This is a genomic window from Blautia sp. JLR.GB0024 (genome assembly GCF_037000545.1).
Taxonomy (GTDB): Bacteria; Bacillota; Clostridia; order Lachnospirales; family Lachnospiraceae; genus Blautia; species Blautia celeris.
In genome coordinates this window covers 1-115343 of record NZ_JBANBF010000006.1, presented here as the reverse complement: position 1 = coordinate 115343, position 115343 = coordinate 1, and the positions used below count along the sequence as shown (strand labels likewise).

Genomic DNA, 115343 nt, shown 5'->3' with positions numbered 1-115343 from the left:
ACGGGTATCTGGAATCTGAGAATACCATTGTCACCTGGTGTGTAGGCCATCTGGTCACCATGAGCTACCCGGAAAAATACGACATAAAATTTAAGAAATGGAGTCTGGAGACCCTGCCTTTTCTGCCTGAAGAATTCAAATACGAGGTCATACCGTCCGTATCCAAACAGTTTCAGATCGTGAGCGGACTTTTAAACCGGGAAGATGTTTCCACCATCTATGTCTGTACCGACTCCGGACGGGAGGGAGAGTATATCTACCGCCTGGTCGCCATGATGGCAGGGGTGAAAGACAAGGAACAGAAGAGAGTGTGGATCGATTCCCAGACAGAGGAAGAGATATTGAGGGGAATCCGGGAGGCAAAGGATATCACTGCCTATGACAATTTATCCGCGTCCGCGTATCTGCGGGCCAAGGAAGATTATCTCATGGGTATTAATTTCTCCCGGCTTCTTTCTTTAAAATATGGAAATGCAGTGTCCAATTACCTGGGCAGCAAATACCAGGCCATATCCGTGGGCCGTGTCATGACCTGCGTGCTGGGCATGGTGGTGCGCAGGGAGCGGGAGATCCGGGAATTTGTAAAAACCCCGTTTTACCGTGTACTGGGCAGCTTCTCGGCAGGCCGACACCCCTTTGACGGGGAGTGGCGCGCCATGGAGGGCAGCCGGTATTTCCAGTCTCCTTTTCTCTATAAGGAGAACGGATTCAAGGAGAAAAAACACGCGGAGGAGTTAAAAGCCATTCTATCCTCCAATCCGCCGTACAAGGCTGTGGTGGAAAAGATTGAGAAGAAAAAGGAGAATAAAAATCCTCCTCTTCTCTATAATCTGGCAGAGCTTCAGAATGACTGCTCCCGCATGTTTAAGATCAGCCCGGATGAGACCCTGAAGATTGTCCAGGAACTGTATGAGAAAAAAATGGTCACCTATCCAAGGACCGATGCCCGTGTGCTCTCCACTGCGGTGGCAAAAGAAATACATAAGAACATCAGCGGCCTTCGGGGCTATGTGCACGGAAAACCCTTTGCGGAAGAGATACTGGAAAAGGGCAGCTACAAAAATCTGGAGAAGACAAGATATGTCAATGACAAACAGATCACAGACCATTACGCCATTGTCCCCACAGGACAGGGTATGGGTGCTCTGGGCAGCCTCCACCCCCAGGCGGCAAAGGTCTATGAGACAGTGGTGCGCAGGTTTTTAAGCATTTTTTATCCGCCTGCTGTGTATCAGAAGGTGAGTATCGTGTCTGTCATTGAGAAGGAGAGACTGTTTTCCTCCTTTAAAATACTGGTTTCAGAGGGATATCTGAAAGTGGTGCAGAACTCTTTCGCAAAAAAGAAGGATGAGAGTCCCCAGGAGGATGGGGAACAGACAGAGGATACCGGCTTTCTGGAAATCCTGCAGACCATCAAAAAAGGCAGTGAACTGGATATCACAGGTTTCCAGATCAAAGAGGGGGAGACCTCCCCGCCGAAACGCTATACTTCCGGTTCTATGATCCTGGCTATGGAAAATGCGGGACAGCTCATAGAGGACGAGGAGCTGCGGGCGCAGATAAAGGGAAGCGGCATCGGCACCAGTGCCACCAGGGCGGAGATCCTGAAAAAACTCATGACCATCAAGTACCTGGCATTAAATAAGAAGACCCAGGTCATCACCCCCACTTTGCTGGGCGAAATGATCTTTGATGTGGTCAACGCATCCATCCGCTCTCTTTTAAATCCTGAGCTGACCGCAAGCTGGGAGAAGGGCCTTACCTATGTGGCGGAGGGGGAGATCACTCCGGAGGAATACATGGCAAAGCTGGAGAATTTTGTGAGAAGCAGAACCCAGGGCGTACTGGGACTTAGAAATCAACTGGCCCTGAAGCAGTTTTTTGACGCGGCGGCCGTATACTATAAAAAAGCCGGAAAAGCCGGCGGAAAGAGGTAAAGCAAATGGAACAGCTTAAAATCAGTGAATTATACAGCGATTTAGATCAGACAATGGCAAAAGAGCTTCTGGAAAGCAGGACATATCCCTGGGAAGTGCTCCCTCTTATCAGCGAATTTATTGTAAAACTGGGCAGCACACTGTCTGAGGAGGAGTACGAGAAGAGGGGAGAGAATGTTTGGATCGCCAAATCCGCAAAGGTAGCCCCCACTGCATTCATCAACGGCCCGGCCATTATCGGTAAGGACGCCGAGGTGCGCCACTGTGCGTTTATCCGCGGCAATGCACTGGTTGGGGAAGGTGCTGTGGTAGGAAATTCCACAGAACTGAAAAACGTGATCCTGTTTAACAAAGTACAGGTTCCCCACTATAATTATGTAGGCGATTCCATTCTGGGATACAAGTCCCATATGGGAGCCGGCTCCATTACCTCCAATGTAAAATCTGATAAAAAACTGGTGGTTGTAAAAGGTGCTTCCGGAAATATAGAGACAGGACTGAAAAAATTCGGCGCTATGCTGGGCGATGAAGTGGAAGTAGGATGCGGTTCCGTGCTGAATCCGGGAACCGTGATTGGAAGCCACAGCAACATTTACCCGCTGTCCTCCGTGCGCGGAGTGGTTCCGGCGAAAAGTATTTATAAGAATAAGAATGAAGTGGTAGAGAAAACAGAAGATTGAGTGTAACAATTCAGCCGGGGCTGTGCGTTTTAGCGCGCTGAATGGTTATGATTAATAGAAAAGAGCTGACCGGATCGGAGTGGGTCAGCTCTTTTTGCGTCTGCGGATATATTTTAATGAAAATACATCCGGTATAAGAGAAACAGTACCATAATGGTTAAAACTGCCATACCTGCATGAAACAAGGCTTTGCTCACCAGGCCGTCCGCATGGCACAGATCCAGGCTGATACCGAATTTAAGAGGGTATAATATCCGGACATTTTTGTAATTGAGCATGTCGATAAGCATGTGTGAGAGCATGGCAGCAGAAAAATACGGTGTGATATCCGGAAAGATTCCGTATACTATGCCGCTTAAAATGACAAGTGCGGGCAGAGAATGCATGAAGGACCTGTGGGGCTGGTTTTTTCCAAAGGTGCATACACCCAGGAAGATAAGAAAACTTACGGTAAGTCTGTAAATGCTGCTCTCTTTTTGGAAACGGTATCGGATTCCCACATTCCATTTCCATTCTGCAAAGGCCAGGGCGGCTATGACAAGTACAGTGATGACAGTGATTTTATTCAGTTCATCCCGGGATTCCGAGGTGGTGACATCAATATCGCTGATCACGGAGCCGATGGCGGCTGTGCCAAGGCATAATAATAAGCTGCTTAAGTTTTGCGGCTGCGTCACGCAGACAGCGGCGGCTGTACCTACGGACAGATGTGTTTTTCCGGTCATATGTATCTCCAGTTCCGGGAGACTGCAGAAAGGCGTTTCTATTTCTCCTGCCTGGATGCAGTCTCCCTGTTTCATGTAGTGTAAGTGTTTTTTATGCTGCATAGGCTGAAATCAGCATTTTAGAAGGGCATAGCGGATGAGAAACAGCAGGAAAAGATGCACCGGATAAAAGAAATAGAAAAAGTATTTGATCTTCCGGCCTCTCTGTCCGTTATACATGTTGATGGGAATAAAGGCGAAGCAGGCAGGCGGTTCCCACAGAAGAGAGAGACAGCCCGCAATGGTCTTTTCCAGGGGATAACTCTGAAACAGATATAGAAGGATGATCAGTATGACGCCTCTGTAACTGTAATCCGTTTTTAAGAGATATCCGAGGAGCAGACCGGCAGCGGCAGCCACAAGGGCCAGTGCAGGCACTCTTTTTCGGGCTTCGTCCATTGCCGTGATCGCAAGAAAACCGACGAGGAGTGTGATCATGACATTCTGGTAAGAAAATTCCAGGAATTTGCCTCTAAAGCACAAATCGAAAGGTATTTCCGAGAGAAGAGCAAACAGAGCGAGCCGCAGCGCATATTTTTTTCTGTTTGAAGTGTGGATAAAACCCTCTACAAGCAGGAAACAGAATATGGGAAAAGCAATACGCCCTATTTTTCTGAGAACCCAGTCAATCTTCCATATGAGAAGCGTATTTTCGTAGGACAGAGCCTGGGGCAGGTTCATCTGATAAGCGTGGATAAATCCGTTTTCCAGAATGACGGCACCGATGTGGTCGATCAGCATGGTGACTATGGCAAGGATTTTCAGGGCAGACCCCGAAAGTACGGGAGGCAGAAGCTGCCAGCGGGACGGACGAAATGTTTTTTCCTGCATGTGATAACTCCTTTATGTCTAAATGTCGTATAATATACAAAATCCGAACTCATTGAGTTCGGATTTACTTAATTTATTGTTTTAAATGGAGCATACGGGATTCGAACCCGTGACCTCCACAATGCCATTGTGGCGCGCTCCCAGCTGCGCTAATGCCCCTCAGGATTTACAACGATGTTATTATAGCATATAGTTTTTAGAAATGGAAGTAATTCTTACAACTTTCTTTAGAAATTTTTTAAAAATCCGCCGACCATTTCTTTAAGTCTTCCGGTTAAGATAAAGTCAACCTAAGACAAGGAGAAAACAAAGGGGGACTTTTGATGAAGATATTAATTACTACAGACTGGTACAAACCCATTGTCAACGGAGTAGTCACCTCTGTTCTCAATCTGAAGAGAGAATTAGAAGAGCGCGGCCATGAGGTGAGAGTGCTGACACTTTCCGAGACCGGAGCTTCCTATAGAGATAACGAAGTTTATTATGTGAAATCCATGGATCTGGGAAGTATTTATCCCAATGCGAGAGCGGTTCTTCCCTATGGCAATCCCTTTATAGGGGAACTAATCGACTGGGAGCCGGACGTGGTGCATTCACAATGCGAATTTATGACTTTTCAATACGCGGTTAAAATCAGTAAGAAGTGCGGATGCCCGCTTCTTCACACCTACCACACCATATATGAAGATTATATGCATTATCTTCCGGGCATGCTGGGCAGATATACAGCGGGCCGCAAAGCAGGCAAAAAGGCAGTGGCCGAATTTTCCAGAACCATTCTGAACAAAACAGACCGGGTCATCGCACCGACAGGGAAAGTAAGAGACATTCTTTCCACCTATCAAGTTAAGCCCGAAGTGGACGTGATCCCAAGCGGCATTGACCTTGGAAAGTTCAGAAGAACACTGACACAGGAGGAAAAAGAGCAGAGAAAAGAAGCTCTTGGGATTCCGAAAGAGAATAAAGTTCTGGTCAGCGTGGGAAGGCTGGCAAAAGAGAAAAACCTGGAAGAGATCATGGAGTATTTCGCAAGACTTTCGGAGGAGGGTACCGAGCACCTGACACTTCTGATCGCAGGTGACGGGCCGGACAGGGAGAACCTGGAAAACCTTTCAAAAAGTCTGGGAATCGACAAAAATGTCTGTTTTACCGGAATGGTGGCTCCGGATGAAGTGTGGGCCTGCTATCAGATGGGAGATATTTTTGTGTGTGCATCCAACAGTGAGACACAGGGAATCACTTACATTGAGGCACTGGCAAGCGGTGTCCCTGCCCTGTGCAGAAAGGATGCATGTCTGGAGGGTGTCATAGCAGACGGCTGCAACGGCTTCCAGTATGAGACGTATGAGTATTTCCGCATGCACCTTACCTATCTTCTGGAAAATGAGGAGAGAAGACAGGCAATGGGGGCAATGGCAAGAGAGATGGCGGAAGAATTTTCAACCTGGAACTTCTGTACCATGGTGGAACGTGCTTACCGCACCGCCTGCCGGGAGAAAGAGCAGGTTTCCGTATACACAGATACAGAGCGGGCTGCCTGGGGACGGGCGATTATGAAACGTATGATGAGGAGGGCTTCTTAATATGATGAAAATAAATATGATGTCAAAGGCAGATATGGTAAAAGGACAGGGCGTTCTTTCCGCTCATGATGAGCAGGTAGCGCTGGCGGCGCAGGTTCTGAAGGGACAGTTTGAGGTGCTGAACAATGCAAAAGAATCCTGTGAGATCACCCACTACCATTCCATCAACCCGGAATTTTACCTGGGGATAGGACACAGAAAAAGACAGGGAAAGACCGTGGGATATGTACATTTTCTTCCGGAGACGGTAGAGAACAGCATCCATCTTCCCCGGTTTATGAAGAAGATTTTCTACCGCTATATGCTCTCCTTCTATAAAAGAATGGATAAGCTGGTGACAGTCAATCCGTATTTTATTGAGCGTCTGGCACACTACGGGATTCCAAAAGAACGGGTGACCTATATTCCAAACGTAGTGTCAGAGGAGGATTTTTATCCCCTTCCCCGTGAGGAGAGGGCGCGTATCCGCAGGGAATACCGTATCAGCAAAGACGCATTTACCGTTCTGTGTGTAGGCCAGCTCCAGAAACGAAAAGGTGTGGTTGATTTTGTGGAGGCAGCGAAAAGAATGCCGGACTGCATGTTTGTCTGGGCAGGCGGATTTTCCTTTGGAAGGATATCCGACGGCTACGAGGAAATCAGGAAAATGATGAAACACCTTCCCCCGAACGTACGGTTTTTGGGAATCGTGGACAGGGAGAAAATGAATGAGATCTACAACATGGCTGATGTGATGTTCCTTCCCTCCTATGAGGAACTGTTCCCCATGACCATATTGGAATCCATGAACTGCGCAGTACCGGTCCTGGTACGGAACCTGCCTATATATGACCCGATCCTTTTTGATTACGCGCTCAGGGGAGACGGTATGGATGCATTTGTAAGTACCTTAAAACAGCTCAGGGAAGATCCTGATTTTTACCAGAGAAGTGCCCACGCCTCTTTTGCGGGACATGAATTTTACAGCAGGGAGCATGTGGGGCAGATGTGGAAAGAGTTTTATGAGAAGACAGCGGCAGAGGGAAAACGTACCGTCCCTGCCCGCCGGAGAGGAGGAAACGTATGGAGACAAAAAGAACAGCAGTTCTCATGAACCTGTGCACCATCGCGGGACTGATCGGAATGGGATTTTTCATTTTCTATGGGGTGCAGAACCGGATCTTTGTATCCAGGGATGCTCTGGAACTTTTCCTTCACAACTGCGGTGTGTGGGCTCCTGCCCTGTTTGTTCTGATTCAGATCGTACAGGTAGTGATTCCCATTCTTCCGGGTGCCATAGGGTGCCTGGGCGGGGTGCTGATCTTCGGCCCTGTGTGGGGATTTGTATATAATTACATTGGAATCAGCATTGGTTCCATACTGGCATTTCTTCTCTCAAAACAGTACGGCAGACCTTTTGTGCGGAATATTATTGGGGAGAAGAATTACGACAAATACATCGGATGGCTGAGCAAGGGAAACGGATTTGACAAGGCATTTGCAGTGGCGATCTTTCTCCCTGTGGCACCGGATGACCTGCTGTGCTACATTGCGGGCTTAACCAAAATGACTCTGAAGAAATTCACAGCCATCATCCTTTTGGGAAAACCGGGCTCCATCCTTTTATACAGCCTTGGACTGACCGGTATTATGGAAGTATTGAAAATGATGTTCTGATGCGTACAGCGTCCTCTTCGTGAAGCCCCAAGCGGCTGCAGAGAGGGCGTTTTTCTATGTATATTATGTAGAGTCAGAGCAGCTACAAATATACAGTGTGCAGGATAGAACAGCATTTATTGTAGGAAAATTACAAATAAAAAGAAAAATTGTGGAATGAATATTGTATAAATCCGATGATTCATGTATAATGGAATAGGTAATTCTAAGCAATATTGACGAATCTGCACAATACAGTGCGGAATGACGGAAAAGGAAACTATGTGGATTCTCAAATTTAAACCGGTAGACTGTAAAAATTGTTATAAATGTGTCCGCCATTGTCCGGTGAAGGCCATCCGGATCAGGGACCATCAGGCGCAGATCATGCAGGATGACTGTATCCTCTGTGAGAAGTGCACGATCATCTGTCCCCAGCACGCAAAAGCGGAGAAGAACGATGTGCCCAGTTTGAAGCGGATGATCGCGGAGGGATATCAGCTTGTGGCAAGTGTGAATCCAGCCTATACTGCAAAATACGGGCCGGGCAGTTTTCCGGTGCTCAGGGAGTCACTGCGGAAACTGGGATTTACGGATGCCAGAGAAGCTGCGGAAGGCACGTATCTGGTGCGAAGAGAATATGAACGGATTCTGCAGGAAGGGCAGATGGATGTGATGATCACCTCTGTATGCCCCGCAGTTGTGCGTCTTGTGCGCAGCAAATATCCCGAGCTGGCAAAATACCTGCTTCCGGTGTTATCCCCCATGCAGACCCATGCCAAATATCTGAAAGAGAAAAACAGGGACTGCATTCCGGTATATATAAGCCCGTGCATCTCGCCCGTTGCGGAAATCTCCGAGAAAAACAATTATTCCGCCTATGTCATAACCTTCGAGGAACTGGATGCCTGGATGGAGGAAAACAGTATCACGGTTGACGCAGATCAGGAGGAACCGGAGCCTATGCTCTCCAGAATGCGTGCCATGAGCGGCGGCATCACACGGATTATCAGAAAAAATGAAGATTATACATATCTGAGCATTGATGGTGTGGAAAATTGTATGCAGATTCTGGAGGAACTGCGGGAGGGAAAGATACATAAATGCTTTCTGGAGCTGAATATCTGCGAGGGCGGCTGTATCGGAGGCCCCTCTTTCCAGAAGGATAAGATACGCAGATTGAAAGGTTCCATGGATGTGATGAAAGCTTCCATGAAAGACCCGTTTTGTCCCGATGATGAAGCAGATTTCAATCTCCCTGCAGGTATGAACCTGGAGCGGGAATTTATTGAAAAAGAGGTCAGCCATCCAAAGCCCACAGAGGCTGAGCTTCAGGAAATCCTGAAAAAGATGGGAAAGGCCACCCACCAGAAGGAATTAAACTGCGGTGCCTGCGGATATAACACCTGCAGGGAGAAGGCCATCGCTATTTTCCAGAACAAGGCGGAGATTTCCATGTGCATTCCCTATATGCGGGAGCGTGAGGCCAGCTATGCCAACAAGATCATCAATTCCATGCCGGGTATGCTGGTGACAGTGAATACAGATCTGGAAGTGGTGCAGCTCAACAGGGCGGCCATGGATTTATTCGATATCCGAAGGAAAAAGGCCATTATCGGCCAGCCGGTGTCAAAGCTTATGGATGATTACGCCTTTGTAAATATGCTGGCATTCGGTAAGGGATTTACCCAGGACAAGATTTTTGTGGAGGAATACAAGGTCTATCTGGAGCGTGTTCTCACGTATGATAAGAGTAACGGACTGATCATCTGCATTATGAAAAATGTCACAAAAGAGGTGGCACAGCAGCAGGAGGTGCGCCGTACCAGGATCATGGCGGCACAGATGGCGGATAAGCTGGCGGATGAACAGCTTAGCATCGTTCATCAGATCGCAGAGCTTTTAGGTGAGACGGCAGCCGACACAAAGGTGGCTGTGGAGAAGCTGAAGGAGACCATCCTCACAGAACAGGAAAAGTCCGGGACTGACAATCCGGAGGGATGGCTATGAAGATACATTTTGACAACCTCTTTGCGGATTTCGGACATGTCAGTCTGAATAAAAAGAAAGAATCCCTCTGCGGAGACTTTTACATTACAGAGGAACGGGGTTCCGACACGGTACTGGTTCTCTCGGACGGCCTCGGCAGCGGGGTAAAAGCCAACATTCTGGCAACGCTCACAGCAAAAATGCTCTGTACCATGATGATAAAAAAGCTTCCGCTGGACGATGCCGTGGAGGCCATTGCCAAGACACTTCCCGTGTGCCGCGTGCGGAACATGGCCTACTCCACCTTTACTGCCCTGAAGATAAGCGGCAGACAGGCCTATCTGGCCCAGTATGATAATCCGGGTGCCATTCTTCTGAGGGATGGAAGGTCTGTGGAATATCCGGAGACCTCACACAGCATCAAGGAGAAGGAAATCCGGGAGGCAGAGCTTACCCTGCAAAAAGACGACGTGCTCATCCTCATGTCAGACGGCGTTACCAATGCCGGTATGGGAAAGACCACCAACGGAGGATGGGGGCGGGAGGATGTAGTCCGCTTCTGCGAACAAAAATACAAAAAAGAGATGTCAGCCCAGCAGCTGGCAGCCCATATCGCCAGTGCCTGTGTAGACCTGAATTTAGATGAGACAGATGATGATATCACGGTTCTGGTGATTAAATTATGTGAGAGGGCAGTTACGAATCTCATGATCGGGCCGCCCAGCCAGATGGAAAAAGATGAGGCATTTTTAAAACTGTTTTTTGCATCACCCGGAAAGCACATTGTGTGCGGCGGAACCACAGCTAAGTTCGTGGCAGACCATCTGGGTGAGGAATTAGTATCGCTTGATGACACCAGATGTGATGAGGTGCCGGCCATGTCTGCCCTGAAAGGTGTGGATCTGGTCACGGAGGGCCTTCTGACCATCCGGCGTTTGAATATATATGCCAACCGCTATTTAAAAGACGGACTGGCAGTGCTTGGTTTCGGCAGGAAAAAGGATGCAGCCGCAAGGCTTCTGGAGGAGCTCTTTGAAAACTCCACAGACATCCGCATATTTTTCGGGAATGCCAGAAACCCGGCGAACACAGAACTTCACATAGACGCGGGAGAAAAACTGCGTCTTACCTACCATTTAAAAGATTGTCTGGAGAAGGCGGGGAAAAAAGTGAAGATGAAAATATGGTAGTCATTTGATACCTTGCCAGGTTGAACCGGATAAGGAAGGTTCTGCATCTGAACAAAATGTGCAGGCCGCCTTTCAAGGCATCAGAGGTAATATATTATATATAGGAGGGTAATATATGTTAGACCAATCTTACTACGAAAAGGCAGATGAAATCATTGGGCGGTACGGAAAGAAACCGTCATCCCTGATTCCGATCATGCAGGACATTCAGGGTGAATACCGCTATCTGCCGGGGGAACTGCTCACTTACACTGCACAGCAGATCGGGGTGACAGAGGCAAAAGCTTACAGCGTTGCAACTTTTTATGAGAATTTCTCTTTTGAGCCAAAGGGAAAATATGTCATTAAAGTCTGTGACGGCACGGCATGTCATGTGAGGAAATCCATGCCGATCCTGGAGGCACTCTACAAAGAGCTGGGACTGAGCAAGAAGAAACACACCACCGATGATATGATCTTTACTGTGGAAACCGTATCCTGTCTGGGTGCATGCGGCCTGGCTCCCACGCTGATGGTCAATGAGGAAGTGCATCCCAAGATGTCACCGGAAAAAGTAGTTGCGTTAGTGCAGGAATTGAGAGGTGAAGGCGCATGATGATTTCAAACAAAGCAGAACTCGACAAGTGCAGGGAAGCGGCGGTAGAGGAGCTGCAGTCTTACGGATGCAGGATCCTTGTCTGTTCCGGTACAGGATGTATTGCCACAGGTTCCGAGAAAATCTATCAGAAGATGATGGAAATCGTGGGGAACACCCCCAATGTCACCATTGAATTTGCTCCCCATGACGAGAAAGAACATGTGGGTGTCAAAAGGACAGGCTGCCAGGGCTTCTGTGAATTCGGTCCTCTGGTGCGTATCCAGAAGGGTGACAAAGTGGTGCAGTACATAAAGGTTCAGCCGGATGACTGTCAGGAAATCTTTGACAATACGGTTATGGGTGACGGCCTTGTGGACAGACTGCTCTACAAGAAAGCGGAGAACACCTATGTACAGCCGGATGAGATTCCGTTCATTGCAAAACAGACACGTGTGGTTCTGGAAAACTGCGGCAGATTTGACGCGGAATCCATTGATGAATATATTGCAGCGGGCGGATTCAAAGCCCTGGAAAAAGTGCTGTTTGACATGAAGCCCGAGGATGTTGTGGAGGAAGTGGACCAGTCCGGCCTGCGCGGCAGAGGCGGCGGCGGATTCCCCACCGGAAGGAAATGGAAACAGGTTGCTGCCCAGGAAGAAAAAGAGCGCTATGTAGTCTGCAACGGTGACGAGGGTGATCCGGGAGCATTCATGGACGGCTCCGTTATGGAAGGTGACCCCTTCAAGCTCATTGAGGGTATGATGATCGCCGGATACGCGGTAGGTTCCTCTGAGGGATATATCTATGTGCGTGCCGAGTACCCCAACTCTGTGGCAAGGCTGAAACACGCCATTGCAGTTATGGAGGAGAGAAATCTTCTGGGAGATGACATCCTGGGAACAGGATTTGCGTTCCATATGCATATTAACAGAGGCGCCGGTGCCTTTGTCTGCGGCGAGGGTTCTGCTCTGACAGCCTCCATTGAGGGCAACAGAGGATTCCCGCGTACCAAACCGCCGAGAACCGTTGACCATGGTCTGTGGGCAAAACCCACGGTTCTGAACAATGTGGAGACATATGCCAATGTTCCGAAGATCATCCTGAAAGGCCATGAGTGGTTCCGTACCATCGGAACAGAGGGAAGCCCGGGTACCAAGACCTTCTCCCTGACAGGCTCCATTGAAAATACAGGCCTGATCGAAGTTCCCATGGGAACTACCCTGCGTGAGATCATTTATGAGATCGGCGGCGGTCTTCAGGAAGGTTCTGAATTTAAGGCTGTACAGATCGGCGGACCGTCCGGCGGATGTCTGACTACCCAGCATCTGGATGAGCCTCTTGATTTTGATTCTGTTAAGAAGTTCGGTGCCATTGTAGGCTCCGGCGGACTTGTTGTTATGAATACGGACACCTGTATGGTGGAAGTGGCAAGATTTTTCATGAGTTTTACCCAGAGAGAATCCTGCGGAAAATGTGTTCCCTGCCGTATCGGTACCAAGAGAATGCTGGAAATCCTTGAGAAGATCGTAGCGGGCAAAGGGGAAGTGGAAGACCTTGACAAATTGGAGGAGATCGCAAAGAGTGTAAAAGATCTGTCTCTGTGCGGCCTCGGAAAGAGTGCACCGCTTCCTGTACTGAGCACCATCCGTATGTTCCGTGATGAATATATGGAGCATATCGTGGATAAGAAATGTGCTTCCCATACCTGTACAGCGCTTCGGAACTATTATATCAATCCGGAAAAATGTAAGGGATGTACCAAGTGTGCAAGAAATTGTCCGGTTGGTGCTATTACCGGTGAGAAGAAAGAACCGCATACCATCGATACCGCAAAATGTATCAAATGCGGCGCATGTATAGAAAACTGCAGTTTCGATGCAATCGAGGTAAGATAGGAGGAGAGAGAATGATTCATGTTACGATAGACGGAATTCCTGTAGAAGTTGAGAAGGGGACTACCATCTTACAGGCTGCAGAGAAAGCCGGTGTGAAAATCCCTACATTATGTTATATCAAAGACCTGCTTCCGGATGGCTCCTGCCGTATGTGTATGGTGGAGATCGAAAACAGGGGAAGAAAGAAAATGGATACCGCATGTTCCTGCCATGTAAGCGAGGGCGATGTGATTGAGACCATGAGCGAGAAGGTAGTGGATGCCAGAAAGACCATCCTGAACCTGCTTTTGTCCAATCACAAGACAGACTGCTTCTCCTGTGCACAGAACGGCAGATGTAAGCTGCAGGACTACTGCGTGGAATACGGCGTGGAGAGAACCACATACGAGGGCGAGATGACCGAGTTCCCGGTGGATGACTCCAACCCGTTCTTTACCTATGATCCGAACCTGTGTATTCTCTGCCACAGATGCGTGAATACTTGTAATAAGGTGGTAGGCCGCGGTGCCATTGACACCATGGAGAGAGGATTTGAGTCCTCCGTCGGAACACCTTTCGGCGTGCCTATCAGAAAGAGTACCTGTGAGTCCTGCGGAAACTGTGTGGAGGCATGTCCTACCGGAGCACTTTCCTCCAAGAGAAGAAAATCCTTCCGTCCGTGGCAGATCGACAAGAAAGTCCTGACTACCTGTCCGCACTGTGGTACCGGATGCCAGTTCTATCTGGTAGTCAAAGACAATAAGATCGTGGATGTGGAGCCGGCCAACGGTCCGGCCAACAAAAATCTGCTCTGTGTAAAAGGACGCAGCGGTTCCTTTGATTTTGTACACTCTGCAGACAGGGTGAAATATCCGCTCATCAAGAACAAAGAGACCGGTGAATTTGAGCGCGCAAGCTGGGACGAGGCACTGGATCTGGTGGCTTCCAAATTTATGGAGATCAAGAAACAGTATGGTTCTGAATCCCTGGCAGGTTTTGCATGTTCCCGTTCCCCGAATGAGGACATTTACATGGTTCAGAAGATGGTGAGAACCTGCTTTGGAACCAATAATACAGATAACTGTGCACGTGTATGCCATTCCGCATCCGTTGCAGGTCTTGCCATGACCCTTGGTTCAGGCGCTATGACCAACCCCATTGCAGACATCACCCAAAAACCGGACCTGATCATGATGGTAGGCTCCAACCCGGAGGAAGCGCATCCTGTTATTGGCATGCAGATCCGCCAGGCGGTACAGAGAGGCTGCAAACTGATCGTGGTTGACCCACGTGATATAGATCTGTCCAAGAAAGCAGACATTCATCTGAAATTAAGACCGGGTACCAACGTTGCGTTTGCCAACGGCATTATGCATGTGATCATTGAAGAAGGACTTCAGGATATGAAGTTCATCGAAGAGAGAACCGAAGGCTATGAGAAGATCAAAGAAATCGTAAAAGATTACACACCGGAAAAAGTTGCGGAGATCTGCCACATTGACCCGGATGATTTGAGAAAAGCTGCCATCATGTATGCAAAAGCAGACAAAGCGCCAATCATCTACTGTCTGGGCGTTACCGAGCATTCCACCGGTACAGAGGGCGTTATGTCCATGTCCAATATGGCTCTGCTGGTAGGCAAGCTGGGACGCGAGGGCTGCGGCGTTAACCCGATCCGCGGACAGAACAACGTACAGGGTGCCTGTGATATGGGTGCCGGCCCGAAGGATTACCCGGGATACCAGAAAGTGGAGAATCCGGAAGTACGTGAGAAATTCGAGAAAGCCTGGGGCGTGAAGCTGAATCCCAACAATGGTCTGCACTCCACAGAAGTATTCCCGGCAGCTATCGAAGGCAAGGTAAAAGGCCTGTACATTTACGGTGAAGACCCCATTGTCACAGACCCGGATACCCATCACATTATCAAAGCACTGGAAAATCTGGACTTCTTTGTGATCCAGGAGCTGTTCATGACAGAGACCGCACAGTATGCGGATGTTATCCTTCCGGGTGTCAGCTACGCGGAAAAAGAGGGTACCTTTACCAACACGGAACGCCGTGTGCAGAGAGTACGCCCTGCTGTGAAGCTGGACGGGGATATGAGACTGGATACAGATATCATCATTGACCTGATGAACCGTATGGGCTATCCGCAGCCGCATCTGACCTCCGCTGAGATCATGGATGAGATCGCGTCCGTAACACCAAGCTACGGCGGCATCAGCCATGCAAGGCTTGACGCAGGTGAAACTCTGCAGTGGCCGTGCCCGACCAAGGATCACCCGGGAACCCCGATTCTGCATGTGGGCAAATTCTCAAGAGGACTTGCCATGTTCTATCCTGCAGAGTACGTTCCGTCCGCAGAGCTTCCGGATGAGGAATATCCGATCATCATGATGACCGGCCGTATGCTGTATCACTATACAACAAGGGCCATGACCGGAAGAACACCGGGACTTATGGAAATCCAGGGTACCTCTTATATAGAGATGAACTACAAGGATGCCGAGGCACTGGGAATCAAAAACGGTGACAAGGTAAAAGTATCCTCCAGACGTGGTCAGATTGAATCCACCGCAAGAGTAGGACGCAAGGTTTCCCAGGGCGAATCCTGGATGCCGTTCCACTTCCCGGATGGAAACGCGAACTGGCTGACCAACGCAGCACTGGACAAATACGCAAGAATACCGGAATATAAGGTATGTGCGATAAAAATTGAAAAAGCATAAGTAATGATTTCGTAACTGTTCAGCCAGGTCTGCGCATTTACCGCGCTGACCGTGTATAAGAATAGTAACGTGACAGCAGGTATTCGCCCCATCGCAAAGCGATTTTTAATGGGCGAATACCTGTAACGATTTAGCTGGCTGAATCGTAACAAGTATAACGGAGACAACAGATATGGCACAAAACTATCCAAAGAGAATTGAAATACAGGAAGGCATAGACCTGCTTCTCTCCCATACAGAGAGAATGGGGAAGGAAAAGGTGGAGATCGATCAGGCTTACGGCAGGATTTTGGCCTGCCGGATACTGGCCAAAGAAAATATTCCGCCCTTTGACCGCTCCCCCTATGACGGTTATGCCATCCGCTCTGCGGATGTTGCAGATGCGGGACATGATACGCCGGTGACTTTAAAAATTATTGAGGAGGTACCGGCGGGACATGCGCCCGAAAAAGCGGTAGGGCCTATGGAGGCAGTAAAAATACTGACCGGAGCGCCTATCCCTCAGGGGGCCGATGCTGTGGTGAAATATGAAGACACTTCCTTTACTGATAAGGAAGTGTGTTTCTTTTCACCCATTGCTTCGGGGAGCAACATCGTAAAAGCAGGGGAAGATGTAAAGACAGGAGAGGTCGTCATGGAGGAGGGCGGACATTTAAGCCCTGCGTCCGTGGGACTGCTTGCAGGTCTCGGGTATGGAGAGGTGGAAGTCTTCAAAAAACCCAGAGTCAGGATCATCAGCACAGGGGATGAGCTTCTGCCCGTATCGGAGGAGCTGAAACCCGGTAAAATAAGAAACAGCAGTGCCTACATGCTGCAGGGGTTTCTGCGGCAGTGGGGAATCACAGCAGATATCTACGGAATTGTCAGAGATGATGAGGACGCCATCAAGGATGCGCTCACCGCGTGTCTGGCCGATGCGGACTGTGTCATAACAACCGGAGGCGCATCTGTGGGGGATTATGACCTGGCCCTTTCCTCTATGGAGGGAATCGGAGCAGAGGTGCTCTTCTGGCAGGTGAGAATGAAGCCGGGAATGGCAACTCTGGCAGCGGTAAAGGACGGCAGGCTTTTATTGGGCCTTTCCGGCAATCCTTCTGCAGCGGCGGCAGCTTTATTTTTGCTGGGGCTTCCCGCATTCCGTAAAATGTGCGGTAAAAAAGAATACAAAGTGCCCAGTATTCCGGTATGTCTGCCGGAGGGATTTCCAAAGAAAAGCCCGGGAGGAAGGATCATCCCCGGTATTCTGGAATTCCATCAGGGAAGAGTGTGCTTAAACACCAGGAAGAATCAGGCAAACGGTATGGTCAGCCCCTGGGGCGGCTGTAATCTCATCGGCATGATTCCAAAAGGCTCGGACGCACTTTTGCCGGGCAGCACCATTGATGCCCTTTATCTGGGGGAGGATTAGGATATGGTGAAGACAGCAGCAGGGATTCTGGCAGGAGGAAAGAGCAGCAGAATGGGAAAAAACAAGGCTTCCCTTACATGGAACGGTGACACCTTTCTGCATACGCTTATAGATGCCTGCCGGGATTTCCCTGAAATCTATGTCTCAGTGGATGACAGGGAAAAATACCGGGATCTGTCCTGTACACTGGTGGAGGATGAGGAAAAAGAATACGGACCGCTGGAGGGCATTTATCAGGTATTAAAGCAGATGGATGCACCGTATGCGGTGATGCTTGCCACAGACATGCCCATGATAAGCCGGGAATTTTTAAAGGCTCTGGTGTCAAACATTACCGGTGAGGAGGACTGCCTGGTGCTCAGAAGAGAGGGCAGGCCTCAGCCGCTGTGCAGTGTGTATGCAAAAAGTATTCTGCCTGTTGTGGAGCATATGCGCAGAAACCGGGAGCACAAGCCCGGACTTTTGTTTCAGCGGGTCAATACACGGTATCTGGATTTGGAGGAGCTGGGATTCGGAGAGGCGGTCATTGCAAATGTAAATACGCCTGAAGAATATGAACAGCTCTGTTTTCATTACGGCAGAAAGCTGCAGGAATTTGCGCCCCGTGTCAGGGAAAAACTGACACACGGAAAGGTAATGGTCTGTTACCTGGACGGATTGGGTTACCGTATGTACAAAAATGCGGCGGACAATGGCAGTGTGCCTTTTATCAGCCGTAATTTTTCCGTGCTCCCTGTGAGGACTGTGGAGCCGCCGGTGACGAATCCGGCTATGGCTACCATGATAACAGGGGAACTGCCGTATGTGCACGGGATACACTCCAGAAAGGACAGGGAAGTTCTGGTCCCCACCCTGTTTGCCGGCAGGAGTGCGGAAAATACAGCATTTTTAGAGGGGGATACCAGGATTTTGAAGACAGAACTTCTGCCCAGGCTTCATGCTGCGGCAAAGGGAAAAGGCTGCGATTATTGGATTTACCGGGATGCGTGCAAAGCGGCTTCGGAGGAAAAAGAATTTATTTTTGCCCATTTTCATGAGATTGATGATGCGGCCCATGCAGACGGCCCCTTTAGCTCTGCGTGTATGGAAAAATTAAAAGAGACAGACGGATATATAGAAGCGCTCTCCGGGATTTTTAAGGGAGAGATCCTGTTGATCAGCGATCATGGCGTGCATGAGACCGGTGACGGAGGGACCCATGGGGAGAATCCGTGTTCCAATGGCGTGTACTCCTATAACATAGAGGATATGCTGGCAGTCTGGGGTGAGCATATATGAAGATAGAAGATGGTTTGTTTGAAGGCATGACCCCTGTGAAACTCAAGGGGAAGTGTGCTGACGGAGCTGAATATTCCTATCAGGCTTTTTCGGTGAGTGAGGTACTGGGCAGTGTGACTGCGGACAGCCTCGTGGAGTTTGTGAGCTGGGACGGCAGGGATACGCTTGTTTCCGGTGAAGAAATCCTCGCGGGGGATGTATACCTTGCGCAGGATGGAGAGACATACCGTCTCGTGATTCCAAAGGATACACACCGAAGGCGCTGGTGTAAACATATAACAGAAATAGAGAGTGAGCAGGGAGGGTGACAGTTGAAAATCTGTACGATCGTAGGTGTGAGAAAGTCCGGCAAGACCACAACGGTTACCGGACTCATCAAAGAACTGAAAAAACGGGGATACCGGGTGGGAACCGTAAAGAGTGTGTTCTGTCCCGAATTTACCCTGGACACTTCTGACAGTAATACGTGGAGACACAGGGAGGCGGGCGCTGATCTTGTCTGTGTAAAAGGGAAAAAAGAGACCGATATTTTACTTCCGGCGGACGTAAGCGGGGATTTCTATGAGAAACTGCCTGTGGATTACCTCATACTGGAAGGAGAGTATGAACTTTGTGTGCCCAGAATCATCTGTGCACATAAGGATGCGGAGGTTTCGGAACGTTTGACAGAGGAGACGATTGCCATAGCAGGGAGACTTGCCGGGGATAAAAAAACCTATGGGGAGTTCAGAGTCTATCACTCTGTGGAAGAGATATCCGCTCTGGCAGATCTGCTGGAAACACTTCCGGATGCGGAATTTCCTTTAAAAAAGCGTCCCATGCTCCAAAAGGCAGCGGCTTTTTGCCAGTGTGGCTGCCATAAGGCAGAGAAAAAGCTGGCCGGAAAGAAAAAACTCACGGCCCATCCCTCAGAAGCACATAGAAAACATATCTTCCTGACAGGGGAAAAAGGGGCTGGCAAGAGCACACTTTTAAACCGTATTGTGGAAGAACTGGGAACAGAGCCGGTGGGTTACAGAACACTGCCCTATGAGATCGGCGGTGTCCAGAAGGGATTTTACCTGCACAGCCTGGTACCTGTGGGAGAATACGAAAATGACAGTCCGATCCTAATACGGGCCGGTAAGGGAAAGAAGATATCCATACCGGAAACCTTTGAGACACTGGGCGCAGCCGTGATGAAAAAGGTGAAGGAAATGCCTGAAAAAACAGCCGTGATAGATGAACTCGGAAAGGCTGAGGCAGATGCCCCCGCCTTTCAGGAAGCATTGTTCTCCTGTCTGGATACCCAGAGTCTTGTCATCGGTGTCCTGCAGAAGAATACAGGTGCGTTTACACAGGCAGTGGCAGAACGCCCCGACGTGGAAGTGATTGAAGTTACAGAAAAGAACAGAGACGGTCTTCTGGAAGAAATCTGTAAAAAAATCAAAAATATGGAATGAAAAGACTTGACTAAAATTGTCAAAATTGATATTCTTAATATAGTGATCCTGTTTAATACATGAACAGAGTCAGAAAACGGAAATATAAAAAAATAAAGGGGCAAAACTGTCGTAAGGCAGTGACGCAAAGCCACGGGTCCCAAGGGAGGGACAGCCGGGCTGCAGACAGTGATGGACAGGGATATTCTGTCCGTCTGTTGTCTTTAAGAAAAACGATATCCCTGGGTATCGTTTTTTTTGGCCCTGAAAGGGGAAGGAGAATAAAAATTGAAAATGAAAAAGTTATGCGTCTGGCTTCTTGTATCCGGTATGCTCCTGCAGACACCGGGGACTACTGCATCTGCCGCTGTTCAGGGGCAGGATGTGGAGTCTTTTAAATCCGGTGCGCAGGCAGCATACATGGATGTGGACAGCAGCCAGAAGATGGATGCCGGGAAGCAGAGCGAGACGCCCGGATGGCAGGCGGAAACGCTGAGGAACAGGAGCCTGCAGCAACCTGCAGAAGTGCCTGAGGGCCAGATGAAAATGCAGGGTGAACAGGCGGGAGCGCCAAAGAACGCAGAGGCTGCAGAGGAACAGACGGGAGAATCCGGAAAAGAAGGTACTACAGGAATACTGTCGGGAGAATCCGGGAAAGAGGATACTGCAGGGATACTGGCAGGAGAATCCGGGAAAAAAGAGACCGCAAGGGAACAGACGGGAGAGTCCGGAAAAGCAGGGACCGCAGAGAAACAGACGGAAGAGTCCGGAAAAGCAGGGACCGCAGAGGAACAGACGGAAGCGTCCGGAAAAGAAGGGGCTGCAGGAGAACAGATGGCAGGTGATCCGGATGCGCAGAAAGGAGAAGGAGCACTGCTTTCTGAGACCGGAGCGGTGGTACAGAAAGGCCGGCTGCATCTAAGCCTGCTTTACACACTCCCATACAGTGACCCGGAAGCGCTGAACAGAGGACTGCAGGCAGTTTTAACAGGTGGCGGCCGGCAGCTTACAGCATCCTTTTCCATGCAGGAGGGTGAGGGCGTTTCTAAAAAGGCGGAGGCATCTTTTACAGATTTGGAACCCGGGCAGTACCATCTCAGTATAAGCGGAGACAGCTTTGCCTCGTATGACCAGGATGTGGAGATACAGGCCATGGAGCAGAAGATGCAGTTTCTGGATGTCTATACAGGAATGGATTTTTCTGATATGGAAAAACATCCCGGTGTTATGGGATACGGTGACGTGAACAGGGACGGCGTGATTGATGAGCAGGACAAATCGGGATTGGTCTTGGCAGTTCATCAGGAAAGTACGGACAGTATCTATGATCTGAATCAGGATCAGAGTGTTGACCTTGTGGATCTGCAGTGGCTTTCATACAGCTACGGATTTGAGAAAACGGAAGCTTATGTGTCAAGAAGTTATCTGATGGATGAAATCACAGCAGATGTGGGAGCGTCCACCCGGGTGTCGGATGGCAGTATTGAGAGTATTTTGGGCGACGGGGGAAGCGTTTCCCTGGAGCCTGCAGACGGCGGGGAGATATCAGAGGAAAATCCGGTGGAACTGCAGCTTGATCTGGAAAAACGTTCCGATATAACAGCGGGCGCGTTGGTTCTGACACCGCCGAGAGATTCCGCCAATGTCATCCGGGCAGGGTCCGTGACCGTGGAATACGATGATGAAAACGAGCAGCGGCAGACCATGGAGGTTCCCATAAGCGGAGTGTCCATGTTTGCCCTCACAGCGGCACAGGCGGTCATGGAACCGGACGGTACCATAATCATCAATCTGGGAAAACAGGTTGCGATCAAGAAGGTAGTCATCAAGGTGACAGATGCCGGAGGAAGCAGTCTGGCAGATATCTCCAGGGTGGAATTTTTAAACGGAATGGAGGACAGGATTCCTGCCCCCGTGATGAATATTCCTGACAATATAAGTACAGAGCCGGGCGATAAGAAATTCACAGTGACCTGGAACGCGCAGACAAATGTAGCCGGCTATGAAGTTATGGTGAAAAAGGACGGGAAGAGCAAAGTATATCCAACCGCTGAGAACAGTATCCTTATCACAAGCTTTGGCACAGAGAAGATGAAAAACAATGAGGAGTACACAGTTCTGGTCCGTTCAGTGAACGGCGACTGGAGCAGTGCCTATTCAGAGCCGGTGACCGTGGTACCCAAGCCCTCAAAGGCGCCTGACGCTCCGGAGAATGTGAACATTTCCGGAGGATACAGAAAACTGGACATCGCCTGGAAGATGATGGAGGACACAGATTTCTACACCCTCTACTACAGGGAGCAGGGCACAGAAGAATTTGAAAAAAAGGAGAATATCAAACAGAATAAATATCAGCTTACAGACTTAAAAGACGGCACAACCTATGAGATATGCCTTACGGGAACAAATGAAATGGGAACCAGCGGCAAGTCAAAAATATACGCAGGAGAGACGACGGATATCAATCCGGCAGTCACTTCCAATTACAGGCTGATCAATACACCAACGGAGGGCGGAGGACTGACTGCGCATATTAAATCCATTGCATATCCCTCTTCAAAACCGGAGACAGATGCAGCAGTGGCAGACAATGATTATACCACCTCCTGGAGTCTGGCATCCTGGGATGCAGGCGGATACAATGCCGGAAAGCCTTCTCCTGTCATTACCTTTGATCAGAGCTATGAGATGGACAGGCTGGTGGTAGTACCAGATGAGAAGCAGCAGTATACATATGGATATGCCAAGACAAAATATTGGGATGAAGACGGCAATGAGAAAATGATAGACGGCCATTTTACACAGAAGAAGAGTGTGAACGGCAAAGTATATTATGAATTTCAGTATTCCCAGCCATTTAAGACAAATCGGATACAGATAAACTTTGCCATGGCTTGGGCACCTGCAGACGGAAGAATCTCCATAGCAGAGATGAAGTTTTATTATTATGACAGTCTGGAAAAAGAGGTCGACGGACTGTTTGCGGATACCATGCATTTGGAGCTGCGGGAGGATGTGACCTTAAAGACCATCGAAGAGCTGGAGAAAAGGGCAGATACTCCGGATGAGGCGACAGGTGATTATCATCCGAAGCGGGATCTGCTGCTGTCGGATCTGGCCTACGCGAAAGAACTTCTCAACGATAAAAATGCCGGCAGAGTAATGAAAGTGGACACAGCCGTGACAAAGAAAAAGGACGGCGCCCTGGGCTTTTCCGGCGGCCTGAACGCGTGGCAGCCTCTCGGCATCAGTGCTCACGCCGGAGAAGAACTGGTTGTGTATGTGGGCAGAGATGACGCGGAACTGGGGGCCAACACGAACCTGAATCTCATCGCCACACAGTATCACGCGGAATCAGGAAACTGGAGCAAGGTTGTGGTCCAGAATCTGAAAAACGGAAAAAATGAAGTTACCATTCCCCAGATCGGAAGTCTGAGTGCAGAACACGGCGGCAGTTTGTATGTGGAATTTACAGGAAATAATGACGCGCTGAATATGAGCGTGCGTGTAAGCGGAGGGCAGGAGATACCAAAGCTTGACATTTCAAACGCGGCAGATGAGGCGGAAGCAAAAGAAGCGGTCAGGGCGTATGTGGAGAAATTAAATGCATATGTTCCGGAAATTTCGGATCTTCACAAAAAGTTTCATGAGGGGAATAAGGAAAGCGGCTGTGACTACAGCTATGACAAAAAGAACTGCATTTTGGGAGCAACGGACATTGTACTGCATCAGATGATGTATTCCGTATCCGCGGAACAGATTTTAAACGGTATCAACAACAAGCTGAAAAACCAGGGAAAAGAAAACAGCCTGGACAACCAGACAGAAGTATTATACGAATCCTGTCAAGCTATGGAACAGATGGTGACACTGTTTTATCAGCACAAAGGACTTGGCGATTATAATGGTGACAAGACACTGGCAGCCCGGTACGGCGGCAAGAACAATCTGCCATCCAGCCGTCTGAATATCCGTTACATGAGAATGTTTTCAGGGGCATTTATGTATGCCGGCGGGCTCCATATCGGTATCGAGTGGGGCAGCGCAGCAGGACTGGCAAACAGCGTACCGGTACAGAGTGACAACGGCAGATATGTGAGCGGACAGCTATTTGGCTGGGGAATCGCCCATGAGATTGGCCATATCATCAATCAGCCATCCTATGCCATTGCGGAAATAACCAACAACTATTACTCCATTCTGGCACAGGCCAAGGAGACGAATGATTCTGTCCGTTATCAATATGCAGATGTATATAAAAAGGTCACTTCAGGGACAAAGGGCCGCGCAGAGAGCGTATTTACAAGCCTTGCCATGTATTGGCAGCTCCATCTGGCCTATGATGAGGGATATAATTTCAGGACTTATGATAACTATGAGGAGCAGTTTAATAATCTGTTCTTTGCAAGAGTGGATGCATACGCCAGAAATACGGCCATTGCGCCGGCGCCCGGAGGTGTCGCTCTCACAATTCCAAAAGATGTGGACAACACTCTGATGCGTCTTTCCTGTGCGGCAGCGGAAAAGAACCTGCTTGCATTCTTTGAGCAGTGGGGGATGACGCCGGATTCAGATACTATGGCGTACGCATCACAGTTTGAGGAGGAGACAAGAAGGGTCAGCTATATTTCAGATGAAGCAAGAGCATACCGTATTGAGGGCGGAGAAAGCACGGCAGCACAGACTGCAGTAAGTGCGGATCTTTCATATGTTCCGAACTCCAACCAGGTTACGATCACGCTTTCCAATAATGCGGCTGACCAGAACTCCATGCTGGGATATGAAATATACAGAAACGGACGGGTCATCGGGTTTGTGGAGGCGAAAGACGGTACCGTGACATTTACGGATACCATTGCGTCCATGAACAACAGAGTGTTTACTTATGAGGCAGTGGGATATGACAAGCTGCTGCAGCAGACAGAGAGGGCTGCCATAGACTCTGTGAAGATTTCCAATGACGGAAGTGTGGCGAAGGATGGATGGAAGATAACTACAAACATGACCTCATCAAGCGACCGTCAGGAGGAAGGAAATGAGGAAGATCCGGAAGGAATCACCATTTCCGGAATCAGCAGTATTTGCAACAATGACTATGCAGATGTATATACCGGAGAGGCAAAAAACCCGGAGATCGTCATCAGCTTCGGAAGAACCCTTCAGGCCGCTGCCTTTAAGGTGACAGCCGCTGACGATAAAACAGCAGTCAGGAAATTTGAAGCCTATGTAAGCCAGGACGGAAACCAGTGGACCCCTGTAAAAACAGGAACACTGTCCTATTCAGGGGATACGGCTGTTTCCTATTTTAACAAAGAGGGGGATTCCTGGCTGTATACCTACGACGCGGCTTATCTGAAGCTGAAAATCAAGGGCCAGAGTGCGGTCTCCCTGTCAGAGATAGATATTTTAGGACCTACGGGAGACAATGTAGAGCTGCTGGATAAGGGAATCGGCATCCTGGATGAAGATTACAGCTATGATGCTGAGGGCGGCAGAATACCGGCAGGTTCCCTGATCTTTACAGGGGAATATAAAGGAAATCCTTCCTATAATGTGGTAAAACTGTATGATCAGAATGGAAATATCCTGGATGGTTCCCAGTTGATCTTTGCAGAGGTTCCGGCAGAAGGGGAATTAGGTGAGGTCTCCTCCGGTACCTGGATCTACTATATGGAACCGGATCAGATTCCATCCGGTGTGACAAGTGTCAGAGCGGAATTATACAGAGTGGACGATGCGCATACAAATGAAGGGGAGCGTCTTGTGAGTGATACACTGCCTATGGAAGTGCCTGACCCGCTGCCGCCCATTCATTTGAAGGACAATCATGAGGAGGGGAACAGATGAAAAGAATGAAGAGCTTATGTATGGTCCTGATTTTGGCCCTGTTCGTGACTTATATACCCGTGCGCGCCGCAGAGCAGGATGATACAATGATCAAAATGCAGCAGAAGGATACGAGCCAGGTGGAGCTGGCTCTGTACCCCAATGCAGATATGATAAAGAACCACGCAACAACACTCAGGATTCAGATGCAGATAAAGGAGACGGAAAGCGGGAGTATCCGTGATGTCCGGTTTGCTTTCTCAGAGGATTTACAGAATGATTGCAGAATCCGGGAGGCTATTTATGAAAACGGTATTCTGGACATTTATCTGTCATCATCAGGCGCCTTGTTTGAACAGGCCCGGGATATGACAATCGGTACAATTTCAGGGACTCCCAGCAATGAAATGTTCCGGGCTTTTGTAATGCCTGAGAGCATAACGTTTGTGGACCAGAGCCATCAGATGAGATATGTGGATGAGGGAGTGCTGCAGGGGATATCTTATGAATGGGCAGTAGGGGAAAAAGTACCGGACAACCCGGATAACCCAGACAACCCGGATAACCCAGACAACCCGGATAACCCGGACAATCCAGACAACCCAGATAATCCAGATCCGGACAACCCGGATAATCCAGATAACCCGGACAATCCAGATCCGGATAATCCGGATAACCCAGACAATCCAGACAACCCAGACAATCCAGATCCGGACAACCCGAATAACCCGGACAATCCAGACAACCCGAATAACCCAGATTATCCAGATGGAATATGCACAGCTTTCACATACGAGGAACTGGAAAAAGGTCTGGCGGATACCAGTGTTACAAGCCTGATCTACAAGAGCAAAGACGGAAACGGTTTAACCGGGGAACAGCAGAAGACCGTGTTCAAAAGCCTGAAAGGGACAGAAAGAACCCTCACCGTTATGGCAGAAGAGGACAACAGGCTTTTGTATTCCTGGAAATTTACCGGAACGGGAATTGCAGATCCGGATATTGCCATGGATTTTACCATTGCCCAAGAGAAAGAAAATAAAAAGGCCGGCAGCCTTATGGCCAAGGGATCAGAGAATTTATATCTGGAATTTGCCCATGAAGGAGAGCTTCCGGGACTGGCTGAAATTGAAATTTATGCAGGCAGCAGTTTTAAAGATGGACAGAATCTTTACCTGTATTATTACAATACCGAGAAGAATGCAATGGAACCGGTACAGAAGAATATTAAGGTTGTGAACGGATATGTGACAGTGCAGATAAAACACTGCTCCACCTATGTTCTCACCACAAAGCAGATCCGCAAAAGTGAGCAGTTCCCTGCAGTGATTGTGGATAAAACGGATAACACGAAAAAGACACCTGCGAAACCGGCAGCAAAGACAGCAGCCAAAACAGCTAAAACAGGAGATTCCTCCCCAGTGGAAGCAATGATCCTGCTGGCAGGACTCTCTGCGGCAGTCATGATTATTAGCCGGAGGAGCAGAAAAAAGAATATTTAAGAAAAAACAGCATCGGCATATCAATTCCTGGGCCGATGCTGTTTTTGCGTGCGGAAATTTTTTTTAGGATAGGTGTTGACAGGTGTGTATCTAATGTGTATAATGAGTATATACAATAAATGATATATATACACGCGCGCACAGAAAGTTGAGAAGTAAGGATGAATATTATAATCAGCAATACAAGCGGGAAGCCCATATACGAACAGATCACGGAGCAGATAAAGCAGGCAATCATGAGAGGCCAGCTAAAGCCGGGGGAGTCACTTCCATCCATGCGCCTTCTGGCAAAAGAACTCCGCATCAGTGTGATCACCACGAAGAGAGCATATGAGGAATTAGAGAGGGATGGATTTATTTGTTCTCAGGTCGGCAAAGGCAGTTTCGTAGCGGATACAAACCATGAGCTTGTGAGAGAGGAGCAGTTAAAGGAAATAGAAGGTTTATTGGAAAAAGCTGTAGAAAAAAGCAAGATCAATGGAGTAGAACTGGAAGAATTGACAGAGATGCTTAGAATGCTCTATGAGGAGGAATAAAAATGGAAGCAGCGATCAGAATTGAAGGTCTGGTGAAAAACTATGAAAAATTCTCACTGGACCACATTAATTTAGAAATTCCAAAAGGAAGTATTGTAGGGCTGGTTGGAGCAAACGGAGCCGGTAAGACCACCCTGATCAAGTGTATTCTCGGAATCATAAAAAGAGATGCCGGTGAAATCTATGTGGACGGCGAGAAACTGGAAGAAAAGAATGACAACTGGAAAAACCAGGTGGGTATGGTTCTGGCAGAAGCAAACTTCCATGAGACCATGAACGCTGTACAGATTGGCAGGATCATGGAGAACATTTTCAGCCAGTGGGATGCAGGACTGTACGAAACATATCTGAATGACTTTAAGCTGGAACATAAAAAGCTGATTAAAGATTACTCCAGAGGAATGAAAATGAAGCTGCAGATCGCAGTAGCGCTCTCTCACAGAGCCAAGATTCTTATATTTGACGAGGCAACCAGCGGCCTTGATCCTCTGGTTCGCGATGATCTGCTGGATATCCTGCTGGAATACATTCAGGATGAGGCACATACAGTGCTCCTGTCCTCGCATATTATCAGTGATTTGGAGAAGGTATCCGACTATATAGCATTTATCCAGAACGGCAGGCTGCTTTTTGTGGAGAATAAAGACGAGATCCTTTACCGTTACGGTGTGGGAAAATGTTCCAAAGAGGATTACAGCACACTGGATAAAGAAGGAATCCTGCGGTTGAAAAGAGGCGTTTTAGGCTACGAATTTTTGGTGCAGGACAGACAGGCGTTTATGCGCAGATATCCGGATATGGTAGTGGATGCTCCGGATATTGAGGATGTTCTTCTGCTGCTGGAGAAAGGTGAGGTGGTATCATGAAAGGGCTTATACTCAAAGATATATACAGTATCAGAATCAGGCAGAAAACATATGTACTATTATTTTTATTTTTATGTGTGTTTGGCTACGTGATGAAGAGTCCAGGATACGTGGGTGTTATGTGCATTGTGGTATTCTTAACGACGATGCTCAGTCTGTTCAATTCGGATCAGTATTATCATTGGGACACCTATGCTGCTTCATTTCCTCTGGGAAAAAAGATGATTGTACAGGCAAGATATATGCTGGTTATTATTATGACTTTAGCGATTGCTTTATTTTCAATAGTAATATCCGGAGTAACGGCAGCACTTTTGGGTATGTCTGTAGCAGACCAGGTACTCAGTACTGTTTCCGGCTGCATGGCTATCCCTATTTTTACAGGTATTGTCATACCTGTAATCTATAAACTGGGTGTGGAGAAAGGCAGGATAGTTTTCATGATGCTTTTCATGATCCCGTTTTTAGCACTGACGCTTTTAAAGGATTTGATACAAGGGACAGCTGTGGAAAAACTTCTGGTTAACCTTCAGCAGAATCCTAACGGACAAGTAATAATCGCAGGTATACTTTTAGCAGTAAGTATTCTGGTTTTAGCAGTATCTTACATGATTTCAATCAGGATATACAGCAATAAGGAATTCTGATTCAGAAAAGAACCTGGTTTGCCCTGCATTGTCATACAGACGTGATAATTGTTTTCTTGACTTTAAAATTATACAGTGATACATTATTCTTAGTGTAAAAAACTGGATAAGTAAAAGTACGGAGAGTGGGAAAATGTCACAGGAAGAAAAGCTGCTGCGGGCAAAAAAAGTGATTGAAAACAGCAGGTATCTGGTATGTCTGCTGGGAATGCGGGTGAGCAGCCAGTGCGGATGCACAAACTGGAGATCAGACCAGGATGCGTATGATATTGAAACCAGATACGGATGTTCCCCTGAGGAAATGTTCAGTGCTGAGTTCTATAATACGAGAGTGACGCAGTTTTATGACTTTTACAAACGGGAAATCCTCAGCAAAAGAGGAAGAATCAATGAAGGTATGAAGATTCTGAAGCGTTTGGAGGACAGGGGAATCCTGCAGGCTGTCATTACCCGTGATATCTACTCCCTGCCGAAAAGGGCAGGATGCAAAAAGGTTCTGGAGATTCACGGAAGCATTTACCGGAATGTATGCCCGAAATGCAGAACAAAATATCCCATGAAAGCGGTGGCAGAGTGTGCAGGAACTCCCAAATGTACCAAATGCGGCACAACCATCCGCCTGGAGGTATGCCTGCGGGGAGAAATGGTGAACAACGCACTTCTGACCCGTGCGGTTGACGAGGTGGGAATGGCAGATACCCTGCTGCTTCTGGGATGCAGCATGCATTCGCAGCTTGCAAAGACATATGTAAAATATTTTGAGGGGGATAAGGTAATCCTCATTAACGACCAGGATCACTATGCGGATACGGCAGCCGATCTTGTAATTGACGGTAAGGCTATGGATATTATGAGCAAATTGGGATTGTAAAAGAGAAAAGGCTTGCATATGCAGGCCTTTCATACTGTAGACCCCCGGCTGGCAGCCGGTAGTGTCAAGTTTCACTACCATTTTTTATTGTTAAACCTTGATTTAATGGGAGTTTGCAACAAAAAGAGCAATGACCTCCCTTTTTATAGTATAATGAGTTCACCACAAACACCAAAATACCAAAGGATTTCATTGCTCATGGACATTATACTTTATTTACTTAACTACATTCAATACCAACAGCGAATTATCCGCTATCTTTTTTCTTTTATCTGCAGATATATACCACTCAGACAGTGGGCTTTTGATGATTCCCACTCTCCGAAGTATCAGAAATTCAAAACGGATGCGCTTCCTCTCATTACAGATTTCCGTCAGGACTGGACTTATAAGGAGCTGATCCCTTACTTTGAAAAACGGTATGGTAAGAAGATCCGTCCCGTCAGCCGCCGGTCCGAGTGTGATATCCCAGACGAATGCTGCTGCCCACGCTGTGGTGCTCCTAAACCATTTCTATACAAAAATAATGGTTCCAAAGGGCAGGTCCTCTGCAAGATCTGTGATACCAGATTCTCTCCGGAACAAAGCCGTTTTTCCTCAGTTAAGCTGCGTTGTCCCCATTGTGGAAATGCTCTTGTTCCAAAAAAGAACAGGAAACACTTCATCATCCATAAATGTGTGAATCCCAAATGCCCTTACTATCTTCACAACCTTCGGAAAGTTGATAAAAAAGATCTGGATGAGGACTATGGCAGGAATAAATACAAACTCCACTATATCTACCGTGAATTCACGATAGATTTTTTTCGCATGGATTTAAACTCCCTGCCAAAGAATGCCTCCTCCCTGAAGTTCAGTAAGTTTGACTCCAACACAATGGCTCTGTGCCTGACTCTCCACGTAAATCTTGGATTGTCTCTCAGAAAAACTTCCCAGGCTTTAAAGGACTTGTATAATATCTCCATCTCACATCAGCAGATAGCGAATTACTGCAAAACAGCCGCTATCTGTGTGAAACCCTTTGTCGATCATTACGATTACGGCTCTGGCAGTGTCTTCACTGCTGATGAAACCTATATCAAAATCCGTGGTATTAAGGCTTACATCTGGTTCATCATGGATGCCGCCAAACGTTCCATCATCGGCTATCAGGTATCTGACAACCGTGGAGTTGGCCCCTGTATTCTTGCCATGAGAATGGCGTTTCGTCACTTAACGGAGCTTCCAAAGAACTTCCGTTTTATTGCTGACGGCTATAGTGCCTACCCTCTCGCTGCCCAGCAGTTCTTCCATGAGTTTGGCGAAAAGTTCAAGTTTGAGATCACTCAGGTAATTGGGCTTACCAACGACGATGAAGTGTCCGAAGAATTTCGTCCGTTCAAACAGATGATTGAACGGCTGAACCGTACATACAAGGCTACTTACAGATCTACGAATGGTTTTGATAACATCGACGGTGCCAACTATGACCTGACTCTCTGGGTTGCCTACTATAACTTTCTCCGGCCTCATAAACATGCTGGCTATAAAGTCCTGAATGAGGTTGAGATGCTCAAAGATGCGGACAATATGCCGGGCAAGTGGCAGCTTCTCATTTTTCTTGGACAACAGACGATCCTGAATCTTCAGAACCAGGTATCAGCATAACGGAGCGGAGCCGTTGTCAGGTGAAGCGTGGAATAATGGAACGAAGTTCCGTTATGCCGCGAAAGTTACTTGACATAAGGTTCACGGATGATCCTTTTTACAAAGAAAAGGGGCAACTGCGCCCTTTTCCTGCCTTCCGGCGAGGACGGGTTCGGGCAGAGCCCGATCATGGGTCAAGGGACTTGTCCCTTGTGGGTACATAGGGCAAAGCCCTATGCCCTTGGAGAGCTCAAGTATAAATATCTGCAGTTTTCAAGGTTCATTTGAGCCTATTTTTTCGGCTCAGTTTTTTCATACATCACTTGACACTATCTGGCAGCCGGGGGTCTTTTTTTAATGGAAATATACAATAAATATGATTTTGCCATATGTAATATTGCTGAATTTTCAGGAATGGGGTGAGAAACGGTGGACAGCAAGTTGTTAAGAAGATATAATTAGATTGCTGTTGACTCTTTCCAGCAGGAAGGAGGTGGCATAATGCACTACATAGATTCATTTTTTATTTCTGTCATGGCGGGTATAGTTTGTTACTATATTAGTAAATGGTTAGACAGAAAAAAATAACAACAGCTAGCCTGGGTTATCCTACCCTATAAAGGAAAAAGAAACCCCAGGAAGATAGCGCTTCCTGGGGTTTCGCTTTTGTGACATAACACACATAGATTCATTTTCTGTTATTTTTATATTAAACTAGAATAACTTAAATGTCAAGAAATACATATAATGTTTTTTGGCAAAACCATAAAATGGGGTTTGACTTCGCAAAATCTTGCTTATAAAGGTTTTCTTAGAATTTACCTTCTTTAGCCGCTTCCTCAACAGCCACAGCCACAGCCACAGTCATACCAACCATCGGGTTGTTGCCTGCGCCGATCAGGCCCATCATCTCAACGTGAGCCGGAACAGAAGAAGAACCGGCGAACTGTGCGTCAGAGTGCATACGTCCTAATGTATCAGTCATACCGTAGGAAGCAGGACCTGCTGCCATGTTGTCCGGATGCAGGGTACGTCCTGTACCGCCGCCGGAAGCAACGGAGAAGTATTTTTTGCCGGCTTCGATACGCTCTTTTTTGTAGGTACCTGCAACCGGGTGCTGGAATCTGGTCGGGTTGGTGGAGTTACCTGTGATGGAAACGTCAACGTCTTCCTTCCACATGATAGCAACACCTTCACGTACATCGTTAGCGCCGTAGCAGTTAACTTTTGCACGAAGTCCCTCAGAGTAAGATTTTCTGAATACTTCTTTTAATTCGCCTGTAGCATAGTCGTATTCTGTCTCTACATATGTAAATCCGTTGATACGTGCGATGATCTGTGCAGCGTCTTTTCCAAGACCGTTTAAGATAACGCGCAGAGGCTCTTTGCGGACTTTGTTTGCTTTCTCAGCGATACCGATAGCACCCTCAGCAGCAGCAAAGGATTCGTGGCCGGCCAGGAATGCGAAGCACTGAGTATCCTCTTCCAGAAGCATTTTTCCTAAGTTTCCGTGTCCGAGACCTACTTTACGCTGGTCAGCAACAGAACCCGGGATACAGAAAGCCTGAAGTCCTTCACCGATAGCAGCAGCAGCGTCAGAAGCTTTTTTGCAGCCTTTTTTGATCGCAATGGCAGCACCTACGGTGTATGCCCATTTTGCATTCTCAAAGCAGATCGGCTGGATGCCTTCTACCATTTTGTAAACATCGAGACCTGCAGCTTTTGTTACTTCTGCAGCTTCTTCGATGGTGTTAATGCCGTATTTATTCAGAGCAGCAAGAACTTGTTTTTCTCTTCTTTCATATGATTCAAATAAAGCCATTAATTTATCCTCCTATTCTTTCTATGACAGATGTTGCAGTGTATGTATAATTATTCTTTTCTCGGGTCAATGATCTTCACTGCATCGTCAACGCGGCCGTACTGTCCCTGAGCTTTTTCATATGCTGTGTTTACATCATCGCCTGCTTTGATGAAGTCCATCATTTTTCCGAAGCTGATGAATTTGTAGCCGATGATCTCATCCTCTTCATTTAAAGCGATACCAGTAACGTAACCGTCTGTCATTTCCAGATAACGAGGTCCTTTTTTCAGGGTACCGTACATAGTACCGATCTGAGAACGAAGACCTTTTCCTAAATCCTCCAGACCTGCACCGATAGGAAGTCCGTCTTCAGAGAATGCACTCTGGGTTCTTCCGTATACAATCTGTAAGAATAATTCTCTCATAGCAGTATTGATAGCATCACATACAAGGTCAGTATTCAGAGCTTCCAAAATGGTTCTTCCTGGTAAAATCTCAGATGCCATAGCTGCAGAGTGAGTCATTCCGGAACATCCGATCGTCTCAACCAGTGCCTCCTGGATTACACCATCCTTTACATTCAATGTTAATTTACAGGTACCCTGCTGCGGTGCACACCAGCCAATACCGTGTGTTAAACCGGAGATGTCCTTAATTTCTTTTGCCTGTACCCATTTTGCTTCTTCCGGGATTGGAGCTGCGCCGTGGTTAACACCCTGATGTACCTGACACATTGTTTCTACTTCGTGTGAATAAATCATTTTAAAACTCCTTTCAAGAATATATTTACTTCAAGTGCGTTAGAAATTTAACGTCCTATTCCAATTCATTTTCTCACAAAGTGACAAAAAAATCCAGAGTTATTTTTTAAAAAAGTAAAATTAAAAGCGGTCTGTCCCTGTAAATGGTAAAATATGGCGGGACACAGTTTTTCACAAATCAAAAATAGGTTCTTTTCGATTCATTTAAGGTTGATTATTTACACGGAAATCCAAACATTTGTTGTTTCGGTTGACAAAGCCAATTGCTCCTGTTAATATAGTTAAGTAAATTTAATTAAATTAGCAAAACTAATAAGCGGGAGGATGCATATGGATCTTGTAAAAGAAATCAATGATTTCTACTATCACATGGCTCTGTACGAGCTGCAGGTGATGAATGGAAATGATTATTATAACGGGCTTTCCTACAACAGCCTTTTGTACATCAATGTGATGGAACAGATGGAGGAGTGCACAGTCAGCAGGATGGCCGATGTGCTGAAGATCACAAAATCCGCCGTGACCCTGAAGATCAATGAACTGGTAAAACAGGGCGTGGTGGTAAAAAAACAGAGCGAAAAAGACAAGCGGGTCTATTTTCTGGAGTTAAGCCCCCATATGGAGCAGATCGTGGGAGTATATGACCAGGTATTTTATAAAATAGAGAGGGAATTAAAAGAGAAATATCCGCAGGAGCAGTTAGAGATGTTCGGGGATGTGCTGAAGACCATCAGCGGATACCAGTGGAGGGATATGCAGGATGATTGATCAGGGACTGGAAAGAAAAATAACGGTTCCCTCTATCCTGAAATTCGCTCTTCCCTCCATAGTCATGATGGTCGTCATGTCCCTGTATACCGTGGTGGACGGTATGTTTGTGTCAAGGCTTGTGGGCACGGACGCTTTCTCTGCCGTGAATATCGTATATCCTCTGCTCAGCTTTGTGATCGCTCTGGGGACCATGTTCGGCACCGGCATCACTGCCATTGTGTCAAGAAAGCTGGGAGAGGGAAAGCAGCGGGAGGCCAATGAAAACGTAACGTTTATCACTCTGTTTGCCGTGGGGCTGGGCATTGTGATCACGGTTCTCTCCTTTATCTTCCTGGAAAGGCTCATTTACATGCTGGGTGCGGATGAGGATATCTACGCATACTGCTATGCCTATGCCTTTCCACTGCTTTTCTTTCAGCCGGCCAATATACTGCAGCTGGAGTTCCAGAGCCTCTTTGTGGCAAACGGAAAACCACATATCGGCCTTACCGTCACAGTGGCGGGCGGACTGGCCAATGTGATACTGGATTATGTCTTCATCGGTGTGTTCCACATGGGAATTGCCGGTGCAGCGGTGGCTACGGGAATCGGCTACTGCATTCCTGCATTTTTCAGTGTTTTTTACTTTACATTTAACCGGAAGGCGCAGCTTCATTTTGTAAAGCCAAAGGCAGATTGGAGGGTACTGCTTACATCCATGACAAACGGCTCCTCAGAGATGGTGAGCAACCTGTCAGGAAGTATCACAACCTTCCTGTTCAACATAATCATGATGCGTCTTGTGGGAAATGAAGGTGTCGCAGCAATATCCATTCTGCTGTATCTGGACTTTGTGCTGATCGCCATAAGCCTTGGGTATTCCATGGGAGTGGCACCGCTGTTCAGTTATAATTACGGCGGGGGAAATGTGGCGAAGCTTCGAAAATTATATAAGATCAGCATCGGATTCTGTATGGGTGTGGGTGCGGTGATGACAGTGGGAACCCTGCTGTTTTCCGGAAATCTGGCCGCTGTTTTTGCCCGTCGCGGCAGTCAGGTCTATGAGCTTGCCACTGCGGGACTTTTGGTTTATGCGTTTGGGTATCTGTTCAAGGGATTTAATATCTTCAGCTCAGCTATGTTTACCGCCTTTGGGGATGGGAAGGTTTCGGCAGTCCTGTCTTTTATGCGGACGCTGGTGTTTCTTGTCATCTTTTTGATCGGATTTTCCGTACTGTTCGGTGTGAGCGGAGTCTGGAGTGCGTCCGTGGCGGCAGAGCTTATGGCATTTGCCCTGGCTGTGTTCTATACCGTTAAAAAAAGATCCATATATCACTACCTTCCCTGAGCGGGAATGATGGACGCGGATACGCGAATATAGTATAATGAAGATACGAAAATTCCGGAGTCCGTGAAGAGACCGGGGAAGGCGGTGCGTGCTTGAAGGGATGGGAAATGCTTCTTCTGCCGGCAGCGGCAGTGCTGATGGTTTTTTTGGGAACCACATATGTGAGAAAAAAACATGAAACAGGCAGAAAGGAGATCGGATACAAAGTCTCTGCTACACTGATGGCTGTGCTTCCGGCGCTTTACCTGGCAATTCGGGAGCAGAACCGAGTCTCCCTGCTCATAGCAGCGGGAACGCTCTGCTGCATGGCTGCCGATGCGCTTTTGGAGGTACAGTTTGTGACAGGTGCCGCCGTGTTTGCTGCGGCTCATCTGTTCTTTATCACGGGGATGCTGTGCCTGGTATCACCGGGCCTGTTTACGCTGGTATTGTTTGCCTGTGTGTACGCAGTACTCTTTGCCATACTCAGGCCGTATATCAGAAAACTTGGGAAGCTGGCGGTTTTGGGGGCGCTGTATGTGGCGTTTCTCTGTGCCATGTTTTCCATGGCGGGGACTGTGTTTTTTGAAAATCCGGGGCTGTCCGGCGGGGCTGCGGCTCTTGGCGGGGCCGCGTTTGTCGCATCGGATACCATACTGGCTGTGAATCTCATAGGGGAGAAGAACAGCAGAAAATTAGATAAAATACTTCTGGTTTTGTATTACAGCGCGGTTTACCTGCTGGCTGTGTGCAGATATTTACCGGGATGAAAAAAGGAGGAAGGCTGTGTGCAGCTTTCCTCCTTTTTTCAGCTGTAACTGTGGTCCACCTGGATCACTGCGTAGTAGCAGCCCCGGAGCCCGCGGATCTGGTCTTTGACCTTGTTTACCACGTCCACTTCAGTCATGGAGAAATCATGGGGAATGACCAGGTCGAAGATCAGATTGGAATGGGTGGGGCCTTCCACCACACGGAAATCATGCATATTCAGCCGGGGTGAGATTTCGGCGAGGATGCGGTTTACCTCCGCCTTCAGTTGATTGATATGGACATTGTCTGTGACTACCGGGTCCATATGTATGGTGGCGGAACAGTGCAGCTTTTCCTGAAGCTCCTTCTCAATGTTGTCTATCTCGTCGTGAATCTGTAAAATGTCACCGCTTGCGGGCACCTCCGCGTGCAGAGATATCATCAGTCTGCCCGGTCCGTAGTCGTGGACGATCAGGTCATGGATGCCCTGGACTGTGGGATGGGCTGTGACAAGAGATTCTATGCTTTTTACAAAGTCTTCCTTGGGCGGTTGTCCCAGAAGCGGGTTCATGGTCTCTCTCAGAGCCTGGATGCCGGTGTAGAAGATAAAGAGTCCAACCAGAATACCGCACCATCCGTCAATGAGGATACCCGTATACCGCCCCACCAGTGTGGCTGCCAGGACAACGGCCGTGGATACGGTATCACTGAGAGAATCCGCAGCCGTGGCGGACATGGCCGCGCTGTCCAGTTTTCTGCTCAGGGTCTTATTATAGTATGCCATGTACATTTTTACCAGGATAGAGGCGCAGAGGATGGCAAGGACCAGAGGACTGCTGTCCACCGGGGCGGGGTTTCTGAGCTTCTCAAAGGATGACTTCACCAGCTCAAAGGCCATGATCAGTACAGCGATTGACACAAAAAGGCCGGATATATACTCAATCCTGCCGTGTCCGAAGGGGTGTTCCGGGTCCGGCTTCTGGCCTGACATCTTAAAACCGATCAGGGTGATGACAGAGGAACCGGCGTCCGAGAGGTTGTTGAAGGCATCGGCCGTGATGGCAATGGAACCGCTGAGCATACCGGCCGCAAATTTTCCGGCAAACAGTACAAGGTTGAGAAAAATCCCCACCGCACCGCTTAAAATACCATATGCCTGGCGCACCCGGGGCATGGCAGTGTTTTTATAATCCTTGATAAACAGACGTGATAATAACTGAATCATATAGCTCCCTCCAAATATTGGTTTTGTGAAATTCTCTGTTTATTTTATACGAAAGTTTGGAAAGACGCAAGAAAGCAGGAAAAAGATTTACATTCTCGGGTGCGAATGATATGATAAAAAGGAATAAAATTGCAGATAACACAGGGGGAAATACATATGAAAAAGAGAATGAGATATATCTGCTGCCTGATGCTGGCAGCTTCCCTGACTGCCGGACTTCTGGCAGGATGCGGAAATGATACGGCCGGTACGAAGGATAAAAGCACAACAGAGGATAAAGCGCAGACAAAAGAAAAGGAACAGGACAGCCAGGAGAAAACCGGAGAAGGGGAGCAAGAGGATGCAGTGAAGTTGAATCCCGACAAACCGCTCTCCATCACGATCTGGCATTATTATAACGGTGCCCAGCAGGTGGCGTTTGACGAGCTTGTCAATGAATTCAACGAGACGGTTGGAAAAGAAAAGGGTATTTTTGTGAAAGGCTACAGCCAGGGAAATGTGAATGAACTGGAAGACGCAGTGATGGCCTCCATGAACGAGGAGGTGGGGTCTGAGGAAATGCCAAATATTTTCTCAGCCTATGCGGATGCCGCCTATACGGTGGACAAAAGGGGAAAGCTTGCGGATATCTCAGCCTACATGTCAGAGGAGGAACTGGATTCCTATGTGGATTCTTATATAGAGGAGGGAAGAATCGGGAAAGGCAATACGCTCCGCATTTTCCCCACAGCGAAATCCAGTGAGATCTTTATGATGAATAAGACAGACTGGGACAAATTTGCGGAGGCATCCGGCGCCTCCCTGGATGACCTCTCCACCCTGGAAGGGGTGACGGAGACGGCGCAGAAATATTACGAGTGGACAGATTCCCTGACCCCGGACGTGCCGGAGGACGGCAAGGCTTTCTATGGAAGGGATTCGGTTGCCAACCTCTTTGTCATCGGTTCCAAGCAGTTCGGCCAGGATATCTTCCGGGTGGAGGACGGCAAAGCTTCCGTTTCGGCGGACCGGGAAACCATGAAAAGAATCTGGGATAACTTCTATGTGCCCTTTGTGAAGGGATATTTTACGGCGTACGGAAAATTCCGTTCAGACGATGTGAAGATCGGCGAGATCCTGGCATTTACAGGCTCCTCCACGGCGTCCATGTATTTTCCGGACGAGGTGGAGCAGGAAGACAGTGCCTACCCTATAGATTATGTGGTCCTGCCTGCACCCTCCTTTGCAGAGGGAGAGAATTATATTGTGCAGCAGGGAGCCGGAATGGTGGTCACAGAGACCACAAAGGAAGAGGAATACGCCTCCGTATTGTTTTTAAAATGGTTCACAGAGTCAGAGAACAACATCCGTTTCAGCTGCGCTTCCGGCTATCTTCCGGTGAAGAAAGAGGCAAACAGTCTGGGGGCGGTTGACAAGGTAGTGAAAGAACAGGGACTGGAAATCCCGGATAAGACCTATGATGTCCTGGACAGCCTGTTCGGCACGCTTGAGACAGCAGTGCCTTATACCACCAAGGCGTTTGAGCACGGAACCGAGGCCAGGAAAGTTCTGGAATACAATCTGGCTGACAAGGCGGCAGAGGACAGAGCAGCTGTACAGGAGCTGATCGCCCAGGGGCAGACGCTTGAGGAAGCCTGTGCCTCATATATATCGGAGGAATCCTTCCAGAACTGGTATAACGACTTTGTGGCAGCTTTGCAGAATACCATGAATAAAGCAGAATGAGGCGGAATAGATAATGAGGAAAAGAAAGTGGACGATATTGGCTCTGTTTTGTATCCCTCTGATTGCGGTACTTGTGATACAAAGCCTTCTTTCATACGGAACAGTCCTGATCGGCGGTACCATGCGGCTGCTGGACTCCTATGCTGTGGGAATGATGGAGCAGACAGTGGAGAACAGGAAGATCACCTTGGAAAACAATATGGTCCAGCACTGGATGGAAGTCAGTGAATTTGAAGAGAAGATCACCAGAGAGCTTAACAGTCTGCTCTCATCCAACAGGACTTCCGTGGAAGACTTTCTGGGAGACAGTGTCCTCCAGAAAAAGCTTCTGCAGAATACAGCCATGTCCAGCCTGTACCAGCTCAGGAAAAATGAGGTGACAGGCAGTTTTATGATCCTGGCAAATAAGGACGGGATAAATGAGGAGGGCAGCATGACCTGTAAGGGCTATTATTTCAGGGATGCTGACCCATCTGCAAATTCTCTGGATTACTCTGATGTGCTCATTGAGCGGGGAGGCAGGGATATTGTCCATCAGACCGGGGTTGCCCTGGACAGCTACTGGACTACAGATTTTACATTTGGACCCTCAGGGCAGAACTCCAGGGATGATTTTTTTTATAAGCCCTTTGAAGCGGCAGAGAAAAATCCGGATGCCAGCTATGCTAATCTTGGATACTGGAGCGACCCTTTTTCCTTAAATGAGGGAAAGAGCGGCGGAGAATACCCGGCTGTCACGTATTCCGTGCCCCTGATCAGTGACGGTGTGGTGTACGGGGTTATGGGAGTGGAGATATCCGCCAGCCATATTCAGGATATGCTGCCGTCCAGTGAACTGAATAAAAATGAACAGAGCGGCTATATGCTGGTAAAGAGCACCGAGAAGGACCGGTGGGCGCCCCTTGTGGCTTCCGGTATTCTGGGGGAACGGCTCAAAGCAGCGGGAACGGTCCTGCGTGTGGAGGAGAGTAAGTTTGATCAGGTCTATGTCCTCAATGAGGATAAGGCCGACGGGGAACTCTACGCGTCAGCCAAAAAGCTGCATCTCTATAACACAAACACCCCCTTTGAGGATGAGGAATGGTTTCTGGTAGGCGTGCAGAAGGATGATGCCATATTCGGGATCGGACGGCAGATTCTGTGGAAGGTGCTGGCAGCTATTCTGGTGGCCCTGGTATTCGGCATAATCTGTACATATCTGGTGGCAAGCCACGTGACAGACCCCATCCGGCGCCTGGCAGAATGTATACGCAGCAGTGCCGGTAAGAACCTGGAGCAGTTTAAGACCTCCGGAGTATCCGAGGTGGATGAGCTTTACGATGTGGTGAAAAACCTGACCAGCCGGCAGGAGCAGGCTGAGAGGGGGCTTACAGAGGAGAAGGAGCGCTACCGGATCGCCCTGCAGAGCAGTGATGATATTTTCTTTACTTATGATCTGAGCGGAGGGGAGATTGAGCTGTTCAACTACCCCGAACGGGACGGGCAGGCAGTCAGATACAGAATAACAGAAGAAATGGATCGGCTGGAAACCCGTACATATCCGGAGGACAGCAGGAAGCTGGAACAGGCATTCTCGGGAGATGAGGATGTGATCTATGTGGAGTTCCGGGGAAAACGCGACAGCACGGAGGATTACCGCTGGAGGCTGTTAAAGGGTGAGGTGATCAAGGACGAAAATGGCAGGAAGACTAAGATCATCGGCAGTATCCGTGATATCCACGAACAGAAGATACAGGAACTCAGGGAGATTGAGTCTGCGAAGCGTGACCCCATAACAAAGCTGCATACCCAGAGAGAGGGACGCCGGTATCTGACGGAGGTACTCACACGGGGCGACAGCGGCTGCATGGTGCTTCTGGATCTGGATGGATTCCGCATTCTCAATGAGACCTACGGCCTTATCTTCGGGGATGTGATCCTGGAGGAAATCGGCACGCTGCTGCTTGCTAAAAAGGAGCGGTTCATGCAGACCCGGGAGCAGGAAATCCTGCTGGTGCGCCAGGGCGGGGATGAGATCCTTATCTGGCTTCCGGATTTTACCGGGGAACAGACCGTGCAGTTTATGGAGGAAGTGAGGGAAGAAATCTCACAGCTTTACCAGGGAGCGGAATTCCGCGTCCATGTATCAATCGGTGCCTGTATGAGGAATAACTCCAATCTGGGATATGTCCAGCTTCTTCGCAGGGTGCGCTGTGCGCTGACCTTTGCCAAGCAGAAAAAAGACGGAAAGGTGTATTTCTACCGGGAGATTCCAAGCCAGACCAAAGAGAATATCCTGACGGAGATCAACGATATAGCCAGCATCACCAGCGGACCTCAGCTCAATATGGTTTCTCTTACCCTGAATTTCTTTGATAAGGGGGGAGACATGGCATCCATTCTGGCTGTGCTTTTTGTGAAGATGGGCCGCTATTACGGGGCAACGGATATTCTCATGACTTCCGTGGACCGGGATTTCCATACCGCGTATATTTCCCACCAGTGGCACAGAGACCCGTCGGATCATCAGGAAAAGGACATGAAGCGTTTTACGGCAGAGGAGTTTAAAGCGCTGACGGAGCAGTATGGCTCTGAACCTTTCCTGCTGGACGGAAGAAAAATGACGGAGCGCCAGCGGAAATTCCTTATGATGCCAAAGACGAAACGGGGATTCAGTGTTCCCATGACAGACGGAGGAAAATATATAGGTTCCATCACGCTGACAGCAGAGGCAGACGCGGTTCTGTGGGATAAAAAGGAGCAGAGCAATATCCAGGAGGCTGCCAAGATCATTGAGAACAATCTGAACAAAGTACGTTACGACCAGGCGAGCAGGGCCAAGAGCGAATTCCTATCCAGAATGTCCCATGAGATCCGGACCCCTATGAACGCGATCATAGGTATGACGGAAATCGCCATGCAGGATAAGGAGGTGCCGCCAAAGGTACAGACCTATCTGGAAAAAATCAGCAGCTCTTCAGACTATCTTCTTTCGCTGATTAATGATATACTGGATATGTCCAAGATTGAGAGCGGCAAGATGAAGCTGGAGATGCTGGATTTTGACCTGGAGCAGTGGGTGAGGAACATAGATGATCTGATCGGGCCGCAGGCTGCGCAGAAGGGAATCTTCTATACAACGAAGACCCATTTGATACAGAAGTGGGTGATGGGAGATGCCATGCATCTGAAACAGGTGCTGATCAATCTTCTGGGAAATGCCCTGAAGTTTACAGGAAAAGACGGACATATCCTCTTTGCTGTAAGCCAGCGCCGGACGGCACCGGACAGGACAGAGATTTCCTTCTCTGTGGAAGATACCGGAATCGGAATCGAAGCGGAGGACCAGAAACGCATTTTCCATTCCTTTGAACAGGCAGGCGAGAGCACGGCCCGCAAGTTTGGCGGAACCGGCCTGGGGCTTGCCATCAGCAGCCAGCTTGTGCAGATGATGGATGGGGAGATCAGCCTGGAAAGTGAGCCTGACAAAGGCAGCAGATTCTCTTTTGCCATTGTCCTGAAGGACGGCACAAAGCAGGCGGAGGAAGAGGCGGTTCCCGGAGAGCTGGATGCCCTGCAGGGCAGACGGATCCTGGTGGTGGAGGACAATGAACTGAACGCGGAGATCGCCGGTTCTATTCTGAACCTTCACGGCATTGAGGCAGAGCGGGCGGTCAACGGGCTTTTGGGCGTGAAAGCATTTTCTGAGAAGGAGCCGGGATATTACGACGCGATTCTCATGGATATCCGCATGCCGGTCATGGACGGTTTGGAGGCCACTAAGGAGATACGGAAGCTGCCCAGAGAAGATGCCAGGACCATCCCGATCATTGCCATGACGGCCAATGCGTTTGATGAGGATATGAAAAAGTCCATTGAGAGCGGTATGAACGGCCATCTGGCAAAGCCCATTGACTTTAAGGAACTGATGCAGACGCTGCTGAGAGTCATAGGCAGCAGGAATTGACCCTTTTATTTTGGTAACTCTTATCTGCCGGGCAGATAATGGTTAATATAATTGTACAGGAGGTATTGATTTATGAGAGCAGAATTTGATGAGACACTGGTAACCGGCAATGACATGATCGATTCCCAGCACAAGGAGCTGATCGGCAAGATCAACCAGCTTCTGGAGAGCTGTGAAGATGGACAGGGGAAGGTAAAGGCAGTTAAGATGCTGGATTACCTGCTTGACTACACAGAATTTCATTTCAGTGCAGAGGAAAAGCTCCAGGAGGAGATTGAATATCCGGGACTGGAAAAGCACAGGGAAAAACATAACGAATTCCGCCAGGCAGTGAAAGAGCTCCAGGAGATGCTGGAGGAAGAGGAAGGTCCCACAGAGAACTTTGTAAAACAGGTGGAAAAAAATGTTGTGGACTGGTTATATGACCATATCAAGGGATTTGACCGCTCCGTGGCTGAATACAAATTTATGCGCTCCAATCCGGAGAGGCTGTAAAAAACATAGGGGGCGGGAGGCTTCAGGCTGTCCCGCTCCTTTTCTGTTAAATTTATAGAAAGGGTAAGAATGATGAGCGAAGAAAAATACTGGGAGGGAAAGCAGTACGCATTTTTCAGCCATAAGGACTGCGAATACTTCCCCTGCCATAAGACAAATGACCCGGAAAATTTCAACTGCCTGTTCTGCTACTGTCCTCTGTATGCCCTGGGCGACCAGTGCGGCGGAAATTTCCGCTATACAAAAGAGGGCATAAAAGACTGCAGCAAATGCGGCCTTCCCCACAAGCGGGACAATTTTGGGTACATCACAGGCAAATACAATGAGATCATGGAGATTGCAAAGAAGAACCGCAGGAATCCAGATAAGGAATGACCCGGGACAAATCTTCACATATGAGATCACAAAAGGGACGGATCTCATCCACAGCAGGTGTCAGGTCCGGTACCATACAGGACCAGGCACCTGCGGCTTTGGCGGCACGGATGCCGTTTAGACTGTCCTCCAGAATCAGGCACTGCTTGGGCGGTGTCTGTAGTTTTTCTGCGGCAGTCAGAAAGATCTCCGGGTCCGGTTTTCCCTTTGTCACCTCATCTCCGCAGACCGAGGCGGTGATATAAGGTGTGATACCTGCCATGTCCCAGTAACGGGAAGCCTCACTTCTGGCAGTGGAGGTGGCAACTGCAGCCGGGATCCTGTGATCCTTCAGGTATGTAAGAAGCTCCATCAGTCCTTTCTTGAGGGGAACCCCATGCTTTTCTATATATTCCCTTTGATACTGTGTCCGGATGGCACGGCCCCGGTCATAGTCCACAGCTCCGTCAAACCACTTTTCAAAAAGTTTGCTGCTTCGTTCCCTTGTGCCTCCCCGCATCTGGCTCAGATGGTATTCTGTCAGGGTAAAGCCCATTTCCCGGCTGGCTTTCTCCCAGCCTGCTTTCATCAGGCGCTCTGTGTCGAACATCAGACCGTCCATATCAAAAATCACTGCGTTTATTTTCATTTTCCATATCTCCTGTAAAATTTTCTCAGACAAAAAAGTAAATCCATTATAGCATAGAATCCGGGAATATGCTAAACTTTTCGGGAGAGGAGATTCGATTACATATGAAGATCATAATTTCACCGGCTAAGAAAATGAATATAAATACAGATGAACCCTTTGAGACCACCACGCCTGTCTTTTTAAAGGATGCCCGGGTCCTGAGAGGAAGACTGCGGGAAATGGAGTATGGGGAACTGAAAAAGCTGTGGCAGTGCAATGACAAAATTGCAGAAGAAAATTTTATGAGGCTAAAGGAGCTGGAGCTGGATACGCATTTGACACCGGCTGTGCTGTCCTATGAGGGCATCCAGTATCAGTATATGGCACCTCAGGTGTTTTCAGAGAGACAGTGGGCGTATGTAAAAGAGCACCTGCGGATCCTGTCAGGACTTTACGGTGTGCTGAAGCCTATGGATGGCGTGATCCCATACCGCCTGGAAATGCAGGCAAAATTAAGGACAGAGGATGCAAAAGACCTGTATGCCTTCTGGAGCGACAGGATTTACAGGGAGCTGTCGAAAGGAGAGGATTTTATACTGAACCTGGCCTCAAAAGAATACAGCAGGGCAGCAGAAAAATACGCAGGCGGAGAAACGCGCTTTGTCACCTGTATTTTCGGAGAGCTTCTGGACGGGAAGGTGAAGGTAAAGGGAACTATGGCGAAGATGGCCAGGGGTGAGATGGTGCGCTGGCTCTCAGAAAAGGATATCACGGAGCCGGAAAAGATCAAAGCGTTTACCGGTCTGTCTTATGGATACGACGAGGGCCGTTCCACAGAGAATGAGCTGGTCTTTTTAAAATAATGTGATAAAAGAAAGCCCCCGAATCCCGGCAAAGGGATAAGGGGGTTACTGCGTGTCAGAAGTCCCTGGTAATATTCTGCAGCCATTTGTAGCTCTTGTAATGCCGGTAAATAAAGGGCATTTTCACAAATTCATCCAGGCAGATGAGGAAATAGACCCACATAGGGGGAAGCTTCAGCAGGAAGGCGCTGATAAAGCCCAGAGGAACAGCGAACAGCCACATATCAATAAAGTCACAGAGGAATCCCCACCTGGAATCCCCGCCGGAGCGGAAGATACCGCAGATCACGGTGGTATTCATGGCCTGTCCCAGTACATAGTACATATTGATATAGAGCATGGTGCTCAGATATCCCTGCGCCGTTGGGGTCAGGTCAGCCATGTTCATAAACAGGGGGCGCAGAAGGAAAATAATGATTCCCCCCGCGATTCCGCTTAAAAATGTGATCTTGCAGAACCGTGTGGAATCCTCCTTCACCGTGTCCATAAACCCGGCGCCAATGGATTTGCCCAGAAGGATGGCGCCTGCGTTGGCAAGGCCGAAGCATACCACTGTGCCCAGATTCCTGGCTACGATCACCACGGCGTTGGCGGCCACCATGTCACTTCCCAGGTGTCCCATGATCACAGAGTACATGGAGAAGGCCACACCCCAGGAGACCTCATTTCCGAAGGCCGGCAGGGAGTAGCGTATAAAATCCTGAAACAGCAGCTTGTGGCGCTCAATAATGGTTTTTGGCCGGAACCGTATGGTCTTAAAACGGCAGGCATCCAGCAGACAGATGGCAAGCTCCACGCCCCTTGCAATGGTGGTTGCCATAGCGACTCCCACAATGCCCATTTTGGGAAGCCCGAACAGTCCGAAAATAAAAACAGCATTCAGAACAATATTCAGCCCCAGCGCAGATGCATTGGTGGCTGTGGCGAAGATCACCCGCTCTATGGAGCGCATGGTGCACAGATAGACCTGTGAGATGCTCATGAACAGGTAAGAGATACCCACGATCCTGAGATAGGGGATACCTGCGGTGATCAGCTCCTGGTCAGAGGTGAAGATCACCATGAGCAGTCTGGGGAAGAAACAGGCCAGTACAAAGAACAGGGAGGATATGAGGATCGACAGGCGCATGCCGATTCCCATGATCCGCTCAATGGTCTCAGTATCCTGTTTGCCCCAGTATTGTGCAGCCAGCATGATGACACCGGATGCTATGCCGGAGTAGACCAGATTCAGGATGAACATGATCTGGCTTGCCAGGGAACCGGCAGACAGGGCGGTCTGGCTGACCCAGCCCAGCATGATCACATCAGCGGAGCTTACCGCGGTGGTGATCAGATTCTGGATGACAATGGGCAGTGCCAGCCGGAACATATCTTTGTAAAAGGTGGATTGTCTTGTTGCAGCGATTTCCATTATGTAGAACCTCTCCTGATCCAAATAGTATTTTTGCAGTCTATCCTCTAGTATAATAGATTTTCCCGGAAATGTCATACAATAATTGGTGAAAAATCTATAATATTTTGACTTGTTCTTGTTTTTAAGAGGGTTTTTGTCTATAATGGAAAAAATAATGTGAATTTATATAAGGGAGAGAGAAGCCATGTATCGAGTATTGCTATTTGACCTGGACGGCACACTGACCGCATCCGGGGAAGGGATAACCAAGTCCGTTCAGTACGCCCTGCATAAGATGGGGAGAGAGGCGGAGGATTTGAAGGCGCTGGAGGTGTTTGTGGGCCCTCCGCTTCTGGAGCAGTTTATGCGATACTGCGGCATGTCAGAGGAGGAGGCGGTGCAGGCTGTCCGTTTCTACCGGGAACGGTACAATGTGACCGGCCTGTTTGAAAACAGTCCCTATGACGGCGTCAGGGAGATGCTGGAGACGCTGAGAGCCAGAGAATTTATACTGGGCGTGGCATCCTCAAAGCCGGACGGCATGGTAAAACGCATCCTGGAACACTTTGAGCTTTCAGAGTATTTCCATGAAATCGTGGGAAGCGACCCGGAGAAGATGAAAATGTCCAAGGCGGATGTGATCGAAATTATCCTTGAGAGACTGGGATACCGGGACAGAAGAGGGGAAGCGGTCATGATCGGGGACAGGGACCAGGATGTAAACGGCGCGGCTAAGGCTGAAGTTGCCTGCATAGGAGTCACATACGGATACGGCAGCTATGAGGAACTTTCACAGGCGGGAGCAGACAAGATCGTCCGGAGTGTAAAGGAACTGGAGGAGTACCTGCTGAATGGCTGAATGGTCAAGAGAAAAGAGGAATCAGATATGAATGGAAAGAAAATGTACGATATAGGAAAAGAACTGTTCTCCACCCCGGCTTATCCCGGGGACCCGGTGCCGGGAAAGACACCCTATTATGAGATAGAAAAGGGAGATGACTGTAATCTGACCGTGCTCACCATGGGAAGCCATAACGGCACCCACTTAGATGCGCCGAAGCACTTCTGTGCAGGAAAGCACGGAGTGGACAAAATCCCACTGGAAAAATGCATGGGAGTGTGCAGAGTCGCGGAATCTGCAGGCACAGTACGGGCGGAGGATATGGAACGGATGCTGGCGGACGGCACAAAAAAGCTGCTGGTGAAGGGGGATATTCTGCTGACGCCGGAAGCTGCCGCTGTGTGCGCCCGGGCAGAACTGGATCTGATCGGCGTGGAGGACCAGACCGTGGGAGATTCGGAGACCCAGAAGGAGATACACAGAATACTTTTGGGAGCAGAGATCGTAATCGTGGAGGGTCTTGTGCTGAAGGAGGTACCGCAGGGGGAATATTTCCTGGCAGCCCAGCCAATGAAAATGGCGGATCTGGATGGCTCACCGGTGCGTCCGGTTCTGATCGAGATATAAAAAAGGTGTCGGCAATTGCCGGCACCTTTTAAAATATTCAGGATACGGTTTCCCCGTTAAAGGATTCTGCCCCTGCGCCCCGCTTTTTCGGGTTGACCTGGGCAAGGATGATGGCAGCAAACATAAGTACACAGCCGGTGATCTCCTTGGCAGAGAGACTCTGGTGGAGAATCACCCATCCCGCCAGAACCGATACCACAGATTCCAGGCTCAGGATCAGGGAAGCGATGGTGGGATCACAGCCCTTCTGCCCGATGATCTGGAAGGTATAAGCCACTCCGCAGGAGAGGATTCCCGCATAGAGAATGGGCAGCCATGCCTGCAGGATATTGCTCATGCGCGGTGTTTCCAGCAGAAACATGGGAATTGCCGACAGAGCGGCAGATATAAAAAACTGGATGCAGGACAGCTTGGTTCCGCTGACCTTCGCAGAAAAGTGATCCACGATCATAATGTGGATGGAAAAACAGAAGGAGCAGATCAAGATAAGAAAGTCTCCTTTGCTCAGGGAAAAGCTTCCTGTCATACACAGAAGATACAGACCCACCAGCGCGATCACCACGCTGATCCAGATGCGTAGCCCGGGCTTCCTTTTCAGAAAGATTCCCAGTATGGGCACAAGGATGATATACAAAGCTGTGATAAATCCTGCCTTGCCCACCGTGGTGTACTGAATGCCCACCTGCTGAAGAGAGGTGGAAATAAAAAGCATCAGGCCGCAGAGACCGCCGCCTATGAATAGATCACGGGGGCGGTCAAAGGTCTGTGAGGACTGGCTGCCGTCATGGTCCTTCCGGACATTTTTTCTGCCCAGAAGGAAGATGCAGGGGATGAGGACCAGGCCGCCCAGCAGGGTCCTTACCATATTAAAGGTATAAGGACCCACATAGTCCATGCCTACGCTCTGTGCCACAAAAGCCACTCCCCAGATAACTGCGGCGGTGAACAGCAGCAGAAAATTCTTGGATTGTTTTGCTGTCATGTAGAAAGCTCCTTCTTACTGTTCCAGGCTCTTATGGTACTCCTGCAGGGATTTCAAAGAGCCGTGTTCCTTACGAATCACTGCTGCGATGCCTTTGGCACTTGCCAGGGCAGCAGACATGGTGGTCAGGTAAGGTATTTTTTTATTGATCGCTGTTTTTCTCAGGTAGGAGTCATCGTATTTGCTCTGTTTTCCGGCCGGAGAGTTTACGATCAGATCCACTTCCCCGTTTACCATGGCATCGTAGATGTTAGGACGGCCTTCCTGCAGCTTCTTGAGAATCTTGCAGGGAACTCCGTTTTCAGTAAAATACTGTCCGCAGCCCTCTGTGGATACAATGGTGAAGCCCAGCTCGTGAAGCTGTTTCGCAACCTCCAGAGCCTGAACCCGGTCTCCCTTGTTGACACTTACCAGTGCGTTGCCGGACAGCGGAAGCTTGGCGCCTGCTGCCTCCTGGGCTTTGTAGTATGCCAGGCCGAAGGACTCACTCAGGCCCAGAACCTCGCCTGTGGAACGCATTTCCGGTCCCAGAAGAGGGTCAACTTCCGGGAACATGTTGAACGGGAATACAGCTTCCTTGACACCGTAGTACGGATGTGCTTTTTCGGAGAAGGATGTTACGTCCGGGCGTTCCCCTGTCAGTTCATATGTCATGAGCTTTGTGGCGATATTGGCCATGTTGATGTTGCAGACCTTGGAAACAAGAGGCACAGTACGGGATGCACGGGGGTTGGCTTCCAGAACGTAAACTTTTCCCTCGCAGATGGCATACTGCATGTTCATAAGACCTACAACGCCCATCTCACAGGCGATGGCTGTGGTGTACTCACGGATGAGCTTTTTGTTCTCCTCGGAGATCTCCACAGACGGAATCACGCAGGCAGAGTCTCCGGAGTGGACACCGGCCTGTTCAATGTGCTGCATAACGGTAGGAACAAAAGCGTGGGAGCCGTCAGAGATGGCATCTGTCTCACATTCCAGCGCGTTCTGCAGGAATTTGTCCATGAGGATAGGACGTTCCGGTGTCACATCAATGGCTGCTGCCATGTAGTCACGGAGCATATTGTCATCATATACCACTTCCATTCCGCGGCCGCCCAGTACATAGGAAGGACGAACCATCATAGGATAGCCGATGCGGTGTGCGATTTCCAGTGCCTCATCCACATTGACAGCCATTCCTGATTCCGGCATGGGGATATTCAGCTTCTTCATCATGGCATTGAACAGGTCACGGTCCTCAGCCATATCAATGACAGCCGGGGAAGTACCCAGGATGTGGGCGCCGCGTCTTTCCAGTTCCGCCGCGATGTTGAGCGGTGTCTGGCCGCCGAACTGTACAATGACACCCAGCGGTTTTTCCTTATTATAGATAGACATGACATCTTCTACGGTCAGAGGCTCAAAGTACAGCTTGTCGGAAGTGTCGTAGTCTGTGGATACGGTCTCAGGGTTGCAGTTGACCATGATGGTCTCAAAGCCTAAGTCTCTCAGGGTAAAGGCAGCGTGTACACAGCAGTAGTCAAATTCAATACCCTGTCCGATCCTGTTTGGACCGCCGCCCAGTACCATGACTTTTCGTCCGTCTGATACGGGTGCTTTGTCCTCCCCGTTGTAGGTGGAGTAATAGTAGGCAGCAGGTTCTTCCACACCGCTTACCGGAACTGCATCCCAGCGCTCATTCATGCCCAGCGCTTCTCTTTTCCTGAACAGTTCCCATTCATCCACGTCCAGAAGCTCTGCCAGATATTTGTCGGAGAAGCCGTCCTTTTTAGCCTGAATCAGCAGTTCGTCGGGCAGGCTGCTGCCGCGGCAGGCCAGAATCTTTTCTTCCAGGTCAACCAGCTCTTTCATCTGTTCCAGGAACCACATTTTGATGCGTGTCATCTCATGAAGTTTGGCAAGCGGAGCGCCCTTGCGGATAGCTTCGTAGATGATAAACTGTCTCTCGCTGGTAGGCTCTGCCAGTTTCACATACAGCTCATCCAGAGTAAGCTCATGAAAATCCTTGGCGAATCCCAGACCGTAGCGGCCTTTTTCCAGGGAACGGATCGCTTTCTGGAGGGCTTCCTTATAGTTCTTGCCGATGGACATAACCTCACCCACAGCTTTCATCTGTGTGCCCAGCTTGTCCTCTGCTTTTTTGAATTTCTCAAAGGCCCAGCGCGCGAATTTCACAACCACATAATCGCCGGAGGGCTTGTAGTCTGCCAGGGAGCCTCCCTTATAATAAGGAATCTCTGCCAGTGTGAGTCCTGCAGCCAGCAGTGCGGACACATAGGCAATGGGGAATCCGGTCGCCTTGGAGGCCAGCGCTGAGGAGCGGGAGGTTCTCGGATTGATCTCAATGATGATGATACGGTCTGTCTTGGGATCATGGGCAAATTGTACGTTGGTTCCGCCGATGACACCGATGGATTCCACAATGGCGTGTGCCTGTTTTTCCAGACGGTCCTGTACCTCCTGGGAAATCGTCAGCATAGGAGCGGAACAGAAGGAATCACCTGTATGTACACCCATGGGATCAATATTTTCTATGAAACAAATGGAGATTTTTTTGCCTGTTGCATCGCGGACAACTTCCACTTCCAGCTCTTCCCATCCGATAACAGACTCTTCAATGAGAATCTGGTTCACCATGGATGCCGCAATACCGCGGGCTGCCACTTTTCTGAGCTCTTCCTCATTATATACAATACCGCCGCCGGTACCGCCCATGGTGTAGGCAGGACGGATGACACAGGGATATCCAAGCTCGGATGCAATCTTCACTGCCTCCTCAACGGTGTAAGCCGGTGCGCTCTTAGCCATCTCAATGCCCAGTTCGTTCATGGCCTGTTTGAAAGCGATACGGTCTTCGCCGCGGTTGATGGCGTCAACCTGAACGCCGATGACTTCTACCTTATATTTTTCTAAAACACCTGCGTTGTACAGCTCTTCGCAGAGGTTCAGTCCTGACTGTCCGCCCAGGTTTGGGAGCAGGGCGTCCGGTCTTTCTTTTTCTATGATCTCTGTGAGCCGGTCTACGTTCAGCGGTTCAATGTAAGTGACGTCAGCTGTTGCCGGGTCTGTCATAATGGTTGCCGGGTTGGAATTGACCAGTACGATCTCGTAACCCAGGCTTTTCAATGCTTTACATGCCTGTGTTCCGGAGTAGTCAAATTCGCATGCCTGTCCGATGATGATAGGTCCGGAACCGATAATCAGAATTTTGTGAATGTCATTTCTCTTTGGCATAGCTATCCTCCATTTTTTCTTTATGCTATAGAAACATGATAATAGAAGGCCTGTATATCACGCCTTCGGTCAGGGACAATTATAGCATAGTCATATATTTTGCCGCAAGAGTAAATAGGTCGAAAAAAGTAGATAAAATTTGCGGTTTGCGGTATACTCTTCAGGTAACCTGCATAAGGAAGGGGAATCCTATCGCCCAAAGGCAGGCAAAGAACAGAAGAACAGGAGTGAAACACACATGATAGCAGATAAGGAAGAAATCCATATCGGACAGGTCATAGTACATATTCTGGATTCCACAGTGGGCATGCCGGTACTGTCCGACAAGGTACTTGATTACGGTTCTGATTTTGCGGATTTTCTGAAAGCCCATATATTCAGGATTGACACAAGTGACGAGATACGAAGCTGCAGCTTTTCCGAGGAGGAGTCCACTATTTACAAGTACATGGAAGAATATGACTCTGAGAATTTTGTTGAGATTTCCAAGAAAACAGCCCAGGAGCTTTTCACCATCATGAACCAGAATATTGAGATCCCGCCCGCGGACCTTCTGGTGGCGGAATACCAGGTGGACCGTCATAAATATCTGGCGCTTTTAAAAATGAATTACCGCACATCCTACACCCATATGACAAGTGCGGACCCCTGGGGCAACAACAATGACATTATCATGCAGAAGGCCATCCTGCCGGGAGAGACACAGAAGCTTTCTGAAGCGGCCCTGCTTGACCTGGGAGCACCTAAGTATGTGCGCCTGGTGGAGAAAAAGTATGATGTGAACGGCGTAAAGACCAATTATTTTTCAAAACTGTTTTTAAAATGTCAGGGCTCCCTGTCTGCCAAGACGCGGCTTTCCATTGTGAATAAAGCGGTGACGGATGTGCAGAAAAAGTATTACAATGAGTCCGAGCAGTTTGAGGTGCAGATGGAGACCAAGAGCATCATCAATCAGGAGCTCTCAAGTGAAGGGGCACTGGATGTGCCTGTGGTTATAGAGAAGATCTTTAAGGAGCATCCCCAGATGAAGGAGGAGGTGCAGGAGAAGCTGGAGAAATACAATCTGGCCGAGACCCGGGTGGAACCACAGAATCCCACCACCACCAAAAAGTTCACAAAACAACACCTGCTCACCGACACGGGAATTGAGCTTAAAATCCCCATGGAGGAGTACAATAATAAGGATAAAGTGGAATTTATCACCAATCCGGACGGAACCATATCCGTTCTCATAAAAAACATCGGGAGCATTGAGAGTCGTTAATAAAATTGTGGCGTTTTATCAGACATTGTGATACAATATTTCAGCCGGAGGAGAAAAAATCCGGGATAAAAAAATAATGAGGTTGAGGAAATGGAAAGAGAAAAATTTTCTTCCAGACTGGGCTTTATCCTGATATCTGCAGGTTGTGCCATCGGTCTTGGAAATGTATGGCGTTTTCCCTACATAACGGGAAAGTACGGCGGTGCGGCGTTCGTCCTGATCTATCTGTTCTTTCTGATCGTTCTGGGGCTGCCGATCATGGTCATGGAATTTGCAGTGGGCAGGGCCAGCCAGAAGAGTATTGCCACCTCCTTCAATGTACTGGAGAAGAAGGGCAGTAAATGGCATATCTACCGATATTTCGGTATGGCAGGCAATTATCTGCTGATGATGTTCTACACCACCATCGGCGGCTGGATGCTGGCTTATTTTGTTAAAATGGTGAAAGGCGACTTTACGGGCCTTGACACGGAAGGAGTCAGTGCGGCATTCGGAAGCCTTTCCACGGACATGACCCAGATGATTTTCTGGATGGTCCTGATCGTAGTCATCGGTTTCGCAGTGTGCTCCATGGGTCTGCAGAAGGGTGTGGAAAAGATCACCAAGATCATGATGGTGGTGCTGCTGGCGCTGATGGTGCTTCTGGCTGTGCGCTCCTGTACGCTGGAGGGTGCGTCTGAGGGACTGAAATTCTATCTGCTGCCGGATTTCGGCAAGCTCTCCGAGTATAAAATCCAGGAGGTTATCTTTGCGGCCATGGGACAGGCGTTCTTTACCCTGAGCCTTGGAATCGGCGCCCTGGCTATTTTCGGAAGCTATATAGGCAAGGAACATAAGCTCACCGGGGAGGCTGTCAGCATTACGATCCTGGATACCATGGTGGCGCTCATTGCAGGGCTTATCATTTTCCCGGCATGCTCCGCTTTCAACGTCAATCCGGGAGAGGGCCCGGGTCTTGTGTTCGTGACCCTGCCCAATGTGTTTAATGCCATGAAGGGCGGAAGGTTCTGGGGAGCGCTGTTCTTCCTGTTCATGTCCTTTGCCGCGCTTTCTACCATTATCGCCGTGTTCCAGAATATCATATCCTTTGCGCAGGATCTGTGGAACTGGAGCGTGAAAAAGGCAGCGCTCATAAACGGTATTGCCATATTTCTGCTGTCCCTGCCCTGTATTTTCGGTATGACCATATTAAGTGACTTTACCATTCTGGGCAAGGATATCATGGGATTTGAGGATTTCCTGGTGAGCAACAATCTGCTTCCCCTGGGTTCCCTTGTGTATCTTTTGTTCTGTGTGACAAGATACGGCTGGGGATGGGAAAATTTCCTGAAGGAAGCCAATACGGGGGAAGGCATCTCCTTCCCCAGAAAAATAAAGGTTTATCTCACATTTATCCTGCCTGTCATTGTCCTTTATATTTTCGTGCAGGGATATTGGAGTCTGTTTCAGAGTTTATAGAAAATTCCCTTGAAATCAGTAAATTTTACAGGTATACTAGGGATAGAATGAAAATCTAAGTTACCGTTTATGGCGAAGCGTGTCTGACAGGTAACTGCCGAAGCAGCGGATGCTGTGCCGGGGAAGCATATTTTCCGGTATAAGGAGAATGTATATGGAACATGTAATGCTGACAAAACTGCGTGAAGCGGGGTGTGACATGGACGGCACACTGGAGCGTTTTATGAACAATGAAATGCTGTGCATGAAGTTTTTAAGAAAATTTCCGGAGGATACCACCTTTGGGGAGATGCAGAAGGCCTTTGCGCAGGGAGATGCGGAAGAGTTTTTTAAAGCTGCCCATACCATGAAGGGAGTATCCGGCAATTTGGGGCTTAGCTGCCTTTATGATGAGATGCAGCCTGCGGTGGAGAAGGGCAGAAGAGGTGAACTTCCCTCCCGGGAGGATATGGATGAAATCAAAAAGCAGTATGACCAGATAATAAAGATCATTACAGAAAATGAATAATGAAGAGGAATAACAGATGAAGAGAATTTTACTGAAACTGAGCGGAGAAGCACTGGCAGGTCCAAAGAAGACAGGTTTTGATGAGGCGACAGTCATGGAGGTTGCCCGCCAGGTAAAAGTTCTGGTGGATGAGGGAATCCAGGTGGGTATTGTCATCGGCGGCGGCAATTTCTGGAGAGGCCGTACCAGTGAGAATATTGACAGGACCAAAGCTGACCAGATCGGAATGCTTGCCACAGTCATGAACTGTATCTATGTATCTGAGATCTTCCGCACAGCAGGCATGAGAACCAGCGTCCTGACCCCGTTTGAATGCGGCTCCTTTACAAAATTATTTTCCAAGGACCGTGTCAATAAATATTTCGACCGCGGCATGGTAGTCTTTATGGCAGGCGGCACCGGCCATCCTTATTTCTCAACGGATACGGCAACGGTACTGCGCGCAGTGGAGATTGAAGCGGATATGATTTTCCTGGCAAAAGCAGTGGACGGCGTGTATGACAGTGATCCCAAGAGCAATCCGGATGCCAAGAAGTATGATGAGGTGAGCATCCAGGAAGTCATTGACAAAAAGCTGGCTGTTGTGGATATGACCGCCTCCATCCTCTGTATGGAAAATAAGATGCCCATGCTGGTGTTCGGGCTGAATGAGAAAGACAGTATTGTGAATACCGCGCACGGTAAATTCACGGGAACAAAAGTATTAGTATAATCTGGGAGGAAAACGAGTATGGCAACTGATGAGAGAATTGCAAAATATGAAGACAAGATGAACAAGACCATGGATGCCCTGGTAAAAGAACTGGGAACTATCCGTGCCGGACGTGCAAATCCGCATATTCTGGATAAAATCACCGTAGACTATTATGGAGCACCTACACCTCTGCAGCAGGTGGCAAATGTAACCGTTCCGGAACCCAGAATGATTCAGATCCAGCCATGGGAGGCTTCTCTGATCAAAGACATCCAGAAAGCGATCCTGACATCTGACCTGGGGATCAATCCCAATAATGACGGCAAATCGATTCGTCTGGTGCTGCCTGAGCTCACTGAGGAGCGCAGAAAAGAGCTGGTGAAAGACGTGAAGAAGAAAGGGGAGGCTGCCAAGGTAGCTATCCGTAATATCCGCCGCGATGCCAATGAGGCATTCAAAAAACTGGCAAAACAGGATGTATCTGAGGATGAGATCAAGGAGCTGGAAGATGTGATCCAGAAACTGACAGATAAGTTCGGCAAGAACATTGATAAGACAGTGGAAGAGAAATCCAAAGAAATCTTAACCGTATAATTTATAATCAAGAGGGGCACATACAAGAAAAAGGTATTGTGCCTCTTTTACGCGTAGGAGGAGAAAAACATGGTGATTCCAAATCATGTGGCGATCATTCTGGACGGAAACGGCCGCTGGGCCAAAGCCAAAGGAATGCCGAGGACATACGGGCATGTGAAAGGCTGCGAAAACCTGGAAAAAATATGTTCCATAGCCAAGGAGCTGGGAGTAAAATATCTCACGGTCTATGCCTTTTCCACTGAAAACTGGAAACGTTCCAAAGATGAAGTGGACGGCCTGATGAAGCTGTTCCGCAATTATATGAAAAAATGCCTGAAAATCGCAAGGGACAATAAGATGCGCGTCCGCGTGATCGGGGAGCCATCTGTCTTTGACGAGGACCTGCAGGCAAGGATCAGAGAACTGGAGGAGTATTCCAGCCAGTTTGATGAGCTGCATTTCCAGATCGCGCTGAATTACGGCAGCAGGGATGAGATCAAAAGAGCGGTGCAGGAACTTGCCGGGGATGTGAAAAAAGGCGTGCTGGACCCTGCGCAGATCACAGAGGATACCATATCCGGATATCTGGATACCAAGGGACTTCCGGACCCTGACCTGTTGATCCGTACCAGCGGGGAGGAGCGCCTTTCCAACTTTCTCATGTGGCAGCTTGCCTACACGGAGTTTTATTTTACCGATGTGGCATGGCCGGATTTTAACAAGGCTGAGTTTGAAAAGGCCATTTGGAAATTTAATCAGAGAGACCGCAGATACGGCGGCGTGAAGGAGGAGTAACATGTTCAAGACAAGGCTGTTAAGCGGAATTGTGCTGGTCATCATTGCCCTTGCCACCATTATTCCGGGAGGAATCGTGCTCTTTGCCACGCTGGCTGCCATCTCCCTCATCGGTATGCAGGAACTGTACAAAGCCATGAGAGTACATGAAAATCAGGCCGGCAGCCTGGAGATCATGGGGTATGCGGGGGCCATGGTTTACTACCTGACCCTTCTGCTGGACAGGGAAGAATTTTCCCTTATTGCCATTTTATTTGCATTGGTCCTCATTATGTCCGTGTATGTGTTTACATACCCAAAATACCATGCAGACCAGATCATGGCTGCCATGTTCGGTGTTATTTACGTGGCTGTCATGCTTTCTTATATCTATAAAACCAGGAATCTGGAAGGCGGTGCATGGCTTGTGGGCCTTATCTTTATAAGCTCCTGGGGCAGCGATACCTGTGCCTACTGTGTGGGAATGCTCATCGGCAAGCACAAAATGGCGCCTGTGTTAAGCCCGAAAAAATCCGTGGAAGGCGGTGTGGGCGGCGTTGTGGGGGCCGCGCTTCTGGGCGCCCTGTATGCAGTGGTGATTGCAAAATGGAACCCTGCTTCCGGCCATACGGCCCTTATGTATGCCCTGATCTGCGCGGTGGGTGCATTGATCTCCATGGTTGGAGATCTGGCGGCATCCGCGATCAAGAGAAACAAAGAGATAAAGGATTACGGCAGACTGATCCCGGGCCACGGCGGTATTCTGGACCGTTTTGACAGTGTCATATTTACGGCACCGTTCATCTATTTCCTGGCAAATGTACTGCTGTAAATGAGGTTGTGATGATATGAAGAAAATTGCGATATTAGGTTCCACAGGTTCCATCGGCACACAGACTTTGGATGTGGTGGGGAGAAATGATGACCTGCAGGTGGTGGGAATTGCCGCAGGCAGCAATATCCGGATGCTGGAAGAACAGATTCGGCGCTTTCATCCAAAGCTGGCGGCTGTGGGGGATGAAAAAAAGGCGGCTGAGCTAAGAAAAAGGGTCGCAGATACGGATTGTACGGTGACAGGAGGCATGGAAGGGCTTCTCGCCCTGGCTGCCATGCCGGAGTCGGATATACTGGTCACAGCCATTGTGGGCATGATCGGCATCCGCCCTACTGTGGAGGGTATCCGGGCCGGTAAGGATATTGCTCTTGCCAATAAGGAGACACTGGTGACAGCCGGGCATATTATCATGCCCCTTGCCAAAGAGTACGGTGTGCGTATCCTGCCTGTGGACAGTGAACACAGTGCCATCTTCCAGGCTCTGAACGGGGAGGACCCTTCCAGGATCCACAAACTGCTGATCACAGCTTCCGGCGGGCCTTTCCGGGGAAAGAAGCGGGAGGAGCTTACGAATATCCGTGTGGAGGACGCTCTGAAGCATCCCAACTGGGCCATGGGGCAGAAGATTACCATTGACTCCGCTACCCTGGTGAACAAGGGACTGGAGGTTATGGAGGCAAAGTGGCTGTTCCATATGGATCTGGACCGGATACAGGTTGTGGTGCAGCCTCAGAGTGTCATTCACTCCATGGTGGAGTTTGTGGACGGGGGCATCATTGCCCAGCTTGGAACTCCGGATATGCGGCTTCCCATTCAGTATGCCCTGTATGGGGGCGAGAGACGTTTTCTTCCCGGAGAGCGTCTGGATTTTGCGGCACTTGGATCTATCACTTTTGAGGAGCCGGATATGGACACCTTTAAAGGGCTGCCGCTGGCTATGGAGGCATCCAAAAGGGGTGGTTCCATGCCCACGGTATTCAACGCTGCAAATGAAAAGGCAGTAGGTATGTTTTTGAACAGAAAAATCGGTTTCCTGGATATTTATTCAATAATTGAAGAAGCTATGGAAAGACATAAAGTGATTGAGAATCCGGACGTAGATGAAATTACAGGCATCGAACAGGAGACTTACAGATGGATTGAAGGCAGGTGGTAGATTGAGTTTTTCCGGTATTATAAATATTTTGATTGCAGTTATTATCTTTTCCCTGATCGTTATTTTTCATGAGCTGGGACATTTTCTGCTGGCAAAGAGGAACGGCATTGCGGTGACGGAATTTTCACTGGGTATGGGACCGAGGCTGATTTCCACAGAGAAGGGCGGCACCAGATATTCCCTGAAGCTGTTTCCCATCGGCGGTTCCTGCCTGATGGTAGGTGAGGATGACGATGACGACAGCGCAGGTTCCTTTAACAATGCCTCTGTGTGGGCCAGAATCTCCGTGGTGGCGGCAGGTCCTGTGTTTAACTTTATCATGGCCTTTGTCTGCGCCATGATCATCACCAGCGTGGTGGGGTATGACCCGGCCAGAGTGACCGTTGTGCAGGAAGGGTCCGCGGCGGAAGCGGCGGGACTTAAGGAAGGCGACCTGATCACGGAATTCAACGGAAAGCATATTTCCATAGGCAGGGATTTGAGTCTTTACCAGACACTGCACGGGTATCAGGATAAAACCATTGATATGAAAGTGAAGCGGGAAGGGAAGACAGAGGACATTTCCTTTACTGCTGACAGCATAGAGAAGAAGATGCTGGGATTTACCTACAGCAGTGAAGGGCCTGCGCAGATCATGGAGATCTATATTGACAGTCCCATGATGAAAGCAGGTCTGCAGGCCGGGGATGTGATCACAGGCATTGCGGGCACGAAGATCACAGACGGAAAAGAGCTTCAGGATTATATGGAGGCGCATCCGCTCACCGGGGATGAGATCACTCTGACAGTGGAGCGTAACGGCAAGGAGCGGGAAGTTACGGCAAAACCTCAGATGCGGACTGTGGTCAGCAGCGGGTTTGACTATAACCTGTACAGAGAGAAGACCGGATTTTTAGGCGTGCTCAAATACAGCGCCGTGGAGGTCCGCTACTGGATCACCAGTACGGTTCAGAGCCTGGGACTTCTCATCAAGGGGACATTTTCCGTAAATGACCTGTCCGGCCCGGTGGGGATTGTGGACGCCATCGGAGATTCTGTCCAGGAGGCAAAATCCGAGGGCAGCGTGATATTGAGCATGCAGATGCTCTACTGGGTGATCCTTCTGTCTGCCAATCTGGGCGTTATGAACCTGCTGCCCATTCCGGCACTGGACGGAGGTCGTCTGGTATTCCTCATCATAGAGGCCATACGCGGCAAAGAGGTGAACCGGAATGTGGAGGGTATGATACACTTTGCGGGGTTTGTTCTTTTGATGCTGCTCATGGTGTTTGTCCTGTTTAATGATATCAAGAGGCTGTAAAAGAAAATCCGGGAGGGTTGGGTACAAAGAATCTGTACCCGGCCTTTCCGGATTTTTTGGTGATGGTTATACAAGTTCCGCGATTCTTGTGACGCCCACGTAGATCTCCTGTATTTTGTACCAGGTGGGATAATCCACAATGCCCGTGACAGGCAGGCTGAAGATCCGCTGAAAATCCCGTACAGCCCGCTGTGTGCCCTCCCCGTAGATGCCGTCCACGGTTACGGCCGGCAGTGCGGGATAGCCCTGGCGGATGGCATTTAGCTGTTCCTGTAGCTGCTCCACCTTGTCGCCGGAGCTGCCGATATCCAGATTGCTTCCCGGCCATGAGATGGGGATGCCGGCAATCTCCTCAGCCGTATTGATATACATGTTGTCACCGTAGAAATTCCGGAGGATCTCAATGGCGGTGTAGCCCTGGTCGCCCAGATACTTGGACCCCCACTGTGTCAACCTTATAGTAACAACGTACAAGTAACCGAAACCTTGATTTTACAGGCTTTTAGAGGTAATAATAGAAAACTTCAGCAAGATTTTCCTCTTTATGCCAGATGATTTTTTCTACAACACTTCTTATGGCTTCATTTTTCTGTTGGTCCGAAAACTCGTCAGATGATACGATGCTGTAAGCAGTCTGAATCCGTTCACGCATCTGGTTTGGGATATCTTCTGTGTTGGTGTCCACCTTTGCAGTGAGAGCCTCAATTTCTTTTAGTATATCGGATTTTTCTTTCAAAAGTAATTCCTTATTTTCTTTATATTCTTCCAGTGTGTCAATTCCATTTCGGTAAGCTTCTTTGATTCTGACTTCCTTCTGATCCACACGTTCCAACTGTTTGTTCAGTATTAAAATATCATCCTCGTGAATTATTTCCTCTTTCGATTTAATCTCGAATTGCAGATCACAACTGGACAGAGCATCCTCAATAGCGGACAATATCTCTGGTTCCAGGACTTTTGAGCTGACAGAGGCGGACGTCAGGCATTTGCCTTTTGCATAGCCATAACATGTAAAATAGCAGTAGTGCCGTCCGTACCTCTTATCTTTGACAGCTTTAGCAATCATGGTACGGCCGCAATATGGGCATTTTACGAGGCCGGAGAGCCAATGGCGATAAGTTGCGGAAGGACGGGCTCCCTTAGGCTTATATTCGCTCTCAAAGCGCTTCTGGGCGGCCTCAAAGACTTCCTGACTGATGATAGGCTCATGGTGGCCCTGAGATATTATCCATTCACTCTTATCCCGGATTTCATTGGTTTCATTGCAGGTGCGATACCATCGTATCATGCCATAATATGAGGGATTCTGCAGGATGTATTCTATGCTGCGGCGTTCAAAGCTTTTGCCATGTGATGTTTTGTATCCCCGGGCATTTAAATACTGGGCAATATTAAAAATACCACATGATTCATTGACATATTTTTCAAAGATAAGTTTGACAATCTTTGCCTCTTCCGGGACAATGACAGGCGGTTCTCCGTTCTTTTCGATTCGATATCCAAGAGGTGGGCGGGCCTGATAACCGCCGCGCATGGCCTTTTCTGTCATTCCCCTGGTCACTTCTCCGGATAGCCGGACAGAGTAATATTCATCCATCCACTCTATGATCCGCTCGATCAGGCTGCCGAAGGGACCTTCCACCACTGGTTCAGATACGCTGTATACTTCGATTTTGCATTGCTTACGCAGCAATGATTTATATACAATGGATTCCTCCTGGTTCCTGGCAAAACGGCTGTACTTCCATACTAAGATGATATCAAAGGGGGCCGGCTTCTGTTTGGCTAAGGATATCATGCGCATGAACTCCGGTCGTTTATCTGCCTTTTTTCCGGAGATTCCCTTTTCCATGAAAATATATTCTTCCGATATCAGGATGTTGTTTTGCTTTGCATAGTCCAGGAGCAGTCTTTTCTGTGCATCGGGTGATAGTTCATCCTGCATGTGGGTGGACACTCTTATGTACATGGCGCCCATTCTGGTTTCACTCATTACATCACTCCCTTTAAAAGGTATGAAAAAAGGGTATAAAAAATACACCCTAGTCAAATTAGAGGATGTATGGTAAACTTTACTTGTTGAAGGTAGGTGTTACCGTACATCCTTAGTTGATGGGGTACATCTATGAAAATCGGTCTCTGTTGGAGCAGGGGCCGGTTTTTTTTGTTTTATTGTTTCAGAGTACAGTTAAAGACATAAGGATTAAAGTCTAGATTGAAGTCGTCACTATGACCCTCAAGGTGAAGCTGAAAATCTGTGCTATCATCAAATGGAGGAAATACAATTATCCCAGACGAAGTAACACCTGGAAGGATATCATCAGAAATCCTTGGATAATCACCCTCAAATATAGATTGAGAAGCAGAATCAGTTTCATATTGTTGCGTGCCTTGTGTTACTTTAGCGCTGTAATCATAAATGTAGAATTTGCTATCAGAATTATTGGTTACAGTGATATATATTCTGGTCTCTGTGTCGGCAAATTGAATTTTATCGAGTGAAACAACTACGCCGTTTTGGTCAATAGGGGCATTGTAAGATACTTCATTTTTGGTAGGAACAACAATATCCATATATGTGGATACTTCTACAGTGTCTGCCTCAATTAACGGTACTTCCAAAGAGGCACCCATAAGGTTAGTTCCTTTATATGTACCTTTGATTTTTCCGTCCACAATCACATAATCTCCGTCATTATATGTTGCCGTAGGATTCTCAATCTTGACAATGAAATTCTGTGAATAGTCTGTGGTGTTATGATGAATTTGCAAAGCTGTAACATTGTCCTTTGTTTCTGGTGTTGTAAAGATCTTGCCTGTGAGTTTTACATATTTCCCTTTCAAGTCTTTGGGTGATGAAAAAAGTTGGCTTATCTGGTCTTCACTTATGTATTCTTTACCTGTGGGTTCTTCTTCTTTGGCAATAGTGCCCTCCTTTGTTGTAACCTTTTGAGTATCATTGCCCTTCGGGGAAACAGATGCATTATCACTACCACCTGATACGGCTATAAATACGCCAATTACTATTAAAACACATGCAGCGGCAATGATAGATATTAGAACCTTGTCTCCTTTTCTTAACGGCTTTTTTGCTTTCTTTTCCTGTGGAGCATATACTCGAGGCTCTGGTATAGACGATAGGGTATTTCCATTATTTGTTTCCTTTGCTATAGGGTGTCCACAATTAGGACATGCTGCAGCTTTGTCGGAAACTTCCTTACCACATTCCGGACATTTAATTAATGCCATAATATTTCCCCCTTTTTTATAAAAAATTTTATTAAAACGCCGTAGCGATTTAATCATGCTGCAAAGTTGTAAATCTGTAATGTTGGTTCAAATCGGATAAGATAATTCTTATACTGTATATAAGGATAGTATTTTTGCTTGAAAACCTGCAAAGCTTCTAAAAAGAACTCTTCTGTGACTTCAAGTTCTTCTGCTATTTCATAAGAATTTCGGCACCCCTTGCGATATGCTGCGATTAGTTTGTCCATTGTAATGATACGTTGATATCCCCACACTCTTGCTCTAAATTCCTGTTTTTGCTTTTCAATAGTATCTTGTTTAATGATATTACCATAGGTGGTGTAGTAGTGGCCGAGTTCTTCAGCTAAGACACAGGCCTTTTCAACAGATGTCTTAATATCTTTGTTTATGGCAATCCTATTTTGATGTATGCGCCCGTTGAATCCCGGTATATCTTTTTCTTTCACAATAAGGCCATGTGAGTCTGCTTCCAAGAGTAAATCTTCGTAATTCAAGCATATCACTCCCATTCCTTATCGTCGTTCATGATTTCGTCAGTTTTTTCTATATCTTCAGGTGTGGCGTCAGAACGTTTGCTGGCAGCATTCACAAAAACATTTCCATATACTTTTTCTTTAAATAATTTTTTTGCATTAAATTCCAGGTAATCGGTTGTAGAAGAAATTAGAGCGTTAATTTCAGCGCTATCTATTTCGGTAAAACCAGAGTCCCCAGTGAGATAGTAATGTTGTTTATTAAATGATAAATCGTAACCGAAAGAATTAAGCAATGTTTTTAATGCGAGCTCACTTTGGGTCATGTTAGAATCATCATCTTTTGTAAGTTTATGCTTCATGGCATATCTTACTATTTCCCTGTCTTCTTCTGCAACATATTGAAGTAAATAATCTGGAGTGAACCTTTCCATGGGAACATCTAAGCCCATGAGCCATTGCTCACTCACATCTAAGGCTGTAGCCAGGATAAAAAGTTTATCGGATTTTGGTTTCGTATACCCCGATCTATAATGACTAATTGTTGATTTTGATAATCCGGTTTTTTCTGCTAATTCTGTTGGTTTAATATTTTTTACAGAAAGAGCTTTGTTAAATCTTGTCTTGAAAGTTGCTATAGGCTCATTCATAATACTACTCCCTTCTTTAGATACATAATATCAAAAATGAAACTATATTTCAAGTGTTTTGAACAAAAAAGTTTAAAAATTGAAAATTATATATTGACATTAGGTCTTGGATAGAGTATATTAACAGTAGTTTCAAAATTGAAACAAGGAAGGAGGGATATAAATTGTGTGAAAAAATTATTTTTGATTACAGTAAATTAAAGGGAAGAATAGTTGAGAAATTTAAGACACAAGGTAATTTTGCAAGCATAAATCAACTATCAGACAGGTCAATGTCCTTGAAATTAAATAATGGAATTGGCCTTTCACAGGACGAAATTTTGAAATGGTGTAAATTGCTTGATATAGAGACAGCGGAGATTCCTGTATATTTTTTTAAACAAAAAGTTTCAAAATTGAAACAGAATAAGGAGAAGACATGAACCAGTTAAAGATTTTTGAAAACACAGAGTTTGGGCAAATACGGACAGTAACTATTGATAACGAGCCTTGGCTTGTGGGGAAAGATGTAGCTACAGCATTAGGTTATGAAAGAACGGCTGATGCGATTAGACAGCATGTTGACTCCGAGGATAAAGGGGTCGGTGAAATACAGACCCCTGGTGGGAAGCAAACAATGACAATTATCAATGAATCCGGCCTTTACGCTCTTATATTCGGAAGTAAGCTGGAGTCAGCACAGCGTTTCAAACATTGGGTAACATCAGAAGTGCTTCCTGCCATTAGAAAAACAGGCTCATATGCAATACCACAGGGTAAGGAACTTCTTGCGATGGCTGTCCTGGAAGCTCAGAAAACCATTGAACAGCAAACTGCCCAGATTGAAGAAATGAAGCCCAAAGCTATCTTTGCTGATGCCGTAGCCACATCTAAACAATCTATTCTGATTGGGGAATTGGCGAAGCTCTTAAAGCAGAATGGTTATGATACTGGAGAGAAGAGATTATTTACATATCTCAGAGATAATGGTTATCTTATCCGCAGAAAAGGGACGGACTATAATGCTCCCACGCAGAGGAGCATGGAAATGAGATTGTTCGAGGTTAAAGAGACAGCAATCACTCATTCAGATGGGCACACCACAGTTAATAAAACTACGAAAGTGACAGGAAAAGGACAGCAATATTTTATCAATAAGTTTCTCAACGAGAAAGTCGGATAAGGAACCCAGACAACCTTAATTACATACCATAATCAGGGAGGTGCTGATATGGCCTATCGCAATGTAACCATTATCGACGGTAGAAAAGTAGAACTGAAAGACCTGGAAGATAAAGACCGGGAAAGGCTGGTTGCAGAATTGTGCCGCAGGATGGCAGGCAAATTAGGATATACAGAGGTTAAAACCGCCAAATAAGGCGGTAAGAAAGGAGGGACAAGTTCATGCACTACACCACAGTAAAAGACGCCGCGATCTGTACCGCCCTTGCTGCTTCAAACGGATGGTGGCAGCCACGGGACGCACCGCAGGCAGTTATGTGCTACATAGTTATATTTATGTTGCTGGTTGTTGGTCTGGAGGCGGCACGAGATTGGGAGGAAAGGAGAAAGAGGAAACATGACTTTTCGGGAAAAATTAATGAAAGAGCATCCTGAATGTATCAATGAAAATTTTGATGGGGGATGCAAATACTGCCCAGACTCATTTGGGTATGAGTATTACAGCTATTGCAACGATTGCAACGATAGTGTGGATTGCCGGGAATGCTGGGACCGGGAAATGCCAGAGGAGGAGTAACTATGGATAAATTAAAATCAGATAGCGATATCATGGTATATCTGCGCAACGTGCGCATCGCGCTGCAGAAGATATCGGCGCAGACAGGACTCAATATAGATATCCGGGCTACGCCTGACGGGTATGCATATGTAGAGGCTGGGGACTACATGGCGATACAGTATGACAATGATACTGGATTTGGCGAGACGTATGAGTATCGGTCAAAAACATATTTCAGCACCTGGAGAGATGTGGAGTTGCAACAAATAGTTCTTGGTGGAGAGCCAACTAAAAAAGGTCCTGCGCCGGCAAGCAAACAGGACCACTGATAAAAACTTATCAACTTTATTATAGGGGATGAATGGAGGCTCAGTCAAGAGATGAATAGGGCAAGAAGGAAAAGAATTGACGAGGTCATCGGTAAGCTACAGGACCTACAGGGAGAAATTGAAGATATTACGAGCGAAGAAGAAGAGTACAGGGACAACATGCCAGAAAATCTGGTTAATTCTGAAAAATATGAAACTGCTGAAACTGCTTGTGGGTCGCTGGATTCAGCATATAGTGCCGTCGGGGAAGCTGTGGACATGCTGGAAGAATCAAAGGGATAAGATTGTGAGGTTAAAACAGGATGGAGATTAGATTAAAAAAACTGACGTTGCAGAATTTTATGAATTACCATGAGAAATCCGTTGATTTTGCAGAGATTACAAAAATTATCGGTAAGAATGGTAAAGGAAAAAGTAGTATTCTGACCGGGTATACATGGCTACTTTTTAACTGCGATTATGAATTGAGGGACAATCCGAAAATCCGCAGGGAGATAGATGGTGTAGCTGTAGCTGATATGGATGTTTCTGTAGAGGGAGTATTTGAGTTCAACGGGAAGGAGGTTGTTGTTAAGAAAGTCCAGAAGCGCAAATTTGGAAGAGATGGGGTTTCTTATTCGGATAATAATACATACTTCATCAATGAAGTTCCCAAAACGATGCGGGATTTTAATGATTATTTTGACCTGGATATGGATGTCTTTAAAATATGCTCCAGTATCAATGCTTTCTTAGCCAAAAAACCGAAAGAAATGCGGGATTTCTTATTTGGAACTGTCGACAGTGTGACCAATCTCGACGTATCAGAGAAATTTGGGGATCTGGCTGAATTGGTCCCGCTCCTCCAACAGTATGAGCTGGAAGAGATTGTTGCCATGAATAAGGCCAGTAAGGCTAAGATTTCCAAGGAACTTCCTATCTTGGAAGGGCAGATAAAGGAAAAAGAACGTGATTGTGCGGTGGTTATTGACACTGCTGAACTGGAGCTGCAGGCGAATTATCTCAGAGAGCAGATTGACATTACAGAACGTCAGATGGAAGATACAAGCTCTGCGATCAAAGAATACGATAAGGTATCCACCGAAATCATTCGTGTAAAAGGTAGAATGAGGGAGATTATTGATAAGGCTAATGCTTCTTTACATGAAGAACGAAACTCCATTCAGAAGCGAATCGACGAAGCTACGGAGGGGGTTGAAAAGTCGAGGAATCAGGTTAAGTTATCTGAGATGCGGATTGAACAGTTGAAGAAAACGATTGAACAGAATGAGGCTGAAAAAATCCGCCTACATGAGTTATGGAAGGAAGAGAAAGGGAAAACTTATCCGGAGTATGAAGAAATTCCTGAATTTGATGAAAATGCTCTCATATGTCCAACCTGCGGACAAATGCTTCCAGACGAATTGAAGCAGCACAAGCTTACCGATTATGAGGAACAAAAATGCAAGAGCAGAATAAGCTATGACAATGCAAAGGCAGAATTTGAAAAAGCAAAAAACAGCAGGATTATGGAGATTAACACACAAGGTAAAGCAGTTGTGGATTCTATTGAGAGGGACATAAAGGAGATTGAACAGTTAGAGGAAAAGATTGACCAGATCAAAGAAGATGCGATCCAATTCAGTTCAGAAATAGTGGATGCTATGGAAGAATTGGCTAAATCACCTCAAACTCCCGATTTGTCTGACAATCAGGAATACGAGGTCTTGCAGAAAGAATTGTCTAATCTGGAAGAAGCTGGGCGGAATATGGACATTGGTGCGGGCTATCGCAAACAGCTTAGAACCGAACTTTCTGGTTTACGTGAAGAATTATCGGAAGTGGAGAAGAGGATTGCGTCAGCAGACACAACGGAAGCTGAGGAACGCCTTGAAGAACTTAGGAAGAACCGTATCAATATGGAACAAGCGAAAGCAGATTGTGAGAAGATACTTTTCCTGGTCGATAAACTGGACAAACATAAGAATGAGATGCTTGCAGACAGTATAAATGCACAGTTTAAGTATGTGGATTGGCAGTTGTGGGAGACAAATAAATCAGATAATTATAAAAGTGTGTGTATCCCGACCATTGATAAGAAATCACTGATTGACATTTCTTCAAATAAAGGCAATCGAATCCTCGGGAGATTGGATATCTGTAATTCTATCCAGAAGATTACAGGAATCAACTGTCCGGTATTTCTTGATGATGCAGAAAGTCTGGATAGCGAAAATATGGACAAATCCTTGAAAATGATGGATTGTCAGATGGTTATATTGATGGTATCTGATGATGAAGAGCTGAGAGTGGAGGTGCAAAAGTGAGCTTGAGATTAAAAGAAGGGGTGCCTTTTGAGGCATTGAAAAAATATGGATTCAGAACGGGCAAAGAATGGGCAGATTCCGGTGAGCGTTGTCTGGTTGGTCTAGGTTATGAGTATCAGCATGGTTGGTGGCATAAATTTTCGATGGACGAAGAAGAGCCGGAAAAAGTTGCTTATACGGATGATGAATATGATATTCCGATGGTACAGATATCCATCAGGACGCAAGAAAGCTTCGGGAATGACTTGTATATTGATTGCGCTCCATCTTGTACATATCATATTGGCGGTCATGAGTTAACTGTGTTGACAGACACATTGTTCGACATGATATCAGATGGCGTGCTGGAAAAAGTGGAGGAGAAACCATGAATTTAATCAAAGTAAGATTTTTAAAAGATAACCAGCCCACTGGAAAAGCTTACACGTATGATTCTCCGGTAGCCGTAAAACCCGGTGATATCGTCCAGATTGATTCTTCTGCCACGGGGGTTGTCGTGGAGACGAACGTGTCTGAGGAAGAAGTGGCAGGGTTCCGGGATAAGGTGAAGAGTATTATTGGAATTGTAAAGGACAAATATGGATCTGTTGAAAATGTCACTGTTCTTGAAAATTTCATCGGAAAAACTTTCGTAAAAGTCGAGAACATCAGAAATGAAGAGTTGGTTTTTATACTTCCAGATGGAACACGATATATATTCTACCATGCACAGGATTGTTGTGAGAATGTCTTCATAGAAGATATTTGTGGGAATCTAAGCGATTTGGAAAATAGTCCAATTAAAATGGCAGAGGAAATTTGCCATGAAAATATGGACGATGGATGCTGTGAAAGTATGACGTACACATTCTACAAATTTGCAGCACTTAAAGGATATGTGACTATTCGCTGGTGTGGCACTTCCAATGGGTATTATAGCGAGCGTGTAGATTTTAAAATTGAAGGAGGTGCCCGCCAATGAATAACCCTAATCAATGTTGCGGCACCTATAAATCCCACATCAATCTGTCCGGGGAATGGTGCTGTGACAATGAGGACAGTGAAGGATATGGGCTGTGTACTGCCTATGATGATTTTTGCGAAGAATGCGAAGGGAGGAAATGTTAGATGGCAAAGACAGAAGTATATACTTGCGATATTTGCAAGCAGAGCAAAAGCAGGGATGACTTGGCGAAGATTACAGTTAGGACAGAGGGTATCCATATTAAAAATCATGTAAATTACAGTGGTTTACAAATTGATGTGTGTCCGGATTGTTTAAGAAAAAAAGGATTTGTAGTTGAAGCAAAGACCAAGGAAGAAATAGAGCAGGCAAAGAAACAGAATGAAGTTTCCCTTGAAGATAAGATTTATGATTTCTTGTCTGACATGGGTGTGGTATTCACAGAATAAGGAGGATTGCAGTTATGGCAACAGCAGCAGAAAAGAAACAGGAAGTGGCAAAACAGGGACAACAGCATGCAGGGCTTATCGTAAATAATGCATTTATAGATGGGCTCACAGCGCAATTAAAGCAGAAACAGGAATACGGATTAACGTTTCCGGCAGATTATAATCCAACCAATGCTCTCATGGGTGCATATCTGATATTAAAAGAAACTAACGATAAAAATGGCAAATGCGTTCTGGAAACCTGCTCACAGGCCAGCATAGCAAATTCTCTCATGGATATGGTAACGATGGGGCTTTCCATGCAGAAAAAGCAATGTTATCCGATTGCCTACGGCGGCAAATTGCAGTGTCAGGTGTCCTATCATGGCAATAAAGCTATGGCGCACAGATACGGGGCAAGGGATATTAATGCAGAGGTGATTTATGAAGGCGATACGTTTAAGTACCATATCGAAAATGGAAGAAAAATTTTGGATGAGCATACACAGGATTTTCAGAATATCGACCTTGATAAAATAATCGGTGCCTACTGTGTAGTTACTCTTTCAGACGGAAGTACATATATGGAAGTCATGAACATCAAGCAGATTAAAACTGCATGGAAAAAAGGATTTGGATATAAAGAAAATTCGGGAACGCACAAAGATTTTACAGACATGATGGCAAAGAAAACGGTAACATCCAGGGCTTGCAAGCAGATTGTTCAGCAGTACGGAGATGTATTTGCAGTCGAATCTTATGAAAAAGCGGAGGAATTGGAGTCTGTTGATATCGTAGCAGAGGATGTGGCCTATGAAATTCAGCAGAATGCCAACAGTGAGTTATTTGAGCCGGAGGTTATTGATGCCGTAGAAGAACCTAAAAGTCAAGAACCACAAAAAGTAGATAGAGAAACTGCTGAAGATGCTGATCTGCCGGAATTCATGAAGTAGGAGGAGTACATGGAGAATGTGTCAGTATTAGAATATGTCCGCAAGGGCATGGAAGATAATCTCTACAATTATACAAGAGATGGTAAATGTTCTGGTTGTGGCAATTGTTGCTCTAATATTCTCCCCATGAGCAAAAAGGAAGTGGACGTCATTCATAGATATATCAAAAAGCGTAATATCAAAAAATGTAAGCATATGCTCCCGGTGGTAACGCCGGTACTGGATATGACATGCCCGTTCCTTGACACGGATACGAAAATCGAAAAGTGTAAGATTTATCCGGTCAGGCCGGAAATATGCAAACAATTTATTTGTGACAACGAGCAGAGAGCGAAACATAATAGGAAACTGATAGGGCAGACAAGGACAGTGATTGATGTGAGAAAGGAGTTTTTCAATGAGAGTGATATCACAGAACGGAGAACTTGATTTTCCGTATGAGCTGATTGTTGTTTGGAGAAATGAGAATATTGTGTATGCCAGCCCTGCAGCAGACTGCAAGACAGGATTGATTCTTGGACAATATGAAACGCCGAAAAAGGCTGAAGAGGCTATGAGCGAACTGAAATATGCATTTCTATGTAATGAAAAAATAAAACAGGATGGATCTGGGAATATAGATATTCCTGAAGAATATATAGAATATTTGCATGGAGTGTTTCAATTTCCACAGGATGGCGAGGTGCAGGTATGAGGCTTAAAGTCCTTGGCTCGGGTTCTTCCGGAAACTGCTACATACTTGAAAATGATACAGAAGCATTAATTATCGAAGCAGGAGTGCCCTTTATGGAAGTGAAAAAGGAACTGGATTTCAACATAAAGAAAATTAAAGCTGTAATCATTACGCATATTCATTCAGATCATCATTTTCATTGGTTTAAGTATGTAAGGGCTGGGATACCAGTTTTTGAACCGTTCAGGAATGGCGAACAAGCACTTGAATTTAGCCACTCGGAGTTCAAGATTCAAGCATTTCCAAATCAGGACAAGGACGGGAAATGGCTTCACGGAAATAACGATGGCACAGAATGCCCTTGCTATGGTTTTTATATCCAACATCCTGACATTGGTAGTCTCGTATATGTGACAGACACGGAGTATGTTCGGTGGAGGTTTAGCGAGGTAAATCATATTCTTGTGGAAGCAAATTATTGCGAGGAACTGATAGATAGAAACAGTCCTAAGTATCGCCATGTACTGGAGGGGCACATGAGCATTGACACAGCCTGTAGATTCTTGAAAACAAATAACAATCCGGCCTTAAGGAGCGCTGTCTTGCTTCATTTGAGCGAAAATTCAGCGAATGCGGATATTTTTAAGGCTAGAGTTGAGAATGTGGTTAAGTGCCCCGTCAACGTGGCGAGAAAAGGGTTAGAAATAGAATTGGGTTTACCATTTTAAGGAGGGAAACATGAGTGAAAAAGATTTTGAATTTATGGAGAAAGCAGGAAAGGACTTGAAAAGAGGAAAGTCAAAAGAATTTATCTGCCCTCTTTGCGGAGGAAAGGCATATGCAGCTAGAGCAAGGATTAACGGACATCTCCACGCCGGATGTAAAAAGTGTGGTATTAGAGTAATGCAGTAATCACAATTTGACCGGTCAAATTTATATATAGAAACTCATTAACCACGTTTAAAAGAAAGGATTTTATCATGGCAAAAGTAAATTTGGAAGAATTTGCAGGTGGCGCCCTGCAGGAAAAGTTTGACAGAGCATTTGAGCAGGTGACGGAGAATATGCTCGACGTAAATACTCCGTACAAGAATAAACGTGTGATCACAGTTAAAGTAGCACTTACACAAAATGAGTCAAGAGATGATTCCGTGGCAGAGGTTTCTGTTGAGACGAAACTTGCTCCGGCATCTCCGATTAAGACACAGTTTGCCTTGCAGCGTGACTTAAAGACTGGAAAAGTATTTGCATGTGAATACGGCCCAGGAATCATGGGTCAGATGTCTCTTGATGATTTTCAGGAAAAAGAAACTGTGATTGATAGCAATGTGGTTGATACAGAAACAGGGGAGATCAAAGAGAAAAAGGTAGTTGATTTAAGAACGGCAAAACAGGCATAAGGAGGATTAGAACAATGATAGAAAGTGGATTAAAGGAATTAGTACAGTATGGAAATGAATTGGCAGTGCCAAATTTGGTAGAGCGTGTAGGAGTTACATATTCTGATAAGAAATTATATGCAGTAGATGAAGTGCGCCGGGCAAATGCCTTAGAAATGAGCACACTGACAAGTCTTGTAGAGTATATCAAGTCAAAAACAGATGTATCTACGGACAAGATGATTGTCCAGGTTGTGTCACCAGAAGAAGTGCGATTAATATCTGCTCTGGATGATGATCGCAAGCGAGAAGTTCTGGCTGAAGTAAATGCCCAGATTCCGGGATTTGATTATGGACGCTACATAGGGCACGAGAGCTTTATTATTGCCCTTCAGTCAAAATTTATTCAAAACGATGACTGTGAATTACTGCTTAAATTTGCAGGAACCGTTGAAAATGGAACAGTGGCGCAGTATGGAGATGACGGAGTGACGCAGAAGGCCACGATTAAAACAGGCATTGCCTCAAAAGGAGAGGCTGTTGTTCCAAATCCAGTGAAATTAAGACCATTTCGTACATTCATTGAGGTGGAACAGCCTGAAAGCGCATTTGTGTTCAGGATGCGTCAGGACGAAAGGAACGGCATAGAATGCGCAATATTTGAAGCAGATGGAGGAGCGTGGAAGAATACCGCAATGAAATCAATTAAAGAATATTTGCAGTATGAACTTTCTGAGTATCCCAATTTTACAGTGATATCATAAAAATATAGCCGCCTGCCTTTGGGTGGGCGGCAGACAGGAGAAGGATATGGGAAAGGATTTTACAGTATATGCGGTTGATTTTGATGGGACGCTTTGTGAAAGTGTTTACCCAGGAATAGGAGAACCAAACAAAGCGCTTATACATCATCTTATAAAGCGCCGAGAGCATGGAAACAAGATTATTTTAAATACCTGTCGTGAGGGTGAGTGCCTGCAGGAAGCTATAGATTGGTGTGCAAACTTTGGTTTGGGATTTGATGCAGTAAATGAAAATTTGCCAGAACTAATTGAATTTTTGGGACATGATTGCAGGAAAATAGCTGCAGATGTTTATATTGACGACAAGGCAGTGAATAAACCTAAGTATCATGTGCCATATAGAAAGGATGTACATTATGAATAAAGTGATTTTGATAGGCCGTCTCACCAGAGATCCTGAGGTAAGATACTCCGCGGGAGAAAACTCTATGGCAATTGCCAGATATACAATAGCCGTTGACCGCCGTTTCAAGAGAGATGGGGAAGCTACCGCAGACTTTATAGGATGCGTGGCTTTTGGAAGACAGGCAGAATTTGCAGAAAAATATTTTCGTCAGGGAATCAAGATTGCTATCGGCGGCAGAATCCAGACAGGCAGCTATGTGAACAAAGACGGCGTAAAAGTCTATACCACAGATGTTGTGATCGAGGACCAGGAGTTTGCCGAGAGTAAAAATACGCAGCAGGCTGACAACCAGCAGATGCAGAACCGGCAATTGCCAGGGAGTGAAAGATTTATGAACATCCCTGATGGAATTGATGAGACGCTTCCGTTCAATTAAGGATGGTGGAATATGGCAAGCAGAAAGACTGAAAGAAATCCGTCCGATATAATTCAAGATTTTCTTGAACTGATGAAGACGAGCCAGAAGGAGTACCAGGATTGTGTAACTAAGGTGTGGCAGTATGATAAGAAAAAGCCGGTAGATTATATGCATGATTTTGAATTTATATGTAACTGTAGAGAGCGTAGCAGGCTTTCTACAAAAATTCATAATGAACGCATTGATCGCCGGAAATATAAAGATAGGGCGGAGAGGGCAGAGAAGCTGGCAAAGTTCTATTCCGATAAGCAGAATAAGCAGTTTTTTGACAAGCTGAGCAGTTTGGTAGTGGCACAAAGGGAAGTTGAGGAATATCTGGACGGGGTAAGACATTATAACAGAAGGGCAGGTGATGAAGAGTGATAATACTAGAAGATACACGGCAGCAGGAACGGAAACATGAAAGGAAACACGAATATTTCCGTTCAGTAGGTGTTCACTGGAATCGAACAGCTCTTTATTGTGGTGATTATACACTTCCTGCAAATCAGAGTGTTTGCGTCGATACCAAGAAAAATATTGATGAAATAATAAACGATATCCATGTGAAGAAAATGAAGAAATCTGATATTTACGAAAAAGTAATTTCAGTGTTTGAGGAATATCATCTGAACTTTGATTATGCAGAAAAAGTATACCACACAATTTGCGATGATGATGCGGATCGTTTCGCAGAAAAAGAAATCAATGACATATGTTTTGCAAATCATGTTCCAGAGCGTGTTATAGCTGAATTTCAGACGCTTTACGTGAAAAGGCACGGATTCTTCCACAGGGGGCTTAAAAGAGCGCAAAACAGTGGAATTAAATTAATAGTGTTGATTGAGAATGAAGATGGTGTGAAGTCCATTGATGATTTGTTCCATTGGAACAATCCAAGGCTCCATAGATATAACAAGATTGCCTATATGCACAATTCTGGGAGGTGGTTAAGCACCCCTTTGCCAAAGGCAAAACCAACGACAGGGAGTACACTTGCTAAAGCAATGCTCACGATGCAGAAAAAGTATGGGGTGGAGTTCTTGTTTTGCTCTCCAGAAGATGCAGGCCGGAAAATCATAGAGTTATTGGAGGGATATTATGGCAGACAAGAGAATGTTCAGCAAAAAAATGATAAGCAGTGATGCATTTCTTGAAATGCCATTAACTGCACAAGGACTATTCTTCCATTTGGCAATGCGTGCTGATGATGACGGAATCGTTGATTCTCCAAGAAAGATTATGAGGGAGTGCCAAGCTAAGAAAAGAGATTTAGATATTCTAATTCAGAAGCGTTACGTGCTTACATTTCCGAGTGGTGTGATTTTAATTAAACATTGGCGGATTCACAACACGATCGCTAAGGACAGATACGTTCCTACAACGTATACGGAAGAGTTATCAACAGTAATACTGAAAGATAACAAATCGTATACAGAACGTAAGCAAAATGTTGGCAATATTGAAACAGACTGTATACAAAGTGATTCCAAAACGGAACGTAGTATAGATAAGATAAGAGAAGATAAGAATAGTAAAGACATTAATGTGCATTCTGGCGAAATGCACGACACGGAAAATCCCTCTTTGAATCAGTTTTTTGAATCCATCTGGAAGTTATATCCAATCAAAAAAGGCAAAGGCCAGGTATCCAAAACCAAAAAACAGGTATTACAGAGGATTGGATATGAGCAGATAAAACGCTGTGTAGAGCGCTATGTTACGGAGATCAGGTCCTCTGGAAAAGAAAAATATATGATGCATGGCAGCACGTTCTTTAACAGTGGATACGTGGATTATCTGGATGAAAACTATGTGGACGGGGAGCAGTCAGCCGTGCCGATTAAAAAGAATGAGTCAGAAGAAGACAGGTTTTCCTGTTTGGAACCGGATATACGTGCTCTTCTGGAAAACTGCGGGGTAATTGACGGACAGTCACTTGATCTTGGGAACGCCACGGATGAGCAGATCAAATATCTGCAGGAATGCGGGGTGCTGTAAATGCTCTATGAGTTCAAAGAGGCGGATGCTTATGCTTTTGCCAGGCATGTTGGAATCAGAGCAAAGCAGCGAGGACATAATCTGCATTTTCAGACATGTCCTTACTGCCGATCCGCGAAGGATAAGGACACATTCGCTATTGACCTGGAGACAGGACAGTTTAAGTGTCTGAGGGCAAGCTGCGGGGTATCCGGAAACATGATCCAATTATCCAGAGACTTTGATTTCAGCCTCGGATATACGGTTGATGAGTATTACCGACCAAAGAAAAGATACAGGCGGCTGCCAACGCCAAAAGAGCCAATTATCCCGAAGGATAAGGCAGTGGCATATCTGGAAAGCCGTGGAATATCTGCGGAGGTTGCGAAAAAGTATGAGATAACCGTCCATGCCAGGCATGAAAATACTTTGGTATTTCCGTTCTTTGACGAAAAGGGGATATTGCAGACAATCAAATACCGGGACACGGAATACTTTCCCGGAAAGAAATTTATAGGCAAAGACGGGAAAGAGCGGAAGTCACCAAAGGAGTGGATCGAAGAAGACTGCAGGCCAATCCTGTTTGGTATGAAGCAGTGTAACGACAAATTTGACCGGATTGTGATGACAGAGGGGCAATTGGACAGCCTAAGTGTTGCCACGGCCGGCATAGAAAATGCAGTATCGGTTCCCAATGGTTCACAGGGCATGACCTGGGTCCCATATTGTTTCGACTGGGTATTGAAATTTGAAGAGATTGTTGTTTTCGGGGATTTTGAAAAAGGCCACATGACTTTGCTGGAAGATATCCAGAAACGGTTTCCAAACAAGATCATGCATGTCAGGGAACAGGATTACCGGGGCTGTAAAGATGCCAATGAGTTACTGCAGAAGTATGGCAAAGAAGCTGTCAGACAGGCTGTAGAAAATGCAGTTCCTGCTCCCGTAAACAGAGTTTTATCGCTTGCAGAAGTAGAAAGCGTAAATATCTATGAGTTACCAAAATTAAAGACCGGAATCAGCCAGTTAGACCGAACACTGTACGGCGGGCTGCCGTTTGGCATGGTGTGTATTATCGCAGGCAAGCGTGGAGATGGAAAATCCACATTGGCAAGCCAGATTATGGCAAACGCAGTGGAACAGGATTTGACCACTTTTGCCTATTCAGGGGAGCTGCCAAATTATTTGTACAAAAGTTGGTTTGATTTCCAGGTTGCTGGCAGAAACCACATCATAGAGAACCAGACGGAATATGGGACAGTCAATCGTTTTATTACTAACAAGAACCAAGAGCTTATTAATGTGTGGTATCTAGATAGGGCGTATATCTATGACAACCGTATCATTGACAGTGATGAGAAAGAAGATCTGCTGAAAAGTGTAGAACAGGCCATCATGCAATATGGAATCAAAGTGGTGCTGATAGACAACCTTATGACCGCCATGTACATTGATGAACTGCAGGGCAGTGATAAGTATGACCAGCAGGGACGTTTTGTCCGGGAACTGACAAAGATCGCAATACGGTATGACGTCCTGATCCTTCTTGTGGCGCATCGCAGAAAGAATAATTTTACAAGCGATGCGAACGATGAGATCAGTGGATCCGGAGATATCACAAACCTTGCCGGGATTACTCTGAGTTATGACCGCGGAAGTAAAGATGAGATTGACAAAGGGTTTATGGATGGGAGCCAGCGAAAGCTGATCATTGCGAAAAATAGGCTGTTCGGAAAGATAGACCTAAAAGGCCTTATCCTCAACTACGATGAAAAGTCAAAACGGATTTATGGGAATGGCGATGATGTGAATAGGCAGTTCGGATGGGATAGATCGGATGGATTTATGGATACTGATAATATGGAAATACCATTTGATTAGTGCGGAAAGAGAGACATTATGAGATATGAATTACATATGTTCTTCCGGAAATTATATATGTCTGTTACAGGAAAGAGTTGCGATACATGCAGACATTATGATGGCAGGTTCGGGGATGATGATTGTTTTCAGTGTGAACGAAGTATAAGGGCGGTGGGTTATGACAGAGGAGAATCTGAAAAAATATTTTGATGTCTATACAGACTGCTGGAAACTATTTCGGAAATATTCCGAGCCAAATGATGCAGAAGAATTCTGGAAAAGTTTGTTTGAAGAAACAAATGAGCTTCATAAAAAATATGGAAAATCGAAATTTTCAGAAGAACTTATCTTGGCAACCGCAGGGGAAATAGATAGGATATTCAGAAAGCGAAAGGAGTGAGAGGTTTACCGGCCGGCTATAAAGAGCTCTTTACTCCAAATCAGTATAATGAAAGATTGTGATTATCCAAACTGCCTGAATTGTACACAGAGTGACTGCGTTATGGAAGCACAGGATATAGCAGCGATGTTGAAACGTAGACGATGGAATGCAAACCCAGAAGCATACAGGCAAAAACAACGCGATTACCGTAAACATATAAAGGATAACTTGCCACATTGTGATGAATGTAATGATTGTATTTTGGTCCGTAAAGATAAAGGTGAGGGATACCGTAGATTATGTATTCCAGAAATGCGCCTGGTGGAACAGAAAGTATCTAACAGCCCACAATGGTGCAGGAAAAGAAAGGGGAAAACTGAATATGGTACATTTGATAAAAAATTATTATGCAGTTCCTAATAATATGGGGTTTACGCTTGTCATAGATAAGGGTAGGAAGAACCAGGATGGAACCAAGTCATATGATACGATAGGATACTGTGGGAGCTTCGAGGAAGCGATTTTCCTCCTCAGACGTAAAATTGTAGACCGGAAATTGAAAAGCGGTTTATATGAACTGTCAGAGGCTTTGAACATAATAAGGGAAACCTCAGAAGAGATAAAAACGGCGATAGATGGAAAGGTGGGGGAAGAAAATTCAGATGGAAGTCGATGAACGGTATCATATAATTGCTGACTATTATAATAAAAGAGATGAATTGAGAAAACTGTGGGAGGAGATCGAGGAGCTTGAAAATGAATTGAAATCTGCAACAAATCCTTTTGATCTGCCAGACCTCGTATATCTTACCCCAAATACATACAGTGAAATGGCCGATGTGATAATCGTCTGTATTAATGTGGCAATCCAGCAGGGAAAGCTGAAGGAATTACTGGGGCAGATGGATTATAAATTGAATCGGCAAATACGCCGGATAGCGGAGGAAAAGAATGAAAACGGAAGATAACAATAAGCGGGGTGAAAGAGTCCGCCAGGACATCCTGGAATTCATAAAGCAGTATATCCAGCAGCACGGATATCCACCAAATTATCGGGAGATTGGAGATGGAGTGGGCTTAAAATCTTCAGCCAGCGTCCAGAGCCATATAAGCAGGATGCTGGCAGACGGGATACTGGAAACAGATGCAGACGCCGGAGCAGTCAGAGCGTTAAGAGTGCCTGGGATGAGATATATCAATACAGAGCAGACGATATTGGACCGGTATCTGGAATCAGAGAAGGCCAGGATTGTAGAACAGTTATGCCCATATGATATACCGTGGCTGGTCAGGGCAGTAGGGAAGGAACAGTTTGAGGGTATGCGCTGCCAGCAGGATTGCGAGAAGTGTTGGAGGATAAGACTGGAGGAAAAGTAGACATGATTGAAATTATAGATATCCGGGACGCAACCCCGGAGGAAAGCAAAAGACATGAAGAACAAGCTACGGATCAGGAAGATTGGCGGGAAGCTATGTTGCGAACGTTCCTGGCAGGACATTGAGTTGCTGATGGAAGCTCTGATAATATTGGGGTCTACAACAGCACCCCAGTAAAAAAACAAAGAAAGGAGCCAGCCTCCGGCCGGGGCAAGGGTATACCGGGCTTCTGAAATATATGAGAGATTTGATTATAGATTGCTTCGCTGGTGGTGGCGGGGCAAGCGTAGGGATAGAGATGGCCCTGGGCCGCACCGTAGATATTGCAATTAATCACGATGCGCAGGCCATAAGGATGCATAAAACCAATCATCCAGACACACTGCATCTCACTGAGGATATCTTTAAAGTGGATCTGGAAAAGTACGTTGCTGGCAGGCATGTGGCATTGATGTGGGCATCACCTGATTGCACAAGTCATAGCAAAGCGAAGGGTGGACAACCCAGGAATCAAGGTCTTAGAATCCTGCCGTGGGCTGTGTACAAGCATGCGAAAGCTATTCTCCCGGACGTGATTATCATGGAAAATGTGGAGGAGATCCAACAGTGGGGGCCTCTGGATGACAACGGTCACCCTATACCGGAGCAAAAAGGTGAGGAGTATCAGCGGTTTGTAAGCAAGATGCAGTCTTTGGGATATGATTTCGACAGCCGGGAACTGGTAGCAGCGGATTATGGCGCGCCGACTACGCGTAAACGGTGGTATGCGATATTTCGGCGTGATGGCAGACCGATTGTCTGGCCGGACTCCACACACAGCAAAATGGACGTGGCCGGAAAAGAAAAATGGAAACAATGCGGAGATTTCATTGATTGGTCAGATCTCGGGAAGTCAATATTTGACCGTAAGAAACCACTTGCAGATGCCACCATGAAAAGGATTGCTAATGGATATATTAAATACGTTGTAAAAAACCCGGAACCATACATAGTCAGAAATAAAGATGCTGTTTCATTTCTGATTCAGTATCATGGTGAAACAAAACAGGGAGATTCAAGAGGCCAGCTTCTTACAGAGCCAATTAAGACTATTGATACAAGTAACCGATATGGATTAGTAACAGCATTCATCACAAAATTTTATAAGTCGGGGATTGGGCATGGATGTGATGAACCACTGCATACTATAACAACCTCTCCGGGACATTTTGGGTTAATTTCAGCTTTTTTAATTAAATACTATGGTACCGGGTGCGGGCAGGTGCTAAATAGTCCATTGGGGACGATAACCACAAAGGACCGATTCGGCCTGGTGAATGTTATCACTGAGATTAATGGAGAACAGTATATTTTGGGAGATATTTTCCTCAGAATGTTGAAACCGGAGGAATTGAAACTTATGCAGGGATTTCCACAAGATTACATAATAACCAGGGATGCAAATTGGAAACCATATCCGATAAAGGAGCAGGTAGCGCGTATCGGAAACAGTGTGGTGCCGATTATGGCGGGAACGTTGGTCAAGGCCAATTGCGGATATCTTAAAGTAGGAGAGCGGCAGCCTGCACCGATGGTATATCAACAGCGGAATGGGCAGGTGGCGTTCGGATGAAAATTTCAGATCAGATATCAATGTCAGATTATCTGCAGGACAGGGACAATACACCAATAAAGCATTGCGGACAGTGTGTTTGCCGGAACTGTCTGTACTGGTGGTCTGGACGATGTCCTTACGGAGCATGCTTTGATGACCATCGGGCGGAGACTGACCCGTATGACAAGGCACACCCGGATGAGCCGCCACGGATGGGGTGGAGCCACTGGAACAAGCCGGGAGAGCAGGCGCACTGGTGTAGAGGCGGGATATTTTATCCGGTCCATTACTGCCCAAGGTTTACAAAATATAAAGGCTGCCAGGTAAAAGAGTGCCTAAAGTGCAATGTGGCAGTGTATCAGGACGGGTACATAGCATGTAGTCTGGTGGATACTCTGGGGTGTATGGCGTGTTACCAGGAGTTTGAGGAGCATATGGAGGATTAGCTATGTGCAATGATTTTGAGTGTGTGCATGATCAGTGCGGCATCTGTAGCTATACAGACCAGGACTGTAAGTATGAGGAGTGCGAGATGTGGAGTGACTGCGCGGAGTGTGCTGATGGGGGATTATGTTTCCCAGTGAATGAAAATATTGTGAAAGAAAGTCTATAAAAAAGGAGGGCCGGGTCAGCAGGCCCGGCAGTATGAAAAAGAAAAGTCTATATGAAAAAGGTTATCGCCCTTTGTTGAGTATTACTATACCGGTAAAATGTGATGAAACTGTGGTGAAAAGATAAAAGAATTGTAAAGGGTTTTTGAAAGATTTATGAAAGCAAATGTGAGGTGAGACAATGGATAAGAAGGCACTGAAACAGTACAGATTATTGCTTTAGGAGCAAGCCTTGAATGACAAGCAATAGACAAGCTGAATGGCCGGGCCGCCAAGGTGCAGACTGCCCTGGGCAAGGCGGTAGGTCTGGGACAAAGTGCTAGAGAATTGCAGTGTCTGTGTACAGGCGCTGGGGTGTGTGGCGACCTCCAAAATACATTTTTTGACAATACCCCGTGGAAATACAGGTTATTTTGGTGTATAATAGATAAAAATGTCTTGGAGGATAGTGTAATGGGAGAAAAACAAAAACTATCGGAGATTTCTGAAGAAATTGATAGAAAGTTTAAATCAAAACTAAACATGGATTTTATGGATAGTAGGTTCTATGAGGAAAAAAATAGAGATAGACGAGATGGACAATTTCAGCGTGATTATTCAAGAATTATGTATGCATCATCGTTTCGTAGATTACAAGGGAAAATGCAATTACTTGGAATCAAGCCGGATCAATTCTTTAGGAATAGATTAACACATAGCCTAGAAGTGGCTCAAATTGCAAGATCTATTGCCTGCATATCAAGATACACAAGTTCAGAAACCTACGTTGTTGAAGCAGGTGCGTTAGCTCATGATATTGGAAATCCTCCTTTTGGACATTCAGGGGAGAGGAGACTCAATGAATTGTTTGAGAACATAGGCGGGTTTGAAGGAAATGCACAAACACTTCGAATATTAAAATCAGTTGAACGTAAGAGAGCAGAGTTTCCGGGTCTTAATTTAACGTATCGTACATTATTGAGTGTAGTGAAATATTTTAATAAACATAAAGATGATAATGGAAATATATATAAAAAATTTATATATGATGATGATTATGATTTTTTAAAAGATTTTATAACTAAGCATGATTTAAAAGTTAGAACTTATGATGTTCAAATTGTTGACTTGTCTGATGAGATAGCCTACGCAGCGCATGATTTAGAGGATGGCTTAAGACAAAAATGTTTTACGATGGATGAAATTCTTCATGAATATTATTCTAAATATGGTAAATCATATTCTTTTAAAACATTGGAAAAAATTGTGGGAGAATGTCAAACAAATAGTGGATATGGAAAGAAGAATCTTGATTCATCAGAGTATTCAAAATTGTTTAGACAGGAGTTATCTTCAAGTATTATAAATACATTAATAAACGATTTGGGGATTTGTCTCGTAACTGAAGAATACAAGGATAAGACCGGAACAATGAATGAAAAGGAAATTGGATTTATGAACTTCCAAGAAATGGCGGAAGGACTTAAGGAGATTACCTTTAAATGTATTAATCATAATGATACGGTGTATACTTACGAAAAGAAAGGCGATATTATCATAGAAAATCTGGTGGAAATTTACCGAGCTGATAAAAAACTTTTACCTCCAGAATATCGAGCAGAAAATATACTTGAGCAGTATGGAATGGAAGTAGATGAAGACCTGCTTCAAGAACGTTTGATTTGTGATTTTGTTTCAGGGATGATGGATTCATATGCAATTAATCTTTATGAAAAATTAGTTGGTGTACCATTTGACAAAATAATAATTCCAGGAAAAAAGGAAGAAAAAAAGAAAGAGAAAATAGATTAAAATGAATAAATTAATGGGTTTTTTTGAATTGCAGACTATGTCATTGCCATCTATACCGTGGAAAGAGTACACGGGTAGGGAATACTTGCAAGATGAATTACTATGGACGGTTAGAAGTGCAGTTTTTCACGGTAATGACTTGAATCTTCCAAGATTAGTTGGTGTTAATTCAAAAGAGGCAAAAGAGTTTGCTAATCAGCTTTTGGAAAAACTGGCTGGTGAAGGAATAGTCATTTTTTATCCATATTTTATTGCAAATAAAAGCGGTACGTTAGAAGTTAAACAAGATAAAGTAATTATTGAAGCGGTTAAGGCCGATTTATGGAATATGGTAACTCTATCAGATAGAGATGTGACAATTCAATATGACGATGACAATGAAATTATAAATGGAGATGGATTATTTTTATCAGGGGATGAAAAGAAATGTTTATTAAATAATGTTAAAGAAATAAAAAAAACATTTCGTGATGATTTATTAGAAGGAAAAAGTATTCTTTTGGAATGGAGTTTTGCCCAGAATTGTGATGAAAATAAAGAACCAGTGGGTGACGAATATTTGGTTTTTTATGAAGCAAGGACTGTATAAGGAAGTTTTGCAAAAGACAAAATTAAAAGAGGGACAGCTATGGCTGTCTCTTTTATTATAAGCATATAGCTTAAAAAGGGAACGGAGCCCTTATAAGCCGTGAGCGTTGGTTCGTGTACGGATGCGACTGCATTGTGTATACAAAATGTATCTTTTTCCGATTACAGTGGGTATGATAATGTAAATACTTTGTATAACAGAATGCATGCGTTTTGGTTATTGTTTTGTACACAGAACGGGTACAACATGTATACATTTTGTGTTCCATTGTGAGTACAGTATAAATGTAGGTTTGTATACAAAATGTTTACATTCCGCTACCATCTTGTAATCACAGATAAGATTAGAAAAGAGAAGAAGAGTAGAGATTAGAAAAGAGAAAAGAAAAGGGTATTACATACCCAAAAGAAGTTCGCTCACATGTTCGCTAGTGTTTGTGAAAAATTGCTCTTGACAACCATTGTGTGTGCGTGGTAGAGTAATAACCAAGAAAAATTAAATGATCACCCCGGCAATCTTTCCAGCAATTGAAATAGTCCGGGAAGCCTGTAAAGGTCGGTAGTCGTGAGCCGCTAGAGATTGGATTAAACCCCAGTCTTTAGCGGTTTTTTTGTTATTCTGGAGGTGGTTTATATGCTTTGTGGAGAGTTTAAATGCGTGTATCTGGTGGATGGAGAGTGTGAACCAGTTGGTGGTAGCTGCATCACTGATTTATGCGAAAATTGGGGAGAGTGCATTAACTGTCAGCAAGAAGCCAATAAGGACTGTGACGGGATGCAGAAGGAAAAATCACAGGACAGCAGGCTGTAGGTTCTGATAGGAATGATAAGCATAAAGAAACATAGAGAACGGTATTTGCAGGCTGTTCTGGATGCGATAAAGGCTTCCAGAGGGAAACCGTTGAAACTGGTAGATAACAGCTATATACAGAGCGAAGAGGAGGTATAGAGACATGTCAGTAAGCAATACTGTTAAGACAGATAACGGAATAGAGATATATGAAAATGACATAGCGCTATATCTGGATCAGTATATACAAGAGCGTGATATACAAGATATGTCTAAAGAACCACAGAGTAAATGGAATGCTTGTTTATTATACATCTACAAACATGTATTTAAAGGCAATAGAGATAAATTATTGTATCCTCATAGCAGAGATACCTACAACAGTGAATTGATTAATGACATATGTGATATATACATAGACTTATGCTTTGAATATGACAAGGAAGTATCTATTATGGGATTTAGTAAATTGACTGGAATAGATACAGATACTATCAATACATGGGGGACAGGAGAGTGTAGACTCGGCTCATTAAGTACCGTCATATACAAAAAGTTAATTGCCAACAATGAAGAATCTCTCAGCAACATGCTTATATCTGGTGGTCGAAATCCCATGAAGATTTTGCCAGCACTTAACCGCAGACATAACTGGAACATGGGGCAGCCCAGAGGTGTAGACGGGGCAATACAGCACCGGACACCGGAGCAGATAGCAGCCGATTATGCACCGCAGATAGAGCAAAAGGACGCCAAAACAGAGACGGATTTTTAAGGCAATTGTAGATGTAATTCACAAGCAACACAGGACAAAATGGCAGACACAATTCAATACAATTTAAGTCATGCCGAAAAGCCTTTAAAACAAGGGGTTCTGTTAATTAACTGTTCGCAAAATTGCTATTTAACGAATAGTTAAAGGCAGTTATAAAATAATTGTATGAATAGTTTGCGAGTATTACACAACTGTTTTGCCATGAATTTGTGGACAGAAAGAGCGGGGGTGGGGGTCTGACAGGAGAAGCCGCCCCGGCCCTAAATGAGCCACCCGAACATATAAAAAATAAAAAGACCACTTCTAATTTTCTTCAAAAAAACAAAAAGGAGGCATCCATTATGGCAAATACAGTATCATTTATGGAAGCTATAACCATATTGAGAACGAATATCATGGACAATCAGGACATCTATAACGGATTTATTGCCAGCATTGAATCTGCCATTAATGAAGCCAAGCCTTATACGAAGGAGCATAATCTGGCGGTGGCAATTTTGAACAGAGTAGTTGGCATTGAAAGAGGGGAGCAGAGCTTATGATGGTTTTTAAGTATTTAATGGCAGCAGTAAATTTCTTGTTGTTTTTTATTATGGCATTGATTACTATGGCCGGTGTCAAGAAAGATGATGAAGCTACAAAGTGGTTACTGTTGGTGTTTAGTTTACTACCGGCTGCAAATATGGTGGCTATTATGTTAGGGTGACATGTATGGAATTTGATGAATTTAAAAAAGATGCGTTAGATAAAATTGAAGAGTATTACGATCAGATCCGCCGATGTGATTATTGGAGTCATAGGAAGAGTATACTCGACTCTATAGTTATAACTAATGGATTATATGTGGCCCTTGTCAGGAAAGGTATTTTAACGAAAGAGGAGTTTGACTCTGGAATATCAGAGGCTAAGGATGCTTTTGCTGATACGAGTAATCAGATTCAAGATAATTTAAAACAATGTAAATCCAAAAAAGAATTGATAGAAAAAGAATTATTGAAATACTTTAATAGTGCTGATAACACAGGAAAAAATCAATGCTGATATTTACTTTTGGGATTCTTCACTTCGAGCTTTGCTGGAAGATAATTGATCCAGTAGCAGAAGTGATTGTAATCATAAAGAGAAAATTGTCGTTGCTTACAAAAATAGGCCGGTCTTTTAAATGCGACAATTCAATGCATCCGGAGTGAGTGCGCTATTGTGTGTATTTTGATTGGGCTATCGCCAAGCGGTAAGGCACAGCACTTTGACTGCTGTATTCGCTGGTCCGAATCCAGCTAGCCCAGCTCGGTTTCTAACTTTTAGAACCTCCCCCATCTAGCCTGAAGTGGCTGATTAAAGGCGTCTCAACGGCGCCGGATGGGCTCGGTACTGCAGAGTAATGGCTGTTGTACCGTATTTCCCCTCAAGACCATTACAGCAAACCAGCTAACGGTAGCAGAAATTCTGAGAGATAAGGTCATAAGTGATACGTTATAGATGATAAAACCAATTATGACCAGCAGAATGATCTGCGGAGCAGGTGAACTTACACTGTCCCACCTGCTTCTGGGCTTTTAGCTCAGCAGGTTAGAGCAATCGGCTCATAACCGATCGGCCCCAGGTTCGAGCCCTGGAAAGCCCACGCGGCGTAAGACGATATAGACTATGTCTTTATGGCAACGGTCAACTATTATAAGTAGGTGATGCAGGCTGACGAGCAGTTTATATCGCAGTCGTTTTGGTTTGGAGTGTTCCTTGTGATCTGAAAAGTGCAAAAAAACTCCACGCTTGCCAGAGCGATTAAATTGAGCCTGGTCTTGCATATGCCAAGGGATGGCGCGAGATAGCCATATGCACGGCATTGGTTGGGAGTAGAGTCGTAAATTCCATAGCTCTTGAAGTTGAAAAACTCCATAGTGGCAGGCACGCCACGATAAATATTACTGCTATGGGGCCTGTGCCCCATTTGGATGAATATACCGTAATTGGTAGCGGGCCTGACTGTAAATCAGGTGCCTTCGGGTTCTGGTGGTTCGAGTCCACCTTCGTCCATTGCCAGTCAGATAATTATGTTTGACGAGATATAGTGATTTGGCTGGAAAAAATAACACCGAGGAGAATAGTATGACAGTTGACATGGTGGGCAATGGTATAAGGTCAGTCATACAACCTGCCATAGAGGCCATGCAGCCGGTTTTTGGGTGTTTTCCGGCATCCGGGAAGATAGCTCAGTGGTAGAGCGCGGAGAAGCCGGCGATAATACAACTCCGAAGTCATATGTTCGATTCGTATTCTTCCCACTTACCGGCGGCTTGCATAACTGCTATATGTGGGCTACTGGTGCATACCTTTGTTGTGGCTGATGGCGACGAAGGCCTACGGAAGATTAATCCGCAAAAGAATCACAACAGCGGGCTTCTATTCGCCCGCTCAATGGCATATAGCTCAGTAGTAGAGCGCCTGACTGTTAATCAGGATGTCGCAGGTTCGACCCCTGCTATGCCAGTTTCAGCAGATGCCATTCGCTGTGTTTCCAGCAGAGGTATGCGTGGAGCCAAGCGATTTGTGGTAGAGAGATAAAAATATAAAATTATAATCCAAATTTGACTAGATTTAAATCTGACGACAAGTAGTTTACACCGGCTGATAAGTGACTTCAGTCGCTGCCCTAGAAAAAATGTAGGCAGATGTGCAAGGACACTTCTGCTTTACCGTGGAGGTGTCTTTTTGATCTCAGAACAAAATAAAGCGATTGTAAAAGCAATCCGCAGCACAGGATTAAATTCATATAAAACACTCCATGATTATCTTGACCTGGCAAAATCAATAGCGGAACCTGAAGGGGACGATGATCTTGCGTATTCCCTGCAGATGACAGCAGAGATAAAAGAGATCGTTCCGAAACTGCCACTTACACAGGAGTTCAATGATCTATACTGGCAGGCTATGCTGTTTGAGGCGCCGCATCGGTTTGAGAGTTTTCTGTTTTACATGGAGAAAAACCGTCAGCCAAAGAAGCGGTTTTATCAGCCAAGAGCAAAAACTTTAAAGGTTGTGGTTGATGATCTGCAGGACCTGGAAGAGGGCCAGTTAGATTTTTATGGATTATCGTTGCCTCCTCGCGTGGGGAAGTCTACCCTCTGCATCTTTTTTCTTGCATGGGTCATAGGAAAGCGTCCTGAAAGCCATAATGCAATGTCCGGTCATTCTGGCATATTAGCAGATAGGTTTTACAATGATGTGCAGAAACTGACCGAAAACGAAGAATATACGTTTCAGGAGATATTTCCGAAAGTCCAGCTTTACAAAAAATCAGCAGATAAAAATGAATTGTCTTACGATGAAGTAGAGAGCTTTGCCACACTGACATGCAGGGGAATTGACGGTACTTGGACAGGTGCAGTTGATATTTCCCCAGACGGATATCTGTATGTGGATGACCTGGTCCGTGACAGAACTGAATCATTAAGCCCTGTCAGATTAGAAAATCGGTATCAGGATTATCTAAACGTGCTGGTTGACCGTAAAAATGATGGCGCAAGAGAGCTTATGGTGGGAACCCGGTGGAATGTTTTGGACCCGCTCGGGAGAGTTGAGGAAAAAAACAAGAGTAACCCGCGATATCGTTTCCGAAAAATCCCAGCGCTGAACGAGGAGAGCGAAAGCAATTTTGATTATGATTATGGTAAAGGCTTCTCTACAAAATATTATCAGGATTTGAAAGAGCGTCTTGATCGGAACGAGTGGGAAGCAAAATATCAGCAAAAGCCATTTGTGCGCGAAGGCCTGTTATTCCCCGAAGCAGAGTTGCGTACATACAATGGGGTTCTGCCGGATGGGGATTATTTTACGGCGGCGGCCTGCGATGTGGCCTGGGGCGGCGGGGACAGCCTGTCAATGCCATTTGGAAATGCGTTCGGCGGAATAGGCGGAGATATTTACATAGCTGATTGGATCTTTAACAAAGGTGACAAAGACGTTACTAAACCTATTGTAATTGCGAAAACATTGCAGCATATGCCATGTAAAGAACATTTTGAGGCAAACAATGGTGGGGATGAGTATGCGGATGATATAGATCGCAGATTAAAAGATGAGGGCTATAAAATCAATATCACATACTCTAAAGCGTCGAATCAGACAAGTAAAATGGCAAAGATTATCCAGTTTGCGCCGGATATAAAACGCCGGTTTGTTTTTCTGGCAGAAAAATATAGAAGTGAAGAGTATCAAAATGCAATGGATGAGTTGATGACATTTGTACAGATCGGCAAGAATGAGCATGACGATGCACCCGATGGATTGGTACAGCTTTTACAGTTGATAGATGGCGGCGTGTATGCAAAATGCGAAGCGATGCAAAGACCGTGTTAGGAGGGCGTATGAACAAGAGAGAATTAAATCTTAAAAAATACGGTATTAGCGGGAAACGGTATAAAGAATTATGCGGCTTTTGTGAACAGTATCCGGAATGGATTGATGAACTAAAGAGCAAGACTGATACCATTAAGAGTAAAATGGTTACTGATATGCCATTACCGCCACACGGTACAAGTGATCAGACTGGAGAACTTGCAGTCCGAAGAGTTGAACTGCAGAAAAAATGTGAATTGATAGAACGGACCGCAGTACAGGCAAGTGCGGACTTATACCAATACATAATCAAATCGGTGTGTTATGAGGTTCCGGTTCATTATCTGATCTCTTATGAAGAGATGCCAATAGGCAAGTCTGCATTCTACGAAATGCGCAGGTATTTCTTTTATTTACTGGATATAAATAAGAATTTTTGAAAATGCGGAAAAAAAGGACATACTTTCATGATATTATGGTAGTGTAGATAAATTGGAAAACACCGACTTTGAGAAATCATTGCCGGTGTTTTATTGTGCAAAGAAAGGCGGTGGCAGAGTTTGCTATACGGTCAAAATAGAAAATCGTTTACTTCGGTATGCCACGGTCAGCTTGGCAGGTATGTAATCTACAGTAACGCCAAGGAAATAACAAGGGACAATATTACACAGGAACTGGGCAAGGCATTAGCAATCCACTGGAGTAACCGTAGAGAAATTGAATATCTTGACAGGTACTATCGTGGTGACCAGCCGATTATATACCGGGAAAAGAAAGTGCGGCCGGAGATTAATAACAAGATTGTAGAAAACAGGGCGTTTGAAATTGTAGAATTTTTCACAGCTCAGGATTTTGGGGAACCAATACAGTATGTCAGGCGGGGAACAGATGAAAACGTTTCGACCCTTATTAACCGTCTTAATGACTTCATGTTTTCCGAAGATAAGGGGGCGCACGATATTGAACTTGGCAGGTGGAGAAATATATGTGGTACAGGGTACCGCCTTGTATATAATGATACATTTGCAGATATAGAAATGGATGAGGCTCCATTTGGTCTGGAGACGCTTGATCCACGATTTGTTTTTGTTGTTTATTCATCCGGGGCAGGAAAACGTCCGCTTTATTCCGTGCAGCAGGTCAAGGACGAGTATGATGTGGACAAATATATTATCAAAACACGCAATAAGAAGTTCATTATCCAGAATGGGAAGATAATCAGCGAGAATCCGAACTATCTCGGAATAAATGTGATCGAATATCCGCTGAATGAGCGAAGAATCGGAAGGCTGGAAGTAGTGGTCACCATTCTGGATGCGATCAATAAGACCCAGTCAGATAGATTGAATGGCGTGGAACAATTCATACAGGCATTTATGAAATTCGTAAACTGTGAGATCGATAAAGAGACATTTCTGGAAATGGTTAGTCTGGGCGCTTTGAATGTGAAAACAGTAAATCCGAGTATGCCGGCAGATGTGAGTATGGTTTCCAGCCAGTTAGACCAGTCACAAACGCAGGTCAGCAAAGATGATCTGATCACTGCCATCCGGGATGTCTTAGGAATGCCAAGCCGTGAGGGGAATACCGGTGGCGATACCGGGCAGGCCGTGTATCTTCGCAATGGCTGGGATTTTGCAGAGGGCAGGGCGGAGCTGGATGAACCTATTTTCCAGAAATCAGAGAGAAATTCATTGAGAGTTGTTCTGAAAATCCTGGACGGTAAAACGGATATACGACTGAAATTGAGTGATATTGAGATTAAAGTCACCCGAAGCAAGACGGATAATATGCAGTTGAAATCCCAGGTATTGAATCTTCTACTGACCAGTGGGGTGGAACCTGACAGGGCATTTAAAACATGTAATCTTTGGAGTGATCCGGAGGAGGCGTATGTGGAGAGCAAACCATATCTGGACGCAAAATATAAAACCAAAGATCAGATAGACAGTGAAGCAGCAGTAAATAAACCACCGCCGGAAGGTGACGGTACAGTTGATTGATGTGCACTGCAAAGAGTTTTTATCTTGCACCTATGCGAGAAATAGGAAGATTAGGCAGATACGACCTGCGATAACAAAGTGTGATCATAGGAGGATATATGAGCAGAGAACAGGCAAAGAAAAATTTGATCAGTTTCGGCATTGAAGAGCCTACTGAGGAGCAGATCACAAATTATCTGAACCAGGTAAACGGCGAAACACAGAGAGAAAAAGACAAGGCTGAAAAGCTGAAGGAAAAAGCAGATAAATACGATGAAGCGCAGCGTCTGCTTGAGGAAGAGAAGCAAAAAAATATGACTGCCGAGGAAAAGCTTGCTGAAGCGGAAAGAATTGCCAATGAAAAGGCGTCAGAGTTCGCAAAGAAGGCAAATAGGCTTGATGCAGAGAAAATCCTTCTGGATGCGGGGCTTACCAGTGAAGAGTATGAGGCATTTATTGATGGGATTGTCTCTGAGGACAGTGAACAGACGAAAACTCTGGCTACATCACTTGCAGGGACATTTAAGGCAAAAAATGAAGTAGCTTTGCAGAAGGCGAAACAGGAATTACTTGATGCCGGGGGTGGTAGTGATGAGGGAAATCCTACAGGCGGAACCGGCGGGGATGAGAAAACCGATGATGTGAAATTTGCTGAAGATATCGCAAAAACATTTAGTAGTAACAATGAAACATCAAAAGCGGTATTTGAAAATTATTAGGAGGTATTAGAATGGTAAAAAGTAGAGAATTTGGGCAGCCGATTGAGATTTTGAAGTTCCATGATTTCAAAGGGGAACCTTGTATGGTATCAGACAGCGGAATTACCGCAGACGCAAACGGACTTAAAATCGTAAAGGCGGGAACACCACATCCGGCAAATGACGGAACGTGCAAGGGTATTTTGTTACATGACACAGATGTTACATATGGTCCGGCACCAGGAACCCGTATTTTTGAGGGCTCCGTTGACACAAAAAAACTTACAAAGAATGGTATTACAGTTTCTGCGGAAGCGAAAGCTGTTCTTCCACGTGTGACATTTTTTGATTAAAGAGAGGGAGGTATAGAATTATGCCAGCATTACCATTAAAAGAAGCATTTACCGCAAGAGCCATAAAGGTTATGTGGGATTCGTACAAAGAGACACAGGGTATTGCACCATATCTTGGCAGTGGATTTTTCCCGGCTGAGAAGACGCCAACCATGGATCTAAAGTGGTTCAAGGGTTCCAAAGGGCTCCCTGTATCACTGACGCCATCCAACTATGATGCACAGGCTACTGTACGTGACAGGATTGGATTTAAAGAGATGGAAACCGATATGCCATTTTTCCGTGAATCATATCTAGTGAAGGAGAAAGATGCACAGGAATATGAAAATCTTATGAATGCCTCTGATTCGGCTGTAGCACAGCAGATTTTGAAGCAGATTGCACTTGGCCCTATCGACCTTATTCAGGGTGCAGATGTTGTTCCGGAGCGTATGATCTGGCAGCTTCTTGCTCCGACTGATGGTGCACCGAAGATTTCCATTTCAGCTAATGGTGTAGCGTACGATTATAACTATGATGTAGATGGTTCCTATAAGTCAAAGAACTTCATGGAACTTACCGGAACAGATAAGTGGGATGATCTGGAGAATTCAGACCCTGTCGAGGATTTGCGTACTGCTAAAAAGGCAATGAAAAAGAGAGGAAAAATCATCAAGGCATTTTCTCTTAATGACAATACATGGATGAAAATCTGCAAGAATAAGAAACTGGCAGGATACATTCTGGCAAAGAATCCGACTGCCACCGTGTATATCACAGAAAAGATTGTTCAGGCTTTTATCATGGAAGAGTTGGAAATGGAGCCAATTGTCTATGATAAGCTGTTTATTGATGATGCAGGTTCAGAAAAAACATTTATCCCGGACGGCGTAGTTACCCTGCTTCCTGGCAAGACGGCACTTGGAGTTACAAAATACGGAAAGACACCCGAAGAGAGAAGCGGCGATATGAGCACAGGAAATCTTTCCATCGTGAACACTGGTGTGGCATTGTACACCTTTACAACACCTCATCCTATCGTAACCCAGTGTATTTGTTCGGAGATTGTTCTTCCTACATATGAGCGTATGGATGACACCTATGTCATTAAAGCGTATTAGGGAGACATGATATGAAGTATGACCATACAGTGAAGTATAAAGGCAAATATTACCCGGCGGGTGCGGACGTGCCAGTACAGGGTAATAAGCCTCTTGTAAAGAAGGCTGCAGTAGGAAACAGTGAAAAGCCAGTGCGTGCAAGGAAGGAGTAAGGCTTATGGAATTGCTATTGAATGAAATTTTGACAGATTTAACAACTGAATTAAGTTTGACGGAATCTTCCGATATAGCGATTCTTAAATCAAAAGTCAAGAATTCTATCCGTGAGGTGAAGCGAACCAGGAACTATCTAAGTCACCATACGGAGGAGTTTATCTGGAAAGATATGGAACGATACTATTCCAATATCCGGGAATTGGCTTTGTATGACTATAATCAGATTGGAGCAGAGGGACAGCTCTCTATGAATGAAAATGGTGTGTCCCGAAGCTGGAAAGATAGGAAAGAGTGTTTGATGGGAATCGTACCTTTTGTATCAGGCATATAGAAAGGATGGTGCTCCAAATATCTCCCGGCCGCAGGGTTAAGTGGTGAAGAAGTTAGTGCGTGGAGAAATCCGCAGGGTGGCACTCATTAAGCGGTGGTGGGCAGAGTGTAAAATTCGGTTGGAAAATATATCCTTTTATCGTATAATAATGATGGAAGGAGCGACATCATGAATGATATTTTAGGAAGTATTACAAGACAGGATATATATAATATTGCAGTTCCGGTACTTATTTGCGTTATTGGTTGGTTATTGCCATTAATTAGGAACAATGAACCAAGGTTTGTAAAGAGATGGATGTGCAAGAAAGAGAAAAGTAATCGTGAGAGATATGGATATTTTTTCTTTGGAGTTATTGTAATCGGAATGATTTTTCACGTGATTGGAATTTTAATTGTATTTTCAGTGAACCTCATATTGGGGCAATTTTCAATTCTAATACCTACCGAATATGTGAAAGTCATTTTATCGGTTATTTGTGGTATTTGTATCCTGGTTTTCATGCTTAGTGTTCAAATGGATACTAAGAAAATTGAATTTCAGATGTTGAATAAATTTGCGAAACCAGTAGTAATATTCTTGTATTACACACCTTTTGTTTGTAGTATATGGTTATGGTGTTTGGCTTCTCACATTTCTAGCCCTGTTCTTAACATTATTATATATGTAGTGATTATTACATGTGAGATAATGCAATTTATAGTTTTTGATGATAATAAGACGTATAAATATCTTTGGATGAAAATGCATTTTAATGATGGAAGCGAAAAAGTGTTTCAAGTAGAATGTGTTAAGCAGCGCGGAAATTGGATTGTCGCAGAAGATTTAATACATTCTAGTGAGGTGCGATATAGAAGAGAGGATTTGGTTAAGGTGGAGTATTTTAATATTGGGGATGGTGGTTCAGATGCGAAATCTTCGTAAAAATCAACAGCTTCTACATTATGCAACCTACAGCGAAGAAATCAAAGTATACCAGCGTGACAAAAACGGAGAAATAGTTTACATAGAAATTGATGGGGAAAAAGTTCCGATTGAAATTGGTACGGCGACAGGCTATAACAAGCCTGTCGTTTTTTATGCCAACATTGCTATGTCTAGCGGTGAGGCAGAAGCAAGGGAATATGGCTACGATATTGGCTCATATCAGGCTGTTTTACTCACTTCGGACAAATCCTTGCCGATAACTGAAACAAGCCGAATTTGGCACACTACGGAGCCACAGATGAATGCTGACGGAACAGTGGATGGAGATAGTGCAGATTATTCAGTGTTGGCGGTGAAACCATCATTGAACAGCATTAAATATCTGCTGAAGAAATTACCGAAAGGGGGAAGTAATCATGGATAATTTCAAGAGTATCTATAAAATTCTTCGAGAATTAGAACGGAATATGGGGAATGAACAGTTTGAGATTTATCAAGTTTCTGCAGATAAACTGAAAATTCCTTATGAGAGATGGGAACAACTGCTTATTATGCTATTGGATAATGATTACATATCGGGGATAGTTGTCAGCCAGGATTTAGAAGATAAGTTCCGGCACATAGCAGAACCAATACAGCCGTATATCACGTTGAAAGGCTTAGAATATCTGGCCAACAATACTTTCATGGAAAAAGCGAAGGAAGTGTTAAGGTTGGCCGGGGAAATTCTTTGAGGTGTAGGCATGGCAAAAAAATATCCTTCGGTTTATCCGTCCGAGAAATTCAAAATGCCATTAAAGAGGTCGAGCAGTACCGGGGTGACCTTAACCGCAAAACAGAGGAATTATGCCGGCGGCTGACTGCTGAAGGAATTATCATTGCCAATGCCAATATTGGCAGTAGTGGCTTCGGAAAGTATATTCACTTGGGTTCTGAAATCACTCCACAGCAGGCAGGATGCAAGGCTGTTTTCTACATGGAGAACAGCAGCAAGATTGTGAGTGAGTGGCAGGCGTTGGAGGGTGTGAAGAGTGCGGAGGTATCTCCCTGCCTCATGCTTGAGTTCGGGGCGGGAATGAAAGCCGAGAATCCAGCCAATATACCGGGCGTAGGAACTGGAACATTCTCCGGCGGCACACATGGCAATGAGCCGGGCTGGTACTACATGGACTTACAAGGTGAGTGGCACTATTCAAGCGGTACTGTACCGAAAATGCCAATGTATTTTGCTGGGAAAGAGTTGAGGGATAAGGTTGTGGCGATTGCTAGAGATGTATTTAAGTAGTTTCGCTTGGAAAGTAATTCCTTTTGCTGTATAATAATAGTGAAAGGAGGAAAGTACATGGAAATTAAAAAGAAGCCATCTGGTTGCACATATCAATGGGAGTGTAAGTATTGTGGAAAAACAACTAGAGCGGCTAATAAACCTAGTGGGACTAGTTTCAGTAAATGCGAGAAAAGCCCTGATAAAACACACGAGTTTTTCCTATCGGGCAATTAATAAAAAAGAGAGGTTAACCCCTCTCTTTTTTATACGCAGATTTAGGAGACAGAATATGAAATATAGAAAGAAGCCAGTAGTAATCGAAGCGGTTCAATGGACTGGATTGAATTTGGATGAAATCAAAAAGTTTGTTGGGAAAGATTTGCAATATGACATTATTGATACTGCATGGGAAGTCGGAAAGGGTGCTCCTTATGTCATTATAAAAATTCATACGCTCAAATGTGACCATGAATGCACCAAAGGCGATTATATCATCAAGGGTGTAAATGGAGAGTTCAACACTTGCAAGCCGGATGTGTTTGCAAAAACTTATGAGGCGGTTGAGTAATGGCTGGATTTAACTGGAATGAATTTTACACGGTATTCAAGGTTAAACTGGAAAAAGCGGTCAAGTGCACCGTGGGGCGTTATGTGACACCCAAGGAAAGCCAGTTCCCTTATGTGGATCTGTCCATTGGTGATAATTCCGGCGGAAACTATGATTTGGAAGGAAAAGAGGGTTCGCAGAACCCCATGCTTGTTGTCTCAGTCTATTCCACTGGTTCCCTGGCGGATGCTATTTGCGAGCAGATTAGCCAGGTGGCGAAGAGACTCATGCTGTCTTATGGATTTCAGTGCCACGGGGGACCGATACCAGTCATAAATGCTGTAGACCCCAATATTAAAAGGTGGGTAGGCAGATATCAGCGTATATTTGCTGATGCAGATACAATTTAAATAAGGGAAATCAACGTCCCTAGCATATAGAAACAAAAAATTGAGGGCCTGAGATGGCTCTTATTTTTATGCACCGGCTGCCGATAGATGGCAGTCGCTGACCCCTCAAAGCTATGGGGTAGAAAGGATGGAAAATGGCAATTTCGAGTTATAATGCAAAGTTGATGAAAGGTGCTGGAAGCGGAGATTCAATTACATGGACACCGCTTCTTCCGGTAAAGACTACACCGCAGATTGGCGGTGCCCCGGAACAGTTGGAAACAACAACTCTGGATGATAACATGCAGACGTATATCAATGGAATCCAGGCTTCGGAAGCAATGGAGTTCACTGCAAATTATGACAGTACCCAGTATGATACACTGAAAGAATTAGAAGGTAAAACAACCCCTTATGCTGTATGGTTTGGAAATGACGGCGATGGCGCTGAAGGAAAATATAAATTCGAGGGCCAGTTATCAGTTTATATTAACGAGACAGAGGTCAATGGTGTGGTTGAAATGACTATCAGCATTACACCGGGTACACCCATCACAAAAGATAAAGCATGACACGAAATCTGGGCGGCTCAATGTCGCCCTTTGTTTGATATAAGAAAGGAATCTGAGATATGGTTTTAAAAATTGGTGAAAAAGATTATAAACTGGAATACACATTTGAGGCAGCGCTGAATGAGGAATGTATAGAGAAAACAATCAGTATGTTTGGCGGTATGGCAGATGCCAGCAAAAATATGAATAATAAGGATATGCTGAAGGAAATCGCATCTATGCCCAAAACCGTTGTGTCGTTGTTCTATGCCGGCCTATTAGAACATAATCCGGTGGAAACGGAGAATGATGCTAAAGCACTGCTGAAACAGTATTTTAAAGAAAACTATGAAGCAAAGGATGCTAATTTCTACGGAATGGCAACGGCTATTATCGGCCAGATGGAGGAAGACGGTTTTTTCAAACAGATCGGCCTGGTGAAACCGGAAGAGGAGGAACAGGACGAGGAGGAGCAGAAGATTCCGCAGGATCACAAGAAAAAGACCGCAATGAAAAAAGCTACAGAAGCATAATCTTAGAAGAACATCTTCCGTGGGCATTAACCTATGGTGTTCCTTATGAATTGTTCTGGCATCTGAACCCTGCAAAGGTGAAGCCGTTCAAATTGGCTTATGAGCACCAATTAGAGCGGGATAATCAAAACGCATGGAATCAGGGACGATATATTAAGGCTGCTGTGTGCAGTGTGTTTTTTGGAAAGAAAGCAAAGTACCCGGATAAGCCGTTTGGCACAGCGGAGGAAGCAAAGGAGGCTACCAGAGAATCGGCAGAGATTGCAGCCAAGAAATTTGATGCGTGGACAAAGATTTATAATGAGAGATTTAAAAAAGATGATGCGGAATTATCGCTGAAGTAGTATAATATAAATAAAGGAAGGCGGTGATTCCATGTCATTAATCAAATGTCCCGAATGTGGTAAAGATATATCTGATAAAGCGGAAAGTTGCCCTAACTGTGGCTGTCCGTCAAGTGAGTTTAAGAAACCGAACGCACCGGAAGATACACGGTCTGAATTGGATAGGATTGCGGATGAGATTTTTTGGAATGCGCCTGTCGATATTGTTGGATGTGCTAAACATCTATCAAGAGATACTGGGATACCGGTTCGCGAGGCACGCCAAATGATGATTACACGCAATACAGAATGGAAAAAGGGCAAGAAGAGCGGTAAGTATTCAGATACGGAATATTGTCCGTATTGTGCATCACGGAATATTGAATATTTTCACAAGCCAGGAATTATCATGACGAGGCAGTCTTCTGCATTTAAAAGTATGTTGATTAGTAGCCAAACAGATGGAATTGACATGATGCATTGCCAACGTTGTGGAAGCAAATGGATACCAAAGCATAAAAGAGAAGAAATTAAAACATGAAGGGCGGTAATCCCTAGCATTGTTTACGTGTCATGAGTGTGGGAAATAGTGGAAAATTTAAAGTTTGGTTATTATTTTGATTTACAAGTCACAAACGATAGAAAAGGGCTTTAGACTATGGGTGTCTTATTAGGTGTTTTGGATTTTATATGTTTAATATTAATTTGCGCATCAATTATATGTTTTGTTGTTTCCGTGTTGAAAAAGAAAAGTAAAAAGGTTCCTATTATTACATTTGTAACATCATTTGCGCTTTTGATTGTTTTTACCTTTATAGCGGTGACATTTTTTCCCGTAAGTGATAAGACTACGGAAGTAAAAACATCTGAAGAAGTCAGTGCTAATAATATTACAGAGAAGAAAAAACAAGATAATGTAGAGAATAATGATAAAAATGCACAGAAACAGAGTAAGAACGAAAAGGAGAATGATAAACATAAGCAGGAACCTGCAAAGAAGCAGGAGCCTACAAAAGACACAGCGTTGAATGAACAAGAGAAAAAACATGAGCCTGCGGATGTGCAGCAATCCCCAGTCCAAGAGCCGGAACCACCATCAGAGGACGAAGCTATAGAAACAGAGCCTTCTGTTAATGAAGAAAAAACGCAAGAAAACGAAAAATCACAAGAAGTCGATGTGTCGTCTTTATCAGAAGATGAATACAAAAATATGTGTGAAATATTATGGTATGACGAGATTTTCTTCTCTAAAGATAGTCTGGAAGGGAAGTATGTTAGATTAGATTTATTTGTAGAAGAGTGGAGATTTTTCAATAACAAAGCTGCTTATGATGTGTTTGCCACCGATTTTATAAATAAATACAATTTACAGAGAGAATTCTATAAATGCGGAGTGCAGCGTGAAAATGAGAATTCGTACGTTGGTGGACAGATAACTATGTATTTTACTAATGACAATGGATATTCTGCTTCAGACATGACGGAAGGAGATCACTTAATAGCGTACGGTGAAATAATTGAATATTCCACATTGACTGTTGATGGATATAATTCTTGTAGTTTTTTACCCAAATATATTGAGAATAATGGACAATAGAATCAAAATGAACCCCGCCTGGTTTTCCATGCGGGGCATTTATATTGTGTGAACATCTGTCGCTATGGCAGGTGTTCTTTTTTACTAAAAACCGGTTATCAGATTAGTGATAGCCGCTGACCATGAACAATTATTGGAAGAGGTGAGAAGTTGGGAACCGAAATAGATAGGCTGGAGATACAGGTTGAAGCGCAGGCGGCATCTGCCAATAAGCAGTTAGATGTTTTGATCGCAAAACTGAATAGTGTTTCAAAATCCATGTCAGGGATCAATGGCGGCGGGATGAAACAGTTTGCTGAGGGAATGAACCGCATCACTGCCGCATCTAAAACGCTGGCTTCCGTAAAAGCGTCAGATATCAACAGGGTGGTATCGCATTTACATAAGCTTTCGACTGTTAATTCAGGCAATATGTTCAATGTTGGAAATGCTTTAAAGAATTTTACCTCTGGATTATCGGGTATATCTGGCGTAAATATTTCAAGCATAGCGCAAATGACCAACAGCATCGCCGGATTGTCTAAGTTTGGGAATAAGGGAGTGCAGACGGCTATTACAAGCATGCCGCAGATAGCCAGGGCTATAAATGAAATGGTGGCGGCACTGAATGGGCAGATAGGCAATAATGGGGCCGTGGCACAGCTGACATCCGTAGCAACCGCGGTGAGTATGTTTGGACAGAAGCGAATCCAGGCGGCCATGACTATGATGCCACAATTGGCAACGGCGTTGAAAGCATTCATGGATACGTTGTCAAAAGCACCAAGCGTCTCGAATAATCTGATCCAGATGACCAATGCCCTGACGAACCTAGCTTCCTGTGGAGCAAAGGCAAAATCAGCCACTAGTGCAATCACAAGTATGGTTTCCGCATCCGCGACGGCAAAGACAAAAGTACAAGGGTTATCTACCAGTACTTATGCATTGGCCTTTAATATGGGAGCATCCAAAGTGTCATTGAAAGGTTTTTCAACTACCCTCACTAATGTCTCAACGAAGATTGGGCTGACCGCTGTCAGGACCAAAAGTTTGTCACAGGTTTTTCGTTCTTTTTATGCTACGTTGTACCCGATCATTCGGGGGATAAAGCTTTTCGGGAAAACTGTTGAGAAGTCAATGGACTACATAGAGACGTACAACTACTACTCTGTCATCATGGACAAGATAGGAAGTGAGTTTGGCAGTAATTTCGCTCAGTTTGGTTATGACAGTGCAGATGCTTATGTAAATTCTTTTAGCGGCAGGCTAAATGGATTAACAGAAAAAATGTCTGGGTTTAAAGTTGGAGAGGATGGAATTCTATCATTTGCAGATAATAAGAATTTAGGCCTTGATCCAGAACAGTTGATGCAGTATCAGGCAAATATTTCTGCTGTAACAAACTCTGTAGGGCTGGTAGGAGAGACGAGTATAAATGCAAGCAAGGCATTGTCAATGCTGGCTGCCGACATGTCTTCTTTAAAAAATATTGATATGCAGACAGTTATGACAAACTTTTCATCCGGTCTTATTGGTCAGTCCAGAGCCCTATACAAATACGGTATTGACATTACCAATGCTACGCTGCAGACATATGCGTATAAATACGGGATTGAGACAGCACTGCAGGAGATGACGCAGGCTGACAAGATGCAGTTAAGACTTTTAGCAATACTTGACCAGTCAAAGGTTGCCTGGGGAGATCAGGCAAACACCATCAATTCTGTTGCGAACCAGTATCGTATTTTTAAGCAGCAGATAAGCAATGTCGCACGTGCAATTGGAAATCTGCTCATGCCGGCTTTACAGGTGATATTACCAGTCGTTAATGGTGTACTCATGGCATTCCAAAAGCTTGTTGTATTTGTTGGAAAACTATTTGGTATAGACTATTCAAAAATCATGGATGGCATTAGCGGTGGATACTCTGGTGCGGATGATGTAATTGGCGATTTGGTCGATGATACTGACAGCGTTGCCGATGCCGCAGACGGAGCGGCTGACAATACGGATAACATAGGAGGCTCCATAGACGATGCTAGTGATAAGGCTAAAAAGCTAAAAAATGCCCTCTTGGGAATAGATGAGATCAATAAGTTGCCAGATAATAGTGATCCCGTTGATAGTTCTGATTCTGGTTCCGGTAAAAATACGGGAATTGGAGAAAGCGGAGGGGCAGGTGGGATTGACCTTTCGGGAGCCATTGCAGACGCGCTGGCGAATTATGAGAGTATCTGGGATAAAGCCCTCGAAAATTCCGTAAATAAAGCGCAGGGATACGCCGACAGAATCACTTCAGTATTTAGTAACATGTGGGGAATGATCAAGTCTGGTGACTATGAAGGCCTGGGAGAATATATTGCAAGTGGAGTTGATTCTGTATTCGAGAAGATCAACTCCGTTTTTAATTGGGAAAGATTAGGGCCTGGAATAACTGAATTTGTAAATGGTTACACCAGAACAGTTAATAGTCTAGTTGATAATATTAATTGGACGCAGATTGGAAACACCATTGGCGAGGGAGTAAATATCATAACCAATACGCTATATCTATATTTTTCAGGGATTGATTGGGTAAATATAGGAAACTCGCTTGCTACAGGTCTTAACGGCATAATTGATTCCATTGATTGGGATATTCTCGGTCGGACGATAGGCGTTTGGATCATGAAAATCCCAAAGATAATTTATGGATTTGTGACCACTCTTAACTGGAACAGTCTTGGAACATATATTGGAAGTGCTCTTAATGGTGCATTAAAAGAGGTTGACGGCAAGATGATAGCCGAAGGTATCAACGGTCTGGTAAATGGCATTCTGACAACCATAAAATCGTTTATCAAAGAAGTGAGTTGGGACGATGTAGCAAAGACGATAGGTGATGTACTTGGTAATTTGGACTGGGGGACTTTAGCAAAAGTCGGACTGGCTTTTGGGGCTGCAAAGTTAATCAGTGGATTTGCCGGTTTAATTAAAGAGGGCCTTATAAAGGGATTAACAGATACGATTGGACACGGGGTTGAAGTAGCCGTTGCTAAAATTGGGCTTAAATTGACCACAGGTGTGTTTAAAGTAGTTACAGATGATGGAACGGTTGTTACAGGATTTAAAGCACTTGGATTGAGAATAGCATCGGCTTTTTCTGGTGCAATTGGAAAAATATCTTTTTCCGATATAATAGCAACGCTTGGAACCAAATTAAGCGGAATTACAGGTGTCTTTAAATTATTAGGAACAGATATTGGAGCAGCTTTTTCATCAGGGGGTATATTTTCAGCCATCCAGACAGGTTTTAGCGGATTACTTGGCATAATTAACCCTTGGGGATTGGTAATAGGAGCAGCTATTGCAGGAATTATAGCTATTTTCTGCAACTGGGATAAAGTAAAGGAATTCTTTACTGTGACCTTACCAACGTGGTGGAATGAAACTGTGATTCCATGGATTGAAGGATTGCCAGAGTTCTTCACTGAATTACCGAGTAAGATTTATGAAAAAATCATTACCCTCAAAGAAAAGTTTATTGAATGGGCTGCAACGATTTGGGAAACTGTCTCAACAAAAGTCCAGGAGATCCGGGATGGAATTGTTAATTTCTTTGCTGAATTACCAGGAAAGATAGGGTATGCAATAGGGTTCACATTGGGTAAATTGGCTTCATGGTGGATAGAGATCATTGTGTGGGCCACAGAGAATATCCCAATGATAATTGAAAACATTGTCACATTCTTTGCTGAATTACCCGGGAAAATCTGGGATGCTATTATTTCTGCCAAGGATAAATTCGTAGAATGGGCGGGAAATATATGGAGCTATCTGTCGACAAAGGTTCCAGAGATAATTAATAATGTTGTGGGATTCTTCGCTGCACTGCCAGGTAAAATATGGGATGGCATTAAATCTGCTGTAGGTAAAGTTGGGGAATGGTGCAAGAATCTGTATAACAAGGTAAAAGAAGAAGTGCCCAAAATAACCAATAAAGTTATTGATTTTTTCAAAGTATTACCTGGCAAGATTCTCGATATCGGAAAAAACATTGTATCAGGATTTATTGATGGTATTCAGGAAAAATGGGAATCCGCTAAAAAAGGAGTCGGAGATTTTGTAGATGGTATAGTAAGAGGTTTCAAAGATGGATTTGACGTACACAGTCCAAGTAGAGTTATGTCGGGCATTGGTGAAAACGTTGCGGCAGGCCTTAAAAACGGGATTGACGGTAGTTCTTCAGATGTATTAAAGGTGATGGATAAGCTTGGTGACAATTTAAGAAATTCCATTAGTCAGTCGCTTGGAGATATGGAAGAACGAACGGCCCGCATGATGCAGAATCTCAAAGATGAATTCAGTAGAACTGTGAATGAGGCTGATATAAGTGCCGGAAATATTATTGGAGCGTTTTCGGGGTTGCATATCCCCATACCACATCTTTCTGTTAGTTGGGATAATTGGGATCTCGGACCGGTATCATTTTCCGTGCCTAATTTTGATATTGACTGGTACGCCAACGGCGGCTTCCCTGAATTGGGGGAACTTTTCATAGCCAGAGAATCGGGACCAGAGATGGTAGGCAGCATGGCGGGCAGGCCTGCCGTTGCCAATAATGACCAGATTGTAGAAGGCATTAGTAGCGCCGTGTATCCTGCGGTCAAACAGGCGGTGGCAGAAGCTATCATCATGACATCGAGTACAGCTTCCGGAAATGAGCAGGCTCCAATCATTGAGGTTACTATACAGGAAGATTGTGAAACTACTTATAAGAGAGTATTAAAGGGCGAGAAAAAATATAAGGGACGCTATGAAGCGGTCATAGCGATTTGAGGAGGTGTCTGATGTGATAAAGGTAAACGGTGTCACGATAAAGACACCTTCTAGTATGACATGGGGCCTGCAGGATGTGTCGGATGCGGCGGCAGGACGAACAGATGACGCAGTGATGCATAAGAATCGAATCGCGCAGAAAGTTAAGCTGTCTCTATCGTGGAACAATCCCACCAGAGAGGAGGCAGCCGCTATCCTGCAGACATTTAACCCTGAATACATTATGGTCACTTACCCGGATGCTATGAGCGGCTTAAATGAGACCCGCGAGTTTTATGTTGGTGACCGTTCAGCGCCTGTGAAAATATGGACAATCAGCAATAAACGATACTCACAGATATCGTTCGATATTATAGAGAGGTAGCGGCATGATAAATACAAGCACAGAATTTCAGCAGGCGCACTTGAAAAATAGTGTGTGTATCACAAAGGCCACCATCCTCTTGAAAGACGGCACTCTACTGCAGATAGACAGCCCCCAGATATCCCAGGGTGCCACGAAAATAGATGATGGGGTGACCGGTTCAAATAAATTTGATATTGGCGCGGCAATCACAAATAAACTGACATTGAGCTTAAACAACCGATACGATGAGTTTTCGGATTATGATTTTACGGATGCGGTTGTAACGGTGTGGGTGGGCAAACAGTTGTCTGACCGGATGGAGTGGCTAAAAAAGGGCGTCTACAACACAGATGACCCTACAGCAACTCCGGCTATCTTGATGCTGGAGTGCCTGGACAACATGAGTAAATTTGATGCGGTCTACGACGGCGGCATAGGCTTCCCGTCCAGTCTGCAGTCCATCGTGCAGTATTGTTGTACCCGATGCGGCGTACTGCTGGTCAATGGGCAATTCCCGAACTACAGATATCAGATAAGTCATAACCCATTCACAGACACCACCAACATAACCTATCGCGCCATAATCGCCTACTGTGCCCTGCTGGCCGGATGTTATGCCCGGTGCAATGCGGATGGCAGGCTGGAGCTTAAGTGGTATGATACCAAAGCTTTTGACGAGATAATCGACGGCGGCATATTTGACGATACGACAGCGGCCAGCTATCAGACCGGTGCAGATCTGGATGGTGGTAACTTTACGGATTACTCCAGCGGCGATACCGCAGACGGCGGTACATTTACGGATGTGCTGTCATACCATCATATCTACAGCTTTTCGTCGTTGTCCGTGTCCACTGTGGACGTATTGATTACCGGTATCCGGGTGACCGCAGCCGACAGTGAGGACAGCGCCGGAAAAAAAATAGAAGGCGAGACTTATCTCTGTGGTGCCGAGGGATATGTGCTGGATGTATCCGGTAACCCTCTGATTGAGGCCGGCAAGGCAAAGGATGTTGCTGAGTATCTGGCAGGCCGTGTCGTGGGGATGCGGTTCAGGCCATTTTCGGCGTCTGCGATTGGTGACCCGTCCTGGGAGGCTGGAGATGCTGTAGTAATTACGGACCGCAAGGGAAATAGCTATCACACATATCTCACTAACATCACATACAGCACTGGTGGGTATGCGTCCATCAGTTGTGATGCGGAGCCGGCGGCCAGACATAGCGCGGACCGGTATGCTGAGATCAATAAAATCGTGTCGGATATCAAGAAGGACAGCCAACAAAAGCTCTATGAGTATGCAGACTATGTAAATCAGCTCAATAGCCTTGCAATCAATGCAATGGGGTACTATGAGACATCGGAGACGCAATCTGATGGCAGTGTGATTAATTACATGCATGATAAGCCGGTATTAAGTGAGAGCACCATTGTTTACAAGAAGACAATTGATGGTTTCTTTATCTCACGAGACGGCGGTAAGACTTATGTGGGTGGTATGGATAAGGATGCCAATATTGTTGCAAATGTGATTGCTGCTATAGGGATAAGCTTTGACTGGGCAAGTGGCGGTACGCTGACGCTTGGAGGTTCAAATAACACGCATGGACTACTATCTGTATTAGATGCGGATGGGAATGAATGTGCGAGTTTGAGCAAAGATAATTTTATATCATCAGGGAAAGTGGATTTCCTTGGAAAAACAAAGATTAAGATAGAAGGCGGAAATATAAGGGCATACCAGATTAAAGATAATTTCGAATATGAAATCTGGAAGACAGTATATTCATATGCGGTTTCGGGAAATAATGACCCTTATTCTTATATGATCTTCCAAAACGGAAAAGATTTTCATGCAATTCAATTTGGTGGATATTTATACGCAGAAAGACATGATGGCTCTTATCCAGCGTGTGTTAATACCTTTGAAGGAAGCACTGAAATCAAGGGAAGTTTGTTAGTCACTGGTACTAAATCTCGAATCGCGGAGACTGAGGATTATGATAGACGTCTCCTGTATTGCTATGAGACTCCAACGCCGTATTTTGGGGACATTGGCACTGGTAAGACTGACGAAGACGGCTTGTGTTATGTATCTATAGATGCTATTTTTTCTCAAACCATAAACGCAGAAGTAGAATATTCGGTTTTTCTTCAAAAAGAAGGGGCTGGAGATATTTGGGTAGAGTCGAAGGACTTTACCTTTTTTATCGTGAAGGGAACCCCTAATCTATCATTTTCGTGGGAATTAAAGGCAATCCAAAAGAACTACGAGCATTTGAGAATAGACGATTATGGTTTACAGGAGGCAATGGCTCCGATTGATGATACTGGGGAAATCATGAGTATATTTGAAGAAGAGCTGAAAAGTTATGACAGAGAAATGGAGGAACTGGCATATGAAAATTTTAAGATCATTTCAGGTGATCAATAGTGATAAAGAGAAAACTATATCAAGTATCTATAATGAGGCAGATGAAACAGGAAGCGTCACAAAGAGAAATGCACAGGACAGTTTTTATGCTATTGATCCAGAATTAAAAGCCGCTATAAGTGTAATTGAAAAGTATATTAACGAGAATAGACTGAACAGACTGGCAGGTGAGTGATCATGGCAATAACCAACAGAAATGGTCTGAAAGAGCAGTTTATCCCCTCAAAGTTATTACCTGGTGAACTTGCGATTGCGACCGATACGGGCAACGCCTGGTACTGTTACGGCGGTGGCAAGGTCATGTTGATGGCTACTGCCACGGACATAGAGACCCTGCGGCAGGAGGCCGGCAACTATCAGGAGGCTCAGCAAATCATCATTGACAAGATTCAGCAGGCGGTCAATAAAAATACCGCAGATATCATTGCCGATGAAAAAGCAATCCTGCAAAACCAGGGAGATATAGCCAGCCTGCAGGCAGGGCTAACGGCGGTCCGGCAGGAGATTGTCAAGATGAAAGATGAAGTCCTGGCCCAGATTGACCAGGACCTGGAGGCGGTGGAGAGTAAGGTTAATACCAACACCAAAAATATCGCAGATAGCACCCAGGCACTCAAACAACTTCAGGCCAGCATGTCCAATATATCAGGGGATGTGATTGACACCCAGAACGTAATCCGTAAGCTGCAGGACGACCAGACAGCCATGCAACTGCTTATCGGCGGCAAGATAGACGGTGCCTATGTAGAGGCCGGCTATCTCTACATGACCAGCAACAATGAGGTCGTGGTTGGCCCCCTTGGCCCATTTTCCGGCAGCGGAGGAGGCGGCGGTGGCGGCAGTAACAACGCCGTGCTGACTGTATCCAATACCAGCGGCTGGCTGAGTAAGTCCATTGCCTCCGGTGCGGCCTGTACTGTCAGTCTCACTTGGACATCTTTGGAGGATGAGTTATCAACCGGAAATGGTACGCTCAAGGTTACCATTAACGGCCTGGTCAAGACCACCCAGGATGTGGCCCAGGGTGCTGTGACCGTGGATATCAGTAAGTATCTGTCCACGGGCGCAAATATGGTCAAGGTCAATATAACCGACGTTTACGGCAACGGCAGGACCATCAACTACAGCGTGTCGGTGGTGGATGTCAGCGTGTCATCTACCTTTGATTCCAGCGTGCCTTACACAGGCCCGATTACCTACACCTACACTCCGGTGGGCAATGTCGCCAAGACCATGCATTTTGTGGTGGATGATAAGGAGCTGGGCACGGCCGATGTATCTGCATCCGGCCGGCAGCAATCCTATATTATCCCGGGACAGACACATGGAGCACATAGCCTGCTGGTATATTTTACGGCGACGGTGGATGGAGTTGAGATATCATCCAATGAGCTGTATTACGAGCTTATCTGCACGGTGGCGGGAGAGGACACCCCTATAATCACGAGCAGTTACCGTGGGGACACGGTGGAGCAGTATACATCCATTGTTATCCCGTACATGGCTTGCACTCCAGGGAGTATGCTGTCGACGGTCCATCTGATTGCCAATGGCATACAGGTGGCAGAACTTACCGTGGACCGTACGCAGCAGATTTGGACGTATCGGGCTTATACCGTGGGCGGCCTGACACTGGAGATTGTGTGTGGGACGGGACATAAGACAATTACTCTTACGGTTACGGAGAGCAGCATGGATATCGGGGCGGAGACGCAGGATTTGTCCCTGTACCTCTCCAGCTACGGTAGGAGTAATAACGAGGGGAATCCGGGAACATGGTCTTATGGAGATATCCAGGCTGTGTTTGCCGGATTTAACTTTGCGTCGGACGGCTGGCAGCTTGATCAGGATAATAACACAGTGCTGCGGGTATCCGGGGATGCCCGGTTGACGATACCGTACAAGGCATTTGCACAAGATTTTAGGACCGGTGGCAAGACTATCGAGCTGGAATTTGCGACCCGGGATGTCATGGATTATGACGCTGTGGTGGTGTCATGCATGTCTGGCAACAGAGGCTTTGAGCTGACAGCCCAGAAGGCTCTACTCCGGTCTGAGCAGTCCGAAATCTCCACACAGTACAAGGAGGACGAGCACGTACGAGTCTCCTTTGTCGTCGAAAAACGTGCCGAGAATCGCCTGATCTACTGTTATATCAATGGCGTTATGTCCGGCACTGTCCAGTACCCTACAGATGATGACTTTGCACAGACCATACCGGTGGACATCAGCGTAGGCAGTAATGACTGCACCATCGACCTGTACTGTATAAGGGTATATGACAATGACCTGACCAGACACCAGATGCTCAACAACTGGATCGCGGACACGCAGGACGTGGATACTATGCTGGAGAGATACCAGCACAACAATGTATTTGACGCATACGGCAGCATTGTGATCAGTCAGCTCCCAAAAGATTTACCTTATCTGGTACTGGAGGCACCGGAATTGCCTCAGTATAAGGGCGATAAAAAGACGGTCAGCGGATACTATGTGGACCCCTTGCATCCGGCAAAGGATTTTACATTTACCGGAGCGCAGGCAAACGTCCAAGGTACGTCATCACAGTATTACGCTCGCAAAAATTATAAGATTAACTTTAAAGGCGGGTTTACGCTGGCGGACGGAACAAAGACAGAAAATTATGTCATAAATGCGAGTGCCATACCCACCAACACTTTTACCTTTAAGGCAGATGTAGCCAGTTCTGAGGGCGCCAACAATGTGGAGCTGGTAAGGCTGTACAACGACGCCTGTCCATATAAGACGCCGCCGCAGTTGGCAGACGAGAAGATACGGCAAGGCATTGATGGATTTCCAATTGTCATGTTTTGGTCAAATGGCAACAGCACCATATTTTTAGGCAAATACAACTTTAATAATGACAAAGGGACTCCGGAGGTTTATGGCTTTGCGGCTGGGGACGAGAGCTGGGAAATTCTCAACAATACCAGCTCCAGAGTGCTCTGGAAATCAGCCGACTTTGTGGGTGAGGGCTGGTTGAGTGACTTTGAGGGCCGTTACCCAGATGGCAATACAGACCCGACACAGCTCAGCACCCTGTCAACATGGTTGGTCAGCACTGATCAGGCGGCCGCTACGGGAGCAGCGCTGGAGGCGCCGGTGACTTACGGAGGCGTGGAGTACACTGCAGATACTGCAGCATACAGGTTAGCCAAATTTAAGGCGGAGCTGCCTGATCACATTGAGGTGGACAGCGCCTGCTTTTATTATTTGTTTACCGAGTTATTTTTGATGGTGGACTCCCGGGCCAAGAACATGTTCCCAACAATCTTTGCAGGAGGTGATAGCAATGGGTAAGTGGTGCTTTTTACCATATGATTTCGATACGGCCATAGGCATTAATAATGAGGGTACATTGGCATTTTCCTACGAACTGGAGGACATCGACCAGGTGGCTGGTGCCGATGTGTTTAACGGGCAGCATAGCGTGCTCTGGGTCAATCTCCGGCAGGCTTACCAGGATGAGATTAAGGCAATGTATCAGGAGCTCCGGTCCAAAGGGTTATTATCCTATGAGGACACGGAGCGCAGATTTGAGGAGCACCAGGCGCGCTGGCCGGAAGCAATATTTAATGAGGATGCCTATTTTAAATATTTACAGCCGCTCATCGAGGACAACAGTGCCGCCTATCTCTCCATGCTGCAGGGGAGCAAGGCCGAGCAACGTAAGTGGTGGCTCTACAACCGGTATCGGTATCTGGACAGCAAGTATAACGCTGGGGATGCTCTGTCGGATGTCATCACAGTCAGGGGTTACGCCAAGGCTGATATCACGGTGACGCCGTATGCGGACATCTATGCATCAGTCAAGTATGGCTCATACCTGGTCCAGCAGAGGGCGTTGAGGGGTGCAAGTTATACCCTGGTGTGCCCCTTGGATAATGTAAATGATACCGAAATCTACATCTACAGTGCCAGTCAGCTCAAAGACGTGGGAGACCTGTCCGGTTTAATGGTGGGCTATGCGGAGTTTTCTCTGGCCACGAAGCTGCAGTCCCTGAAATTGGGGGATGCCAGTGCGGATTACAGCAATACCAACCTCACAGACTTGCACCTGGGCAACAACGTCCTCCTCCGAACCCTGGATGTGCGTAACTGCCCTAATCTCACACAGGCCGTG

116 protein-coding genes, 6 tRNA genes, 1 pseudogene and 1 riboswitch (1 of these 124 running past the window's edge) are annotated in these 115343 nt (G+C 45.8%); of the genes and pseudogenes, 108 read left to right on the top strand and 15 right to left on the bottom strand.

The genetic code is table 11. The features are described from left to right. Positions 1-1937, top strand: the 3' portion of a protein-coding gene (locus V8Q34_RS15210) for a DNA topoisomerase (RefSeq protein ID WP_335835850.1). 85 nt of this gene lie to the left of the window's left edge; the window shows 1937 of its 2022 coding nt (coding positions 86-2022); the start codon falls outside the window, past its left edge; its stop codon occupies positions 1935-1937. A gap of 5 nt (positions 1938-1942) precedes the next feature. Next, complete coding sequence (locus V8Q34_RS15205; RefSeq protein ID WP_033143457.1) at positions 1943-2617, top strand: acyltransferase; 675 nt, start codon at positions 1943-1945, stop codon at positions 2615-2617. A gap of 113 nt (positions 2618-2730) precedes the next feature. Here the strand turns inward: V8Q34_RS15205 and V8Q34_RS15200 are convergent, their stop codons facing one another. The 3 genes from V8Q34_RS15200 to V8Q34_RS15190 form a co-directional block, all read right to left on the bottom strand. Continuing rightward, positions 2731-3342: a metal-dependent hydrolase gene (locus V8Q34_RS15200; protein WP_033143456.1), complete on the bottom strand. Its 612-nt coding sequence runs from the start codon at positions 3340-3342 to the stop codon at positions 2731-2733. Positions 3343-3453: 111 nt separating this feature from the next. Beyond that, complete coding sequence (locus V8Q34_RS15195) at positions 3454-4212, bottom strand: TraX family protein (protein WP_033143455.1); 759 nt, start codon at positions 4210-4212, stop codon at positions 3454-3456. A gap of 86 nt (positions 4213-4298) precedes the next feature. Next, positions 4299-4371 (bottom strand) — tRNA-Ala (locus V8Q34_RS15190). Positions 4372-4535: 164 nt separating this feature from the next. Here V8Q34_RS15190 and V8Q34_RS15185 point away from each other — a divergent pair. The 19 genes from V8Q34_RS15185 (at position 4536) to V8Q34_RS15095 (ending at position 31791) form a co-directional block, all read left to right on the top strand. After that, positions 4536-5795 carry a glycosyltransferase family 4 protein gene (locus V8Q34_RS15185; protein WP_335835849.1) on the top strand — a complete coding sequence of 420 codons (1260 nt, stop codon included), beginning with the start codon at positions 4536-4538 and terminating at the stop codon, positions 5793-5795. Position 5796: 1 nt separating this feature from the next. Next, the gene (locus V8Q34_RS15180) at positions 5797-6888 is read left to right on the top strand and encodes a glycosyltransferase family 4 protein (protein WP_033143453.1); all 1092 of its coding nucleotides are present in this window, start codon (positions 5797-5799) and stop codon (positions 6886-6888) included. Further along, complete coding sequence (locus tag V8Q34_RS15175; protein WP_033143452.1) at positions 6858-7451, top strand: TVP38/TMEM64 family protein; 594 nt, start codon at positions 6858-6860, stop codon at positions 7449-7451. The genes V8Q34_RS15180 and V8Q34_RS15175 overlap by 31 nt, the downstream gene beginning before the upstream one ends. A gap of 261 nt (positions 7452-7712) precedes the next feature. Continuing rightward, positions 7713-9440: a [Fe-Fe] hydrogenase large subunit C-terminal domain-containing protein gene (locus V8Q34_RS15170; RefSeq protein ID WP_335835848.1), complete on the top strand. Its 1728-nt coding sequence runs from the start codon at positions 7713-7715 to the stop codon at positions 9438-9440. Continuing rightward, positions 9437-10609, top strand: coding sequence for a PP2C family protein-serine/threonine phosphatase (locus tag V8Q34_RS15165; RefSeq protein WP_033143450.1), 1173 nt, complete (start codon positions 9437-9439; stop codon positions 10607-10609). Before V8Q34_RS15170 ends, V8Q34_RS15165 begins: the two co-directional genes overlap by 4 nt. 115 nt (positions 10610-10724) lie before the next feature. Then, positions 10725-11204, top strand: a complete 480-nt coding sequence (locus V8Q34_RS15160; RefSeq protein WP_033143449.1) for a complex I 24 kDa subunit family protein — start codon at positions 10725-10727, stop codon at positions 11202-11204. Beyond that, entirely contained in the window at positions 11201-13081 is a 1881-nt protein-coding gene (locus V8Q34_RS15155; RefSeq protein WP_033143448.1) for an NADH-ubiquinone oxidoreductase-F iron-sulfur binding region domain-containing protein, read from the top strand. The genes V8Q34_RS15160 and V8Q34_RS15155 overlap by 4 nt, the downstream gene beginning before the upstream one ends. An 11-nt stretch (positions 13082-13092) precedes the next feature. Continuing rightward, the gene (gene fdhF, locus V8Q34_RS15150) at positions 13093-15789 is read left to right on the top strand and encodes a formate dehydrogenase subunit alpha (RefSeq protein ID WP_033143447.1); all 2697 of its coding nucleotides are present in this window, start codon (positions 13093-13095) and stop codon (positions 15787-15789) included. A 172-nt stretch (positions 15790-15961) separates the two neighbouring features. Beyond that, on the top strand, positions 15962-17197 hold the full coding sequence (locus tag V8Q34_RS15145; protein WP_033143446.1) for a molybdopterin molybdotransferase MoeA: 1236 nt from the start codon (positions 15962-15964) through the stop codon (positions 17195-17197). A gap of 3 nt (positions 17198-17200) precedes the next feature. Further along, positions 17201-18475, top strand: coding sequence for an NTP transferase domain-containing protein (locus V8Q34_RS15140; RefSeq protein ID WP_335835847.1), 1275 nt, complete (start codon positions 17201-17203; stop codon positions 18473-18475). After that, positions 18472-18783 (top strand): hypothetical protein, encoded by a 312-nt coding sequence (locus tag V8Q34_RS15135; RefSeq protein ID WP_033143445.1) that lies wholly within the window; start codon positions 18472-18474, stop codon positions 18781-18783. The genes V8Q34_RS15140 and V8Q34_RS15135 overlap by 4 nt, the downstream gene beginning before the upstream one ends. A gap of 3 nt (positions 18784-18786) precedes the next feature. Further along, positions 18787-19917: a molybdopterin-guanine dinucleotide biosynthesis protein B gene (gene mobB, locus V8Q34_RS15130; protein ID WP_052099694.1), complete on the top strand. Its 1131-nt coding sequence runs from the start codon at positions 18787-18789 to the stop codon at positions 19915-19917. A gap of 89 nt (positions 19918-20006) precedes the next feature. Beyond that, a riboswitch (cyclic di-GMP riboswitch) is annotated at positions 20007-20084 on the top strand. Between the two features lie 106 nt (positions 20085-20190). Then, the gene (locus V8Q34_RS15125; protein WP_335835846.1) at positions 20191-25743 is read left to right on the top strand and encodes a fibronectin type III domain-containing protein; all 5553 of its coding nucleotides are present in this window, start codon (positions 20191-20193) and stop codon (positions 25741-25743) included. Then, positions 25740-27224: a hypothetical protein gene (locus V8Q34_RS15120; protein WP_335835845.1), complete on the top strand. Its 1485-nt coding sequence runs from the start codon at positions 25740-25742 to the stop codon at positions 27222-27224. Before V8Q34_RS15125 ends, V8Q34_RS15120 begins: the two co-directional genes overlap by 4 nt. Before the next feature lie 161 nt (positions 27225-27385). Beyond that, positions 27386-27760 carry a GntR family transcriptional regulator gene (locus tag V8Q34_RS15115; protein ID WP_033143444.1) on the top strand — a complete coding sequence of 125 codons (375 nt, stop codon included), beginning with the start codon at positions 27386-27388 and terminating at the stop codon, positions 27758-27760. Positions 27761-27762: 2 nt separating this feature from the next. After that, a complete protein-coding gene (locus tag V8Q34_RS15110; protein ID WP_033143443.1) occupies positions 27763-28626 on the top strand; it encodes an ABC transporter ATP-binding protein in 864 nt (287 codons plus the stop codon). Further along, complete coding sequence (locus V8Q34_RS15105) at positions 28623-29273, top strand: ABC-2 transporter permease (protein WP_148392911.1); 651 nt, start codon at positions 28623-28625, stop codon at positions 29271-29273. The genes V8Q34_RS15110 and V8Q34_RS15105 overlap by 4 nt, the downstream gene beginning before the upstream one ends. Positions 29274-29406: 133 nt before the next feature. Continuing rightward, positions 29407-30144: a Sir2 family NAD-dependent protein deacetylase gene (locus V8Q34_RS15100; RefSeq protein ID WP_335835844.1), complete on the top strand. Its 738-nt coding sequence runs from the start codon at positions 29407-29409 to the stop codon at positions 30142-30144. A gap of 198 nt (positions 30145-30342) precedes the next feature. Then, the gene (locus V8Q34_RS15095) at positions 30343-31791 is read left to right on the top strand and encodes a DDE-type integrase/transposase/recombinase (protein WP_335835843.1); all 1449 of its coding nucleotides are present in this window, start codon (positions 30343-30345) and stop codon (positions 31789-31791) included. A gap of 790 nt (positions 31792-32581) precedes the next feature. Here V8Q34_RS15095 and V8Q34_RS15090 read toward each other — a convergent pair. Together V8Q34_RS15090 and V8Q34_RS15085 are read right to left on the bottom strand one after the other, a co-directional pair. Further along, on the bottom strand, positions 32582-33592 hold the full coding sequence (locus tag V8Q34_RS15090) for a GGGtGRT protein (RefSeq protein ID WP_033143440.1): 1011 nt from the start codon (positions 33590-33592) through the stop codon (positions 32582-32584). 50 nt (positions 33593-33642) lie between these two features. After that, positions 33643-34335: an iron-sulfur cluster assembly scaffold protein gene (locus V8Q34_RS15085; protein WP_033143439.1), complete on the bottom strand. Its 693-nt coding sequence runs from the start codon at positions 34333-34335 to the stop codon at positions 33643-33645. Positions 34336-34665: 330 nt separating this feature from the next. On the opposite strand from V8Q34_RS15085, the gene V8Q34_RS15080 reads away from it, so the two are divergent. The 3 genes from V8Q34_RS15080 (at position 34666) to V8Q34_RS15070 (ending at position 37182) form a co-directional block, all read left to right on the top strand. Then, complete coding sequence (locus tag V8Q34_RS15080) at positions 34666-35103, top strand: MarR family winged helix-turn-helix transcriptional regulator (RefSeq protein ID WP_244806375.1); 438 nt, start codon at positions 34666-34668, stop codon at positions 35101-35103. Continuing rightward, positions 35096-36433, top strand: a complete 1338-nt coding sequence (locus V8Q34_RS15075; protein ID WP_335835842.1) for an MATE family efflux transporter — start codon at positions 35096-35098, stop codon at positions 36431-36433. Before V8Q34_RS15080 ends, V8Q34_RS15075 begins: the two co-directional genes overlap by 8 nt. Before the next feature lie 92 nt (positions 36434-36525). Continuing rightward, the gene (locus V8Q34_RS15070; RefSeq protein ID WP_335835841.1) at positions 36526-37182 is read left to right on the top strand and encodes a lysoplasmalogenase family protein; all 657 of its coding nucleotides are present in this window, start codon (positions 36526-36528) and stop codon (positions 37180-37182) included. Between the two features lie 38 nt (positions 37183-37220). Here the strand turns inward: V8Q34_RS15070 and V8Q34_RS15065 are convergent, their stop codons facing one another. Beyond that, a complete protein-coding gene (locus V8Q34_RS15065) occupies positions 37221-38387 on the bottom strand; it encodes a cation diffusion facilitator family transporter (RefSeq protein ID WP_335835840.1) in 1167 nt (388 codons plus the stop codon). A 156-nt stretch (positions 38388-38543) separates the two neighbouring features. Between V8Q34_RS15065 and V8Q34_RS15060 the strand changes: the two genes are divergently transcribed. The 4 genes from V8Q34_RS15060 (at position 38544) to V8Q34_RS15045 (ending at position 44928) form a co-directional block, all read left to right on the top strand. After that, positions 38544-40112 carry an extracellular solute-binding protein gene (locus V8Q34_RS15060; RefSeq protein WP_181014396.1) on the top strand — a complete coding sequence of 523 codons (1569 nt, stop codon included), beginning with the start codon at positions 38544-38546 and terminating at the stop codon, positions 40110-40112. A 13-nt stretch (positions 40113-40125) separates the two neighbouring features. Beyond that, positions 40126-44058 (top strand): ATP-binding protein, encoded by a 3933-nt coding sequence (locus tag V8Q34_RS15055; RefSeq protein ID WP_335835839.1) that lies wholly within the window; start codon positions 40126-40128, stop codon positions 44056-44058. Between the two features lie 72 nt (positions 44059-44130). After that, positions 44131-44553: a bacteriohemerythrin gene (locus V8Q34_RS15050; RefSeq protein ID WP_033143433.1), complete on the top strand. Its 423-nt coding sequence runs from the start codon at positions 44131-44133 to the stop codon at positions 44551-44553. Between the two features lie 72 nt (positions 44554-44625). Further along, positions 44626-44928, top strand: a complete 303-nt coding sequence (locus V8Q34_RS15045) for a cysteine-rich small domain-containing protein (protein ID WP_033143504.1) — start codon at positions 44626-44628, stop codon at positions 44926-44928. On the opposite strand, the gene V8Q34_RS15040 is transcribed toward V8Q34_RS15045, so the two are convergent. After that, entirely contained in the window at positions 44882-45556 is a 675-nt protein-coding gene (locus tag V8Q34_RS15040) for an HAD family hydrolase (RefSeq protein WP_335835838.1), read from the bottom strand. The two genes, V8Q34_RS15045 and V8Q34_RS15040, sit on opposite strands and share 47 nt — an antisense overlap. A 104-nt stretch (positions 45557-45660) precedes the next feature. Between V8Q34_RS15040 and yaaA the strand changes: the two genes are divergently transcribed. Further along, positions 45661-46401 (top strand): peroxide stress protein YaaA, encoded by a 741-nt coding sequence (gene yaaA, locus V8Q34_RS15035; RefSeq protein ID WP_335835837.1) that lies wholly within the window; start codon positions 45661-45663, stop codon positions 46399-46401. Between the two features lie 55 nt (positions 46402-46456). On the opposite strand, the gene V8Q34_RS15030 is transcribed toward yaaA, so the two are convergent. After that, positions 46457-47815, bottom strand: coding sequence for an MATE family efflux transporter (locus V8Q34_RS15030; RefSeq protein ID WP_033143430.1), 1359 nt, complete (start codon positions 47813-47815; stop codon positions 46457-46459). Positions 47816-48002: 187 nt separating this feature from the next. On the opposite strand from V8Q34_RS15030, the gene V8Q34_RS15025 reads away from it, so the two are divergent. Both V8Q34_RS15025 and V8Q34_RS15020 read left to right on the top strand, forming a co-directional pair. Next, the gene (locus V8Q34_RS15025) at positions 48003-48656 is read left to right on the top strand and encodes an HAD-IA family hydrolase (protein WP_335835836.1); all 654 of its coding nucleotides are present in this window, start codon (positions 48003-48005) and stop codon (positions 48654-48656) included. A gap of 27 nt (positions 48657-48683) precedes the next feature. Next, the gene (locus V8Q34_RS15020) at positions 48684-49265 is read left to right on the top strand and encodes a cyclase family protein (protein WP_256139293.1); all 582 of its coding nucleotides are present in this window, start codon (positions 48684-48686) and stop codon (positions 49263-49265) included. Between the two features lie 37 nt (positions 49266-49302). Here the strand turns inward: V8Q34_RS15020 and V8Q34_RS15015 are convergent, their stop codons facing one another. Together V8Q34_RS15015 and carB are read right to left on the bottom strand one after the other, a co-directional pair. Beyond that, a complete protein-coding gene (locus tag V8Q34_RS15015; protein WP_335835835.1) occupies positions 49303-50247 on the bottom strand; it encodes a DMT family transporter in 945 nt (314 codons plus the stop codon). A gap of 15 nt (positions 50248-50262) precedes the next feature. Then, positions 50263-53484 (bottom strand): carbamoyl-phosphate synthase large subunit, encoded by a 3222-nt coding sequence (gene carB / locus V8Q34_RS15010; protein ID WP_033143427.1) that lies wholly within the window; start codon positions 53482-53484, stop codon positions 50263-50265. Between the two features lie 238 nt (positions 53485-53722). Here carB and V8Q34_RS15005 point away from each other — a divergent pair, with 238 nt between their 5' ends. The 9 genes from V8Q34_RS15005 (at position 53723) to rseP (ending at position 62049) form a co-directional block, all read left to right on the top strand. Next, positions 53723-54748, top strand: coding sequence for a nucleoid-associated protein (locus V8Q34_RS15005; RefSeq protein ID WP_033143426.1), 1026 nt, complete (start codon positions 53723-53725; stop codon positions 54746-54748). A gap of 90 nt (positions 54749-54838) precedes the next feature. Next, positions 54839-56206, top strand: a complete 1368-nt coding sequence (locus V8Q34_RS15000; protein WP_033143425.1) for a sodium-dependent transporter — start codon at positions 54839-54841, stop codon at positions 56204-56206. A 154-nt stretch (positions 56207-56360) separates the two neighbouring features. Then, positions 56361-56714 (top strand): Hpt domain-containing protein, encoded by a 354-nt coding sequence (locus V8Q34_RS14995; protein WP_033143424.1) that lies wholly within the window; start codon positions 56361-56363, stop codon positions 56712-56714. A 16-nt stretch (positions 56715-56730) separates the two neighbouring features. Next, positions 56731-57426 (top strand): UMP kinase, encoded by a 696-nt coding sequence (gene pyrH, locus V8Q34_RS14990; protein WP_033143423.1) that lies wholly within the window; start codon positions 56731-56733, stop codon positions 57424-57426. 18 nt (positions 57427-57444) lie between these two features. Continuing rightward, positions 57445-58002: a ribosome recycling factor gene (gene frr, locus V8Q34_RS14985; protein ID WP_033143422.1), complete on the top strand. Its 558-nt coding sequence runs from the start codon at positions 57445-57447 to the stop codon at positions 58000-58002. 69 nt (positions 58003-58071) lie between these two features. Further along, entirely contained in the window at positions 58072-58779 is a 708-nt protein-coding gene (locus V8Q34_RS14980; RefSeq protein ID WP_335835834.1) for an isoprenyl transferase, read from the top strand. Between the two features lies 1 nt (position 58780). Beyond that, on the top strand, positions 58781-59590 hold the full coding sequence (locus V8Q34_RS14975; protein WP_033143420.1) for a phosphatidate cytidylyltransferase: 810 nt from the start codon (positions 58781-58783) through the stop codon (positions 59588-59590). A 16-nt stretch (positions 59591-59606) separates the two neighbouring features. Next, entirely contained in the window at positions 59607-60749 is a 1143-nt protein-coding gene (gene dxr, locus V8Q34_RS14970) for a 1-deoxy-D-xylulose-5-phosphate reductoisomerase (RefSeq protein WP_148392908.1), read from the top strand. Beyond that, positions 60733-62049 carry an RIP metalloprotease RseP gene (gene rseP, locus V8Q34_RS14965; protein ID WP_305145664.1) on the top strand — a complete coding sequence of 439 codons (1317 nt, stop codon included), beginning with the start codon at positions 60733-60735 and terminating at the stop codon, positions 62047-62049. The genes dxr and rseP overlap by 17 nt, the downstream gene beginning before the upstream one ends. Before the next feature lie 66 nt (positions 62050-62115). Here the strand turns inward: rseP and V8Q34_RS14960 are convergent. From V8Q34_RS14960 to V8Q34_RS14940, 5 genes and pseudogenes are all read right to left on the bottom strand, one after another. Next, positions 62116-62502, bottom strand: a pseudogene (locus tag V8Q34_RS14960) (peptidoglycan-binding protein); the annotation flags it as partial. 49 nt (positions 62503-62551) lie between these two features. Next, complete coding sequence (locus V8Q34_RS14955; protein WP_335835833.1) at positions 62552-64042, bottom strand: recombinase family protein; 1491 nt, start codon at positions 64040-64042, stop codon at positions 62552-62554. A 176-nt stretch (positions 64043-64218) separates the two neighbouring features. Then, entirely contained in the window at positions 64219-65298 is a 1080-nt protein-coding gene (locus tag V8Q34_RS14950) for a zinc-ribbon domain-containing protein (protein WP_335835832.1), read from the bottom strand. A 53-nt stretch (positions 65299-65351) separates the two neighbouring features. Then, the gene (locus V8Q34_RS14945; RefSeq protein ID WP_335835831.1) at positions 65352-65813 is read right to left on the bottom strand and encodes an ImmA/IrrE family metallo-endopeptidase; all 462 of its coding nucleotides are present in this window, start codon (positions 65811-65813) and stop codon (positions 65352-65354) included. A 5-nt stretch (positions 65814-65818) separates the two neighbouring features. Next, on the bottom strand, positions 65819-66442 hold the full coding sequence (locus V8Q34_RS14940; RefSeq protein ID WP_335835830.1) for a helix-turn-helix domain-containing protein: 624 nt from the start codon (positions 66440-66442) through the stop codon (positions 65819-65821). A 164-nt stretch (positions 66443-66606) separates the two neighbouring features. Between V8Q34_RS14940 and V8Q34_RS14935 the strand changes: the two genes are divergently transcribed. From V8Q34_RS14935 to V8Q34_RS14600, 68 genes are all read left to right on the top strand, one after another. Next, positions 66607-66864 (top strand): DUF739 family protein, encoded by a 258-nt coding sequence (locus tag V8Q34_RS14935; RefSeq protein WP_335835829.1) that lies wholly within the window; start codon positions 66607-66609, stop codon positions 66862-66864. Beyond that, entirely contained in the window at positions 66861-67604 is a 744-nt protein-coding gene (locus V8Q34_RS14930) for a phage antirepressor (RefSeq protein ID WP_335835828.1), read from the top strand. Before V8Q34_RS14935 ends, V8Q34_RS14930 begins: the two co-directional genes overlap by 4 nt. 48 nt (positions 67605-67652) lie before the next feature. Beyond that, positions 67653-67799, top strand: coding sequence for a hypothetical protein (locus tag V8Q34_RS14925; protein ID WP_335835827.1), 147 nt, complete (start codon positions 67653-67655; stop codon positions 67797-67799). 26 nt (positions 67800-67825) lie between these two features. Beyond that, positions 67826-68038 (top strand): hypothetical protein, encoded by a 213-nt coding sequence (locus V8Q34_RS14920; protein WP_335835826.1) that lies wholly within the window; start codon positions 67826-67828, stop codon positions 68036-68038. A gap of 144 nt (positions 68039-68182) precedes the next feature. Further along, the gene (locus V8Q34_RS14915) at positions 68183-68491 is read left to right on the top strand and encodes a hypothetical protein (protein ID WP_335835825.1); all 309 of its coding nucleotides are present in this window, start codon (positions 68183-68185) and stop codon (positions 68489-68491) included. A 51-nt stretch (positions 68492-68542) separates the two neighbouring features. Then, the gene (locus V8Q34_RS14910) at positions 68543-68773 is read left to right on the top strand and encodes a hypothetical protein (RefSeq protein WP_335835824.1); all 231 of its coding nucleotides are present in this window, start codon (positions 68543-68545) and stop codon (positions 68771-68773) included. A gap of 20 nt (positions 68774-68793) precedes the next feature. Beyond that, a complete protein-coding gene (locus tag V8Q34_RS14905; RefSeq protein ID WP_335835823.1) occupies positions 68794-70797 on the top strand; it encodes an AAA family ATPase in 2004 nt (667 codons plus the stop codon). Further along, a complete protein-coding gene (locus V8Q34_RS14900) occupies positions 70794-71168 on the top strand; it encodes a hypothetical protein (protein WP_335835822.1) in 375 nt (124 codons plus the stop codon). Before V8Q34_RS14905 ends, V8Q34_RS14900 begins: the two co-directional genes overlap by 4 nt. Continuing rightward, positions 71165-71758: a DUF7448 domain-containing protein gene (locus tag V8Q34_RS14895; protein WP_335835821.1), complete on the top strand. Its 594-nt coding sequence runs from the start codon at positions 71165-71167 to the stop codon at positions 71756-71758. Before V8Q34_RS14900 ends, V8Q34_RS14895 begins: the two co-directional genes overlap by 4 nt. After that, positions 71755-71904, top strand: coding sequence for a hypothetical protein (locus V8Q34_RS14890; RefSeq protein ID WP_335835820.1), 150 nt, complete (start codon positions 71755-71757; stop codon positions 71902-71904). Before V8Q34_RS14895 ends, V8Q34_RS14890 begins: the two co-directional genes overlap by 4 nt. After that, entirely contained in the window at positions 71905-72189 is a 285-nt protein-coding gene (locus V8Q34_RS14885; RefSeq protein ID WP_335835819.1) for a hypothetical protein, read from the top strand. A gap of 14 nt (positions 72190-72203) precedes the next feature. Continuing rightward, on the top strand, positions 72204-73121 hold the full coding sequence (locus V8Q34_RS14880; protein ID WP_335835818.1) for a recombinase RecT: 918 nt from the start codon (positions 72204-72206) through the stop codon (positions 73119-73121). Between the two features lie 9 nt (positions 73122-73130). Beyond that, the gene (locus V8Q34_RS14875; protein ID WP_335835817.1) at positions 73131-73550 is read left to right on the top strand and encodes a YkgJ family cysteine cluster protein; all 420 of its coding nucleotides are present in this window, start codon (positions 73131-73133) and stop codon (positions 73548-73550) included. Further along, positions 73519-73815, top strand: coding sequence for a hypothetical protein (locus V8Q34_RS14870; RefSeq protein ID WP_335835816.1), 297 nt, complete (start codon positions 73519-73521; stop codon positions 73813-73815). Before V8Q34_RS14875 ends, V8Q34_RS14870 begins: the two co-directional genes overlap by 32 nt. Further along, complete coding sequence (locus V8Q34_RS14865) at positions 73812-74522, top strand: MBL fold metallo-hydrolase (protein WP_335835815.1); 711 nt, start codon at positions 73812-73814, stop codon at positions 74520-74522. The genes V8Q34_RS14870 and V8Q34_RS14865 overlap by 4 nt, the downstream gene beginning before the upstream one ends. 10 nt (positions 74523-74532) lie before the next feature. Next, on the top strand, positions 74533-74706 hold the full coding sequence (locus V8Q34_RS14860; RefSeq protein ID WP_335835814.1) for a hypothetical protein: 174 nt from the start codon (positions 74533-74535) through the stop codon (positions 74704-74706). Positions 74707-74774: 68 nt separating this feature from the next. Next, positions 74775-75194 carry a hypothetical protein gene (locus V8Q34_RS14855; protein WP_335835813.1) on the top strand — a complete coding sequence of 140 codons (420 nt, stop codon included), beginning with the start codon at positions 74775-74777 and terminating at the stop codon, positions 75192-75194. A 14-nt stretch (positions 75195-75208) separates the two neighbouring features. After that, entirely contained in the window at positions 75209-75937 is a 729-nt protein-coding gene (locus V8Q34_RS14850) for a hypothetical protein (protein ID WP_335835812.1), read from the top strand. Positions 75938-75983: 46 nt separating this feature from the next. Beyond that, the gene (locus V8Q34_RS14845) at positions 75984-76340 is read left to right on the top strand and encodes a hypothetical protein (RefSeq protein ID WP_335835811.1); all 357 of its coding nucleotides are present in this window, start codon (positions 75984-75986) and stop codon (positions 76338-76340) included. Further along, on the top strand, positions 76333-76758 hold the full coding sequence (locus V8Q34_RS14840; RefSeq protein WP_335835810.1) for a single-stranded DNA-binding protein: 426 nt from the start codon (positions 76333-76335) through the stop codon (positions 76756-76758). Before V8Q34_RS14845 ends, V8Q34_RS14840 begins: the two co-directional genes overlap by 8 nt. A 12-nt stretch (positions 76759-76770) precedes the next feature. Beyond that, a complete protein-coding gene (locus V8Q34_RS14835; protein WP_335835809.1) occupies positions 76771-77163 on the top strand; it encodes a hypothetical protein in 393 nt (130 codons plus the stop codon). Continuing rightward, positions 77160-77924, top strand: coding sequence for a hypothetical protein (locus V8Q34_RS14830; protein WP_335835808.1), 765 nt, complete (start codon positions 77160-77162; stop codon positions 77922-77924). The genes V8Q34_RS14835 and V8Q34_RS14830 overlap by 4 nt, the downstream gene beginning before the upstream one ends. After that, positions 77881-78780 carry a hypothetical protein gene (locus tag V8Q34_RS14825; RefSeq protein ID WP_335835807.1) on the top strand — a complete coding sequence of 300 codons (900 nt, stop codon included), beginning with the start codon at positions 77881-77883 and terminating at the stop codon, positions 78778-78780. The genes V8Q34_RS14830 and V8Q34_RS14825 overlap by 44 nt, the downstream gene beginning before the upstream one ends. After that, on the top strand, positions 78781-80640 hold the full coding sequence (locus tag V8Q34_RS14820) for an AAA family ATPase (RefSeq protein WP_335835806.1): 1860 nt from the start codon (positions 78781-78783) through the stop codon (positions 80638-80640). A 160-nt stretch (positions 80641-80800) separates the two neighbouring features. Then, on the top strand, positions 80801-81022 hold the full coding sequence (locus tag V8Q34_RS14815) for a hypothetical protein (protein ID WP_335835805.1): 222 nt from the start codon (positions 80801-80803) through the stop codon (positions 81020-81022). Between the two features lie 220 nt (positions 81023-81242). After that, on the top strand, positions 81243-81680 hold the full coding sequence (locus V8Q34_RS14810; RefSeq protein WP_335835804.1) for a hypothetical protein: 438 nt from the start codon (positions 81243-81245) through the stop codon (positions 81678-81680). Continuing rightward, positions 81667-81972: a hypothetical protein gene (locus tag V8Q34_RS14805; RefSeq protein WP_335835803.1), complete on the top strand. Its 306-nt coding sequence runs from the start codon at positions 81667-81669 to the stop codon at positions 81970-81972. Before V8Q34_RS14810 ends, V8Q34_RS14805 begins: the two co-directional genes overlap by 14 nt. Then, positions 81956-82381, top strand: a complete 426-nt coding sequence (locus V8Q34_RS14800) for a hypothetical protein (RefSeq protein WP_335835802.1) — start codon at positions 81956-81958, stop codon at positions 82379-82381. Before V8Q34_RS14805 ends, V8Q34_RS14800 begins: the two co-directional genes overlap by 17 nt. Positions 82382-82383: 2 nt before the next feature. Next, positions 82384-82506: a hypothetical protein gene (locus V8Q34_RS14795; RefSeq protein ID WP_335835801.1), complete on the top strand. Its 123-nt coding sequence runs from the start codon at positions 82384-82386 to the stop codon at positions 82504-82506. A 113-nt stretch (positions 82507-82619) separates the two neighbouring features. Next, positions 82620-83993, top strand: a complete 1374-nt coding sequence (locus V8Q34_RS14790; RefSeq protein WP_335835800.1) for a DNA cytosine methyltransferase — start codon at positions 82620-82622, stop codon at positions 83991-83993. Then, a complete protein-coding gene (locus V8Q34_RS14785) occupies positions 83990-84421 on the top strand; it encodes a hypothetical protein (RefSeq protein ID WP_335835799.1) in 432 nt (143 codons plus the stop codon). Before V8Q34_RS14790 ends, V8Q34_RS14785 begins: the two co-directional genes overlap by 4 nt. A gap of 618 nt (positions 84422-85039) precedes the next feature. After that, the gene (locus V8Q34_RS14780; RefSeq protein WP_335835798.1) at positions 85040-86377 is read left to right on the top strand and encodes a deoxyguanosinetriphosphate triphosphohydrolase family protein; all 1338 of its coding nucleotides are present in this window, start codon (positions 85040-85042) and stop codon (positions 86375-86377) included. Position 86378: 1 nt separating this feature from the next. Beyond that, on the top strand, positions 86379-86966 hold the full coding sequence (locus V8Q34_RS14775; protein ID WP_335835797.1) for a hypothetical protein: 588 nt from the start codon (positions 86379-86381) through the stop codon (positions 86964-86966). A gap of 633 nt (positions 86967-87599) precedes the next feature. After that, positions 87600-87776 carry a hypothetical protein gene (locus tag V8Q34_RS14770; protein ID WP_335835796.1) on the top strand — a complete coding sequence of 59 codons (177 nt, stop codon included), beginning with the start codon at positions 87600-87602 and terminating at the stop codon, positions 87774-87776. A 142-nt stretch (positions 87777-87918) separates the two neighbouring features. Further along, positions 87919-88530, top strand: coding sequence for a hypothetical protein (locus tag V8Q34_RS14765; RefSeq protein ID WP_335835795.1), 612 nt, complete (start codon positions 87919-87921; stop codon positions 88528-88530). Positions 88531-88871: 341 nt separating this feature from the next. Continuing rightward, positions 88872-89072 carry a hypothetical protein gene (locus V8Q34_RS14760; RefSeq protein WP_335835794.1) on the top strand — a complete coding sequence of 67 codons (201 nt, stop codon included), beginning with the start codon at positions 88872-88874 and terminating at the stop codon, positions 89070-89072. Further along, on the top strand, positions 89069-89236 hold the full coding sequence (locus V8Q34_RS14755; protein WP_335835793.1) for a hypothetical protein: 168 nt from the start codon (positions 89069-89071) through the stop codon (positions 89234-89236). The genes V8Q34_RS14760 and V8Q34_RS14755 overlap by 4 nt, the downstream gene beginning before the upstream one ends. A gap of 5 nt (positions 89237-89241) precedes the next feature. Next, positions 89242-89571 carry a hypothetical protein gene (locus V8Q34_RS14750; protein WP_335835792.1) on the top strand — a complete coding sequence of 110 codons (330 nt, stop codon included), beginning with the start codon at positions 89242-89244 and terminating at the stop codon, positions 89569-89571. A gap of 173 nt (positions 89572-89744) precedes the next feature. After that, positions 89745-89816: transfer RNA gene (locus V8Q34_RS14745), tRNA-Gln, on the top strand. Between the two features lie 264 nt (positions 89817-90080). Continuing rightward, positions 90081-90154, top strand: a tRNA-Ile gene (locus V8Q34_RS14740). 326 nt (positions 90155-90480) lie between these two features. Continuing rightward, positions 90481-90564 (top strand) — tRNA-Tyr (locus V8Q34_RS14735). Between the two features lie 165 nt (positions 90565-90729). Next, positions 90730-90812: transfer RNA gene (locus V8Q34_RS14730), tRNA-OTHER, on the top strand. A 134-nt stretch (positions 90813-90946) separates the two neighbouring features. Next, positions 90947-91018, top strand: a tRNA-Asn gene (locus V8Q34_RS14725). 221 nt (positions 91019-91239) lie between these two features. Next, on the top strand, positions 91240-92886 hold the full coding sequence (gene terL / locus V8Q34_RS14720) for a phage terminase large subunit (protein ID WP_335835791.1): 1647 nt from the start codon (positions 91240-91242) through the stop codon (positions 92884-92886). An 8-nt stretch (positions 92887-92894) separates the two neighbouring features. Beyond that, complete coding sequence (locus V8Q34_RS14715; protein WP_335835790.1) at positions 92895-93305, top strand: hypothetical protein; 411 nt, start codon at positions 92895-92897, stop codon at positions 93303-93305. 120 nt (positions 93306-93425) lie between these two features. Then, positions 93426-94868: a phage portal protein gene (locus V8Q34_RS14710; protein WP_335835789.1), complete on the top strand. Its 1443-nt coding sequence runs from the start codon at positions 93426-93428 to the stop codon at positions 94866-94868. A 98-nt stretch (positions 94869-94966) separates the two neighbouring features. After that, positions 94967-95566: a hypothetical protein gene (locus tag V8Q34_RS14705; RefSeq protein WP_335835788.1), complete on the top strand. Its 600-nt coding sequence runs from the start codon at positions 94967-94969 to the stop codon at positions 95564-95566. A gap of 11 nt (positions 95567-95577) precedes the next feature. Next, positions 95578-95898: a hypothetical protein gene (locus tag V8Q34_RS14700; RefSeq protein ID WP_335835787.1), complete on the top strand. Its 321-nt coding sequence runs from the start codon at positions 95578-95580 to the stop codon at positions 95896-95898. A gap of 20 nt (positions 95899-95918) precedes the next feature. Then, the gene (locus V8Q34_RS14695) at positions 95919-96998 is read left to right on the top strand and encodes a major capsid protein (RefSeq protein ID WP_335835786.1); all 1080 of its coding nucleotides are present in this window, start codon (positions 95919-95921) and stop codon (positions 96996-96998) included. An 11-nt stretch (positions 96999-97009) separates the two neighbouring features. Beyond that, positions 97010-97150, top strand: a complete 141-nt coding sequence (locus V8Q34_RS14690) for a hypothetical protein (RefSeq protein WP_335835785.1) — start codon at positions 97010-97012, stop codon at positions 97148-97150. A 5-nt stretch (positions 97151-97155) separates the two neighbouring features. After that, complete coding sequence (locus tag V8Q34_RS14685; RefSeq protein WP_335835784.1) at positions 97156-97485, top strand: hypothetical protein; 330 nt, start codon at positions 97156-97158, stop codon at positions 97483-97485. A gap of 168 nt (positions 97486-97653) precedes the next feature. After that, positions 97654-98409 (top strand): hypothetical protein, encoded by a 756-nt coding sequence (locus tag V8Q34_RS14680; protein WP_335835783.1) that lies wholly within the window; start codon positions 97654-97656, stop codon positions 98407-98409. Then, the gene (locus tag V8Q34_RS14675; RefSeq protein WP_335835782.1) at positions 98393-98836 is read left to right on the top strand and encodes a hypothetical protein; all 444 of its coding nucleotides are present in this window, start codon (positions 98393-98395) and stop codon (positions 98834-98836) included. Before V8Q34_RS14680 ends, V8Q34_RS14675 begins: the two co-directional genes overlap by 17 nt. Then, positions 98829-99146 (top strand): YjcQ family protein, encoded by a 318-nt coding sequence (locus V8Q34_RS14670; protein WP_335835781.1) that lies wholly within the window; start codon positions 98829-98831, stop codon positions 99144-99146. The genes V8Q34_RS14675 and V8Q34_RS14670 overlap by 8 nt, the downstream gene beginning before the upstream one ends. Further along, a complete protein-coding gene (locus V8Q34_RS14665) occupies positions 99143-99697 on the top strand; it encodes a hypothetical protein (protein ID WP_335835780.1) in 555 nt (184 codons plus the stop codon). The genes V8Q34_RS14670 and V8Q34_RS14665 overlap by 4 nt, the downstream gene beginning before the upstream one ends. Before the next feature lie 112 nt (positions 99698-99809). Further along, positions 99810-100247 carry a hypothetical protein gene (locus tag V8Q34_RS14660; RefSeq protein ID WP_335835779.1) on the top strand — a complete coding sequence of 146 codons (438 nt, stop codon included), beginning with the start codon at positions 99810-99812 and terminating at the stop codon, positions 100245-100247. Beyond that, the gene (locus V8Q34_RS14655) at positions 100247-100636 is read left to right on the top strand and encodes a hypothetical protein (protein ID WP_335835778.1); all 390 of its coding nucleotides are present in this window, start codon (positions 100247-100249) and stop codon (positions 100634-100636) included. The genes V8Q34_RS14660 and V8Q34_RS14655 overlap by 1 nt, the downstream gene beginning before the upstream one ends. Before the next feature lie 134 nt (positions 100637-100770). After that, positions 100771-101187: a phage tail protein gene (locus tag V8Q34_RS14650; RefSeq protein ID WP_335835777.1), complete on the top strand. Its 417-nt coding sequence runs from the start codon at positions 100771-100773 to the stop codon at positions 101185-101187. Between the two features lie 59 nt (positions 101188-101246). Continuing rightward, positions 101247-101699 carry a hypothetical protein gene (locus V8Q34_RS14645; protein WP_335835776.1) on the top strand — a complete coding sequence of 151 codons (453 nt, stop codon included), beginning with the start codon at positions 101247-101249 and terminating at the stop codon, positions 101697-101699. 92 nt (positions 101700-101791) lie between these two features. Beyond that, on the top strand, positions 101792-102043 hold the full coding sequence (locus tag V8Q34_RS14640; protein WP_335835775.1) for a hypothetical protein: 252 nt from the start codon (positions 101792-101794) through the stop codon (positions 102041-102043). 31 nt (positions 102044-102074) lie between these two features. Beyond that, positions 102075-102563 carry a hypothetical protein gene (locus tag V8Q34_RS14635; RefSeq protein WP_335835774.1) on the top strand — a complete coding sequence of 163 codons (489 nt, stop codon included), beginning with the start codon at positions 102075-102077 and terminating at the stop codon, positions 102561-102563. 117 nt (positions 102564-102680) lie between these two features. After that, positions 102681-103619: a hypothetical protein gene (locus V8Q34_RS14630; protein WP_335835773.1), complete on the top strand. Its 939-nt coding sequence runs from the start codon at positions 102681-102683 to the stop codon at positions 103617-103619. A gap of 150 nt (positions 103620-103769) precedes the next feature. Continuing rightward, positions 103770-108416 carry a phage tail protein gene (locus V8Q34_RS14625; RefSeq protein WP_335835772.1) on the top strand — a complete coding sequence of 1549 codons (4647 nt, stop codon included), beginning with the start codon at positions 103770-103772 and terminating at the stop codon, positions 108414-108416. 13 nt (positions 108417-108429) lie between these two features. Further along, entirely contained in the window at positions 108430-108780 is a 351-nt protein-coding gene (locus V8Q34_RS14620; RefSeq protein WP_335835771.1) for a DUF6711 family protein, read from the top strand. A 4-nt stretch (positions 108781-108784) separates the two neighbouring features. Further along, positions 108785-111196, top strand: a complete 2412-nt coding sequence (locus tag V8Q34_RS14615) for a hypothetical protein (RefSeq protein WP_335835770.1) — start codon at positions 108785-108787, stop codon at positions 111194-111196. Next, positions 111162-111371 carry a hypothetical protein gene (locus V8Q34_RS14610; protein WP_335835769.1) on the top strand — a complete coding sequence of 70 codons (210 nt, stop codon included), beginning with the start codon at positions 111162-111164 and terminating at the stop codon, positions 111369-111371. Before V8Q34_RS14615 ends, V8Q34_RS14610 begins: the two co-directional genes overlap by 35 nt. Before the next feature lie 2 nt (positions 111372-111373). Beyond that, on the top strand, positions 111374-114520 hold the full coding sequence (locus V8Q34_RS14605) for a hypothetical protein (RefSeq protein WP_335835768.1): 3147 nt from the start codon (positions 111374-111376) through the stop codon (positions 114518-114520). Next, positions 114513-115343: hypothetical protein (locus V8Q34_RS14600; protein WP_335835767.1), on the top strand; the 831-nt coding region annotated here is incomplete at its 3' end. The genes V8Q34_RS14605 and V8Q34_RS14600, both read left to right, overlap by 8 nt.

Coding starts and splice junctions, on each gene's coding strand:
- V8Q34_RS15205 (WP_033143457.1), top strand. CDS start 1,943: ATGGAACAGCTTAAAATCAGTGAATTATACAGCGATTTAGATCAGACA.
- V8Q34_RS15200 (WP_033143456.1), bottom strand. CDS start 3,342: ATGACCGGAAAAACACATCTGTCCGTAGGTACAGCCGCCGCTGTCTGC.
- V8Q34_RS15195 (WP_033143455.1), bottom strand. CDS start 4,212: ATGCAGGAAAAAACATTTCGTCCGTCCCGCTGGCAGCTTCTGCCTCCC.
- V8Q34_RS15185 (WP_335835849.1), top strand. CDS start 4,536: ATGAAGATATTAATTACTACAGACTGGTACAAACCCATTGTCAACGGA.
- V8Q34_RS15180 (WP_033143453.1), top strand. CDS start 5,797: ATGATGAAAATAAATATGATGTCAAAGGCAGATATGGTAAAAGGACAG.
- V8Q34_RS15175 (WP_033143452.1), top strand. CDS start 6,858: ATGGAGACAAAAAGAACAGCAGTTCTCATGAACCTGTGCACCATCGCG.
- V8Q34_RS15170 (WP_335835848.1), top strand. CDS start 7,713: ATGTGGATTCTCAAATTTAAACCGGTAGACTGTAAAAATTGTTATAAA.
- V8Q34_RS15165 (WP_033143450.1), top strand. CDS start 9,437: ATGAAGATACATTTTGACAACCTCTTTGCGGATTTCGGACATGTCAGT.
- V8Q34_RS15160 (WP_033143449.1), top strand. CDS start 10,725: ATGTTAGACCAATCTTACTACGAAAAGGCAGATGAAATCATTGGGCGG.
- V8Q34_RS15155 (WP_033143448.1), top strand. CDS start 11,201: ATGATGATTTCAAACAAAGCAGAACTCGACAAGTGCAGGGAAGCGGCG.
- fdhF (WP_033143447.1), top strand. CDS start 13,093: ATGATTCATGTTACGATAGACGGAATTCCTGTAGAAGTTGAGAAGGGG.
- V8Q34_RS15145 (WP_033143446.1), top strand. CDS start 15,962: ATGGCACAAAACTATCCAAAGAGAATTGAAATACAGGAAGGCATAGAC.
- V8Q34_RS15140 (WP_335835847.1), top strand. CDS start 17,201: ATGGTGAAGACAGCAGCAGGGATTCTGGCAGGAGGAAAGAGCAGCAGA.
- V8Q34_RS15135 (WP_033143445.1), top strand. CDS start 18,472: ATGAAGATAGAAGATGGTTTGTTTGAAGGCATGACCCCTGTGAAACTC.
- V8Q34_RS15125 (WP_335835846.1), top strand. CDS start 20,191: ATGAAAAAGTTATGCGTCTGGCTTCTTGTATCCGGTATGCTCCTGCAG.
- V8Q34_RS15120 (WP_335835845.1), top strand. CDS start 25,740: ATGAAAAGAATGAAGAGCTTATGTATGGTCCTGATTTTGGCCCTGTTC.
- V8Q34_RS15115 (WP_033143444.1), top strand. CDS start 27,386: ATGAATATTATAATCAGCAATACAAGCGGGAAGCCCATATACGAACAG.
- V8Q34_RS15110 (WP_033143443.1), top strand. CDS start 27,763: ATGGAAGCAGCGATCAGAATTGAAGGTCTGGTGAAAAACTATGAAAAA.
- V8Q34_RS15105 (WP_148392911.1), top strand. CDS start 28,623: ATGAAAGGGCTTATACTCAAAGATATATACAGTATCAGAATCAGGCAG.
- V8Q34_RS15100 (WP_335835844.1), top strand. CDS start 29,407: ATGTCACAGGAAGAAAAGCTGCTGCGGGCAAAAAAAGTGATTGAAAAC.
- V8Q34_RS15095 (WP_335835843.1), top strand. CDS start 30,343: ATGGACATTATACTTTATTTACTTAACTACATTCAATACCAACAGCGA.
- V8Q34_RS15090 (WP_033143440.1), bottom strand. CDS start 33,592: ATGGCTTTATTTGAATCATATGAAAGAAGAGAAAAACAAGTTCTTGCT.
- V8Q34_RS15085 (WP_033143439.1), bottom strand. CDS start 34,335: ATGATTTATTCACACGAAGTAGAAACAATGTGTCAGGTACATCAGGGT.
- V8Q34_RS15080 (WP_244806375.1), top strand. CDS start 34,666: ATGGATCTTGTAAAAGAAATCAATGATTTCTACTATCACATGGCTCTG.
- V8Q34_RS15075 (WP_335835842.1), top strand. CDS start 35,096: ATGATTGATCAGGGACTGGAAAGAAAAATAACGGTTCCCTCTATCCTG.
- V8Q34_RS15065 (WP_335835840.1), bottom strand. CDS start 38,387: ATGATTCAGTTATTATCACGTCTGTTTATCAAGGATTATAAAAACACT.
- V8Q34_RS15060 (WP_181014396.1), top strand. CDS start 38,544: ATGAAAAAGAGAATGAGATATATCTGCTGCCTGATGCTGGCAGCTTCC.
- V8Q34_RS15055 (WP_335835839.1), top strand. CDS start 40,126: ATGAGGAAAAGAAAGTGGACGATATTGGCTCTGTTTTGTATCCCTCTG.
- V8Q34_RS15050 (WP_033143433.1), top strand. CDS start 44,131: ATGAGAGCAGAATTTGATGAGACACTGGTAACCGGCAATGACATGATC.
- V8Q34_RS15045 (WP_033143504.1), top strand. CDS start 44,626: ATGAGCGAAGAAAAATACTGGGAGGGAAAGCAGTACGCATTTTTCAGC.
- V8Q34_RS15040 (WP_335835838.1), bottom strand. CDS start 45,556: ATGAAAATAAACGCAGTGATTTTTGATATGGACGGTCTGATGTTCGAC.
- yaaA (WP_335835837.1), top strand. CDS start 45,661: ATGAAGATCATAATTTCACCGGCTAAGAAAATGAATATAAATACAGAT.
- V8Q34_RS15030 (WP_033143430.1), bottom strand. CDS start 47,815: ATGGAAATCGCTGCAACAAGACAATCCACCTTTTACAAAGATATGTTC.
- V8Q34_RS15025 (WP_335835836.1), top strand. CDS start 48,003: ATGTATCGAGTATTGCTATTTGACCTGGACGGCACACTGACCGCATCC.
- V8Q34_RS15020 (WP_256139293.1), top strand. CDS start 48,684: ATGAATGGAAAGAAAATGTACGATATAGGAAAAGAACTGTTCTCCACC.
- V8Q34_RS15015 (WP_335835835.1), bottom strand. CDS start 50,247: ATGACAGCAAAACAATCCAAGAATTTTCTGCTGCTGTTCACCGCCGCA.
- carB (WP_033143427.1), bottom strand. CDS start 53,484: ATGCCAAAGAGAAATGACATTCACAAAATTCTGATTATCGGTTCCGGA.
- V8Q34_RS15005 (WP_033143426.1), top strand. CDS start 53,723: ATGATAGCAGATAAGGAAGAAATCCATATCGGACAGGTCATAGTACAT.
- V8Q34_RS15000 (WP_033143425.1), top strand. CDS start 54,839: ATGGAAAGAGAAAAATTTTCTTCCAGACTGGGCTTTATCCTGATATCT.
- V8Q34_RS14995 (WP_033143424.1), top strand. CDS start 56,361: ATGGAACATGTAATGCTGACAAAACTGCGTGAAGCGGGGTGTGACATG.
- pyrH (WP_033143423.1), top strand. CDS start 56,731: ATGAAGAGAATTTTACTGAAACTGAGCGGAGAAGCACTGGCAGGTCCA.
- frr (WP_033143422.1), top strand. CDS start 57,445: ATGGCAACTGATGAGAGAATTGCAAAATATGAAGACAAGATGAACAAG.
- V8Q34_RS14980 (WP_335835834.1), top strand. CDS start 58,072: ATGGTGATTCCAAATCATGTGGCGATCATTCTGGACGGAAACGGCCGC.
- V8Q34_RS14975 (WP_033143420.1), top strand. CDS start 58,781: ATGTTCAAGACAAGGCTGTTAAGCGGAATTGTGCTGGTCATCATTGCC.
- dxr (WP_148392908.1), top strand. CDS start 59,607: ATGAAGAAAATTGCGATATTAGGTTCCACAGGTTCCATCGGCACACAG.
- V8Q34_RS14955 (WP_335835833.1), bottom strand. CDS start 64,042: ATGAGTGAAACCAGAATGGGCGCCATGTACATAAGAGTGTCCACCCAC.
- V8Q34_RS14950 (WP_335835832.1), bottom strand. CDS start 65,298: ATGGCATTAATTAAATGTCCGGAATGTGGTAAGGAAGTTTCCGACAAA.
- V8Q34_RS14940 (WP_335835830.1), bottom strand. CDS start 66,442: ATGAATGAGCCTATAGCAACTTTCAAGACAAGATTTAACAAAGCTCTT.
- V8Q34_RS14930 (WP_335835828.1), top strand. CDS start 66,861: ATGAACCAGTTAAAGATTTTTGAAAACACAGAGTTTGGGCAAATACGG.
- V8Q34_RS14925 (WP_335835827.1), top strand. CDS start 67,653: ATGGCCTATCGCAATGTAACCATTATCGACGGTAGAAAAGTAGAACTG.
- V8Q34_RS14920 (WP_335835826.1), top strand. CDS start 67,826: ATGCACTACACCACAGTAAAAGACGCCGCGATCTGTACCGCCCTTGCT.
- V8Q34_RS14915 (WP_335835825.1), top strand. CDS start 68,183: ATGGATAAATTAAAATCAGATAGCGATATCATGGTATATCTGCGCAAC.
- V8Q34_RS14910 (WP_335835824.1), top strand. CDS start 68,543: ATGAATAGGGCAAGAAGGAAAAGAATTGACGAGGTCATCGGTAAGCTA.
- V8Q34_RS14905 (WP_335835823.1), top strand. CDS start 68,794: ATGGAGATTAGATTAAAAAAACTGACGTTGCAGAATTTTATGAATTAC.
- V8Q34_RS14895 (WP_335835821.1), top strand. CDS start 71,165: ATGAATTTAATCAAAGTAAGATTTTTAAAAGATAACCAGCCCACTGGA.
- V8Q34_RS14890 (WP_335835820.1), top strand. CDS start 71,755: ATGAATAACCCTAATCAATGTTGCGGCACCTATAAATCCCACATCAAT.
- V8Q34_RS14885 (WP_335835819.1), top strand. CDS start 71,905: ATGGCAAAGACAGAAGTATATACTTGCGATATTTGCAAGCAGAGCAAA.
- V8Q34_RS14880 (WP_335835818.1), top strand. CDS start 72,204: ATGGCAACAGCAGCAGAAAAGAAACAGGAAGTGGCAAAACAGGGACAA.
- V8Q34_RS14875 (WP_335835817.1), top strand. CDS start 73,131: ATGGAGAATGTGTCAGTATTAGAATATGTCCGCAAGGGCATGGAAGAT.
- V8Q34_RS14870 (WP_335835816.1), top strand. CDS start 73,519: ATGAGAGTGATATCACAGAACGGAGAACTTGATTTTCCGTATGAGCTG.
- V8Q34_RS14865 (WP_335835815.1), top strand. CDS start 73,812: ATGAGGCTTAAAGTCCTTGGCTCGGGTTCTTCCGGAAACTGCTACATA.
- V8Q34_RS14860 (WP_335835814.1), top strand. CDS start 74,533: ATGAGTGAAAAAGATTTTGAATTTATGGAGAAAGCAGGAAAGGACTTG.
- V8Q34_RS14855 (WP_335835813.1), top strand. CDS start 74,775: ATGGCAAAAGTAAATTTGGAAGAATTTGCAGGTGGCGCCCTGCAGGAA.
- V8Q34_RS14850 (WP_335835812.1), top strand. CDS start 75,209: ATGATAGAAAGTGGATTAAAGGAATTAGTACAGTATGGAAATGAATTG.
- V8Q34_RS14845 (WP_335835811.1), top strand. CDS start 75,984: ATGGGAAAGGATTTTACAGTATATGCGGTTGATTTTGATGGGACGCTT.
- V8Q34_RS14840 (WP_335835810.1), top strand. CDS start 76,333: ATGAATAAAGTGATTTTGATAGGCCGTCTCACCAGAGATCCTGAGGTA.
- V8Q34_RS14835 (WP_335835809.1), top strand. CDS start 76,771: ATGGCAAGCAGAAAGACTGAAAGAAATCCGTCCGATATAATTCAAGAT.
- V8Q34_RS14825 (WP_335835807.1), top strand. CDS start 77,881: ATGGCAGACAAGAGAATGTTCAGCAAAAAAATGATAAGCAGTGATGCA.
- V8Q34_RS14820 (WP_335835806.1), top strand. CDS start 78,781: ATGCTCTATGAGTTCAAAGAGGCGGATGCTTATGCTTTTGCCAGGCAT.
- V8Q34_RS14815 (WP_335835805.1), top strand. CDS start 80,801: ATGACAGAGGAGAATCTGAAAAAATATTTTGATGTCTATACAGACTGC.
- V8Q34_RS14805 (WP_335835803.1), top strand. CDS start 81,667: ATGGAAGTCGATGAACGGTATCATATAATTGCTGACTATTATAATAAA.
- V8Q34_RS14800 (WP_335835802.1), top strand. CDS start 81,956: ATGAAAACGGAAGATAACAATAAGCGGGGTGAAAGAGTCCGCCAGGAC.
- V8Q34_RS14795 (WP_335835801.1), top strand. CDS start 82,384: ATGATTGAAATTATAGATATCCGGGACGCAACCCCGGAGGAAAGCAAA.
- V8Q34_RS14790 (WP_335835800.1), top strand. CDS start 82,620: ATGAGAGATTTGATTATAGATTGCTTCGCTGGTGGTGGCGGGGCAAGC.
- V8Q34_RS14785 (WP_335835799.1), top strand. CDS start 83,990: ATGAAAATTTCAGATCAGATATCAATGTCAGATTATCTGCAGGACAGG.
- V8Q34_RS14780 (WP_335835798.1), top strand. CDS start 85,040: ATGGGAGAAAAACAAAAACTATCGGAGATTTCTGAAGAAATTGATAGA.
- V8Q34_RS14775 (WP_335835797.1), top strand. CDS start 86,379: ATGAATAAATTAATGGGTTTTTTTGAATTGCAGACTATGTCATTGCCA.
- V8Q34_RS14770 (WP_335835796.1), top strand. CDS start 87,600: ATGCTTTGTGGAGAGTTTAAATGCGTGTATCTGGTGGATGGAGAGTGT.
- V8Q34_RS14765 (WP_335835795.1), top strand. CDS start 87,919: ATGTCAGTAAGCAATACTGTTAAGACAGATAACGGAATAGAGATATAT.
- V8Q34_RS14760 (WP_335835794.1), top strand. CDS start 88,872: ATGGCAAATACAGTATCATTTATGGAAGCTATAACCATATTGAGAACG.
- V8Q34_RS14755 (WP_335835793.1), top strand. CDS start 89,069: ATGATGGTTTTTAAGTATTTAATGGCAGCAGTAAATTTCTTGTTGTTT.
- V8Q34_RS14750 (WP_335835792.1), top strand. CDS start 89,242: ATGGAATTTGATGAATTTAAAAAAGATGCGTTAGATAAAATTGAAGAG.
- V8Q34_RS14715 (WP_335835790.1), top strand. CDS start 92,895: ATGAACAAGAGAGAATTAAATCTTAAAAAATACGGTATTAGCGGGAAA.
- V8Q34_RS14705 (WP_335835788.1), top strand. CDS start 94,967: ATGAGCAGAGAACAGGCAAAGAAAAATTTGATCAGTTTCGGCATTGAA.
- V8Q34_RS14700 (WP_335835787.1), top strand. CDS start 95,578: ATGGTAAAAAGTAGAGAATTTGGGCAGCCGATTGAGATTTTGAAGTTC.
- V8Q34_RS14695 (WP_335835786.1), top strand. CDS start 95,919: ATGCCAGCATTACCATTAAAAGAAGCATTTACCGCAAGAGCCATAAAG.
- V8Q34_RS14690 (WP_335835785.1), top strand. CDS start 97,010: ATGAAGTATGACCATACAGTGAAGTATAAAGGCAAATATTACCCGGCG.
- V8Q34_RS14685 (WP_335835784.1), top strand. CDS start 97,156: ATGGAATTGCTATTGAATGAAATTTTGACAGATTTAACAACTGAATTA.
- V8Q34_RS14680 (WP_335835783.1), top strand. CDS start 97,654: ATGAATGATATTTTAGGAAGTATTACAAGACAGGATATATATAATATT.
- V8Q34_RS14675 (WP_335835782.1), top strand. CDS start 98,393: ATGCGAAATCTTCGTAAAAATCAACAGCTTCTACATTATGCAACCTAC.
- V8Q34_RS14670 (WP_335835781.1), top strand. CDS start 98,829: ATGGATAATTTCAAGAGTATCTATAAAATTCTTCGAGAATTAGAACGG.
- V8Q34_RS14655 (WP_335835778.1), top strand. CDS start 100,247: ATGGCTGGATTTAACTGGAATGAATTTTACACGGTATTCAAGGTTAAA.
- V8Q34_RS14650 (WP_335835777.1), top strand. CDS start 100,771: ATGGCAATTTCGAGTTATAATGCAAAGTTGATGAAAGGTGCTGGAAGC.
- V8Q34_RS14645 (WP_335835776.1), top strand. CDS start 101,247: ATGGTTTTAAAAATTGGTGAAAAAGATTATAAACTGGAATACACATTT.
- V8Q34_RS14635 (WP_335835774.1), top strand. CDS start 102,075: ATGTCATTAATCAAATGTCCCGAATGTGGTAAAGATATATCTGATAAA.
- V8Q34_RS14630 (WP_335835773.1), top strand. CDS start 102,681: ATGGGTGTCTTATTAGGTGTTTTGGATTTTATATGTTTAATATTAATT.
- V8Q34_RS14615 (WP_335835770.1), top strand. CDS start 108,785: ATGATAAATACAAGCACAGAATTTCAGCAGGCGCACTTGAAAAATAGT.
- V8Q34_RS14610 (WP_335835769.1), top strand. CDS start 111,162: ATGAAAATTTTAAGATCATTTCAGGTGATCAATAGTGATAAAGAGAAA.
- V8Q34_RS14605 (WP_335835768.1), top strand. CDS start 111,374: ATGGCAATAACCAACAGAAATGGTCTGAAAGAGCAGTTTATCCCCTCA.